Here is a 115343-nt window from a genome sequence, read left to right as displayed (position 1 = left end):
GGTGGCCAGCCGGGCGAGGTCGCGCGCGTGGGCGGCCGCCGCGCTCACCGCCGGGTCACGGGCCAGCACGGTGCCGCCGAGCGGGCGGGACAGCCGCCGGACCGGGTCGAGGGAGGGCTGCACCGGCCCGTGGGCGTCCGTGCGGCGTACCGTGTCGCCCTCGACGACCAGTACGGCGTCGGCGGCGTCCGCGTCCAGCGCGTACGGCGCCCCGGCGGCCAGGCTGAGCACGGTGTCACCGGCGGCGATCCGCGGCAGCCACTCCCCGGCGGCGGCCGCACCGGCCGCACCCGCGTCGCCCAGCCGCGTGAGGAACGCCGCCGACGCCACCGTCTCCACCACCGGGCCCGGTACCGCATGCCGCCCCAACTCCACGAAGGCCACCGCGAGTTCGACGGGAAGCCGGCCGGCCCCGGCGTACCGTTCGGGTACCGCGAGGCCGAACACCCCGGCCTGCGCGAGCCGTGCCCACAGCGCGCGGCCGGGCTTGTGCTCGCCGGACGCCCAGGCGCGTGCCGCCGCCGGGACCCCGGCCGCCCCCAGCATGCCGTCCAGCGCGCGGGCGAACTCCCGTTGCTCGTCGGTGAGGAGGAAGCGCATCACCGGCGTCCCTTCGGCAGGCCGAGCAGCCGCTCGGCGATGATGTCGCGCTGGATCTCGTTGGTGCCCGCGTAGATCGGCCCGGCGAGCGCGAAGGTGTAGCCCTCGGCCCAACTCCCGTGCGCCGGTGCCTCGACGGCCTCGTCGGAGAGCGCTCCGTACGGGCCCAGCAGTTCCAGCGCCGTCTCGTGCAGTGCGAGGTCCAGCTCGGACCAGAAGACCTTGTTCAGGCTAGGCTCCGCGCCCAGGGAGTGCCCGGCCGCCAGCCGGGACGCCTGGGCGTAGGCGAACAGCTGGTAGGCGCGGGCGCCGGTGAGGGCGTCGGCCACCCGGCCGCCGAGGGCCGGATCGGTCCCGGCCGGCGCCGCGCGCCACAGCGCGGCCAGCCGCTCGGCGGCCGCCGTGTAGCGGCCCGGGCTGCGCAGTGTCAGGCCACGCTCGTTGCCCGCGGTGCTCATCGCGACCCGCCAGCCCTGCCCCGGCTCCCCGATGACGTCCGCGTCGGGCACGAACACCTCGTCGAGGAAGAGTTCGGCGAAGGCGGGCTTGCCGTCGAGGCGGCCGATCGGCCGTACCGTCACGCCCGGTGCGTCCAGCGGGAACATCAGATACGTCAGCCCCTGGTGCGGCCGTGCGGTGTCCGGGTCGCTGCGGAACAGGCCGAATGCGCGGTCGGCGAAGGCGGCCCGCGACGACCAGGTCTTCTGTCCGTCGAGCAGCCAGCCGCCCGTCGTCCGGGTCGCCGTCGAGCGCAGCGAGGCCAGGTCCGAGCCGGACTCCGGTTCCGACCACGCCTGCGCCCAGACGACCTCGCCGCTCGCCATGGGGCGCAGCACGCGGGCGCGCTGCTCGTCGGTGCCGTGCTCGAAGAGGGTGGGGGCGAGGAGGCTGATGCCGTTCTGGGCGACCCGGCCGGGGGCGCCCGCGGCGTGGTACTCCTCCTCGAAGAGCAGCCACTGCACGAGCGAGGCGCCGCGGCCGCCGTGCTCCTCGGGCCAGGTGACCACCGACCAGCGGTCCGCGAAGAGGGTGCGCTCCCACTCCCGGTGGGCGGCGAAGCCCTCCGCGGTCTCCAGCGACGGCAGCGGGGTCGCGGGCACATGACCGGCGAGCCAGGAGCGGGCCTCGTCGCGGAAGGCGTGTTCCGCGGCGGAGAAGCCGAGGTCCATCAGGCCCCCGCCTCCCGTGACGAGGGCGCACGGTCCGCGGAGTGCTGCCGCATCGCGCGGATGTCCATGCCGCCCAGCGGGTCCGCGGCGGTCTCGGCGTTGTGCGCGTGCGCGAGGTGGTGCAGGCCGAACACCGAGTCCAGGCCGGTGTGCAGGCCCTGAAGGTCCTCGGCCTGGTTGACCGCCCGCTTGGTCAGGGCCAGTCCGAGCCGCGGCATCTCGGCGATGCGCAGCGCCAACTCCCTTGTGCGAAGCGTCAGTTCGTCACGCGGTACGACGCGGTTGACCATGCCCACCTCGTACGCGCGCCGAGCGGTCATCCGGTCGCCGGTGTAGAGGAACTCCTTGGCGATCCGCGGCGGCATCACCCACGGGTGGGCGAAGAACTCGACGCCGGGGATGCCCATCCGTACCACCGGGTCGGCGAAGAACGCGTCCTCGGAGGCGATGATCAGGTCGCAGACCCAGGCGAGCATCAACCCGCCCGCCACACAGGCCCCCTGGACCGAGGCGAGCACCGGCTTGGGCAGCTCGCGCCAGCGGCGGCACATGCCCAGATAGACCTCGGACTCGCGGGCGAACCTGCTCTCCGCGCCCGCCTTGTCGGAGTGGTCCCACCACAGACCGGCGGTGCGGTCGAAGGGGAGGTGCGCGTCGCGCTCGGGGGTGCCGATGTCATGGCCGGCGGAGAAGTGCCGGCCCGCGCCGGCCAGCACGATGACCTTGACCTCGTTGTCGTCCGCGGCGCGGTAGAAGGCGCGGTCGAGAGCGTACGTCATCGCGGAATTCTGGGCGTTGCGGTAGTCCGGGCGGTTCATGGTGACGGTGGCGAGCGGACCGTGGCGCTCGTAGCGCACGGGCTCCTCGTCCTGGGCAGCGGGCATCCGCCCCTCCTTCCCTAACAAGTGTTTGGTAGGTTAACGTACGGCCATCCGCAGCGTCGAGGCCCCCGCGCCCGCGCGCACCCGCCGGAGGAGGCCCGCGTATGACACCGCCCCGCTATGTGCCCGGCCACCAGCTGCTCGCCGGCCGCAGCGCCGTCATCACCGCGGCCGCCGGCGCCGGCATCGGGGGCGCCACCGCTCGCCGCTTCCTGGAGGAGGGCGCCCGGATCGTCGTCGGCGACTCCCATGCGAGGCGGCTGACGGAGAGCGCCGCGGCGCTGGCCGGCGAGTTCGGCGCGGACCGGGTGGCCGCACTGCCCTGCGACGTCACCGACGAGGACCAGGTCGGCGCCCTGCTCGCGCTCGCCGAGGAACGCCACGGCCGGCTCGACATCGTGGTCAACAACGCCGGACTCGGCGGCACCGCCGACCTCGCCGACATGACCGACGCCCAGTGGAGCACCGTCCTCGACGTCACCCTGAACGGCACCTTCCGCTGTACCCGCGCCGCCCTGCGCCGGATGCGGAGCGCCGGCCGCGGCGGGGTGATCGTCAACAACGCCTCCGTCGTCGGCTGGCGCGCCCAGCGCGGCCAGGCCCACTACGCCGCCGCCAAGGCCGGGGTGATGGCACTGACCCGCTGCGCCGCGCTGGAGGCCGCCGGCTACGGCGTACGGATCAACGCGGTAGCGCCGAGCCTCGCCATGCACCCGCACCTGGTGAAGGTCACCACCCCCGAGCTGCTCGCCGAACTCACCGAGCGGGAGGCGTTCGGCCGGTACGCCGAGCCCTGGGAGGTCGCCAACGTCATCGTCTTCCTGGCCGGCGACTACGCCTCGTACATGACCGGCGAAACCGTGTCCGTCAGCTCCCAGCACGCCTGAGCGGCCTGCCGCGGGCGCGCGGCGGCCGCGCCTTGCGGAACCGGCCGGCACGTCCGCAGAATCTGACCGAGGAGACACCATGCCCGAGGCATACATCGTCGGCGCGGTCCGTACCCCCGTCGGCAAGAAGGGCGGCGGCCTGTCGGCCGTCCACCCCGCCGACCTGGGTGCCCATGTGCTGACCGCGCTGATGGAGCGCACCGGCGCCGACCCGGCCGCCGTCGAGGACGTGGTCTTCGGCTGCCTGGACGCGGTCGGGCCGCAGGCCGGGGACATCGCCCGCACGTGCTGGCTGGCCGCCGGCCTGCCCGAGGAGGTCCCCGGCGTCACCGTCGACCGGCAGTGCGGCTCCTCCCAGCAGGCCGTCCACTTCGCCGCGCAGGGCGTGCTCTCCGGCACCCAGGACCTGGTCGTCGCCGGCGGTGTGCAGAACATGTCGCAGGTCCCGATCGCCTTCGCCAGCCGGCAGGCCGCCGAGCCGCTGGGCCTCACCGACGGCCCGTTCGCCGGCTCGGAGGGCTGGCGGGCCCGCTACGGCGACGCCCCCGTCAACCAGTTCCACGGCGCCGAACTGATCGCCGCCCGCTGGCACCTCACCCGCCGGGACATGGAGGAGTACGCACTGCGCTCCCACCAGCGGGCCGTCCGCGCCCTCGACGAGGGCCGCTTCGACCGCGAGATCGTCCCCTTCGGGCCGGTCACCGCCGACGAGGGCCCGCGCCGCGGCACGTCCCTGGAGAAGATGGCCGCCCTGCCGCCGGTCGTCGAGGGCGGCCGGCTCACCGCGGCGGTCTCCTCGCAGGTCTCCGACGGCGCGGCCGCGCTGCTGCTCGCCTCCGGGCGGGCGGTGGCCGAGCACGGCCTGACCCCGCGGGCCCGCATCCACCATCTGTCGGTGCGCGGCGAGGACCCGATCCGGATGCTGACCGCCCCCATCCCGGCGACGGCGTACGCGCTGAAGAAGGCCGGCATGACCCTCGACGACATCGATCTGGTCGAGATCAACGAGGCGTTCGCCCCGGTCGTGCTGGCCTGGCTGAAGGAGACCGGCGCCGATCCCGAGCGGGTCAACGTCAACGGCGGCGCGATCGCCCTGGGGCACCCACTCGGCGCGACCGGCGTCCGGCTGATGACGACGCTGCTGCACGAACTGGAGCGCACCGGCGGCCGGTTCGGTCTCCAGACCATGTGCGAGGGCGGCGGCCAGGCCAACGTCACCATCATCGAACGTCTCCAGGGGCGCTGACCGGAGGGTGGGAAGCCGGTGCCCCGCCCGGGGCGACGCCGGGCAGGTGCCGGAATACGCGCAGGGCGCGCGCCGCACCGTGCATTGTCGTGTTGCCTCTCCCGCCGGTGTGTGCCGTTGCTGTGACATGGCGGGGTGTTTGACGGCGTCCCGCGCGCCGGGCGGTCAGGAGGTGTCGTGCGCGGGGCCGGGCAGCGCGCGCAGGGTGTGCGCCGCCTCGGCCATGATCCGTTCGACCAGCTCGGCGCAGGACGGCAGGTCCTCGATCAGCCCCGCGACCTGACCGGACGCCATCACACCGAGGTCGGTGCGGCCCTCGACCATGGAAGCCCGCAGCAGCATCGGGGTGTTGGCGGCCAGCAGGACCTGGCTCCAGGTCAGCTCCTTGCCGTGCTTCATCGCCAGGCCGTCCCGGACCATCCGCGGCCAGCTCAGCCCGGACAGCTTCCGGAACGACGCGGCATGGCGCACGGCCCGCAGCAGCGCGGCGGCCCGCCCGGAGCGCTCCAGCGCCGCCACCAGCTCGCTGCGCAGCATCCGGTGCGGCAGCCCGTCGACCTTCGTGGTGACGGTGATGTCCCGTACGCCCGCCCGCAGATAGCGGTCCTGCACGGCACGCGGCACGGTGCTGTCCGACGTCAGCAGGAACCGGGTGCCCATGGCGATCCCGGCCGCTCCGTAGGCGAGCGCGGCGACCAGTCCCCGGCCGTCGCAGAAGCCGCCGGCGGCGATCACCGGGATGCCGACCGCGTCCACGACCTGGGGCAGCAGCACGGTCGTCGCCACGCTCCCGGTGTGCCCGCCGCCCTCACCGCCCTGGACGACGACCGCGTCCGCGCCCCAGGCCGCGACCTTCTCGGCGTGCCGGCGGGCCCCGACGGACGGGATGACGAGCACGCCGGCGTCCTTGAGCCGGGCGATCAGCTCGCGCGAGGGGGCCAGGGCGAACGAGGCGACCCGCACCCCCTCGTCGACCACGACCCGTACGCGCTCCGCCGCATCGCCCGCGTCCGCCCGCAGATTGACCCCGAAGGGCGCCCCGGTACGGGACTTGACCTCACGGACCGCGGCGCGCAGCTGCTCGACGGTCATGGTGGCGGAGCCGAGGATGCCCAGTGCGCCCGCGTTGGCGGCGGCCGACACCAGGCGGGGGCCCGCCACCCACCCCATGCCGGTCTGTACGAGCGGGTGCCGCACCCCGACCAGCTCGGTCAGCGGGGTCACCATCCGGGCGTCCGTCATGCCGCCGGCACCTCGCGGTCGCGCCGTCCCTCGGGGTCGATGACGTCCCGGATCAGCCGCAGTTCCGCTGCGGTGGGCTCCCGGGTGTGCGGCACCTCGTCGGGCAGTACGAGCGGGAAACCGGTGGCCTCCTGCACCTGCCCGACCGTCACACCGGGATGGACGGACGCCAGCCGCATGGCCCGGTCCGGGGTCTCGAAGTCCAGGACCGCGAGGTCGGTGACGACGCGGGGGATGCGGTGGTAGCGGGTCGCGGACGGCCCGGCGGCGGCCGCGCTGTCGTAGCCGACGCCGCAGATCATGTCGACCTTCGCCACGAAGACCCGCGGTGAGTGCCGGGGCACCCAGTAACTCACCGGATGGTTCACGGAGTTGACGGGCGCGCCGCGTACCCCGAGCAGCTGGCGGTCCGGGCGCCGCCAGTCGCCGATGCAGGAGATGTTCTGGTTGCCGAAGCGATCGAGCTGGCTCGCGCCCATCATGACGTGCCGCTTCCCGCCGGTGACCAGCGCCAGGTGCTGCCGGTAGGGCAGCCAGCCCTCGGTCTGCCCGTCGGGCCCCACGAGGACCGCCTCGCCGTCGGTGAGCAGCAGGTCGGGGGAGAAGGTGCGCCGGGCGAGCCGGGCACCGAAGGACGGGATCGCGCCCATCGGGCTGGCGAGCACCTCGCCGTTGCCGCGCCAGGCGTCGGCGCAGGCGATCACGCAGTACTCGGCGCGGGTCGCCGGGAGGGTCTCGGTCACCGCTGCTCCTCGTGCCAGGCGTCGACGGCCGACCGGTAGGACTTCTCGTCCGGACCGGACAGGAAGCGCGCCGCGAACTCGGGCCAGGGCGTGGTCGCATACAGCTTCTGGAACGCCTCGTCCCGGCCGTAGTCGGGGACGCACGAGGTGAAGTGCGCGCCGTGCGGCGTCTCGACGACACCCGTGACCGTGTGCCGCTTGACCAGCAGCGTCTGCAGCGCGGCGGCCGGGAAGCCGTCCACCAGTGCCTCGCAGGAGACGTACGCGGTGTCCGCGGCCTCGCAGAACAGGTCGTCGAAGTACGGATCGGGGCCCAGGTAGCGGCCGTTGCCCAGCCGGTCCGCGCGGTTGACGTGGACCAGCGCCGCGTCCATGCGCAGGGCCGGCATGGCGACCAGCGTCTCTTCGTCCTCGTAAGGTGAAGTGACCGTCCGCAGGCCGGGGTTGACGCGCATCACGTCCGACCCGATGCCGGCCCGGACGGGCAGGAACGGCAGCCGGTGGGCGGCGGCCCGCAGCCCCCACATGAACATCGCCTCGTCGACCTCCGTCAGCTCGAACGCCCCGCGCTGCCGGGCCGCGCGGAAGTGCGGTTCGAGCGGGATCGAGTCGAGCGTCGCGAACGGCGCGACGAGCTTGCGGATCCGGCCGGCGGCGGCGAGCAGGCCCACGTCCGGCCCGCCGTACGAGATCACGGTCAGATCCGTGACGCCGGACCGCAGCAGCGCCCGCACCAGGGCCATCGGTTTGCGGCGCGAGCCCCAGCCGCCGATGCCGAGCGTCATGCCGCTGCGCAGGCGGCCGACCACGTCCTCGGGCGTCATGGTCTTGTCGGTCATGTCCGGGCCTCCTGGCCGAAGGTGTCGCGTACCCGGTCGGCGACGCCGCTGAGGTTCGCCTCGAAGGTGAAGCCCTGCTCGAAGCGGTAGCTGCGGTGCACGTCGACCGGATCGATGCCGTTGAGCGCGGCCTTGGCGAGGCGCAGGAGGGATCCGTCCTTCCGGGCGATCTCGCCGGCCAACTCCCGTGCCGCGGCGCCCAGTCGGTCCCGGGGGACGACGCGCCACACCGAGCCGTGTGCCCGCAGCTCGTCCGCGGTGGCGGTGCGCGAGGTGTAGTAGAGCGCGCGCATCAGGTGCTGGGGGACGAGCCGGGCGAGGTGGGTGGCGGCCCCGAGCGCGCCCCGGTCCAGCTCCGGCAGGCCGAAGACCGCCTCGTCGCTGGCCACGATCGCGTCGGCGTTCCCGGCCAGCCCGATTCCGCCCCCCAGACAGAACCCGTGCACCGCGGCGACGACCGGCACCGCGCACTCGTACACCGCCGAGAACGCCTCCGCGCAGCCGCGGTTGGCGCCGAGCAGCGCCTGCCGTCCACCGGCCGCGGCGTCCCGTTGCAGCTCCTTGATGTCCACCCCGGCGTTGAAGCCGCGGCCCTCGGCGGTGAGCACGACACAGCGGACGCCGGGGTCGCGGCCGGCCGCCCGCACGGCGTCGGCGAGGGCGTACCAGCCCTGCACGGGAAGGGCGTTGACCGGTGGGAAGTCCATGGTGACGACCGCGATGCCCGGTTCGGGCCGGGAGGTGGAGACACCCATGAGCAGATCAGCTACCTTTCCACCAAGCGTTTGTTAGGTAGCGAAGTTAGCAGCGCCGGGCGCGCTGCGGGAGGGGTGCCGAGTGAGCCTGACCCTCGATCTGTCCGGGCGGCTGGCAGTGGTCACCGGCGGCACCCGGGGTGTCGGCGCGGGAATCGCCCGCGCCTTCCTGCGGGCCGGGGCCGACGTGGCGATCTGCGCCCGCCGCCCCCCGGACGCCCCGGTCGCCGCGGCCGGCCGCACTGCCCGCTTCCACCCCGTGGACCTGCGCGACCCGCCCGCCGTACGGGACTTCTTCGGCCGGCTCGCCGCCGCCCACGGCCGCCTCGACTGCCTGGTCAACAACGCCGGCGGGACGCCGCACCGCCTGCTCGCCGACGCCGGCCCCGACCGGCACGCCCGGGTCCTCGACCTCAATCTCACCGCACCGCTGACCGCGTCCCTCGCCGCCTACGAGGTGATGCGCGGCCGGCCCGCCGGCGGCTGCATCCTCATGATCGGCAGCGTCAGCGGCACCCGCCCCTCACCCGGCACCGCCGCCTACGGAGCGGCCAAGGCGGGCCTGGACAACCTCGCCCGCTCCATGGCCGTCGAATGGGCCCCCGAGGTCCGGGTGAACACCGTCGTCCTCGGCATGGTGCACACCGAACGCGCCGCCCTGCACTACGGCGACGAAGCGGGCGTCGCCGCGGTCGGCGCGACCGTGCCGCTCGGGCGGCTGGCCGCCCCGGCCGAGGTCGGCGACGCCTGCGTGTTCCTCGCCTCCGACCGCGCCGCGTACCTGACCGGCGCGAGCCTGCTCGTCCACGGCGGCGGGGAGCGCCCCGCCTTCCTCGCCGCCGCCACCGTCAACCGGCCCACCGCACCGTCGGCCGCCAAGGAGAAGTGAGATGCCCGGAATCTGCACCGGCCGCGTCGTCGCCGTCACCGGAGCCGGCCGCGGTCTCGGCCGCGCCCACGCCCTCGCCCTGGCCGCCGAAGGCGCGCAGGTCGTGGTCAACGACCTCGGGGTCGCCGCGGACGGCGCCGGCGCCTCGTCCGGCCCGGCCCAGCACGTCGTCGACGCCATCCGCGCCCGCGGCGGCCGGGCCGTCCGCCACACCGGCGACATCACCACCACCGACGGCGCCGCCTCCCTCGTCGCCACCGCCCTGGACACCTACGGCCGGCTCGACGCCCTGGTCAACAACGCCGGGTTCCTGCGCGACCGGATGCTCGTCAACCTCGACGAGGACGACTGGGACGCCGTCGTGCGCGTCCACCTCAAGGGCCACTTCCTGCCGCTGAAGCACGCCGCCGCGCACTGGCGGGCCGAGGCCAAGGCCGGCCGTACGCCCGACGCGCGCGTGGTCAACACCAGCTCGGGCGCCGGGCTGCTGGGCAGCGTGGGCCAGGGCAACTACTCCGCCGCCAAGGCCGGCATCCTCGGCCTGACCCTCGTCGCTGCCGCCGAACTGGCCCGCTACGGCGTCCAGGTCAACGCCCTCGCCCCGGCCGCCCGCACCCGGATGACCGAGCGCACCTTCGCGGGAGCGATGGCCGCCCCCACCGACGGCACCTTCGACGCGATGGCCCCGGAGAACGTCTCCCCGCTCGTCGTCTGGCTCTCCTCCGCGGCCAGCGCCGGCGTCACCGGCCGGGTCTTCGAGGCCGAGGCGGGCCGCATCACCGTCATGGAGGGCTGGCACCCCGGCCCCACGGCGGACAAGGGCGCCCGCTGGACCCCGGCCGAAGCCGGCGAAACGGCCCGCGAACTCCTGGCCGGCGCCCGGGCCCCGCAGCCGGTGTACGGGACGCCGTGACAGGGAGACCCGGTTCGCCCCCACCCGGGCGACGCTTTCCCCTGACACACCGCCGTCGACCGGGGGCTACCTCACTGCGCTGTCAGGCCGTACGCCGCCAGACCTCCCGCCACCGCTCCTCCCGGGCGGCGAGGACGGCCCGGTCGACCTCGGTCGGCTGCGCGTCGCGGCTGACCCCGCACCCCGCGCACAGCAGATACCGGAAGTGCCCGCTGTGCCACCGCACCGTCCCCGCTCCGCTCCCGCAGACGGGGCAGCGCGGTGGCGCACCGCCGGCCGGGACGGGGGCAGCCAGCAGACGCCGCACGACGGTGGGGAGCGGCTCGGTGGGGTGGAACTCCGGGTCGGGACAATAGGCCGGCGCATGCGCCCGGTAACGCCAACGGTCGTACGGCGCCGGGCGGCGCATCCCTGCCGCCTTCTCCCGTCGCCGCCGCGCCACGAACGCGGACTCATCGGCCAGCCACAGCCGGCGCGCCGCATGCAGTTCCTCGACCGCCCGCACCAAGGAGGCGGGGTCGGCAGCCAACTCGGCGGGGATCCGGGCGCGGTGGCACAGGTGGTGGTAGGTCGCGCGGAAACCGAACGGCGCGAAGTCCGCCACGCAGGTACGCAGCGCCGCGTGCCGCGCCCGGGCCGAACGGCCGGTGTCGTGCACCCGCTGACGGTGCGTCGCGAAACTGCTCATCGCGCGAGGCTACGGTTCGGCTCGCCGTTCCCGCATCCGACTTCCCGGCGACCCGCGCCCGCCGAACGGGCGCGAGGGCGCCGCTGGGCCGTACCTCGCCCCTTACCGGCGTGGGAGGGGTACGCCCGCGGCGCGGAGTTTGGTCTCGGTGAGCGCGGTCAGCCGGGCCGAGATCGGCGCCTGGTCCTTCCGGTGGTTGTTGATCAGCTTGTACTGGGCGGAAGCCTTGGCCCAGGCATTCAGGCTGGTGGGATCCCCCAGCAGTGTGGGGTTGGCGAGGTAGTGGTCGGCCATGGCGGTCGCGAGTTCCTCGATCCTCGGGTCGTCCGGTTCCCAGGTCTCGGCCTCCCAGCCGCGCCGGGTCAGGTCGATGTACCCCGGGTCGTCGAGCCCGTGTTCCAGCTGGGTCAGGAAGCCGTCGTAGCCCTCCGGTACCAGCGCCCGGGCCAGCACCAGGGCCTCACGTTGCGCGGCCACGTAGTCGGGACTGAAGCCGAGGCCGGGCATCCGCTCCAGCAGCGCCACGGCGCGGTCGGGCAGCAGGGCCCGGTCGCCGTCGGCGAGCCGGTGCAGCGTCTCACGTTGCGCGGTCAGCTCCTCGATCCGTTCGGTGAGCTGCCGCTCGACGCCGGCGAGCGCGGCGGCGAACTGCTCGGCGTCGGCGTCGAGCAGGGGCCCGATCCCGGCCAGTGGCACCCCGGCGGTGGCCAGCGTGCGGACCTGTACCAGCCGCAGCAGCTCGTCCGATCCGTACCGTCGGTAGCCGGAGCTGTCGCGTTCCGGCTCCTCGACCAGGCCGAGCTTGTGGTAGTGCCGCACCGTCTTCACCGTGACGCCGACGAATGCCGCCGCCTGCCCGATCGTGACTCCGTTCATCATCTGCTCAGCCTGCCTTGAGCGGCCCGCCGCCGAACACCTCGCTGACGAGCCGTTGTTGGGCGTTCTGGAATGCCGCTGCTATCGACAGATCGGCGTCGCCCACACACGTCAGCCCGGCGGTGAGCGTCTTCGTGCCGTCGGGCGTGCTGTACATCAGCGCCGCCGAGCCCGCCATGCCGCCGTTGTGGTGGAAGACGGTGCCGCCCTTCGGGCCCGCGTCCTGCACGAACAGCCCCAGGCCGTAGCCGACGGTGGCCTCCGGGGTGCGCATCTCGGCCAGCAGCCCGGCCGGCAGGAGCTTGCCGCCCATCAGCGCGGAGAAGTACGTGTGCAGATCCTGCGTGGTCGAGATCATGTCACCACCGGCCGAAACCCAGGAGGGGTTCTCGCGGGTGATGTCGACCGTCTTCTCCTGACCGGCGTCCTCGTAGCGGTAGTAGCTGTGGTTGTGCGGCTCGGGGATCTCCGACGAGGTGCCCGGCGCCACGGTGCCGGTCATCCCCAGCGGCCCCAGGATCAGCCGCTGCAACTCCTCGGCGAACGAACGGCCGGTGACCTTCTCGATCACCAACCGCGCCAGCACGTAGTTGGTGTTGGCGTAGCTCCAGCCCGTCCCCGGCGCAAATCGCGCCGGCTTGGACAACGACAGCCGTACCAGCTCTTCGGGCAGGTAGGTCTTGAACCGGTTGTCCACCCACTCCTTGCCCCGCCAGGGGACCCCGGGCGCGAACGTCCCGTCCTCGTAGAGCTCGCCGGTGTGGTTGAAGATCCCACTGGTGTGCTGCAGCAGCATCCGCACCGTGATCCGCCGGTCCAGCCCGCACTCGGGCAGGTAGTCATCGGCCGGGACGTCCAGGTCGATCTTGCCCTCGGCCACCAGCATGAGCACCGAGGTCGCGACGAAGTTCTTGGTGCTGCTGCCGATGCGGAAGTGCCCGTTGGTCAGTGGCTTGGCGCTGCGTCCCAACTCGCGCGCCCCGGCGCTGCCGACCCACTCGCCGTACTCGTCGTTCACCCGCAGCTGTACCCCGACGAAACCGGACTCGACGATCTCCTCGATCGCCTCCTGCAACTCCGGGCGATCCTGCCCCTGGCCGGAAAGGGTGGTGGACATGGTGGTGTGCTCCTTCACATCTGCTGTGCCCGCGTCGGCGTCGTGCCGCTGCGACGAGCTTCCGCCCTGCCCCAAGGTCAACCTCAACCGTGATCCAGCTCACAGCTCGGGGTGCGTCGAACCCGCGCACCGTCGGCCGCGACTGCCGGTCTTGGTTCGGTCGCCGAACTCGGCGTACTGGCGGCATCCGGAGCCGCCGCAGAAACTCAATGGCGAACCACGGCGACCACTGCTACTTTCCGGAGGCCGTGCGAGAGAACGAGGAGGTGGTACCCGTGAACGCAGTATCGACATGGGTGCTCCCCTCCGGGGTCACGGTCGGGCGATAGGTCGTCGTCCGGGAGCGCCGTTCAAGAGCACTCCCGAAAGGCACGACCATGCACGTCACTTCTGAACAGCGTCTCGACGACGGCGTCCTCGCGCGCGAATTCACCCTCGGCGAGACCCCCGGCACCCTGTGGACGCCGGAATCCGCCGCACCGGTCCCGCTGGTCCTGATGGCCCACAACAACGGCCTGCCCAGGCGGCAACCCCGGCTGGTGGCCCGGGCCCGGTACACCGCGGCGCAGGGCTACGCGGTGGCCACCATCGACGCCCCCGGGTGCGGTGACCGGCCCCGTTCCGCCGCCGATGAGCAGGCCCGCGCCGACCTCCGCCGGGCGATGCAGGCCGGCGAGCCGGTCGATGAGATCTTCGAGTCCTTCATCGCCCCGCTGGTCGAGAACGCGGTCCCGGAATGGCGGACCACCCTGGACGCCCTCCTTGCGCTGCCCGAGATCGGCGGCCCGGTCGGGTACTCGGGGTGGACCGCCGTCGGCATCCGCCTTGCGGCAGTCGAGCCGCGCATCGCGGCCGTCGGCTTCTTCGCCGGGGGTTACGTCCCCCGCGCCCAGCGCGAGGAGGCCCGGCAGGTCACCATTCCGCTGCTGTTCCTGCTCCAGTGGGACGACGAAGGGAACCCCCGGGCAACGGGCCCTGGACCTGTTCGACGCCTTCGGCAGCAAGGAGAAGACGCTGCACGCCAATTTGGGCGGGCACGTCGGCACCCCGTGGTTCGAGGTGGAGGACGGGGACCGGTTCTTCGGCCGGCACCTGAAGTGAGGCCGGGCCGTCCACCGATGCCCGCGCCGATGGGGCCCTCAACTCCGGTGGTCACGCCCTCAGTTGGGGGACGCGGCCGGGGTGAGGGCCCTCGCGGCGGGCAGTGCCGCGCTCAGACGGTGGCGGTGGCCTTCGTGTCGGCGTAGCGGAAGCCGTCGTCGTCGAAGTAGAAGACGGTGACCTTCACCTTGTCCCCCTTCTCGAAGCCCAGGGTGGCGGCCGGCTTGAGCCGGACCTCTGCGGTGTGGTCGGCGTAGTCGCAGACGAGCTTGTCGACCTTGATGGTGCCCGCGCCGTACCCCTTGAGCTTGGACGAGGTGATCTCCTCGGCGTTGGCGACCAGCTGGTGGTTCATTCCGGGGTCGCAGGAGTACGTGACGTTCACCCGCAGGCCCGCCCCGTCCAGCGAGACCTTGTCGATCGCGATCAGGTTGGCCTTGGCCGCGGCCATCGGTGCGGTGGCCAGGACGCCGGCCCCGGCCAGGGCGACGACGGCGGCGGCACCGGCGACACCGCGCCGGATGCGGGATGCCTTCATGGAGTTTTTCCTTCCCCCCGCGCAGTCACGGTGACGACGACTGCGACGCTTGTTCGTTTTCATGCGGTTCACACATTACGTGATCTTGCGGGCGCATCGAACCTCTTTTCGGACATCCGGCCGCCCGGCCGCCCGCCGGCCCCGGTCGGCGGCTGTGGGCGGAACCCGCACCCGTCAGCCGCCGTACCCGCTCTTGAAGCCACGGGTCAGTCGCTCCTCTCCAGACCCGCGCGTCGCGCGGCCCGGGTGAGCAGGTCGACGAGCATGTCGAAGGTGAGGCGGCCGGTGAAGGTGTTGCGCTGGCTGGGGTGGTAGCTGCCCAGGACGTGCAATTGCCGCCGCCGGCCGGTGGCGGGCAGGGTCAGTTCGGCGCCGTGGCCGAAGGCGGGGCGGGGCCGGGGGAGCGGCCATCCGGCGTCGCCGAGTACGGGCAGCGCCGCCTGCCAGCCGACGGCGCCCAGTGCCACCACCGCGCGCAGGCTCGGCGCGAGGAACTCCAGCTCGGTCGCCAGCCAGGGGCGGCAGGTGCGGCGTTCGGCGGGCGTCGGCTTGTTGTCCGGCGGGGCGCAGTGCACCGGTGCGGTGACCCGCACGCCGTACAGCTCCAGCCCGTCGCCCCGGTGCGTCGCGGTCGGCTGCGAGGCGAGACCCACCGCGTGCAGGGCGGCGAACAAGAAGTCGCCCGAGGCGTCGCCGGTGAACATCCGCCCGGTGCGGTTGCCGCCGTGCGCGGCGGGTGCCAGGCCGACGACGGCCAGCGCGGCGTCCGGCGGGCCGAACCCCGGCACCGGCCGCGCCCAGTACTCCCAGTCCCGGAACGCCGCGCGCGGCTGCGCGGCCACCTGCTCGCGCCACTCCACCAGCCGGGGGCAGGCCCGGCAGCGCACCACCCGCGCGTCCAGCTCCGCCAGATCGGCGCAGCGCGCCGACTGACGGGCCGGAAAGGCCGGATCCTCGCTGTCCGGCGGTCCGGCCGGGTCCGTCTCGTCCATACGGACACGCTAGAGGAGTCGTTCCGCAGGGCGCGGGCACGTCCGGAGCCACGGGGAGCGCGTCCGAAATCGTTCCCACGGTGTGCTGCGGTGTGCTGCGGTGTGCTGAGGTGTCCTGCCGTGTGCTGAGGTCGGTGAGTCGGTGACCGCGTGCGCACGGCGGACGACCCCCGGGCACCACTCGACCGGGTGAGGGCGCCGGCCCCGAAATGTCAGTGCCGGCGGCTATAAGTGGGGACCATGACCACAACTCCACTGCACTGGAAGCTCGTTGTCGACGCCCACGACCCGCACGCCCAGGCCGACTTCTGGGCGGCGGCACTCGGCTACGAGGTCGAGGATCACAGCGTCCTCATCGGCAAGCTCCTCGATCGCGGCGCCGTCCCGCCCGAGATCGTCGTCGGCCACCACGACCGGCGCGCCTGGCGGGACGCGGCGGCGGTACGCCATCCCGACGACCCGTACGACACGGAGAGCGGCACGGGTCTGGGGCGTCGGCTGCTCTTCAACCGCGTACCGGAGGCGGAGAAGAAGGCGGCCAAGAACCGCTTGCACATCGACCTGCACGGCCGCGCCGGCGAGCTGGACACGGAGGTCGAGCGCCTCCGCGCCCTCGGGGCCCGGACCCTGAACCACGTCAAGGAACCGTCCGGGGAGTGGGTGGTCATGACGGACCCGGAGGGCAACGAGTTCTGCGTGCACTAGGGCGGATCCGCGGCACCATCCAGGACCGGACCGCGGCTCCCGCCGGACGCGAACCGCGCTGGACGCCCCGGTCGCTGCCGCGCACCACCGAGGACGGGACGACGCATGCTGCTGCGACTAGGGCGTGTCATTTGGATCATGGCGGGCTCGCGGGGTCTGGCACGCACGCTCGCCGCGTTGTCGTCACTCGCCGACGCTCCGCGTCGACTCCCTCCTCCGCCTTGCGATCGCACGCACCAGACCCCGCTCCCTGATCCGCCCTGATCCAAACAACACGCCCTAGCCTTCCGTGGCAGTCGGGCGGGCGGCGAGGTGGGGCGGGGGTTCGATGCCGGCGGGGAGTCGTGGGTCGGGCCGGAGGGGGCCCCAGGAGGTGTGCAGGGGGAGTTCGCCGGCCCAGAGGCCCAGCGCGGCGTCGGGCCCGTCGCCGTCGTCCGGCGGGCCGGTGCGCACCTTCACCGACGCCTCGTCGAGGGAGAGGGCCAGCAGTGCGGTGGCGGCGAGCTCCTTGCGGCTCGGGGGTCGGGCGTAGTCCCACTGGCCCGGGGCGGCCTGTTCCGTCAGGCAGCGCAGCCCGGCCAGCTTCTCGTCCGGGTCGGTGACCGGCCGGGGTGTGCCGAACACCATCGCACTGCGGTAGTTGACGCCGTGCTCGAACACGGAACGGGCGAGGACCAGCCCGTCGACGTGGGTGACGGTGACGCAGACGGGCGCCCCGGGCGAGGCGGCCAGGCTGCGGCTGGCGACCGACCCGTGGAAGTAGAGCGTGTCGCCGTCCGCGCCGTAGACCGTGGGGACGACGAGTGGGGTGCCGTCCACGGTGACACCGAGGTGACAGACGAAGCCGGCGGCCAGCACGGCGTCGAGGACGTCGCGGTCGAGACGGCCCTGCTCGCGCAGCCGGCGATGGCGGGTGCGGTCGGTCTCCGGTAGCTGCCGGGGGTGCGCGGGGCGTGCGGTGTCTGCTGATTCCATGAGTCTTTGTCTATCGTGTGGCGGAATTCGTTGTCCATGGAGTTTGTTGCGACGAAATCGGTGGCGAATGCGAGGGTGGGGGAGTGGGGTGTCGTCGGCCGGGCGCCCACCTCGATGACCTGGGGGCGGCCGTCGGGGTCCACCTTCAGTTCGGTGTGCGCGATGCCGTTGCGCAGCCCGAGGGCGGTAAGGGCGGCGGTGGCGGCGGCGTACACGGAGTCGCGTACGGCCGGGGGGAGTTCGGCGGGGACGGTGTGGCCGAGTTCGGCGCGGCTGGTGCCCTCGGTGGTGAATTTCTCGGTGACCGTCAGGTGGTGCACGGTGCCGTCCGTGACGAGCGTCTCGACGCTGAACTCGGCCCCGTCCACGTGCTCCTGTGCGAGCAGGGTGGTGTCCAGTGCGATGCCGTGCGGGAACTTGTGGGTCTGGGACCGGGCGAGCCGGGCCGCGTCCGGGATCCCATCCGCCGAGCGGACCACCGAGACGCCGATGGACGCGGCGTTCTCGGCGGGTTTGACGACGAGCGGGAAGCGCAGTCCGGCCGCCGCGATGCGCCGGCTGAGGGTGGCGTGGTCGGGTGCGGTGAGGGTGCGCGGGGACGGGACGCCGTGCGCGGCGAACGCCTCGGCCATCGGGCGTTTGTTGCGGCAGGCGTCGGCGCGCGCGGGGAGGTGGCCCGGCAGTCCCAGCGCCGCGGCGAGGCGGGTGGCCAGCGGGGTGAGGAACTCCCAGCAGGGGACGATGCCGCGGATGCCGGCCTTACGGCAGAAGCCGGTCAGGTCGGCGAGGGCGGTCTGCGGGCGGCTGAAGTCGGTGAAGACCGGGGCGGTGATCTTCGCGGTCAGCTCGGGGCGGTAGTGCCCGAAGAGGTCCTCGTGGGTGGCGGCGTAGGCGTCCAGGCCGAGTCCGGCGGCGGCCGTCAGCAGGTCCTCGCCCGCCGAGACATCGGCTTCGAGCAGCAGGACTCCGGTCATGGCGAGGTTCCTTCCGATGCGCTTCGGGCGGCGTGGCGGCGGAGGGCGGGGGCCAGGGAGAGCTGGGCCAGGGCCGCGACGAGGCAGAGGGCGGCGCAGGTCAGCCAGAGCGTGGTGGAGCCGAAGGTGAGCAGGCGGGTGCCGGCCAGCGGCGCGATCAGGAAGCCGGTGCCCCAGGCCATGCCGATCAGGCCGTTGTAGCGGCCGCGGAGGGCGGTGGGCGCGAGGTCGGCGACGACGGCCGCGGTGACGGCGAACACCAGGATCTCGCCGAGGGTGGAGACCGCGACCGCGAGGCCGTAGACGACGGTCGTCGAGGCGGCGGCCGTCACGGCGTTGCCGCAGGCCGCGAGGGCGAAGCCGGTGGCGAGCAGCCGGCTCTTGTCGAAGGCGGCCAGCCGGTGGCCGATCAGCGGCTGCATCGCGATGACGACGGCCCCGTTGACGCCCATGACGAGGCCGTACGCACTGCTGGACATCGCGGTGCTCCGCATCGCCAACGGGAGGGTGGCGAAAGCCTGTTGGAAGACGACGGCGTAGACCACGATGATCCCGGCGAAGGCCAGCATGGTGCGGTCCCGCAGCACGGTGCGGTAGCTGCCGGCCGTGCGCTGCCGTCCGCCCGGGCGGGTTTCGGGTACGGCCAGCCAGACCAGCCCCCCGAAGACCGCACAGGCCCCGGCGTCCAGCCAGAAGAGCAACTGGTAGGCGTGCGAGGCGAGATAGCCCCCCAGCACCATCGCGACCGAGAAGCCGAGGTTGACGGCCCACAGCAGCAGGCCGTACGCGCGGGTGCGGTCGGCGGCGGGCACCGCGTCGGCGACCAGCGCCTGGGCGGCGGGGCGGAACAGGTCGATGGTGATGCCGAGGACGAAGCAGGCGAGCACGAGCACGGTGAGGCTGCGGGCGTGGCCGAGGGTGAGCAGGGTCGCGCCGTTCGCCAGCATGCCGCCGGTCAGCGCCGCCCGGCGGCCGAAGCGGTCCGCGAGGAACCCGCCGAGCGGCTGGGAGATGACCGAGCCGACGCCGACGACGGTGAGCACCAGGCCGGTGTCACCCAGGGAGACCCCCCGGACCCCGGTGAGGTAGAGGCTCAGGAACGGATTGACCATCGAGCCCAGACGGTTGACCAGGGAGCCGCCCCAGAGCACCCAGAACGCGCCGGGCAGTCCGCCCGCCCGCACCTGGAGGTACCTCCGCAGCCGGCCGGGGCGGGGCTCGCCGATCAGCGGGCCGGACGTGTCGAGTCTGCTCAAGGGGGTCTCCTCCGGGACGTACGGGCGGGCGGGTCAGCGACCGCAGCCGCGGGCTACGGACGGGGACGGGGCGGGGGCCGATGCAGGATCAGGTGCCGGGCGCCGGGGCCGGCGCGGGTTCCGGGCGGGCGCCGTGTGCCAGGGCCGTGCGGTCGACCTTGCCGTTCGAGGTCGTCGGCAGCGCGTCCAGCAGCTGGATCTCCTGCGGGACCATGTACGCGGGCAGCGTCTGCGCGCAGAACGCGCGCAGCTCGGCCGCGGCCGTCGCGGCGGGATCGGCCGCCGCGGGGTCGCCGGCGGTCCGGCCGGCCGTCGCCCGGCCCGCCGCCAGGACCACGAAGGCGGTCAGCTGCAGACCGCCGCCGTCGAGCCTGGGCAGCGCCATCGCGGTCGCGGCGGTCGCGCCGGGGAACTCGGTCAACCGGCGCTCCACCTCGCCCAGTTCGACGCGGTTGCCGTTGATCTGCACCTGGGAGTCGGTCCGGCCGCAGAAGCGGAAGCCGCCGTCGTCCCCCCGGAAGGCCAGGTCCCCGGTGCGCAGCACCAGTTGGCCGGACTGCGGGCACAGCGGGTCGGGAACCAGCGCCGCGCGGGTGGCCTCCGGATCGTCCCAGTAGCCGGAGAAGAGCGCGGGACTGCGGAGATGGATCTCGCCCGGGACGCCGGGCTCGTCGACGACCGCACCGTCCTCGTCGACCAGGAGCATCTCGGCGCCGGGGTGGGCGACCCCGATGGAGAGCTTTTCGGCGTCCTCGGGCAGGGGGTTGGGCACGTCCTCGAAGGAGCAGGCCATCGACTCGGTGGCGCCGTAGCAGTTGATGATGCGGGCCTGTGGCAGCAGCTGTTGCAGCCGGCGCAGCTCGGGCAGCGGGAACTCCTCGCCGCAGAAGAGGACGGAGCGCAGCCGGTCGAGGGCGGCCAGCCGCTCGGGCTCGTGGCGCAGGGTCTGCCGCCAGATCGACGGCACGCCGTTGACCTGGGTGGCGCCGGTCTCCCGCAGCACCCGCAGCAGCCGGCGCGGCCAGCGCACCAGGCCCTGCGGGACGGGCACCACGCTCGCCCCGCTGCCCAGCGCCAGGCCGATGTTGAGCAGCGAGAAGTCGAACTGCAGGGGCGAGGTGCTGGCGATCCGGTCCTCCGGGGTGGCGATGCGGTGCGCCAGCATGCCCCGGTAGAACGCGGTCACCGCCCGGTGGCTCATCACCACGCCCTTGGGCCGGCCCGTGGTGCCGGAGGTGAAGATGATGTACGCGGGGTCCGTGACGCAGGGGACCCGGCGCCGGGGCCGGTGGCGCTCGGGCGCCCGCTCGACGGTCAGCCCGTCCGGGCCGAACCGGGCCGTGCCGAGCGTTCCGGGGAGGTGCTCGCGGATCCCGCCCGGCGCCTGGACGTGGAGGGCGGGCCGGGCGGTGGCCAGCACGGACCGCAGCCGGTCCGCGGGGGTTTCGGGGCTCACCGGGACGAAGGTCAGGCCGGCCCGGGAGCAGGCGAGGAGCATCGCGAGGGCGTGGGCGGTGGTGTCGGACTCCAGGATCACCCGGGCGCCGGTCTCCATGCCCAGCTCCCGCAGCCCGGTGGTGTAACGCTCCGTCAGGGCGTCGAGTTCCGCGTAGGTGGTCACGGTGGTCCCGCCGGGCGGTGCGGATTCGATGACGGCGGGGGCACCGGGAGTGTGCCGGGCGGCGGCGAGCAGGAAGTCGTGGAGGAATTCCCCGGCGGAACCGGCCGGGGCGGGCGGCTGCTGACTCACGGTGTGGCGACCCCTCGTGGTGTGCGGGAACGGTGAATCCGGGCCGGTCCGGGGCGAGTTGACGGTGCCGTGCACTCCTGGGCACCTCGCGCGGCGGCCGCGTGCGGGCGGCGTCCGGCGGCGGTCGACCGGCCGTCCCCGGGGTCAACCAATTCCGTTCAGCGGAAAACGGATTCCGTAGATTGGTGATCAGGCTCTCATGCTCGCGAGGGGGGTGACGTGTGAGGTGGGTCACGTTTGCGGGTCTCTGCTGCCGGTTGAGCCTGGACAGACTTCAACGGATTGTGGCAGCGTCAGCTCTGCATGGAAATCAAATTCCGTATTATGGAAGTACGCCAATGGGGGAGCGTATGTCCGAGGAAGTACCGCTGTCGCTGGGGCAGCTCTCGGTGTGGCACGACATCCGAGAACTGCCGGCCCGGCGATGGCACGAGCCCAACAACGCGGCAGCCTGGCGCCTTCCGCCCGGCGTCAGCCCGGCGCGGGTCCGCACGGCGGTCCGCACCCTCGCCGCACGGCACCCGTCACTGCGCACCCGCTACGACCTCCACGACGCCGACACACCACGGCAGTTGCCGCCCGACGCCGACCTCGACGAGGACCTGACCGCACTGGAGGGCGCGGACGCCGACTCCCTGGCCCTCGCCGCCGGGCTGGCCGCCGAACCCTTCCACCTCGAACGGCAACTGCCGTGGCGTGCACGGCTGTTGACCCGCGACGGCGCCCCCTCGCACCTGCTCTTCGTCAAGCACCACATCGCGGCCGACGCCTGGGCGCAGGAACTCCTGCACCAGGAATTCCGCCAGGAACTCACCGCCCCCCGAGGGCCGGTCCCCGCCGCGCCCGGGCCCGCCGAGCTCGCCGCCGAGCAGTACGGACCCGCCGGGCTGCGCCGGCAGGCCGCGGCGCTCGACCACTGGACGCACACCCTGACCCAGGCACCCCCCGCCGCACTGCCGCGCACCCCCGCCACCACCGGCGGGACCGTCCAGGCCACCCTGCACTCCGCCCCCGCCCGCCCCGCCGCACACCTCGTCGCCGAACGCGCCCGGGTGTCGGTCTCCAGCGTCCTGCTGGCCGCCTACGTCCGCAGCGTGGCCCGCACCTGCGGCGCCGACACCCTGCTGGTCCAGCTGATGAGCGCCAACCGGTTCGCCGGCCGCTGGAAGGGCCTGGTCACCTCCATGAACCAGTGGGTGCCGGCACTGATCGAGGACGCCCGCACCGACGACCTCGTCAAGCTCGCCGACGCCGTCCACTGGAGCGGCCTCGCCGCCTTCCGGCACGGCATGCACGACGTCACCGCCGTCGCCGCACTGCGGGCCCGTATGCCCGGCGCCGCCGAACCGGCCTGCGCCTACAACTACGTGGCCGTACCCGACGACACCGCCGCGGGCGCCCCACCGCCCCGCGCCCCGTGGCCCGCCGGCCCACCCACCCTCACCTGGGAGGAACCCTTCACCACCATCGGCCCGCGCTGCTACGCCCGCGCCCTGGAGAGCCCGGACGCCCTCTCCGTCCGGCTCACCGCCAAGGACCTCGGCCGCGAGCGGTGCGCCGAGGTGCTGTGGGACCTGCACGAGAGCCTGCTCACCGCCGCCGCGGCCTCCTGAAGCAGCACCACCCCGCTTCGCCGCGCCCACCGGCCACCGGAGTTGCCGCACCGCGGGCCGCGCCCGCCCGACCGGCCGCCGCCCGCCGGACCGCCCCCCCACCTACCACCCCGGCGCCGCACCGAGCCGCACCACCGGCCGCCCCCTGTCGCCCACCCCAGCCCCCGTGCTCGCCCCGCCCCAGGAGGCCGCCGTGCCCGAACACGTGATGATCATCCACCGCTGGACCGACCGCTACGCCGACTACGCCGCCTACCTCGACCACTCCGTCCACCGCGTCAGCTACCTCACCACCGAACGCGCCGCCCGCCACCTGCCCACCGAACAGGCCGCCGCGGTACGGCTGGTGGACAGCGCCGAGAACCTCAAGGCGGTCCGCGACGCGATCGACTCACTCGTCGAACAGACCGGCCCGCCCACCCGGATCGTCGCCCTCCAGGAGACCGATCTCGACCTCGCGGCCGATCTGCGCGGGGAGTTCGACCTGCCCGGACAGCGCGCCACCGACCTGCTGCCGCTGCGCGACAAACTGCTGATGGCCGAGCGGCTCGCCGCGGCGGGCGTCCCGGTACCCGCCACCGCCGCGGCCCCCGACCACGCAGCGGTGGCCGCCTTCGCCACCCGGCACGGCTGGCCGGTACTGGTCAAACCACGGCGCGGCACCGCCAGCGCCGGCATCACCCGGCTCGACACCCCGGAACACCTCGCCGCCCACCCCTTCCCGCACGACGACGCACTGCTCGTACAGGAATGGCGGCCGGACCGCGTCCTGCACGTCGACGGCATCCACACCGGCGACGGCCCCGGCGTCTGGCGCGCCTCCCGCTACCTCAACACCTGCCTGGAATTCACCACCGGCACCGCCCTCGGCTCGGTCGAGATCGACGACCCCGGACTCCTCGCCCGCATCGGCGAACTCACCGCCGCCACCACCGGCGCCCTGTTCACCGGCCCCGCCGTCTTCCACCTGGAACTCTTCGAAAGCGACGACGGCGCGCTGCGCGTCCTGGAGATCGGCGGCCGCCCCGGCGGCGCCGAAGTCCCCTTCGTCTGGCGCGAGGTGCACGGCATCGACCTGATGGCCGCCGCCTTCGCGCACCAGACCGGCGCCCCGTACCGCATCCCCCGCCCCGCCCCCGGCCCCGCGCGGGTGGCCGGCTGGCTGCTGGTGCCCCCGTCCGTCCCGATGCCCTGCCGGGTGCGGGCGGCCACCTCCCCACGCGGGACCGGCCCGCACGCGGAACTGCCGTACGCCGAAGTCCTCCCGGAAACCGGCGCGTTGCTGACCGGCGGCGGATACGAGCACACCGGCGCACGGTTCCGCTTCCACGGGACCAGCAGCGCACAGGTCACCGCCGCACTGCGCCGCACGATGCGCACCGCGACGCTGGAATGCGACCCCGTGGACCCCGAGGCCCCCGGCCGGCTCGTCCTCGTCGGCTGCGGCAACCCGCCCTACCGCGCCTACGCACTGAAGACCGTCGCCGCCCGGGTCCGCACCGCGCTCGTCCAGCACACCCACCCCGACTGGCAACGCCCCTTCGTCGCCGACCGGTTCCGCACCGCCGAGACCTCCGACGCCACCGCCACCACCCGCGCCGTCGCCGCGCTGCTGACCGGCCACCCCGGCCCCGGAGCCATCCTGACCTGGGACGAAACCCTCCTGGAAACCACCGCGGAGGTCGCCCGCCGGCTGGGCCTGCCCCACATGAGCCCACAGGCCGCGCGCCGCTGCCGCGACAAACTGGCCACCCGGCGGCTGCTCGGCGCCGCGGGCGTGCCCTCGGCCGGCTTCCGCCACGTGCACAGCCGCGACGAAGCGCTGGCGGCGGCCGAGGAACTCGGCTGGCCGGTCGTGGTCAAACCCCGCGCGCTGGCCGGCAGCATCGGCGTCACCCTCGCCGGCGACCCCGCCCAGGTCGCCCGCGCCTACGACCAGGCCCGCGCCGCCGCCTTCCCCGGCATCCGGACACCCGCCGGCGCCATCGTCGAGGAGTACCTGCCCGGACCCGAGATCAGCGTGGACTGCGCGGTGTCCGACGGCACCGCCCGGATCGTCAACGTGGCCCGCAAACGGCTTGGATTCGCGCCGTACTTCGAGGAGGTCGGCCACCTCGTCGCCCCGTGGCGCGCGGAGCCCTGGGCCGACGAGGTACGGTCCGTCGTCACCGGCGCCCACACCGCGCTCGGCATCCGCACCGGACTCACCCACACCGAACTCCGGCTCACCCCCACCGGACCCCGCGTCGTCGAGGTGAACGGCCGCCTCGGCGGCGACTTCATCCCCCTGCTGGGCACCCTCGCCACCGGCGTCGACCCCGTCGAGGCCGCCGCGGACCTCGCCCTCGGCCGCACCCCCACCGGCACGCCGCTGCACGACCGCTGCGCCGAGGTCCGCTTCGTCTACCCCGACCACGACGGCACCGTCGCGTCCCTCGACCTGACCGACGCCGCGGCCGTACCCGGCCTCAACCGCGCCGTCCCGCTCGCCGCGCCCGGCACCGTCCTGCTGCTGCCTCCGCGCGGCATCGTGCCCCGGCTCGCCGCCCTGATCGCCGTGGGGGACACGCCCGACGCCTGCGCCGCCGCCCTCGGCCGCGCCCAGCGCGCCGTACGGCACACCCTCACCCCGCTTCGCTGACCGACCACCTGCCGACGAAGAAAGACCGACCCATGACCTGGATCCTTGGCGTCAACGCACCACCCACCGGCTGGCACGACACCGCCGCCTGCCTCGTCAACGGCGACGGCGAGGTCATCGCCTTCACCGAGGAGGAGCGCTGCAACCGCCGCCGCCACTCCCTCTACCGCAAGCCGGCCGGCGCCGCCCGCTTCTGCCTCGCGCAGGCCGGCATCACCGCCGCCGACATCGACGTCGTCGCCCTCGGCTGGGACAGCGAGCAGCTCTACCCCCGGCGGTTCGCCTCCGACGCGGACTTCCTCGCGTACGCCGTCGGACTGGACTTCGGCGACCACACCCCCGAGGTGGTCCGCGTCCCGCACCACCAGGCGCACGCCGCGTCCTCCTTCTACGCCTCGCCGTTCACCGAGGCCGGCGTGCTGGTGATCGACGGCCACGGGGAGAACGAGTCCTCCACCATCTGGCATTACGAGGACGGCGCCGAACCCCGGCTGGAGCGCAGCTGGCAGCGCACCGCCTCACTCGGCTACGCCTACGACGCCGCCTCCACCTGGCTGGGCTTCTCCTTCCTCAACGCCGGCAAGACGATGGGCCTGGCCGCCTACGGACGCGCCGCCCAGCTGGAGGTGGCACCCCTCGTCGAGCTCACCGCGGACGACTTCCACCTCGCCGTCGACCCGTTGACGGAGAACCGCGGGACCGCCACCGCGGACGAGATCAAGGAGCAGTACGGCACCGTCGTCGGCCGCTGGCGGGAGCACTACACGAAGATCGCCGGGGCGGACGGCCCGAGCGCACCCGAGGACCGTCTGACCGAGGACCCGAACGCGATCCTCGTCGCGTACACCGCGCAACGCCTCATCGAGCAGACCGTCACCCACCTCGCCGCGCTCACCCGGAAGACGGCCGGGGTCGACGCGCTGTGCCTGAGCGGCGGGGTCGCCCTCAACTGCAGCACCAACGGCACCCTGCCCGGCCCGCTGTACGTACCGCCGGTACCGCACGACGCGGGCGTCGCCCTCGGCGCGGCCTGGACCGTACGGCCGCCCCGGAGGCGGGAGGGTGCGCTGAGTCCCTATCTGGGGGTGGAGGTGGGGGCCCCTGATCGCCTCAACGCGGCGGGGGCGGGGGATATTTCGGGGCTGGTGCGGGCCGAGCTGGACATCGACGAGCTGGCCGGGCTGCTGCTGGACGGGCAGGTGGGCGCGGTCGCCCAGGGGCGCGCCGAGGTGGGGCCGCGCGCGCTGTGCCGGCGGTCGATCATCGCCGTACCGGACACCGCCGAGGTCAACACCCGGGTCAACACCCTCAAGAACCGCGAGCAGTGGCGGCCGTTCGCCGGCGTCACCCGGCCCGACTACGGCAGCCAACTGTGGGAGCAACAGGAGTACTTGAGCCTCTACATGCTCGGCGCGGCCAAGGCCACCGCACTCGGCCGCCGGGTCGCCCCCGGCGTCGTCCACATCGACGGCACCACCCGCCCGCAGGTGCTGCACGGCGACGAGGCGCCCGCCGTCGGCGCGGCCCTGGACGCCCTCCAGCGGCACGGGGCGCCACCCGTCCTGCTCAACACCTCCTTCAACGACAAGGGCGATCCCGTCGTCAACACCGCCGACGACGCCCTCGCCGCCTTCCGCGCCATGGACCTGGACTTCCTGGTGCTCGGCGACGCCCTGTACCGCAAGCCGAACCGCGCGGGAGGTGCCCGCTGATGCCGGCCGCCCTGCCGGAGCCCGCCCGCTTCAAGGCGTTCGGCCCGCGCCACCTCGACGACATCGCCCGGCGGCACGGCCTGCCCGACGACCTCCGCGAGACGGTACGGCGGGTGTCGCTCGTCCTGCCGTTCCGCGTCAACGAGTACGTCCTGACCCAGCTCATCGACTGGGAGAACACCCCCGACGACCCGATGTTCCAGCTGACGTTCCCGCAGCGCGGCATGCTCGCCCGGGCCGACGAGGAGCAGCTCGCCAAGCTGTCCGCCGACCCCGCCGACAAGCTGCTGCTGCGCGAGGCCGTCCAGGACATCCGCCGCCGCCTCAACCCGCACCCCTCCGGCCAGCAGCAGCTCAACGTGCCGCGCCAGGACGGCGTCCCGCTCCCGGGCCTCCAGCACAAATACCGCGAGACGGTGCTCTACTTCCCCGGCCAGGGCCAGACCTGCCACGCCTACTGCACCTACTGCTTCCGCTGGGCGCAGTTCATCGGCGACGCCGATCTGCGCTTCGCCGCCCCCGACCCCGGCGGACTGATCGGCTACCTGCGCGCCCACCCCGAGGTGCACGACGTCCTGGTCACCGGCGGCGACCCGATGGTGATGTCCACCGAGCGGCTGCGCACCCACCTGGAACCGCTGCTCGGCATCGACACCGTCCGCACCCTGCGGATCGGCACCAAATCCGTCGCCTACTGGCCGCAGCGGTACGTCACCGACCCGGACGCCGACGACGTACTGCGGCTGTTCGAGCGGATCGTGGCCACCGGCCGGCAGCTCGCCGTGATGGCGCACTTCAGCCACCCCCGCGAGCTGGCCACCGACCTCGCGCAGCGGGCCGTGGCCCGGATCCGCGCCACCGGCGCGGTGGTCTACTGCCAGGCGCCGCTGATCGCCCACGTCAACGACGACGCCGCGGTATGGAGCGAGCTGTGGCGGGCCGAACTGGCGGCCGGGGCGGTGCCCTACTACCTCTTCGTGGAACGGGACACCGGTCCCTACGACTACTTCAAGGTGCCGCTGGCCCGGGCCGTCACCCTCTTCACCGAGGCGTACCGGACCCTGCCCGGCCTCGCCCGCACCGTCCGCGGCCCGGTCATGTCGGCGACGCCCGGCAAGGTCGTGGTGGACGGCGTCGAGGAGACACCCGACGGCGCCCACTTCCAACTGCGGATGCTCCAGGCACGCGTCCCCTCCCTGGTCGGCAGGCCGTTCCGGGCCCGCTACTCGCCGCACGCCGCCTGGCTCGACGAACTGGAGCTGGACCCCGCCACCCCGCCCGACCTCGCGGCCGCCCTGCGCGGCGGCGCCCCGGCCGGCAGCGCACCGCCGGACGGCCACGAGGACCACGCCGCCACCCGTACGCGAAGGAGCCCGAGATGACCGCCGTCACCGCCGCGCCACCCTCCCCGAACCTGGCGCTCAACCAGATGGTCGACCGGCGCCGCGCCGCGGGGGAGTCCCTGGTCCACCTCGCGTTCGGCGAGGCCCGGCTGCCGGTGCTGCCGCAGCTGGCCGACCGGCTGGCGGCCGGCGCGGCCCGCGCCGCCTACGGCCCGGTGGCCGGCGCCGAGGGCGTACGCGACGCGGTGGCCGGCTACTTCACCCGCCGCCGGCTGCCCACCGAGGCCGGCCAAGTGATCGTCGCGCCCGGCAGCAAGCCGCTGCTGATGGCGCTGCAACTGGTCGTCCCCGGCGATCTGCTGCTGCCCCGCCCCGCCTGGAACAGCTACGCCCCGCAGGCGGTCTACGCCGGCAAGAAGGTCTTCGGCGTACCGATCCCCGCACAGTGCGGCGGCGTCCCCGAACCGGCCGCCCTGCGCGCCACCCTCCGCCGGGCCCGGGCGGCCGGCGCCGACCCCCGGCTGCTGGTCCTCACCCTCCCGGACAACCCGACCGGAACCGTCGCCCCGCCCGCACTGATCCGCGAACTGTGCGCGCTCGCCCGGGCCGAGGACCTGCTGATCGTCTCCGACGAGATCTACCGCGACATCCTCCACGACCCCGCGGCCACCGCCTTCCTCAGCCCCGCCGAGGTGGCGCCCGAGCGCACCGTCGTCACCAGCGGACTGTCCAAGACGCTCGGACTCGGCGGCTGGCGGATCGGTGTGGCCCGCTTCCCGGCCGGCGACACCGGCGCACTGCTGCGGGACGCCGTGGTCGCCGCGGCCAGCGAGATCTGGTCGACGCTCGCCGGTCCGATGCAGCAGGTCGCGGAGTACGCCTACGCCGAGCCGCCGGAGATCGTCGAACGGATGCGGGCGAGCGCCCGGCTGCACGGCGCGGTGGCCCGGGCCGTGCACCGGATCGCCGTCGAGGCGGGCGCCGACTGCCGCCCGCCCACCGGCGGGTTCTACGTCTACCCGGACTTCGCACCGCTGCGCGGCCCGCTCGCCGCACGCGGCGTCACCGACTCCGCGTCGCTCGCCGCCCGCCTCCTCGACGACGCGGGACTCGTCGTCCTCGGCGGCCATCTGCTGGGCGACGACCCGCAGGCGCTGCGTTTCAAGGCCGCCACCAGCCTGCTGTACGGCGACGAGCGGCAGCAGGAACAGGCGCTGCGGGCCGACGACCCCACCCGCCTGCCGCACATCGCCGGTGAACTCGCCGCGATCGCCCGGGGCTTCACCCGGCTGAAGGGAGCATCGTGAAGGAAATACCGCCCACCCCGGAGTCCTTCGGGGTGATCGCCGCGGCCACCGACCGGCTGCTGGCCGGCCTGGCCGGGCTCGACGACCGGGACGTCGGCGCCCCGTCCCGGCTCACCGGCTGGACCCGCGGCCACGTCCTGAGCCACCTGGCCCGCCAGGCCCCCGCCCTGGAGCGGCTGCTGGAATGGGCCCGTACGGGCGTCCCCACACCCCAGTACGCCAGCCGGGCGGCCCGGGACGCCGAGATCGAGGCGGGCGCCCACCGGCCCGCCGGCGCCCTGGTGGCCGACGTCCGGGAGACCGCCGAGAGCTTCCGGAACACCGTCGAGGAACTCCCCGCGCCCGCCTGGCAGGCCACCGTCCGCCCCTTCACCGGGGAACTCTGCACCCCGCGGCGGATCCTGGTCATCCGGATCCGCGAACTCGAACTCCACCACGTCGACCTGGACCTCGGCTACCGCATCGCCGACATCCCCGAGGCGGCCCGGCAGATCATCCTCGACGACGTACTGGGCTACTACGCCGAGGCCGACGGCGTACCGGACTTCGTCCTCAGCGACCGCGAGGGCGCGCTGCTCGGGCGGTTCGGCACCGGCGGCCCGGTCGTCTCCGGCACGACCGCCGACGTGCTCGCCTGGCTGGCCGGCCGCTCGGCCGGCCGGGAACTCCACTCGACGGCGGAGCTGCCCGTCCTGCCCCCGTGGCTCTGACCGGCCGGCAGCCACCTCCCACCGCACCGCACCGCACGACGAACCACCACCCACCCAAGGAATGTGAACGGAATATGGCAGTCACCGTCGAACCCGAGCAGTTCGACCTCGGATCGGTCCACAGCGGTCTGCTGGACTGCATCCAGGTCAATCTGGCGGTGCTCGCGGACCACCACTACGGCCCCGGCGCGCACCTCCGGCTCGGCGCACGGCTGGACTTCGGCAGCTGGGCAGGCGCGGACGGACTGCCGACCGTCGACCCGCCGCTGACCGTGCAACTGACCACCGCGACCGGGCTGCTGGGCCTGCGCGTGGCGAGCCGGGAACGGCTGACCCGCGGCGAGCTGCTCGCCGCGCTGCGCAAGGACGGCGGGGTGCGCTACGCCGTCGCCGACGCCTACCTGCTGCCCTGGCTGCCGTACCACCGGCGCGCGCACATGGAGCACAGCTTCCTGATGGCCGCCGGCCCCGACGGCTGGCACATCACCGACGCCTACCGCAGCGACACCGCCTGGGGCACCGCCACCCCCGGCCACTGGGTGCTCGCCGACGACGACCTCGCGGAGCTGGCATCCGCCGAGGTCATCGAGCTGGTGCCGGTCGGCGCCCGGCCCGTCGACGCCCTGCCGCCCGCACACACCGCGGACGCGGCCGCGGTCGCCGGCTACCTCGCCGCGTACGACGCCTGCGCGGACCGCGCCCGGGCGGTCGACCAGCTCACCGTCGAGACCTGGCTGCTCGCCCGCGCCCGCAAACTGCACGCCGCCTACCGCGCGCTGTTCGCCCGCGGAGCCGCCGAGGCGGCCGCCGAACGCGCCCACCTGCGGGCCTGGGACAAGGTCGTCGAACAGACCTACCTCGCCCACCGCCGGGTCTCCCGCGGCCACGCCGAACCACCCGGCGTCGTCGACCGGCTGCGCGAGGCGCTCGCCGCCGACCTGACCGTCTTCGGCAGCCACCCCACCGCCTCCCCGGCCGCCCCCGGCCCGGTGCCGGCCGCCGAGGACGCCCTGCGCCGCCGCGTCGCCGCCGTGGCCGGCGCGGTACTCGGCGTACCGCCCGCCGCCCTCCTCGACGGCAGCCCCTTCGACTCGTTCGCCTCGTTCAGCTCCTTCCGGCTGATCGAGATCATCGAGCGGCTGGAGAGCGAACTGGGCACCGAGTTCGACGCCGACGACCTCGTCCCGGCGAACCTCCGCCGGGTCGACGACCTCTGCCGCATCGCCCGCTGACCGCCCCGCACCCCAGAGAGGCCCCCATGGACGCCCGCTTCACCGCACTGCTGCGCCCCTTCCTCAAGCACACCGGCCCCGACGACCTCACCCTCACCCCCGACACCGACCTGCGCGCGCTCGGCGTCGACTCCATGCAGGCCATCGAGCTGCTCTTCGCCGTCGAGGACACCTACGGCATCACCCTGCCGGACGAGGAACTCAACGACACCACCTTCGCGACCGCCGGCAGCCTGTGGCGGGTGATCGCCGCACAGCTCCCGGAGGAGGCCGGCGCACGGCCCGACGACGGGCCCGTCTCCGCGCCCGGTACCGGAGCCGACGGCCGGGCGACCGCATGACCGCCGCGAGCCCGCGTGCGGCGCAGCCCGCCGCACCGGACCTGACGGCCCGCCTGGCCGAGGTCACCGCGGTCACCGAGGAACACCTGGCGCGCACCGACCACGCCGCGGAGTTCCCGGTGGACGCCCTCGCCGCGCTCCGCCGCACCGGCCTGCTCGGCCTGCTGGTCCCCGCCGCGTACGGCGGACTCGGCGGTACCGTGCGGGACCTGGTCGCGGCCGCGCAGACCCTCGGGCGCAGCGACATGTCGGTCGGGATGATCTTCGCGATGCACTGCCAGCAGACCGAGGCCGTCGTCCGGTACGGCACCGAGCGGCTGCGCGCGGAACTGCTGCCCGGCATCGCCGCGGGGGAGAGCTACCTCGCCTCCGTCACCACGGAACCCGGCAAGGGCGGCCACCTGCTCAGCGCCCACGCCCAACTCATCGACGAAGAAGGGCAGTTGGTGCTCGACCGGGCCGCGCCCATCGTCACCGGCGGTGAGCACGCCGACGGTTTCCTGATCACCATGCGCAGCCCCGGTGCCGACGCCACCGCGCACCAGGTCTCGCTGGTGTACGCCCACCGCGACCAGCTCGACATCGGCGCGTCCGGCGACTGGCAGCCGATGGGCATGCGCGCCAGCCACAGCGTCGCGCTGCGACTGACCGGGCGCATCCCCCCGCACCAAGTGATCGGCGAACCGGGCGCGTTCCACGAGGTGGCCGCCGCCGTCTTCGGGCCGCTGGCACATCTGGGCTGGTCGGCGGTGTGGCTGGGGACCGCGGCGGGGGCGCTCTCCCGGGTGCTGAAGCTGCTGCGCAGTCCGGCGGGCCGCGCCCGCTTCGAGCCGGGCTCGGAGCTGCTGCTCACCCGCGTCTCCCGGGCCCGGCAGCGGCTGGACGCGGTGCACGCGCTGCTGCAGCAGACCCTGCGCACCGTGGAGTCCGGCGCGGACCTCTCCGCCCCCGCCCGGCAGCTCCAGCTCAACGCGCTGAAGATCACCGCCTCCGAGGAGTGCCTGGCCGCCGTCGACGGCCTGGTCGCCGCGCTCGGACTGCGGCACGGCTACCTCAAGGACTCACCCACCCGCCTCGAACTCGCCCTGCGCGACCTGCGCTCCGCACCGCTCAACTACAGCAACGACCGGCTGCACCTCGCCGACGGCCGGCTCGCGCTGCGCGACCAGGGAGTGAGCTTTGCCTGAGCACGGCAGTGCCCCGCTCGACGCGCTCCCGCCCACCGCGAGCGGCTCCCAGGTATGGGCCGCCCTCGGGCGGGCGGGCCTGATCGCCGAGGTCTACCGGGACGGCGCGGCCGGCACCGGCGTCGACCCAGGGCGCCTCGCCGGCCTGCTCGGCGCCGTCGACGCCCGCTTCTCGCTCGCCGCCACCCTGTCGGCCAGCGTGCAACTGGCCACCGCGCTACCGCTCCTGGCCACCGGCCGCACGCCGGTGGCCCGGCAGGCCCTGGAGCGTGCGCTCAGCGGCCGGGCCACCCTCGCGCTGGCGGCCACCGATGTCACCGCGGGCACCGACCTCACCGCGCTGCGGACCGAGGTGCGCCTCGACGACGACGCCCTGGAGGTGACCGGCGAGAAGAACTGGATCGCCAACACCGTCACCGCCGAGCACTTCCTCGTCCTGGCCCGGCACCGGCCCGGCCGGCACTTCACCCACTTCACCTGGGTCCTGGTGCCCGCCGACGCCCCCGGCGTGACCGTGCGCCCCGCCGACTCCGCGCTGTTCGCCGACTCGGGCGCCGGCCACGTCACCTTCGACCGGGTACGGCTGGGCCGGGACCACGTCCTGGGCCGCACCGGCTTCGGCCTGCCGCTGTTCGCCCGGCACATCGCCACCGAACGCCTCGCCGGCGCGCAGTGGGCCGTCGCCCTGTGCCGCCGCGTCCTGACGGACACCCACCGGCACCTGGCCGGCCGCGCCCACGGCGACGGCACCCTGTGGCACCTGGACGCGGTACGCCAGCGCTTCGCGGCCTGCCTGGTCCGCGTGCGGGAACTCCACGCCCTGGTGGGCGCGTTGGCGAAGGAGGTGGCCGAACACCACGACACCACCGCCGCCGCCACCCTCAAGGCGGCCGCCGGACCGACCGTGCAGCACGTCCTCACCACCTGCGGACAGCTGTGGGGCGCGGCCGGCTTCGCCACCGGAGGGATCCAGGAACTCCGCGCCCAGGCCGCGCTGTTCGGCATCGGAGGCGGCGCCGACGAGGTGGTGCTCGGCACCCTCGCGGACGCCGCGGAGAGCGTCCTCGCCGGCCTCGCCCCGCCGGACACCGCGCGGTGAGCGTCCCCCTCCTGGTGGCCGACCGGCTCTGGGTGACCACCGCCACCGCGGACCGGGTGCCGCCCAGCACCCAGCCCGGCGATCTCCGCCGGGCGCAGGCCATGCCCGAGTGGCGGGCCCGGGAATTCCTGGCCGGACGCGGCCTGCTGCGGCAACTGCTTGCCACCGTACGGCCCGCCCTGGCCGGCGCCGACCTCACCGCGGACCGGCGCGGCAAGCCGGGGCTGCGCGGGCACCCCGGCATCGGCATCAGCGTCTCGCACAGTCAGGGCGCCCTCGCCGCCGGAGTCGCCGTCGGACGGGCGCTCGGCGTGGACGTGCAGCGCCCCGGCACCCACGTCACCCCCTCCTTCGCCCGCCGCCTGCTGGGCGACCACGCCGGGCGGCTCGCCGCCCTGCCGCCGGCGCGCGCCGCCGAGGAGGTGGCCTGGGTGTGGACGGTCCAGGAGGCGTGCGTCAAGGCCGACGGCACGGGCCTGGCCGGCCGCCCCTGGACCATCGACGTCACCCCCGGCGCCCGCACCGGCCGCTGGGGCGCCCTCCGCTGGATCGCCCTGCGCGACCACTCCGCCCTGCCCCTCAGCTGCGCGTTCCCCATGGCCCCGACCCTCACGAAAGGCGAACGGTGAGCACCCCCGACGCACCGCCCACCCTCTACGACTGGTTCGCGGCCTCCGCCGCCGCGCACCCCGGCCGCACCGCGCTGGAGACCGGCGACAGCACCCTCGACTACGCCGAGCTGGCCGGCCTCGCCGAGACGCTGGCGGCGCACCTCCACCAGCGACTGTCGGGGCAACCACCGTTCCGCATCGGCCTGTTGGCGGCCCGGACCGCCGTCGCCTACGCCGGCTACCTCGCCGTCCAGCGCCTCGGCGCCACCGTCGTCCCCCTCGGCCCCTCCTTCCCCGCCGCACGCAACGCGACGATCGCCCGGACCGCGCGGCTCGACGCCGTACTGGCCGACGGCACCGGCCCCACCGACCGCCTGGGCGTCCCGGTGTTCACCCTCACCGACCCCGAGCTGCGCCGCCTCACGGCGCCGCCGCTGTCCGGCGTCCGCCCCGCCGGGCCCGACGACCTCGCCTACCTCCTGTTCACCTCCGGCTCGACCGGCGCCCCCAAAGGCGTCCCGGTCACGCACCGGAACATCCGCGCCTACCTCGCGCACGTCGTGCCGCGCTGCGCGGCGGGCCCCGGCGACCGCTTCTCCCAGACCTTCGACCTGACCTTCGACCCCTCGGTGCACGACATGTTCACCGCCTGGGGGAGCGGCGCCACCCTCGTCGTGCCGACCCGCGACGAGGTCCTCACCCCCGTCCGCTTCGTCACCGCGCGCGCCCTCACCCACTGGAACTCCGTCCCGTCGGTGATCTCGCTCGCCCAGCGGTTCCGGGCGCTGCGCCCGGACAGCATGCCGACGCTGCGCAGCAGCATGTTCTGCGGCGAACCGCTCACCCTCCAGCAGGCCGCGGCCTGGCAACGGGCCGCCCCCGGGAGCCGGCTGGAGAACGCCTACGGCCCGACCGAACTGGCCGTCACCTGCGCCGCCTACCGCCTCCCCGCGGACCGCGCCGACTGGCCGTCGCCCGCCAACGGGACCGTCCCCATCGGCACCCTCCACCCGGGCATGGAACTGCGCCTCCAAGAGGACGAGTTGTGCGTCCGCGGCCCCCAGCGCTTCCCCGGCTACCTCGATCCGGCGCACAACGCCGGCCGCTTCCTGGCACCCGACGGCGGCCCCTACGACCCGGCCGTCCCCCCGACCGACGCGCACTGGTACCGCACCGGCGACCGCGTCGGCCCGGCCGGTGACGGCCGGTCGCTGGTGCACCTCGGCCGCGCCGACCAGCAGGTCCAGGTGCACGGCTACCGCGTCGAACTCGGCGAGGTCGAGGCGGCGCTGCGGGCGCTGCCCGGCGTCCGGGACGCGGCCGTCCTGCCCCTGGCCACCCCCGGCGGCCTGGAACTCACCGCCGCGTACACCGGCGCCCCCGGCACCGCGGACGACCTGCGGGCGGCGCTGCGCGACCGGCTGCCCGCCTACATGGTGCCGGCCACCCTCACCGGGCTGGAGACCCTCCCGCTCAACCCCAATGGCAAGACCGACCGGGCCGCCCTCGGAGAGCTGCTCGGGGTGCCCGGCCGGCCGTCCTGACACGTACGCCGTGCCCCGCGGCCGGCCGACCGGTCCCGCCCCGCCCGATCAAGTCCCCTTCTCAGAAACAGTGTTGTGTGACATATTACTGAGGTGCCCACGAGAAACGGACACCACCTGGACACCTCCGATGTCGTCATCGTCGGGGCCGGTGCGGTCGGCGCCGCGTGCGCCTACTACGCCGCCCGGTCCGGCCTCTCCGTCACCGTCGTCGACCGCGGCGCGGTCGCGGGCGGCACCACCGGCGCCGGCGAGGGGAACCTGCTCGTCTCCGACAAGGAGCCGGGCCCGGAACTCGACCTCGCACTGCTCTCCGCCCGGCTGTGGCGCGAACTCGCCGCCGCACTCCCGCCGGAGATCGAGTACGAGACCAAGGGCGGACTGGTCGTCGCCGGCGACGAACCGGGCCTGGCCGCCCTGCGCACGCTCAGCGAGGCGCAGACCGCGGCGGGCGTGGCGAGCACCTGCCTCCCCGCCGACCGGCTGCGCGACGCGGAGCCACACCTCGCGCCCGGGCTCGCCGGCGGCGTCCTCTACCCGCAGGACGCGCAGGTGCAGCCCGCCCTGGCCGCCGCGTACCTGCTGCGCGCCTCGGGCGCCCGGCTTCACCTGGGCGCCGAGGTCACCGCCGTCCTCCGGGGCCCCGGCGGAGCGGTCCGCGGCGTCCGCACCCCGCGGGGCGACCTCCTCGCCCCCGCCGTCGTCAACGCCACCGGCACCTGGGCCGGCGAGCTCGCCGCGCTCGCCGGGGTGACCGTCCCGGTACTGCCGCGCCGCGGATTCGTCCTGGTCACCGAACCGTTGCCGCGCGTCGTCCGGCGCAAGGTGTACGCCGCCGACTACGTCGCCGACGTGGCCAGCGACTCGGCGGCACTGCAGACCTCCGCGGTGGTCGAGGGCACCCCGGCCGGCCCGGTGCTCATCGGCGCCAGCCGCGAACGCGTCGGCTTCGACCGCACGCTCTCGGTCGAGGTGATCCGCCGGCTCGCCGCCCGGGCCGCGGCCCTCTTCCCCGTGCTGGCCGGCGTCCGGGTGATGCGTGCCTACCAGGGCTTCCGCCCCTACCTCCCGGACCACCTCCCGGCCATCGGCCCCGACCCGCGCGCCCCCGGCCTGCTGCACGCCTGCGGCCACGAGGGCGCGGGCATCGGCCTCGCCCCGGCGACCGGCCAACTGATCGCCGCCGCGCTGACCGCGACCCCCGCACCCCTGGACGCCGCGCCCTTCCGGCCGGACCGCTTCGTGGAGAGGAGCCCGGCATGAGCCGCCGCCGTCGCCGTACCCCCGCCGCCCTCGTACGCGCCCGGCCGGAACCGGCGTTCGAGATCAGCCTGGACGGCAGACCGCTGCCCGCACTGCCCGGCCAGAGCCTCGCCGCCGCGCTCTGGGCGGCGGGCGTGCTCTCCTGGCGGCGCACCCGCGGCAGCGGGCGGCCGCGCGGCGCCTTCTGCGGCATCGGCTCCTGCTACGACTGCCTCGCCACCGTCAACGGCACCCCCAACCAACGGGCCTGCCTGATCCCGGCCCGGCCGGGGGACGCCGTCACCACCCAGGAGGGACACGGGCATGCCGGTCTCGCCGTCTGACACCCGGGGAACCGTCCACGACCTCGCCGTCATCGGGGCGGGGCCGGCCGGGCTCGCCGCCGCCGTCACCGCGGCCGAACTCGGACTGACCGTGGCCCTCCTCGACGCCGCGCCCCGCCCCGGCGGCCAGTTCTACCGGCAGCCGGCCCCCGGCCTCGGCGCCGCCCGCCCCCGGGCCCTGCACCACTCCTGGGGCGCCTTCACCCGCCGCGCGGCCCGTCTGGCGGCACAGCGCGCCGCCGGCCGGGTCCACCACCTCGCCGAGCATCACGTCTGGGCCGTCACCCGGGCCACCGCCGACCCGGAACACTGGACCGTCCACGCGGTGACCGGACCCGACGGGGCGCACGGCCCCGCACCAGAACTGACCGCACGTCATGTGCTGCTCGCCACCGGGGCGTACGAGCGCCAGCTCCCCTTTCCCGGCTGGACCCTGCCCGGAGTCGTCGGCGCGGCCGGCGCGCAGGCGATGCTCAAGGCCGGCCTGGTACTGCCGGGACGGCGGATCGTGGTCGCCGGCAGCGGGCCGCTGCTGCTCGCCGTCGCCGGGTCGCTGGCCGCCGCCGGAGCGCGGGTCCCGGTCGTCGCCGAGGCGGGCGACTACGGGGCGTACGCCCGCAGCCCCCGCGCCCTGGCCGCCCAGCCCCGCAAGCTCGTCGAGGCGGCGGGCCACGCCGCCACCCTGGCCCGGCACGGCGTACGCCTCCGGAGCCGGAGCGCGGTCACCGCCGTGCACGGCACCGACCGGGTCGAGGCCGTCACCCTGACCCGGCTCGACCACGACTGGCGGCCGCTGCCCGGCACCGGCGTACGCATCCCCTGCGACGCCCTCGCGGTCGGCCACGGCCTGGTCCCGCAACTGGAGCCGGCCACCGGGCTCGGTTGCGCCACCCGCCGCACGCCCGACGGCGGCCACGCCCTGGTCGTCGACGGCCGGCAGCGGACCACGGTCGGCGGGATCTGGGCGGCGGGGGAGACCTGCGGCGTCGCCGGTGCCGAACTCGCCTTCATCGAAGGCGAGTTGGCGGCCAGGTCGATCGCCGGCCGGGGCCCGGTCGGCGCACTGCGGCGGCGCCGGGACCGGCTGCGCCGGTTCGCGCTGGCCATGGCGGCCGTCCACGCGCCGCGCCCCGGCTGGTCCGACTGGCTGCGCACCGACACCGAGGTGTGCCGCTGCGAGGAGGTCACCGCAGGCCGGATCCAGGACGCCGTGACCGGCCTCGGCGCCCGCGACGGCCGCACCGTCAAACTCCTCACCCGCGCCGGCATGGGCTGGTGCCAGGGCCGGATGTGCGGCACCGCCGTGACACACCTCGCGGGGGACCCGGCCCCCGCGCCCACGCGCCGGCCGCTGGCCTGCCCGATCGTGCTCGACCACCTCGCCGACGGCTGAGGCACCTTCTTCCGCACCCCAAGGAGACACCGCATGACCACCCGCACCCGCCCCTGGCACGGCATCATGGTCGCCACCACCCTGCCCCTGCGCGACGACCTCTCCGTCGACCACGACGCCTACGCGGCCCAGGTCGCCCGGCTGCTCGCGGCCGGCTGCGACGGCGTGGTGCCCAACGGGTCGCTCGGCGAGTACCAGACCCTCACCGAGGACGAACGCATCCGGATCGTGCAGACGGCCGTGGAGGCCGCGGGCGGCGACGGGGACCGGGTGATGCCGGGCGTCTCCGCCTACGGCAGCGCGGAGTCGCGCCGCTGGGCCGAGCGGGCCGCCGAGGCCGGCGCCGGTTCCGTCCTGCTGCTGCCGCCCAACGGCTACCGCGCCGGCCCGGCCGCGGTCCGCGCCCACTTCGCCGAGGTCGCCGCGGCCGGCGTCCCGGTCGTCGCCTACAACAACCCCTTCGACACCAAGGTCGACCTCACCCCACAACTGCTCGGCGCGCTGCACGCCGACGGCAGCATCGTGGCCGTCAAGGAGTTCAGCGGCGACGTCCGCAGGGCGTACGAGATCGCCGAGGTCGCCCCGGACCTGGACCTGCTGATCGGGGCGGACGACGTGCTGCTGGAACTCGCCCTCGCCGGGGCGGTCGGCTGGATCGCCGGCTACCCCAACGCGCTGCCCGCCTCCTGCGCAGCCCTCTACCGCGCCGCGGCCGCACACGACCTCGACACCGCACTGCCCCTCTACCGCGCCCTGCACCCGCTGCTGCGCTGGGACTCCAAGCCCGGCTTCGTCCAGGCGATCAAGTTCTCCATGGACCTCGCCGGACACCACGGCGGCCCCACCCGGCCGCCCCGTCTCCCGCTCGCGGACGAGGAGTTGAGCGTGCTCCGCGCCGCCACCGAGAAGCTGCTCGCCGACGGCCACCACTGAGAGGGGCACCCCCGTGCGCACCCGCCACGTCTTCCACGCTGTCGACTCCCACACCGAGGGCATGCCCACCCGGGTCATCACCGGCGGCGTCGGCACCATCCCCGGCGCCACCATGGCCGACCGCCGGCGCCACTTCGCCGAGCACCGCGACGACCTCCGCACCCTGCTGATGTACGAGCCGCGCGGCCATGCCGCCATGAGCGGCGCCATCCTCCAGCCGCCCACCCGGCCCGACGCCGACTACGGTGTGCTCTTCATCGAGGTCTCGGGGTTCCTGCCGATGTGCGGGCACGGGACGATCGGGGTGGCCACCGTCCTGGTCGAGACCGGCATGGTGGAGGTGCGCGAACCGGTGACGACCGTGCGGCTGGACACCCCCGCCGGACTGGTCACCGCCGAGGTGCGGGTGCGGGACGGCGCGGCCACCGCCGTCACCCTCACCAACGTCCCCGCGTTCTGCGCCGCACTGGACCGCAAGATCACCGTCCCCGGCTACGGCAGCATCGGCTACGACCTCGCCTACGGCGGCAACTTCTACGCCGTCGTCCCGCTCGACAGCGTCGGGCTGCCCTTCGACCGGGCCCGCAAGGACGACATCCTCGCCGCCGGCCTGGCGCTGATGGACGCGGTCAACGCCACCGACCGGCCGGTGCACCCCGAGGACGACCGGATCGGCGGGCTCAAGCACGTCTACTTCGCCGCGCCCGGGTCCGACGCCACCCGCTCCCGGCACGCCATGGCCATCCACCCCGGCTGGTTCGACCGCTCGCCGTGCGGCACCGGCACCTCGGCCCGGATGGCGCAGCTGCACGCCCGCGGCGAACTGCCCCTGCACCAGGACTTCGTCAACGAGTCGTTCATCGGGACCGAGTTCACCGGCCGGCTCGTGGGGGAGACGACCGTCGGTGGACTGCCGGCCGTCGTCCCCACCGTCACCGGCCGCGCCTGGCTGACCGGCACCGCCCAGTACTTCCTCGACCCGGCCGACCCCTTCCCGGCGGGCTTCCAGCTCTGACCGGGCGGCTCCGGCACCGGGCCCTGCCAGGCGGTTTGCGTAACGTGACATTGTACGCTGGCACTCCGCGCCGACTTGCCGGGCCATTCGGAGGGCCACCATGGGTGAACTCAAGCACCGCAGCCTGATCACCGCTCAGGAGCGGCTGCGCGACCAGGTCGCCCATCAGCTGCGCGCCGCCCTGATCGCGGGCGAACTCCGGCCGGGGGCCGTCTACTCGGCGCCCGGCCTCGCCGCGGACTTCGGCGTCTCCGCCACCCCGGTGCGCGAGGCGATGCTCGACCTGGCCCGCGAGGGGCTGGTCGAGCCGGTGCGCAACAAGGGTTTCCGGATCACCGAGGTGAGTGAGCGCGACCTCGACCAGTACACCGAGATCCGTGCGCTGATCGAGGTCCCGGTCATCGGCCGGATCACCCGCACCGCCACCCGCGAACAGCTCGAGGCGCTCCGGCCGGTCGCGCTGGAGATCGTCACCGCCGCCCGCGCGCACGACCTCATCGGGTACCTGGAGGCCGACCGCCGCTTCCACCTCGAACTGCTGGGCCTGAGCGGCAACGACCGCCTCGTGGAGACGGTGGGCGACCTGCGCAAGCGCTCCCGCCTCTACGGCCTGACCCGCCTCGACGAGCACGACCAGTTGCTGCCGTCCGCCGAGGAGCACGTGGAGCTGCTCGACGTGATGCTGACCGGGGACGCCGCGGCGGCCGAGGCGTGCATGGCCCGCCACCTGGGCCACGTCCGCTCCCTGTGGGCGCAGGGCCGCGAGGAGACGCCCGCCCCGCCCGCGCAGCGCCGGCCGGCGGCCCGTCAGCGCTGACCGGTGACGTTCGGGAGTTGATGGGTGGTCAGGCAGGCCCGGTCGCTCCCGGGCGGCCGGGACCCGGGCCGGCCCCAAGCCTGACTCCCGGGGAAAGCTTTACCCAGGGCCGGTTCCTGAAGCCTTGTCAGTGCAATTTCACATTACTATGTTACGGGTCACACCTCGTGGAGTGACGGCGCCCCTCGCCCCTCACTTCACCCAACCCCCCACCCCCTCCCGGAGGTTCAGGTGTCCCCTTCGCGTACCCGGCGCAGACTCCTGCTGACCGCGACCCTCGTCGTCACCCTCGCGATGCCATTCGTCCAGGCCGCCGGCGCCGCACCCCGCGGACCGGCGCCGGCCGCCCCCGCCCGGCAGCCGCACACCGCACCCCGGACCGCCGACCGGACCGCCGGCGATCCGCACGACCGGGCCCAACGCCTCATCCGTAAGCCCCGGTTCAGCGCCGATCCCGCCCCCGCGCCCCGCGCCCGCACCGCCCACGGCCGCATACCGGGGCCGCAGACCGGCCCCGCCACCACCCGCCGCCGCGCCACCCCCGCCGTCGCCCCCTGCACCCTCGACGGGGTCACCGGCCTGAGCCCCGAGCAGTTCGCCGACTTCCTCGCCGACCCGGCCGTCACCGCCGACGGCTGCCTGCGCGACCTCATATGGACCTGGGACCCCCGGCTGATCCCCGTCATGTCCGACGCCCATGTGCAGGCCGTGGCCCGGCGCATCGCCTCCCTCGCCGCCTCCCACGACGGCACCGACGCCGGCCACCTGTACGAGATGTTCACGTACCTGCACGCGGTGGCCTACCAGGACTTCTCGCACGACGAGATCGACACCACCGACACCCCGACCGTCACCGCGGTCCGCCGCGCGGTCGACGCCTTCGGGGCCGCCGCCCACACCTTCGACGCGACCCGCGCCAACGCCGACACCCTGCGCGAGGCCCTGTACGCCATCAGCGGCCCGGGCGGTCGCCAGTACCAACTCGGCCTGATCCAGCGGGTCCTGGCCACCCTCGACGCCGCCCACCCCGCCACTGCCAAGGACCCGGCCTGGGGAAACACCGCCCTCGCCGCCCTCTCGGTGAACTACCTGGGCGTCTACCCCGGCAACAACGACACCGCCTTCCGGGCCGCGGTCGTCGCCGACCCCGCCTACCGCGCCGCCTTCAAAGCCTTCGCCGGACACACCCACCTCAAGGGCACCGCCAACGCCTGGGCGGTCCGCGACGCGCTCGGTGAATACGGCCGCTTCGGCCAGATCGACACCCTCAAGCCGGCCATCGTCACCGACCTCGGGGCCCTCCTGGCCACGACCGTGCGGAACTTCGGTGAGGGCAGCGAACCCTGGGCCAAGGTCGTCGGCTGGCTGGGCACCTTCGACGCCTGTAAGCCCTACGGCGTCTGCAAGACCGACATCGAAAAGCGGATCTTCCCGTACACGTACTCCTACGACAACGGCGCCATCAAGGTCCGCACCGCCCTCGACCGCGCCACCGTCGACCAGCTCTACTACGCGTCCAAGCAGGTCAAGGCCCAGTTCCACCGGGTGCTCGGGACCACCGAACCGCTGGCCGGCGACCCCAACACCACCCTCACCATCGTCCTGTACGCCTCACGCGCCGACTACGAGGTCTACCACCCGCTGCTCACCGGCATGGGCACCAACAACGGCGGCGTCTACATCGAGCAGGGCGCCACCTTCTACACCTACCAGCGCCGCGTCCCCCAGGACTCCAGCCTCACCCTCGAAGAGCTCTTCCGGCACGAGTACGTCCACTACCTCAACGGCCGCTTCGCGGTGCCCGGTTCCTTCGGCGAAGGCCCCTGGTACGAGGGCGACCGCACCACCGCCATGGACGAGGGCAGCGCCGAATTCTTCGACGGCTCGACCCGCGACGACGGCATCGCCGTACGGCGGTCACTCGTCCGCGACATCATCGCGGACACCGCGGGCGGCGCGCCCCGCATGAGCATCAACGCCTTCCTGCACGCGACCTACGACCACGACGGCTTCCGCTTCTACTCCTACGCCGGGACGTTCTTCGAGTTCCTGTGGCGCGAACACCCGGCCAGGCTCCAGGAGATGTACCGGTACCTGCGCGCCGACGACCCGGCGGGCTTCGACGCCTGGCGCACCCGGCAGAGCACCGACGCCGCGCTCCAGCAGCAGTACGACGCCTTCCTCGACACCCAGATCGCCCACGTCGACGACCTCTTCGTGCCGCGCACCGTCTTCACCCCCAACGGCAGCCTGACGTACGCCGACACCGCCGGGGTGCGCGCCGCCTTCGCCTCGGCCACTGCCGCCACCCCCGCCTGCCGGGACAACGGCGACCCGGCCCACGGACGGTTCCTGTGCACCGGCCGGATCACCGCCAACCTCAGCGACTCGCGCAGCCCCGACCAGATCTTCAAGGACATGTCGGAGACCGTCGACTACTTCCTGCTCGACCGCTCCCGGCCCGCGGCGAACAACCTCGCCGACATGAACTGCACCTTCGGCCCCACCACCGTCTGGTCCACGGGCCGCGCCGGCACCGCGGACTACAGCTGTGAGGGACCGCTGCGGCGCTGACGCGGTGCGGCCGGCGCCGTTCAGGCGTCCGGCAGATCGAGCCGCCGGGTCGTGCCCGGTGCGATGCCGAACGACCGCTCCCGCAGCCGCACCCGCACCGCCTCGTTCTCCGACTCCGGCACCGCGATCCGCACCTGCTCGGCGTGGATGCGCAGGTCGATGTCCCAGTGCTGGCGGAAGCGGATGCGCACGGCGAACTTCGACAGCTGGGGGAGCGGTGCCGGGTCCAGCCACAGGGTCCGGTCGCGGGTCTCCAGACCGGTCAGCCCCCGCTGGACCAGGTCCAGGGTGCCGGCCATCGCGCCGAGGTGGATGCCCTCCGCGGTGGTGCCGCCCTGGACGTCCGCGACATCACCGGTCAGCGCCTCCTCGCAGTACGTCCAGGCGTCGGGGCGGTGGACGCGGGCCAGGACCCAGGCGTGCACCAGGGCGCTGAGCGTGGAGCCGTGGCTGGTGCGGCGCAGGTAGTAGTCGACGGTGGAGTGCCAGATGTCGTCGTCGAGCGGGCAGCCCAGCCGGCGGAAGACCGAGGCGAGTTCCGCCGGCGAGAAGAGGTAACCGAGCATCAGCACGTCGGCCTGTTTGGATGCCTGGTAGTGATTGACGGTGTCGCCCTCGGCCTCCAGGATCCGGTCCAGCCGCCGGATGTCGCCGTAGCGCTGCCGGTAGCCGTCCCAGTCGAGTTCGGCCAGGTCCCGGTAGCCCGCGAACTGGCTGATCACGCCCTGGTGGTAGGGCACGTGCAGCAGCCGTGAGATGTCCTCCCAGCGCTCCGGCTCGTCGGGGGTCAGCTCGATCCGCTCGTAGAGCTGCCGCCGATGGGCCTCGGGCAGGGTGCGGCACAGCTCCAGTGCGCGCACCAGCACCCAGGCCGCCGTGACGTTGGTGTACGCGTTGTCGTCCACGCCCGGTTCCGCCGCCCCCGGGTAGCCGTCGTGGTACTCGTCGGGGCCGACCACGCCGCGGATCCGGTACCGGCCGAGGACGGGGTCCCAGAGCGCGGCCGACGCCCAGAACCGCGCGATCTGCAGCAGCATCTCGGCGCCCCTGGTGTGCAGGAACTCCGTGTCGCCGCTGGCCTGTCCGTACTGCCAGACGTTGTAGGCGATCGCCGAGCCCACATGGTGCTGGAGCCGCGAGAAATCGGGCAGCCAGCGGCCGGAACGGGGGTTGAGATGGAGTTCCTGGGTCTCCTCACGGCCGTCGCCGGCGCTCTGCCACGGGTACATCGCGCCCGCCCGGCCCGCCTGTTCCGCCGCGTGACAGGCGGCCGGCAGCCGCCGGTAGCGGTAGGTGAGCAGCGCCCGCGACACCTGCGGCAGGTGCAGGTTCAGGAACGGCAGCACGAACAGCTCGTCCCAGAACACGTGCCCGCGGTACGCCTCCCCGTGCAGGCCCCGCGCCGGCACCCCGACGTCCAGTTCCGCGGTGTGCGGCGAGAGCGTCTGGAGCACGTGGAAGAGGTGCAGCCGCAGGATCCGGCCGGCGTCCCCGGGCACCTCCAGCTTCGCCTGCCGCCACAGGTTCTCCCAGGCCCGCCGGTGCGAGGCCAGCAGCTGACGGAAGTGCGCGGCCTGCACCACGCAGTCCACCGCCGCGTGCCGGGGGCTCTCGATCGCCGGGTCACGGGAGGTGTACAGGGCCACTGTCTTGTCGACCACCGCCGTCGCCCCCGGCGCGAGCGGCAGGGTCAGCGCGTGCGCGGCCCGGAGCACGGTCAGCCGGGGCCGGGGCGTCACCCCCCGGCCGGGGGTGGCCCGGATCCGCTCGGCCAGCGCGATCCGGATGTCCGAGTCGACGGTCCGGCAGCTCAGCCACACCGTGTCGGCCCCCTCCGTGCCGGTTTCCCACCCCCGCAGATGCTGGTCGGCCAGCCCCCGGTACCGCGCGACACCGGTGTTGCGGACCGCGCCGTCGAGGCACGACTCGACCTCCACCTCACCCACCCACCCCTCGGCCGTGAACGACGTGCGCTGCAACGCCAGATGGGGCTCGCCCATGTGCACCAGCCGGCGCTGCTCCACGGTCAGGCGCCGCCCGGCCTCGTCCTCGTAGACCGACAACCGGCTCAGGGTGCCGTGCCGCAGGTCCAGGGTCTGCCGGTGCGCCGTCATGTGGGCGTGCCCGGGGTGCAGCCAGGGCCCCGGCTCCGCGTCGCTGGGCAGGATCCGGTAGCGCAGCGGCAGCCAGTTGGGCAGGTTGACCATGTCCTCGTTCTCGACGAGGCGGCCCGCCACCGTGGAGGTGAGCCGGTTGTAGCAGCCCGCCGCGTACGTGCCCGGGTAGTGCGCCGGCCCGGAGAGCACCTCGCACGCCGCGCCACGGGTGACGAAGTAGCCGTTGCCCAGGGCGCAGAGCGTCTCGCGCAGCCGTTCCGCGTCCGCGTCGTACCCCTCGTACGTCCAGGTCCAGGCGCGGGTGCCGGCGGTCGGCATCAGTCCTCCCCGGCCGTCAGCAGCTCGCCCGGGTCGGCCACCACCAGGTCGGCGCCACGGCGGCGCAGCGCGGCGGCCGCGGCCCGTCCCGCCGTCCGGTCCACGCCGACCACCAGGCCGAATCCGCCGCGCCGGCCCGCCTCGACACCGGCCAGCGCGTCCTCCACGACAGCGGTGTCCCGGGGAGGGACCCCGAGCCGGCGGGCCGCCTCCTCGAAGAGCGCCGGGTCCGGCTTGCCGGGCAGCCGCAGCCGGCGCGCCTCGTTGCCGTCCACCACCGCGTCCAGCAGCGGCAGCACCCCGGCCGCGTCCAGCAGCGCGGTGGCGTGCCGGGACGCCGACACGGCGGCGCGCGGCACCCGCTCCCGCCGCAGCACCCGCAGCAGTCGGACGGTGCCGGGCCAGACCGCGATGCCGCCGGCCGCCACACGCGCGGTGAACAGCTCGTCCTTCCGGGCCGCGACGGCGTGCACGGTGTCCGTGCCCGGCGCGTCACCTTCCTCGCCCGGCGGCAGGTCCAGGCCCCGGGACGCCAGGAACGCCGCCGCGCCGTCCAGCCGTGCACGGCCGTCGACATGCCGCAGGTAGTCCTGCACGGGATCGAACGGGCGCTGCCCGCCCGCGGCCGCCAGCGCGGGGTCGAAGGCGTCCTTCCAGGCCGCGGCATGGACGCGGGCGGAGTCGGTGATCACTCCGTCCGTGTCGAAAACCACGGCCCCGATCGAGTGCAGGCACCCGGCCAGGGACGGCACACCGGTCATGGCGACGTTCCGTTTCGTCGGTGTCCTTCCATGTCACCACGGCTCGCCGCCCGGGGCGCGCCCCGGGCCGCCGGCCGTCCCTGGCGGGCCCGTCGGGGCGGGGTGACGATGGAGGGGCCACCAGGAACCCGGCGACCGAGGGAAGGCGGTGCGGCCATGGAACGGCCCCTGGTCGTGGGCGTCGACGGCTCCGACTCCGCCCTCCGCGCGCTCGACTGGGCGGTGGACGAGGCGGCGCTGCACGGGCTCGGGCTGCGGGTGGTGCACGCCAGCACCTGGGAGCGGTACGAGGGCCCGGCACCCGCGCGGGACCAGGAGGACCCCGGGGAACGGGGGCTCGCGGAGGGCATCGTCGGCGCCGCCGTCGAACGGGCCCGGTGCCGCAACCCGGCCCTCCGGGTCGAGGCCGAGGTCCTGGCGGACGAGGCGGTCAGCGCCCTGCTGAGGGAGGGCAGCCTCGCCTCCCTGCTGGTCCTGGGCTCGCACGGGCACCGCGAACTCACCGGCCTGCTGCTGGGCTCGGTCGGCCCGGCGGTGGCGGCCCGGGCCCGGTGCCCCGTCGTCGTGGTGCGGGGCGACGCGGCCGGCCTCGCGGGGGCGCACCGCTGCGTGCTGCTCGCGGTGGGCGATCCCGGGAAGAGCACGGAGGCGGTGCGCTTCGCCTTCCGGGAAGCGGCCGCCCGGGGGTGTCTGCTGAAGGCGGTACGCGCCTGGCGCGGCCCCGCCCACGAGCGGACCGGCCCGTCCGCCGGGGTGGCCGACAGCTACCACGAGCGGCGGGCGACCGAGCTGATCGACCGGGCGCTGGGCGAGGCGGCCGCGGCGCATCCGGCGGTGCGGATCCGCCGCACCGCCGTGGAGGGGCCGACGCACAAGGTGCTGGTGCACCGCGCCGCCGCCGCGGACCTGCTGGTCATCGGCGGGGGCGGGCACCACGGCTATTTCGGGCTGCCGCTCGGCCGGGTGGCGCACACCGCCCTGTGCCACGCCGCCTGCCCGGTGGCGGTCGTCCCGCAGCGCGACCAGGGCGCGCCCGCCGCGTAGCGGGTCCGCCGGGGCGCCGCGTCAGGCGTACGGGGCCAGCACCTCGCGCTCGGTCCGCCGCCGTACCCGGTCCGTCAGCACGGACAGCCGGTGTGACACCCGCGCCCGTACCGGCTGCGGCGACCGGATGCGCCGGGCCGCCGCGGGCAGCTCCGCCAGCTCCGCCGCCAGCCGGCGCCGGGCGTCCTCCAGCCGGGGCCGCGGCGCGCGGCGCTCGCCCGCGCGCATCATCGGCTCCAGCAGCGGGGTGCTGTTCTCCGGCGGCGGCTCGTCGGCCAGGCCGATCACATCGAGGAAGCCCGGCCGGCGGAAGACCTGCTTGGGGCCCGGCGCGGTCGTCTTCGCCGCCGACAGCTTCATCACCGGCCGGCCGTCGTACGCCACCAGCTTGTACGCCGAGTCCAGCGCCGGGGCGTCGGCGCTCACCCCGACCCGGGTGCCCACCGCGTAGATGTCGATCGGCGTGCCCGAGGCCACCAGGTCGTGCACGGCGTACTCGTCCAGCCCGCCGCTGGCGACGATGCGCACCTGCGGCAGGCCCGCGTTGTCGAGCATCGCCCGTGCGTGGCGGGCCAGCCGGCCCAGGTCACCGCTGTCCAGGCGGATCGCGGAGCCGTCCCCGCGGCCCAGCGCGGTCAGCACCCGGGCCGCCGCGGCGACCCCGGACGGGGTGTCGTAGGTGTCCACCAGGAAGGTCACCGGCCCGGGGTGGCAGCGTGCGAACGCGGTGAACGCGGCCTCCTCGTCCCCGAACGCCTCGATGTACGAGTGCGCCATCGTGCCGATCGCCGGCAGGTCCTCCGCGTACGCCGCGGCGACGTTGCTGGTGCCGGCGAAACCGGCCATCGCGCCCAGCCGGGCCACTTGGTGGGCGGCCGCCGTGCCGTGGGTGCGCCGCAGCGAGAAGTCCACCACCGGGTGCCCGCGCGCGGCGAGCACGCAGCGGGCGCACTTGGAGGCGATCGCGGTCTGGTGGCTCAGCTGGTTGAGCACGAACGTCTCGACGAGCTGCGCCTGCGGCAGCGGGGCGGTGACCTCCACCAGCGGCTCGTGGGCCAGCACCACCCGGCCCTCCGGCACCGCCCGTACCTCACCGGTGAAGCGCAGGTCCAGCAGCGGCGCCAGGTCCCGCACCGGCCGCCGCAGCACCTCGGCGAACACCTCGATGTCCTCGTGCCCGACGTGGAAGCCGGCGAGGTGGTCGAGGACCGCCTCGGTGCCGGCGGCCACCAGGAACCCCCGCTGCGGCGGCAGTTCCCGTACGAAGCAGCTGAAGGTCGCCGGCCGCTCCATGCCCTCGCGGAGGTACGACAGGGCCATGGTCACTTCGTACAGGTCGGTGAGCGTGGCATCCGACATGGACGACTCCTTCCCCGACCGGGGCACCGGCCCGGCTCAGGCCGGCTCGCTCGTCCAGCCGTACGCGACCCGCCGTTCACGACGGGGCGGTGCGGCACCGACGCCCTCCAGCTCGTCGTCCGCCGTCCGCAGCAGCTGCCCGGCCAGGTCCCGCATCGCGCGCCCGGCGGCGATCTCGTCCCCGATCTCCGGTACGTCGGGGTCCTCGGGGCTGCGCCGGGCCGTGCCGTGCCCCGTGAAGGTGGCGTTCCGGGTGCGGAGCACGACCCGTGCCGTGGTCGTCCCGTCCTCCTCGACGAGGGAGAGACGGAGGGGCCACTCGACTGTGTTCGCCATGGCTTACCCCAGCTTCCTTCTGTGCCCTACCGTCATCATCCGCCTTCTCACTCGTGCGGCACCACCGCCACCGGGCACGGAGCGTGATGCACCACCGCCTGCACGACGTGGCCGATCCGCGGCACCCGCAGCAGATGCCGGCGCCGGCGCCCGACGGCCAGCAGGGCCGCGCCGGTGGTGTCGTGCAGCAGCGCGGGCGCCGGGCTCTCCATCTCCACCCGCGCGTCCACCGGCACGTCCGGGTACTTCTCCCGCCAGGGCGCCAGCGCCGCTTCCAGGGCGTCGGAGGCCAGCTTCTTCGCCTCCTCGGCGGCGTACGGCTCGACGCCGCCGCCGCGGTTGTACGCGTGCGCGGGCAGATGGCGGCCGTGCACGGCACGCAGGGTGACCCCGCGTCGCGCGGCGGTGTCGAAGGCGAAGGCGAGCAGCGCCTCGCAGGGCTCGTGCAGCGCGACCCCGACCACCACGTCACCGTTGTGGCCGGTGGGCGGGGCGCCCTTCTGCGCGCGGACCAGAACCGTGGGGGTGTCGGTGTGCGCCACCAGTTTCAGACCGAGTTCGCCGAGGACGTAGCGCGTCATCGGCCCGACGTTGCGCGAGCCGAGGACCAGCAGGTCCGACTCCCCGGCGGCCTCCTTGAGGGCTTCGAACGGGTCCTTGGCCACCAGGTCCTTGTCCACCGGGAGGTCCGGGTAGTGGTTGCGGACGACGCCGCGCGCCTCCTCCATCATCCGGTGGGGCCAGTAGTTCTGCTCGTCCTCCTCGCGGTCGGCGGGCTCCGGCTCACCGGCGAGCAGCACCCAGGCGTGCAGCAGCCGCAACCGCGCCTGCCGCAGCGATGCCTCCTGTGCCGCCCACAGGACGGCGGAGTGCGCCTCCGGCGTACCGTCCACGCCGGCGGTGACGACGTCCTTCATCGGCTCGCTCCTCTCCTCCTCCGCGGCACGCCACCGGGGCGCGTCGCTACACCTCCAGCGTCCGCCCGGATCCGCTCCCCGCGCACGGCGACCGGGACGCTCACCCCGGCGCGGTGCCGTCGGGCGCGCCGCCCATCCCGCGGAGCATCTCCCGGCCGCCGGTGCGCAGGAACCGCACCACCAGGGCGGCGGCCAGCAGGAGGAAGGCGATATTGAGCCAGGTGGTGTAGTTCCAGGAGACGCCCGCCATGGGGATCCGCGCCGCGGAGCGGTCCGGAATCAGACCCAGGGCGCCGAAGGCGAACTCCACCGCGTAGCCCGCCACGACGATCGCGGCGTAGAACGTGACCAGCAGGAAGCGGGCCGTCCGCGCCCCGTAGTACTTCCGGTAGATGTTCAGGATCGGCAGGATCAGCAGGTCGGCGAAGAGGAAGGCGATCACCCCGCCGAAGCTGATGCCGCCCTTCCACAGGACGACCGCCAGCGGCACGTTGCCGATGGAGCAGACGAACGAGACGATCGCCACCAGCGGGCCGACCAGCGGCCCCCACAGCTTCGCCGCCAGCGGATGCCCGTCGAAGAAGAAGGTCCGCCAGAAGCTGTCCGGCACCCAGGCCGCGACCGCCCCGGCGATCAGCAGACCGGCCACCAGGTCCTTGATGATCGCCGCCCACTCCATGACGAAGACCCGGGCGGTCGCGGTGTAGCCCGCGCCGGAGCACAGCCGCCGGACGAAGGACCCCCCGCCCGGCACCGACATGTCCATCGCGGCATGCCCTTCCATGGCTCCCGCCAGGCCCCGCCCGGCCTGTGCCCGCGCCCGGCGCAGCAGCCGTTCGTGCAGGAAGAAGCGGAACAGCACGGCCAGCGCCACGATCATCAGCGGACCGCCGGCGAACTCGGCGGCGGTGAACTGCCAGCCCATCAACAGGGCCAGGATGATGCCGAGTTCGACCACCAGGTTCGTGGAGGCGATCTCGAAGGCCATCGCCGCGGTGAAGTGCGCTCCCTTCACGAACAGCGAGCGCGCCAGCGCCACCGCCGCGTACGAGCAGGAGGAGGAGGCCGCTCCCAGCGCGGCGGCCAGCGTCAGGGTCCGCGGCCGGTCGTCGCCGAGCGCGCCGACGACGGCGGACCGGCGCACCACGGCCTGGACGACCGCGGACAGCGCGAAGCCGAGGATCAGCGCCCAGGTGATCTCCCAGGTCATCGATCCCGCGAGGGACAGGGCATGCGCGACGGCGGACATCGGGCGATGCTTTCCGCGGCGGGCCGGGACCCAAACGACGGCGCACGACGACCGGACCTCAGACGCGTCCGTGCGCCCGCTGGGCGCGCCGGGACAGCGAGTCGATGGTCACCGCGACCAGCAGCACCCCACCGGTGATCATGAACTGGACGGCGGTCTGGACGCCCAGCAGCGCCACGCCGGAGGCGATCGACTGGATGACCAGGACACCGAGCAGCGCGGACCAGGTCCGGCCCCGGCCGCCGAAGAGGCTGGTACCGCCGATCACCGCGGCGGCGATGGCGTCCATCAGCAGGTTGCCAGACCCCGACGTCTGGGTGGCCGAGGTGACCCGGGAGGCCAGGAACAGACCGCCGATCGCGGCCATCGTGCCGGACACCATGAACACCGAGATCCGCACCAGGTCCACATTGAGGCCGGTGCGGCGGGCGGCCTCGACGCTGCCGCCGAGCGCGAAGAGCATCCGCCCGTAGCGGGTACGGACCAGCACCTGGTCGAGCCCGACCAGGAAGACCAGGAAGATCAGCAGGGCCAGCGGCAGGCCCTGGAACTGGTTGAGCACATAGGCCGAGGCCAGCGAGATCACCGCCAGGATCCCCGTGCGCAGGATGATCTCGCTGAGCGGCCTGGCCGGCACCCCGGCGGCCCGGCGGCGGCGTACGTCCTGGTAGCAGGCCAGGAAGTAGCCGGCGGTGCCGAGCGCCGCCAGGCCGTACGCGGCGGCGACGTGGGAGAAGTAGAAGCCGGTCAGCATCGCGACCAGGCCCTTGTCGTCGAGGTTGATGGTGCCGCTGGACCCCAGGAGGTAGAGCATCAGGCCGTTCCAGCCCAGCAGCCCCGCCAGCGTCACCACGAACGCGGGCACCCCGACCTTGGCGAAGAAGAAGCCGTGCACGGCGCCGACCGCGGTGCCGGCCAGCACCGCCAGCAGCAGCGCGAGGATCTCCGGCACGCCCTCGTTCACGTTCAGCACCGCGAACGCGGCCGCCGCCAGACCGCTCACCGAGCCCACCGACAGATCGATCTCGCCGAGCAGCAGCACGAAGACCACACCCGTCGAGATCATGCCGATCCCCACGATGTCCACGCTCAGGCTGGACAGGTTGCGCGGCGAGAGGAACGCCGGGTTGAGGCTCTCGAAGATGATCCACACCACCAGCAGGCCCAGCACCACCGGGACCGAGCCCAGCTCGCCGCTGTGGAACCTGCGGCGGAGGGCCTGGAGGGGGTTGCCCGCCCCGCGCCCGGACGGCGGCCGGCCGTCGTCGCCCCCGGTCCGGTTCCGGCGCAGCGGCAAAGTCCACGGCCTGCTCACCTGTCCACCTCCCAGCCCGGCGCCGAGCGGCGGGTCACCGCGTTGTCGGTGGCCCCCGTGATGGACGAGATGATCTGTTCGTGGGAGGTGGTCATGACGTCGAAGAACCCGTTGTTACGGCCGAGGCGCAGCACCGCGGTCCAGTCGGCGACGGCCTTGACGTCCCCCATGTTGTGACTGATCAGCAGCACCCCGAGCCCCCGCTCGCGCAGCTGGTCGACGAGATCGAGGACCTGCGCGGTCTGCTCGATGCCCAGGGACGCGGTCGGCTCGTCCAGCATCACCAGCCGGGGTTCGCCGAGCATCGAGCGGGCGATCGCCACGGTCTGCCGCTGGCCGCCGGACAGCGAGGCCACCGGCATCCGCACGCTGGGCATCCGGATGGCGAGGGTGTCGAGCAGCTCCAGGGTGCGGCGCTCCATCTCCACCTCGTCCAGCAGGCCGGCCCGGACCGTCTCCCGGCCCAGGAACAGATTGCCGACCACGTCGAGGTTGTCGCACAGCGCGAGGTCCTGGTACACGGTGGCGATTCCCAGGTCCTGGGCGTCGTGCGGCCGGCCGATGTGCACCGGCCGGCCGTCCCACTCGATGACGCCCGCGTCGGCCGGGTCGACCCCGGCGATCACCTTGATCAGGGTGGACTTGCCCGCGCCGTTGTCCCCCACGAGCGCGACGACCTGCCCGGCCCGGACCTCCAGGCCGACGTCCGCGAGGGCCTGCACGGCGCCGTACCGTTTGAAGACTCCGCGCAGCGCCAGGAGCGGCGGTGCTGTCATGGGGTACCTGCCTTACCTGGTGAGCCCCGCCTTCGCGCAGGCGGACGCGTACTTCGGGGTGCAGATCTGGTTGACGGTGTACATGCCGACCCGGACCACGGTGTCCTTGATGTGGTGCGCGGTCACCGGCAGCGGGGTCAGCAGCACGGCCGGGATGCCGTGGGTGGTGGGGCTGCTGACGTGGTGCCGGGCGAAGGTGCCGAGCTGCTGGCCGCGGGCCAGCATCACGGCCATCGTGGCGGCGGCGTCCGCCTCGGGCCGGAAGGGCTTGAGGACGGTCATGTACTGCTCGCCCGCGACGATGCGCTGGACGGCGGGGAGTTCGGCGTCCTGGCCGGTGATCGGGGGCAGCGGATCGATCTTCGCGGCCTTCAGGGCGGCGATGATGCCGCCGGCGAGACCGTCGTTGGCGGAGTAGACGCCGTTGATGTGGTCGGCGCCGAGGGCCGAGAGGGCGGCCGACATATTGGCGTTGGCCGCTTCCGGGCGCCACTCCGTGGTGTCGTACGCCTTGCCGATCCGCACCCTGCCCTGGAGGACGGAGAGCGCGCCGCGCTTGAACCAGGCGGAGTTGGGGTCCGTCTCGGCGCCGTTCATCATGACGATCTGGGACGTGCGCGCCTTGGCGCCGAGCGCCTTCAGCAGCGCCTCGCCCTGGAGCCGGCCGACCTTGGCGCCGTCGAAGGAGACGTAGCCCGAGACCGGGCCCTCCACTAGACGGTCGTAGGCGACGACGTGGATGCCGGCCCGGCGCGCGTTCTCGACCGGGGCGCGCAGCGACTTGGAGTCGACGGCGTCGAGGATGAGCACGTCCGCCCGCTTGGTGATCATCGCGTCCATCTGCCGCTGCTGAGTGGCCACGTCGTGCTGCGCGCTGACGGTCTCCACCTGGCATTCACGGCACAGCTGATGGATCTTCTTGTTGATCAGCGGCTTGTCGAAGTGGTACATCCGCGAGGTGTTGTCCGGCAGCAGCACCCCGATCCGTGGGGGGCCGGACGCCGTACCGCCGGGGTGGTGCGCCTCGCCGGCCTCCCCGCACGCCACCGGTCCGGCGAGCAGGCACAGCCCGGCCAGGACCGCTCCGGCACTCCGCAGCCGCGCTCTCACCACAGCGACCTCCTCACCCGTCCGCCGCGCCGATCCGTTCGCCCGGCTGCAGGCTGATCTCGCTCCACACCTGCTTGCCGCCGCTCAGCGGCACCGAGCCCCACGACGACGACATCGCCTCGACCAGCAGCAGCCCGCGGCCGCCGGTCGCCTCCCAGTCCACGCTGGCCGGCTTGACGGGGGTGCGCGGCGAGGCATCGTTCACCGCGATCCGCAGCCGGTCGCCGGCCAGCGTCAGGTCCAGCTGCACCTCGCCCTGGGTGTGCGCGATGGCATTGGTGACCAGCTCGGACACCACCAGCAGCGCCACGTCCAGCTCCTCCGTCACGCCCCAACTGCGCAGGGTGCGGGCGGTGAAGCGGCGGGCGTGCATGACGGCGTCGGGGAGCCGCCAGACCGCCCAGCGGGCCCGGATCGGGCGGACCCGCATCCCGTCGTAGCGCAGGACCAGCACCGCCACGTCGTCGTCGCGCCGCTTGGCGCTGCCGAGCAGGTCGTCGGCGAGCCGCCCGGCGTCGGCGGGGTCCGCCGCGGCGAGCACGTCCCGCACCCGGCGGATGCCGTCCTCCAGGGGGAGGCTGGCCGACTCGGCCAGCCCGTCGGTGAGCAGCACGATGACGGTGCCGGGGGACAGCCCGATCTCGGTCAGCGGGAACTCGCCGTCCGAGGCCACCCCGAGCGGCGGTCCGCCCTCGACGGTCATCTCCTCCGTGCTGCCGTCGGGATACCGCAGCAGCGGCGGCAGATGCCCGGCCCGGACGAACCAGGCGATGCCCTCCTCCATGTCCAGGTCCACATAGCAGCAGGTGGCGAAGAGATCGGTCTCCATGCCCAGCAGCAGCCGGTTGGCGTGCGCGACCACCACATCGGGCGGGTGGCCCTCCACCGCGTAGGCCCTGATGGCCGTGCGCATCTGACCCATGATCGTCGCGGCCCCCGCGCTGTGCCCCTCCACGTCGCCGATCACCAGGGCCACATGCCCGTCCGAGAGCGGAATGACGTCGTACCAGTCGCCGCCGACCTCCAGACCCACCGTGGCCGGCAGATAGCGGACCGCGGCCACCGCGCCGCCCAGCTCGGGAAGCTTGCGGGGCAGCAGGCTGCGCTGGAGCATCGTGGCGAGCTCGTGCCCGGCGTCCAGCGCGTGGGCGCGCACCAGGGCCTGTCCCACCAGACCAGCCGTCGCGGTCAGCAGCGACCGCTCCTCCGGCCCGAACCCGTGCTCCTGGTCCCAGCCGACCAGGCACACCCCGACCACCCGGCCGTCGGCCGGCAGCGGCAGGACGGCCAGCCCACCGGGGCCGATACCGGTCAGGCCCGGTTCGAGCTCCGCCCCCGGCGGCCACAGGGCCACATGACCGGCCCGCAGGACGTGTTCCAGGGTGGGCAGCGCGTGGCAGGAGGCGTCGGGCCACTCGGAGCGCCACTCGGCCTGCCACCACTCGGGCCAGGACTCCGGCTCCGGCGGGTCCATCAGCTTCACCACGAGCCGGTCGGCCTCCAGCTCGGCGACCGCGATCCGCGCGGCGGCCAGCGGCGCGCGCAGCGTCGCGGTCACCGTCCGGCTGACGTCGCGTACGGTCGTCGCGCCGGCCAGCGCGGTCGACAGCCGCTGCACGATGGAGACCTCGTCGGCGGTGGGCCGCAGGTACGAGGCGTCCGCGACCACTCCCAGCATCCGCTCCGGCATGGCATCCGCGCCGACCAGCACCCGGCAGCGCAGACTCAGCCACCGCAGCTCGCCGTTGGGCCGGCGGATGCGGAACGACAGCTGCTGGCCGCTGACCGGCACCACGCCCGGTTCCACGATCGACATCAGCGCCGGAACGTCGTCCGGGACGGTGCGCTCCAGCAGCGTCTCCACCCGCCGGTCGAAGTCCTGGGGCGCGATCCCGAACAGCTCCAGCACCTGCGTGTCCGCGCGCATCCGGCCGGTGTGCAGCACCAGCGTGAACGCGCCGCCGCGCAGGGTGTCCAGGCCCGGCCCCAGCAGCGACCGCCGCTCGGTACGGGCCATCATCCGCGCCGCGATCGCCTCCAGCCCGGCGGCGACCTGGTCGGCGTGCAGCTCCAGCAGGTGCCGGTGGTCGGCGTCGAAGGCGTCCGGCGCCTGGTCCACGACGATCAGGCAGCCGAGCCGCTTGGCCTCGCCGCCCAGCGGCAGCACCCCGACCGAGACCTCGGCCGGCGGGCGCCCGGCGCCGTTGCCGCGGTCCGGGTCCGGGGGAGTGGTGGTGACCCCGTGCTCGGCGAGTTCGGCCGCGTTCAGCCACTGCGGGTGGCCGGTGCGGTAGGCCGTGGCCACCGGGGAGTTGCCGGACAGCGGGAAGCGCGTCGGCAGTTGGTAGGGGACGCCGGAGCCACCGACCATCTCGGCCAGCTGAAGATCGCCGTCCCCTTCGGCCGGCACGTAGACGGCGGTCAGCTCAGCCCCGGAAGACCCAAGGACCCGCGCGGTCACTTCCTGCACCGCCTCCGTACGCGGGAAGCCGTCGTCATAAGCCACGGTCGCCGTATCCGCCCTCGGGGCCAGGGCTTCGACCCCGCCACCGCCTCATCGGATATTTCGTAATTTACCGCCTTCCCTCCATGGTGCGGCATGCGCGGAGAACACAGCCAGTCGGCGACCTGCGCCGACCGGTCACGGTGGGTGACCGGCCCCGTCCCGGCCGGTGCGCGGGGGTCCGGGCCGCCCGTACGCCGACGGAAGCGCCCGCCGCGCCGGACGCGCCCCACCGGCCGGCCCCGGCCTGCGGGTCAGCCGGGAATCAGCACCGCCGCCCCGTGCACCCGCCCGGCGGCCAGGTCGGCGAGCGCCTCGGGGGCGCGGCTCAACTGGTAGGGGCTGACGGTGACTTGAATGCCCAGTTGGGCGGCCGTCCGCAGGAACTCCGTGCCGTCCGCGCGGGTGTTGGAGGTGACGCTGCGCAGGTTCCGCTCCTGGAAGAGATGACGCTGATAGTTGAGGGCGGGGATGTCGGTGAGGTGGATGCCCGCCACGGCGAGGGTGCCCGAGCGGTCCAGTGCCTCCAGCGCCACCGGCACCAGATCACCCACCGGCGCGAAGAGGATCGCGGAGTCCAGCGGCTCGGGAGGCCGGTCGTAGGCGCCGCCGGCCGAGGACGCGCCCAGGCCGAGCGCGAGCTCACGGGCCTGCGCCCCCCGGGTCAGCACATGGACCCGCGCCCCCTCGGCCACCGCGACCTGCGCGGTCAGGTGCGCCGAGGCCCCGAACCCGTAGATGCCCAGCCGGCCGCCCGGCGGCAGCGCACTGCGGCGCAGCGCCCGGTAGCCGATGATGCCCGCGCACAGCAGCGGCGCCAGCTGGGTCGCGTCCTGCCGGTCGGGGAGCGGATAGGCGTAGTCCGCCGGGACGAGGGCCGCCGCGGCGAAGCCGCCGTCGGCGTCCCAGCCGGTGTACCGCGAGGCCGGGCAGAGGTTCTCGCGGCCGGCGCGGCAGTACCGGCACATGCCGCAGGTGCTCCGCAGCCAGGCCCCGCCGGCCCGGTCGCCGACCCGGAACCCGGTGACCTCGTCGCCGGTGGCGGCCACCCGGCCGACGATCTCGTGCCCCGGTACGGTCTCCGGGCGGCGCGGCGGCAGGTCCCCCTCGGCCAGGTGCAGATCCGTACGGCAGACCCCGCACGCCTCGACGTCGAGCAGCAGCTCCCGCGGGCCGGGTTCCGGCAGCGGGCGCCGTACCGACGCCAGCGGGCCGGAGGTGATCGGGCCGGGCCGGTGGACGGCCCAGCCGGACACCGCGTCCCGGCCGGGGACCGGCGACGGTACGTCAGCCGTGCGGCCAGCCATGTCCCCAGGATGGCGCCCTCCCGCGAGGCGGACAAACGGGGGGCGGCGACCCGGACCACGGGCGCGCGACCGGGAATCCGGCGCGGCGCCGAGCCGACCGGCGTCGGATTTCCTGACGCAACGTCAGGGGACTTGCTTGTCGGCCCCGTTGGCGGTTGCTGAGGAGCCGCGGTTCTTCCGGCGAAGGCGGGCCGGGGCGCACAGCCACCGCAGCAGGCCGCGACGGGGGCGCTCCGCGGTGCGGGGCGCGGGCTCCCGGGCGGGGCCCGGCGGGCCGGCCGACGCGGGCGCGGGACTGTTCGGCTGCGGTGCCGTGGCCTCGTCGGGCCGGGCGGGTGCGGTGTCGGGTCCGGTGCGGGGGCGCGGTGCGGTGCGGGTGGCTTCGGCGCGTACGAGTGCGCCGAGGGCGGCGAAGATGTCGAGAGGCATGCCGGATCTCCTGCGGTGCGGACGTCCTGGGCTGACGGCGGCAGGCCGCGACCGCCCCTGGCGCCCCGTCGCGGGGAGGGGTGCGGGCACGCGGCCGGGCGGGTATCAGCAGCGCAGCACGGTCACCCGCGCCGGAGTTCCGGCAGCGGCGTCCGGGACGACGGCCGAGGAAGCGGAGTGCGGTGCCGCGGCGCCGGTCTCCGCCACGGCGGATTCCCTGATCGCCTTACCGCCGGGCCCCGTCGGGACGTGGTGGCGCAGATGGCAGGCGGACGCCTCGCACAGATACCGGAGGCCGCTGCCCGGGTGCTTCGCACCGTCCCCGGACGAGGCCACCACCGGCGCGGCCGGAACGCAGGGCCGCTCCGGCGGCCCCGGCACGGCGGGGCCGCCGACGGCAGCGGCGCACCCACCGGCGCCGGCGGCCGACGCGTACGGGGCCTCGGTGGTGAGCGCCGCGTACAGCAACGCCAGCAGCGCCACGAACAGCAGCATGCGCCGACCGCCGGTCGCCGCGGAGCGGCGGCTGCTGACGGTGTGGCGCATGCGGGTCTCCCAACGCTCCTCCGGGGAGGAATCCCCGGGAAGACATCGGGGCACTCCGGAGACACCGGAAACAGGCCGCAATTCCACCCGATCCGGCTATGGCCCGTACGTATGCCGTATGCCGCGGAAGTCGGATATGTCAGCTACGGCCCGCCCCGGTGGTGCCGGTGTCCGCGGTGCTCCTCAGTCCTCTGCGACGGCGCGGGAGTAGTAGTGCGAGAACCGCTCCAGCGGGTCGCCCTCGACGTTCCAGGGCCAGTGCGTCGCCACGCCGCCGGTGGCCCGCAGCGCGGCCGTGGCGTCGGTGATCCGCCCGGATTTGATCAGCGCGTAGGCCAGCAGGTTGAGATCGGCCAGCGCCTGGGCGTGGTGGAGGAAGCCCGGCTTCGGCCAGTAGTGGGCCGCCTGGTCGAGCGTCCTGGCGGCGTCGGGACGCCGCCAGATCTCGTTCGCGCCGAGGGCGTCGAGCCCGCCGGGGGCGACCGCCCGGTGATGGGTACGCACCAGGGCGGTGAGTTCGAGAGCCGCGGCCGGGGCGTCGAGCGGCATGGCGGACCGGACCCCGTCGAGCAGGTCCAGCACCAGGGCGCTGGAGCCGCACTCGTCCGGCGACAGATAGCCCAGCGCCTGGAGGTGGGCCTCCCGGTTCCACGGGTCGCGGGCCTTGATCTCGCGCCAGACCGCCGACAGCTCGTTGGAGGGGCGCCGCTCCACCCGGAGCGCGGCCAGGTGCAGGGCCCAGGGTGTGGGGTCGGCGGGCAGCAGCTCGGCCGCCAGCAGGCAGGTCTCACGGGTGTCGTACAGGTCGACGGCGGAGCCCGGCTGCCCGGCCTGGAGCAGCTCCGACCAGGCGTGGAGCAGCAGCGCGTTCGGGTCGCGCGGACCGTGCTGCCGCCAGATGCCGGGCAGCGCCCGGCCCGCGGCCCCGGCCAGCACCCGCAGCCGGTGCGCCCTGCGGTCCCAGTCCTCGCCCGCCTCGTCGATCACGTCCCCCATCAGGGCCATGACCGCGGTGTCGAGCGAGCCACGGGCCCAGCAGGTCTCGACGCGGCGCCGGACCTGTCCCAGCGCGGCATCGTCGAGTTCGGGGACCAGCCGGGCACGGCTGCCTTTGCGGCGTCTGAAGACGGGCATTCGGCGGGGGCCTTCCAGGGCAGGTGGGGGGACGGGCAGGTGTTCGGGCATCGTACGGGCGGCGGCGTGTCACGCACGCCGCCGCCCGTACTTCGAGACGTCACCGCCGGCGGCGGGGGAAACCGCCGCCGGCAGGATTGCGGATTGTGGCTACTGGCCGACCTTGACAGCCGACTGCTCGGCCTTGCCGCCGATCCGGTCGCGGACCAGGGAGATCCCGACCACGACCACGGCCAGCAGCACGGACAGCAGCACCTGGATGCGGCCGCCGCCCGGGCTGTCGTCGGTGAGCATGTAGACCAGCACGAACGAGATCATCGCGATCGTCGCCCAGGTCAGGTACGGGAACAGCCACATCCGTACGAGCAGCTTGTCCGGGTTCTCGCGCAGGATGATCCCGCGCATCCGCAGCTGGGAGAAGCAGATGACCAGCCAGACGAACAGCGCCACCGCGCCCGAGGAGTTCAGCAGGAACTGGAAGACGGTGGTCGGCCACAGGTAGTTGAAGCCGACCGCGATGAAGCCGAAGAGGACCGAGGCCACGATCGCGGCCTGCGGGACGCCCCGGGAGTTCGTCCGGGCGAAGGCCCTGGGCGCGTCGCCGCGCTGGCCGAGCGAGAAGGCCATCCGGGAGGCGGTGTAGAGGCCCGAGTTCAGGCAGGACAGCACCGCGGTCAGCACGATGACGTTCATGATCTGGCCGGCGTGCGGGATGCCGATGGAGTCGAGGGCCGCGACGTACGAGCCCTTCTTGGCGATCGAGGGGTCGTTCCACGGCAGCAGGGAGACGACCACGAGGATCGAGCCGAGGTAGAAGATGCCGACCCGCCAGATGACGCTCTTGGTGGCCTTGGTGACCGCGCGCTGCGGGTCCTCGGACTCGCCGGCGGCGAGGGTGACGATCTCGCTGCCCATGAAGGAGAAGACGACCATCAGCACACCGGTGAGGATCGCGCTGGGTCCGTGCGGCAGGAACCCGCCGTGCGAGGTGAGGTTGCCGAAGCCGGTGGCCGCGTGGCCGGTGCCGGGCAGCACCCCGAAGATCGCCAGACCGCCGAGGACGATGAAGGCCGCGATGGCGACGACCTTGATGCCCGCGAACCAGAACTCGAACTCACCGAACGAGGCGACCGAGGCGAGGTTGGTGGCGGTGAGGACGATCATCACGATCAGCGCCCAGGCCCACTGCGGGACGGCCGGGACCCAGCTGGTGAGGATCGCCGCTCCGGCGGTCGCCTCCACGGCGAGCACCACGACCCAGAAGAACCAGTACAGCCAGCCGATGGAGAAGCCGGCCCAGCGGCCGAGCGCCCGGTCCGCGTAGGCGGAGAACGAGCCGGAGGTCGGGTTGGCCGCCGCCATCTCGCCGAGCATCCGCATCACGAAGACGACCAGCGCGCCGACCAGCGCGTAGGACAGCAGGATGCCGGGGCCGGCGGCGGCGATGCCGGAGGCGGAACCGACGAACAGGCCGGCGCCGATGACGCCACCGACGGCGATCATGGACAGATGGCGGTTCTTGAGGCCGGACTGCAGTCCAGAGTGTCCCGGGGCCGCACCGTTACCGGGGGGAGCGGGCGGAGCGGCCACGTGGCTGGAGGGAGGTGTGGTCATCTCGACATCCGTTGAGGGTTGGAGGGTCGTGCACGGGGTGACGCTTGCGATCGCCTCGGTGGTGGACGCACGAAAGGGCCGGGTGCTGGCAGGTGGCGATCATGGCCCTGACGAATTTCGAAGCGGCGGCACAGGGGCCCCGACCTCGGATGCCCGCGCGGGTGGGGAGCGCTCCTCGCGCCGCCGCGCCGATGGCCCGTCCTCCTCGTGAGAGGTGAGCCGCATCACGTCCGGTAATCGATTTGCGTCAGCGTATGTGGCGATGAGCGGCGGCGTATTTGTGAGGGACGACAAATTCGGCCCCGATGGCTGTACAGCCGGCCAATGCACGAGCCCGGACCGGCCGACTCGCGTGCGGCGTCCCGCCGCTGGTGAGCGGCGTCCGCCCGGCCCGGGACCCGGCGGCCGCAGGGCCGGCCGGGCGCCAACCACCCGCTCCTCGGCGTGAGTTGACCCGCGCCCGCCCACCCCACCACCACCGCACGAAGCGAGCACGACGAGTGACCGAACGCCGGGTGACGGGACTGCGGATTCCGGCGGCCGGGAGCCCGGCAGGACAGCGGCGCCGTCGACGGCGGCGCCGCTACGTCATGGCCGGTACCTCCTGCTCGGTCCAGATGATCTTCCCCGTCGGGGTGTAACGGGTGCCCCAGCGGCGGGTGAGCTGCGCGACGATGAACAGCCCGCGGCCGCCCTCGTCGGTGGTGCGGGCGTGGCGCAGGTGCGGGGCGGTGCTGCCGGCGTCGAAGACCTCGCAGATCAGCGCGTCCTGCCGGATCAGCCGCAGGGTGATGGGGCCGGTGCCGTGCCGGATGGCGTTGGTGACCAGCTCGCTGACCACCAGCTCCGTGGTGAACAGCAGGTCGTCCATGCCCCACTCAGCCAGCTGCCGGCCGGCCAGGACACGGGCGCTGCCGACCACGGCGGGGTCGGTGGACAGCTCCCAGGAGGCGACCTGCTGCGCGTCCAGCGCGCGGGTGCGGGCCAGGAGCAGCGCGGCGTCGTCGGACGGCGGGCCGGTCAGCAGCGCCTCGACCACGCTCCCGCCGATGTCCGTCAGCACCGGCCCGGACACCGCGAGGGCATGGGTCAGCCGGGCCAGCCCGACGCCGATGTCCCGGTCGCAGGTCTCGATCAGCCCGTTGGTGTAGAGCGCGAGCAGGCTGCCCTCGGCCAGCTCCAGCTCGACCGCCTCGAACGGCAGGGACCCCAGGCCCAGCGGCGGCCCGGCGGGCAGGTCGGGCAGGTCGACGGCGCCGTCGGGCCCGACGATCGCGGGCGGCAGATGCCCGGCGCGGGCCATGCTGCAGCGCCTGCTGACCGGGTCGTACACCGCGTACAGGCAGGTCGCCCCCATGAACGTGGCGGCCACCCCGGCGTTCTCCGAGCCCGCCACCGGTTCCGCGCCGTGCGTCTTGACCAGGCCGATGACCAGGTCGTCCAGGCGCGCCAGCAGTTCGTCGGGTGGCAGGTCCAGATTGGCCAGCGTCCGTACCGCGGTGCGCAGCCGGCCCATGGTGGCCGCGGCGTTGATGCCGTGCCCCACGACGTCCCCGACGACCAGGGCGACCCGCGCCCCGGACAGCGGAATCACGTCGAACCAGTCCCCGCCCACCCCGCTCGGGGCGTCGGCCGGGAAGTACCAGGAGGCCACCTCCAGCGCCGCGCCGCCGCTCAGCTCGTGCGGCAGCAGGTTCTGCTGCATCATCCGGGCCGCGGTGCGCTCGCGGGTGAAGCGCCGTGCGTTGTCCACGCACACCGCGGCGCGGGCGACCAGTTCCTCGGCGAGCTGTACGTCGTCCGGCGTGAAGGGCCCCAGCCGGCGGGTCCGGAAGAACGACGCCGCGCCCAGCGTGATGCCGCGGGCCTGCACCGGCGCCACCATCACGGAACGGAACCCGAAGCGGCGGATCACCGCGGCCCGTACGGGGTCCTCGGTCACCCAGGTGCTGGTGGCGAAGTCCAGGACGGGTTCGACCAGGGACTCGCCCGCGAGCAGGCAGTGGGCGATCGGGGAGGACGGCGAGCGCTGGACGGCCTCGCCCACCGCCAGGCCCGCCTCCGGGCAGCCCTCGTTGACCGACTGCTGTCCGGAGCGGCGCATCGTCGGGGTGCTGTCGACCGGCCCGGGCACCGGCTCCTCACCGCGCAGCACCGAGTCCAGCAGATCGACCGCCACGAAGTCGGCGAGCGCCGGCACCGCGACGTCCGCCAGTTCCTGCGCGGTGCGGGTGACGTCCAGGGTGCTGCCGATCCGGGCGCTGGCGTCGTTGAGCAGGGCGAGGCGCTCCTGGGCGCGCCAGCGCTCGGTGACGTCGATGACCATGTACCAGATGCCGATCCGGCCGCCCTGGGGGGCGGTCAGCCCGAAGAAGGACGCCGAGTAGGCGCGTTCCTGGTTGGGGTCGGCGTAGGTGGGGCTGCGGAATTCGTAGTCCATCACCGGGGCGCCGGTCCGCAGCACCCGCCGCATCCGGGTGTCGAACGCCTCGGCCTCCAGCGGGGGCAGCACCTCGTCGACGGTCCGGCCCAGCCGCCGTTCCAGCGGGATCAGCCGCTCCAGTACGTCGTTCACCCAGACGTAGCGGAGATCGGTGTCCAGTACGGCCATACCGACCGGGGCGCGCGCCAGAAAGGGCTCCAGCATCAGTTGGTTGACACCGCCGCCCGGCAGCCGCCACTCCTCCAGGGCCAGCACCGACCAGCGCTCCGCGCCGTCGGCCCCGTCCAGCACGGCGGTGACCTGCATGGCCAGCTGTACGTCCCGGCCGTCCCGGTGGCGCACCGCGACCGAGCCGCCCCAGCCGTCCCCGGCCCGGCACCACCGCGCCACCGCGGCCGCCCGCGCCACATCGCCGGGCAGCGCCAGCAGCTGGGTCGCGGGCCGGCCGAGGACTTCTTCGGCACGGTAGCCGAGCAGCCGCTCCGCGGCCCGGGTCCAGGAAACCACCCGCCCCTGCGCGTCCAGTTCGGCCGTGGCCGCCTTCGCGATGTCGCATGCCCGCCCGGATCCGCCCGGCGGCGCGTTCTCCGAGGTCATGATCGCCAGCCCGTCAGCTCAATGGAGCACCTCGCCCAGTTTAGGAGAATTACGGGCTTATGGGTGGGTGTGGAGCCGGGGGCGACGGCCCTGGCGGCAGTGGCTCAGGTGGCGGCCGGCAGCCGCAGCTGCAGCATGGCCAGCAGCCGCTGGTCGGGCCGGCCGAGGTCGAGCCCGGTCAGCTCCTCGGCACGCCGTATGCGGTAGCGCAGGGTGTTGGGGTGTACGTGCAGCTCGGCGGCCGCGGCCCGGACGTCACCGAAGGCGTTGAGGTACGCGAGCACGCTCTCCGCCAACTGCCCCTGGCTGCGGCTGTCGTGCGCGACCAGCGCGGTCAGCCGCGGGTCGCGCATGCCGGGATGCGCGGAGAGCAGCGCCAGCACCTCGCTGACCAGCACCTCCGCCTGGATGTCGGGCAGCGCCGCGACGGTGGTGGCGACGCCCACGCTCACCATCGCGTCGAGGATCCGGTCCGCCTCGCGCCGCGACGCGGGCACCTCGCCCAGCCCCGGCACGATGCGGCCGACCGAACCGCGCAGCGACAGGCCCAGGTGGCGTTGCGCGGCGTCGGTGATGTCCTGGCCCCAGGCGCGCAGGGTGCCGAGGTCGATGCTGCGCGGCAGCTGCGGCAGCAGGACGTAGATCCGGGAGTCGGCCTGGGTGACCAGGGCGCTGCGGTGCCGGGCGGCGGTGTGCACCGACACCAGGTTGGTCACCTCGGCGCGGGTCAGCTCGGGCGGGGTGGCCTCGGCGGAGCCGTAGGAGAAGCCCAGGACGGCGGCCGGGCGGCCCGCGTCCAGGCCGAGGTGGGACGCCAGCGGCTGCGGCCCGGTGGTGCCCTCCAGCAGTCCGGCCGCCAGCGTGCGGGTCAGCGTCAGGTCCGCCGAGAGTTCCCGGCGGCGCCGCACCAGGTGCAGCGCGGCGACCCGGGCGGCGCCCAGCAGCGCCTGATCGGAGTGCTCGCTCAGCGGCGTCGCACCCTCCTGCACCCAGATCGTGCCCAGCTGCCGTTCCCCGGACCGGATGGCCACCGCGAGCCGACGGCGGATCCCCAGCTCGGGGTGGCTGTCGATGTTGATCACGTCGTCGGAGGCACGCAGCCGCTGGAAGACGCCCCACTTGCGCAGCCGCGCGAGATACGCCTCCGGGCCCTGCCAGCCCAGGATGGACAGCCGCCGCAGATCGTCGACCTCGTCGGTGTTCGTGGAACGCGAGTAGGCCAGCACGCGGTTGGCGGTGTCCTCGATGCTGACGATGCCGCCGGTGAGGACGGCGGTGGTCTGGGCGAGCGAGAAGAGGTCGCCCTCCTCCAGCGGCTCGCCGGGCCGCCACTGCGCTGTGCTGTCGAGGGCCGTGCGGGCCAGTGCGTCGATCTGTTCCCAGCGCGCCTCGCTCCGTACGGACAGCAGCGCGACGCCGGCCTCGACCGCGGTCTCGCTGAGCGCCGCGGCCTGTGCGGGGGTGTCCAGCTTGACCGCGACGGCGGCCGCGCCGTCACGTCCGCCGGCCCGCAGCGCGGGGAACGCGGCACGGCCGCGGGCGCCTATCGCGAGGACCAGCTCGCCGGGGCGGGTTATCGGCGGGTCCTCGGGGTCGAGCAGGGCGACGCTGCGGATCTCGACCTCCAGACCGGCGGGCGCGGCCTGCAGTTCGACCAGGGGCTCACCCAGCGCCATCAGCAGCTGACGCAGGCTGATGCCGGTGCGGGGTGGCGATGCCGCGGCAGCTGGTTCCATGATCGGCGCCTCTGCTGAGTTCGGGTGGCGTGGGGTCATGTCGTTGCCGGCCGTCCCACGGGCAGTTCGAGCACGCCGTGCCAAGCAGCCGATCGGCCAGATGTTGCGCCGCCGCCGCGCGAATGAGCCACGCCAACAGTACTGATGCTATCCGCCGGAGCAACCGCCGCCGCCCGGGCGGCGGGCGGCACCGGGGGCTTCCGGGGCGCTCGCCGCGCGGCCCGGCGCCGCACGGTGAGCACGCCGTCACCCTGCGGCCGCGGGGCGCGGACGGTCGGTGCCGTGCGGGTCGGCCGCCGGTCCGGTCGTGGCGCCCGCGCCGGCCCCGCGCGAGCACCTCACGCAGGGGGGCGGTCGTCCCGGGCCGCCGGGACGCCGTGCGCGGTCACCCCCGGCCGCCGCCCGGGGCCGGGGCCGTACAGCGGCGGACGGGGCGGAAGGCCCAGTCCATCCGCGGCTCCATGACGCAGCGGAGGGCGCGCCGGACGGGGGGCGTGCACAGCAGCGTGACGACCGCCGCGGCGATCAGCGTGACGGCGACGGCACCCCACGGCGTGTGCACCCACGGAGCGTCGTACCAGTTCCACCAGCGGGACGCCTTGGCCAGGAAGCCGTGCAGCAGATAGCCGTAGAGCGTGCCGGCGCCCAGGGCGGTGCACCAGGCCCGGCGGCCCGGCACCCAGGCCAGGAAGCAGGCCGTGAGCAGCAGCGAGCACCCGAACATGGCCGGCTGCATCAGCATGCCCGTCCACCACGGCGCGCCCAGATTCTGCGCGCTGTCGGTGTGATAGAGCCATGCGTCGTTCATCCGCGGCACGGCCCAGTAGGCAAAGGCCAGCGCGCCGACCAGAACCGGTACGGCGGCGATCCGCGCCTCCCGGCGGCGCACCAGGGCGAAGTGCTCCGGCCGCAGGCACAACCCGAGGACGAAGAACGGCAGGAACTGGAGCACCCGCTGGAGATCGAGGTCGCTGCCGAGGTCCGGGGAGGTCGAGGCCAGCGCGGCGACGGCCAGGGCCAGCGGTACCGGCCAGCGCACGATCCGCCACAGCGGCGCGGTCAGCCGCCAGAGGAACAGCGCCGCCAGGAACCAGGTGAGGAACCACGGGTCGAGCAGGCTGACCGAGAGGTCCGGCTTGTCGCCCGCCGCGTAGCGGAACAGCGCGTAGGCGATCTGGAAGACGAGGTACGGGACGGCGACGCCGGTGACCAGGCGCTGCAGCCGGTCGCGGCGCATGTCGAAGCTGCGTGAGAAGTAGCCGGAGATGACGGTGAAGGCCGGCATGTGGAAGGCGTAGACGAAGAGATAGAGGGCGGCCGCGCTCCGGCTGCCGGCGTAGAGCGGCTCCCAGGCGTGGCCCATCGCCACCAGCACGATGGCCAGGTACTTGGCATTGTCGAAGAACGCGTCACGCTGCTTGCCGGGGGTGGGCCGCTCGCCGCTCGCGGGCCGGCGCCGGACCTGTGCCTCGGCCATGGAACCTTTCCTCCCCTCACTCGTCTACAGTGTTGTAGACCGTCCGACGCACTGTAGACGTCCGGGCAGCAGGGGCGCACCTCGTCCGTCACCGGGGGGCTGCGGTGGCCTTCCCGTCCGCCGGGCAGTCAAACCACCAGTACAGTCACAGTCGCCTGCGCGCACCACGCGCGCAGGCGCGTCCTGCGCCCACCCGTCGCCAGAAATGGATCCCATGAGCGCGATCAGCATCGGCCAAGCCGTCGTCCTCGGAGCCGTCGAGGGGGTGACGGAATTCCTGCCGGTCTCCTCCACCGGCCATCTCAAGATCGCCGAGGGCCTGATGGGAATTCCCGTCGACGACAAGGCCGTCGTCGGCTTCTCCGCCGTCATCCAGGTCGGTGCCATCGCCGCGGCGCTCGTCTACTTCGGCAAGGACATCGTGCGCATCGTCGGCGCCTGGTTCCGCGGCCTGGGCAACCGCGAGGAGCGCTACCACCACGACTACAAGTTCGCCTGGTGGGTGATCTACGCCACCATCCCGATCGTCGTGGTCGGCCTCGCCGCCAAGCCCCTGATCGAGGGCCCGCTCGCCTCCCTGTGGGTGGTGGCGGGATCGCTGATCGTCGGCAGTGGTGTGATGTGGGCGGCGGACCAGATGGGCCGGCACAAGCGCGGGGAGGACGACACCTCCCTCAAGGACGCCATGTGGGTCGGCTGCTCACAGATCCTCGCCCTGCTCTTCCCGGGCTTCTCCCGCTCCGGCGCCACCATGTCCACCGGCCTCATCCTCGACCTGGAGCGCGTCGCCGCCACCCGGCTGTCCTTCTTCCTCGGCATCCCGGCCCTCACCGGCGCGGGCATCTACGAGCTGAAGGACGCGATGGGCAGCGGTGCCGCCGTCCTCCCGCTGGCCATCGGCACGGTCGTCTCCTTCGCCGTCGCCTACGCCTCGATCTCCTGGCTGCTGAAGTTCGTGGCCAAGCACTCCTTCAACTCCTTCGTGATCTACCGCATCCTGGTCGGCGTGCTGCTCTTCGGCCTGCTGGGCATGGGCGTACTGAGCTGACCTCCCCCGGGGCCGCCGCGCCGGGCCGGGATTCGGCCCGGCGGGTGGTATGGGTGCATCAGGAGCGAATCCGCCCGAGGCGGACGCGGTGCCCTGGAGGTGGCCTTGTCGAACCGGGACGGCTCGGATGCGGGTCGGGACACCGACGCCGCACGCCTACGGGCCCGGCTGCGCGTGGAGGAGGAAGCCGCCGAACAGATCGGCACCACGCTGGACGAGCGGACCACCTGCGCCGAGCTGTCCCGATTCCTGTGCCGGCACGTGTGTGACGCCGCCGCCGTCGACCTCCTCCCCGCGGAGCCCGCCGCGGCGCGGCCGGCGGCCCGGGCCCCGGCGCTGCGGCGGGTGGCGTCGGCGGGCCTGGTGAAGGTGCTCCAGGCGCAGTTCCCCGACGACGGGACCGGGCAGCCCGACGGCCGGCCGCCCGCACTGCGTGCACTGGACGAGGACCGCCCGGTCGCCGCCACCGGCACCTTGAAGGGCGGCATGTCCGTCGACGTCCTGGCGGTCCCGCTGCCCGTGCACGGCCGCGCCCACGGCGTCCTGCTCGCCCTCCGGGCCGGCGGCCGCTTCGCCGAGGACGAGACCGCGACGGTCCACCACGCGGCGCGGCTGGCCGCCCGCCACCTCACCCACGCCCGCCGGTACGCCTCGGTGCAGCGCACCGCGATGGACCTCCAGCGGGCCCTGCTGGCCGAGCCCGGCCGGCCGCACCCCAACCTGGAACTCGCCACCCGCTACCTGCCGTCCGGCTCCAGCGCCCTGGTGGGCGGCGACTGGTTCGAGACGGTCCGGCTCCACTACGGGCGCACCCTGCTCGTCATGGGCGACGTCATGGGGCACGGCCTGGACGCGGCCGTCGACATGAACGCCTACCGCTCCACCCTCCGCTACGTCGCCTCCACCGACCTGCCGCCGCACCGCGTCCTGCGGCAGCTCGACACCGCGGTGTCCGAGGACGAAGGCCGCCGTCCGGCGACCTGCCTGCTGGCCCGGGTGGATCCGGCGCGCGGCCTCGCCGGGTTCGCCAGCGCCGGCCACCTCCCTCCGGCCGTCTTCGGCCGCGACGGCACCGCGGAGCTGGTGCCGGTGCCGGTCGGCCCGCCCCTGGGCACCGGCGTCGGCGGCTACGACCTGATCACCCGCCCCCTCAGCCCCGACGAGACCCTGCTGATGTTCACCGACGGCCTCGTCGAGCGCCGCGGTGAGGACATCGACGACTCCATGGCCCGGCTGGCCCGGCTGCGGCTGCCCTCGGGGGCCGGTATGGAGGAGGTCCTCGACGAGGTGCTGCTGCGCCTGGACGGGACGCATGCCGAGGACGACGTCGCGGTCCTCGCCGCCCGGCTGCGCCCGCACCCGGGACCGGGCCCGTCCCACCCGGCCCCGGAGCCCTCGCCGACCACTCGTTGATCTCGAAGGCCACGGCCACCGCCGACGGGTACCGCTCGGAGTCGAGGTGCATCAGGAACGCCGTCCGCACCGGGTCGCCCACCCGCAACCCGGTCTCTGAGGGACGGCCCGCCGGTACCCACCCGCAGCGGACGGCCTGACGCCGGGCCGGGGCTCCAAAGACCGACCTGACGATACGTCAGGGAAATCCGTCCGAGGGCCGTGTATGCAGGTCAACGGCCTTGTCGGTACGATCTGCTGCCGCTGTCCGGCCAGGCGGCCCCTGCCGGGCGGCTCCACCGTTCCGACGTCTCACGGGGGTTTCACATGTTCGGAATCGTCAGGCCCTGCACCCATCGGCTGTCCCAAGGGCTCAAAGCCGAGTGGATGGCCCACCTGTGCGGCCTCTGTCTCGCCCTGCGCGGCGACCACGGCCAGTTCGCGCGGGTCGTGACCAACTACGACGGACTGATCGTCTCCGTCCTCACCGACGCCCAGGCAGGTCCCACCGAAGGCGCCCGCCGGACCGCCGGCCCCTGCCCGCTCCGGGGCATGCGCACCGCCTCCGTCGCCAAGGGCGAGGGCGCACGGCTCGCCGCGTCGGTCTCCCTCGTGCTCGCCTCGGCGAAGATACGCGACCATGTCGCCGACCGGAACGGGCTGTTGCGCCGCCGGCCGGTGGCCGCCGCCGCGCGCAAGGTCGCGGCCGGCTGGGACCGGGCCGGGGCGCGCACCGGCGCCGCCCTCGGCTTCGACACCGCCGTCCTCGTCGACGCGGTCGACCGGCAGCTGGGCATCGAGGAACTGGCCGGCCCCGGCACCCCGTTGACGGTCATCACCGAACCCACCGAAACGGCGACCGCGGCCGCCTTCGCACACACCGCGGTGCTGGCGGGCCGCCCGGGCAACGCCGCGCCGCTGGCCGAGGCCGGCCGGTTCTTCGGCCGGCTGGCGCATCTCCTGGACGCCGTGGAGGACCGCGCCGCGGACGCCGCCGAGGGCGCCTGGAACCCGCTCACCGCCACCGGCGCCACCACCGCCCAGGCCCGCCGGCTGTGCGACGACGCGCTGCACGGCATCCGACTCGCCCTCCGCGACGTGGAGTTCGCGGACGCCACGCTGGTGCACGTACTGCTGGTGCACGAGCTGCGGCGCTCGGTGGACCGCGCCTTCGGCACCACCACCTGCGCGCACCAGGGGCACGACCGGAACCCGTACCGCAACGGAACCGGCGGGCCCGCGCAGCACGGCTGGGCGCCGGCCGCCGGGCCGTACGGCGGCCCCCTGAACGCCGCGCAGAATCCCTATGCCGGCGGTCCGGTGCCGCCCTCCGGGCCCGGTGGCCACGGTGGCGGCCACGGGGGCGGGGACGGCGGCGGCCACGGCGGCATGCCGCGCTTCCCGCACCCGCCGAAGAAGCCCCGCGGCCTCCTCGCCGGCTGTGCGGTCGCCATCGGCCTGTTCTGCACCTGCCGGCTGTGCTGCGCGGAGGAGTACGAGGGTCCGTGGTCCCGCCGGAAGCACGAGGGCTGGTGCCGGGACTGCGACTGCTGTGACTCGTGCGACTGCTGTGACTGCTGCGAATGTTGCAGCTGCTGCGACTGCTGACCGGCGCGGCGCTCCGGTGGCAACGCGCCGCGGCCGGCGCCTCGTTGGAGGCGCCGGCCGCGTGGTGTGCTGAAGAGATCCGGGTGAGGCGGCCCCGCACTCCGGCGGGACCGCCCCGGGCGGGTCAGGCGCCCGGCGGGATCCGTGCCGGGCGGCCCGAGCCGCGGGTGGCGCGGTAGCCCGCGATACCGGCGAGGGCCGCGAGGGCACCGCCCGCCGCGGTCCACAGCCAGCGGTCGTTCCACCGGCCGGAGGACCAGCCCCCGTCCGGCTCGGCCATGGCCGCCGGGCGCGGGGAGGAGCCGGCGTCGTCCGCCTTCGCGGTGGCGGACCCGGCGCCGGGCACCAGGGGAGCGGCCAGCGAGCCGTCCACCGCCTGCGCGCCGCCCTGGTCGGCCACGGACGCCTCGACCTCGGTGTGTACCGGCTGCCCCAGGTCCTCCTGCGGCAGATCGACGACCGTCAGCCGTACGTAATAGCTGCCGGGCAGCGGGTCGTTGGCCCACGGTTCCGCCCAGGAGCGGACCGTGCGCAGCGTGCAGGACAGCTCGACCGTGCCGGCGTCCGCGGCCGCCGAGCGGGACTGCGTGCCGTAGGTGCACGCCTGGCGGCGCCGCAGCCCGTCGTACACATCGAGCCGCCAGGTGGCCGCCCCGTGCCGGGAAGCCGCCGGCGGGAGGGTCACCTTGGCCTTGACGGTGGCGCGCTGGGCCACGTCCACGGGCAGCACCCAGTAGAGGTAGTCACCGGTCGAGGCGTCGGCCGTGGCGGGCTGGTCCGGCTTGACGGCGGTCGCCGTCCGGAAGGAGGTGCCGGCCTCGGTGGGGCCGGCCGCTCCCGTGCTCTCACTCGCGGACGGGCTCGGCGTGGCGCTGTCGGCGTGCGCGCCGCCCGCCAGGCCGAGGAGGCCGGCGCCCGCCAGCACGGCGGTGGTCAGTATGCGTACGGTGCGCATCAGTTGGTCCTCCACACGGTCACGCGCCAACGGGAGATCCAGCCCCACAGCAGACCGGCCACCAGACCGGCCAGCGTCAGGGCGCCCAGCAGCCACCAGCCGTGACCGAGGCCGAAGGAGGCCGCGTCGGACGCGTCGCTGGGGCCGTCCACCAGATCGACGGACAGCTCGACGGGCATGCCGGGATCGGTCCGGACCGAGGCGGGCGCCGAGAAGGAGTTGCTGACCTGGAGGCAGACGGTCTCCGCCGGCGCCTCCTCCGCGCCGTCCGGGGCGTCCATCGGCGCCTTGGGGTAGCGCAGCCCGGACGAGATCACATCGGTCCGCCCGTCGCCGGCCTCCGCGCCGCGCACGATCTCCCGGCCGTGCACGGTCGAGGCCCGCAGCAGCACCCCGTAGTCGTTGTTGACGGCGCGGTCGGCGCCGATGCTCACCGCCGCGCGCAGCTCCTGGCCCGGCCGGACGTCGACCCGGTACCAGCGGTGCTCGGCGAACTTCTCACGGTCGGTGTAGAGACCGGGCTTGAGCTTGGGGGCGTCGGCGCACTGCCGGCTGCCCTCGGCCGGCACCGGCGTGACGACCGGATCGGCCGCTCGCTCCACCAACTGGTGCACCCGGTCGCGCAGTTGCTTGGTGTGCTGCACGGAGGTGTACGTCCCGCCGGTGGCCTCCGCGATGCAGCTCAGCTGCTTGCGGGTCTTGGCGTCCGGCAGCAGACCGAGGGTGTCGACGGTGAGGTGGATGCCCTGGGCGGCGATGTCGCGGGCCACCTGGCACGGGTCGAGCGGGGCGCAGGTGTCCTCGCCGTCCGTGATGAGCACGATCCGGCGGGTCCCGTCACCGCCCTTGAGGTCCTGGGCCGCGCCCAGCAGGGCGGGGCCGATGGGCGTCCAGCCGGTGGGGGTGAGCGTCGCCACCGCCGTCTTCGCCTCGGTCCGGTCGAGCGGGCCGACCGGGTAGAGCTGGCGGGTGTCCTTGCAGCCGACCTTCCGGTCCTCGCCGCGGTAGTTGGCGCCGAGGGTGCGTATGCCGAGCTGGACGTCCTGCGGCACCGCGTCGAGCACCTCGTTGAACGCCTGCTTGGCGGCGGCCATCCGGCTCTGGCCGTCGATGTCGCGGGCGCGCATCGAGCCGCTGACATCGAGCGTCAGCTCGACCTTGGGGGACGGTTTCGCGTCCGGCTCACCGGCCGTGGCGGGGGTGGGAAGAAGGGCGACGCCCATGGCGGCGAGCAGCCCGCACACCCCGGCCGCCAGCCGTTTTCTTGTGATCATCGCTGGATCGTATGGAGAAATCCGCCGCGCTCCAAAATGGTGGTACGCGGCCAACGACGCCGGGCGGCCGGCGACTTCCCCGCGGGCCGGGCATCCCCTGGACGTGAGCCGGCATCAGCTACCGGTTCAGGTCACCGCGGCGGCCATCCTGCGGACCGCCTCGGTGAGCACTTCGGGCGACGTGGCCAGATTCAGGCGTACGTGGCCGGCGCCGCCGGTGCCGAAGTCCGGGCCGGGGCTGAGCGCCACGCGGCCGCGTGCGAGGAAGACCTCGGCGGGGTTGTCGCCGAGGCCGAGCGGGCGGCAGTCGAGCCAGGCGAGGAAGGTCCCGGCGGCCGGGCGGTAGCGGACCGTGGGCAGCTGCTCGGCCAGCAGAGCGGTGAGCAGCCGGCGGTTGTCGTCGAGGTCGGCGAGCAGCGCGTCGAGCCAGTCACCGCCGTCCCGCAGCGCCGCGGTGTGGGCGAGGACGCCGAGGTGGCTGGGGCCGTGGCCGACCTCTTCCGGCATCCGCGCCAGATCCTCGGCGGCTTCGGGACCCGCGACGGCCAGCGCGGCCTTGAGTCCGGCCAGGTTCCACGCCTTGGACGCCGACATCAGTGACAGGCCGTCAGCCGCCCCGGGCACGCTCAGATAGGGCACGAAGGCGGTGTCCCGAGCCACCAGCGGGGCGTGGATCTCGTCGGCGACGACCCGTACCCCGTAGCGGGCGGCGAGCGCCGCGACAGCGGCCAGCTCCTCGGCGCTGTGTACGGTCCCGGTCGGGTTGTGCGGGCTGCACAGCAGGAACGCGGGGCGTCCGCCGCCCGCGACGGCCCGCCGGAACGCGGCCTCCAGCGCGGCCGGATCGATTCGCAGATCCGGCCCCAGGGGCGCCTCCAGGACGCGCCGGTCCATGTGGGACACGAACTGGTAGAACGGCGGATACACCGGGCAGTTGACGACGACCGGGTCTCCCGCACGGGTGACCAGCTTCAGGACCTCGACGATGCCCAGCATCACGTCGGGCACGACCGTCATCCGCTCCACGGCGAGCCCGTCCCAGTCCCACCGCGCGCGGGCGAAACCGGCCAGCGCCCGGGCGTACTCCGTGCCCGCCGGGTAGCCGGTGTCGCCGAGTGCCACGGCCTCGGTGAGCGCCCGGACGACGGGTGCGGCGAGCGGCACGTCCATCTCGGCGACCCACAGCGGCAGCACGTCCGGCGGATAGGTGCGCCACTTCATGCTCGTCCGCCGGCGCAGCTCGGCGAGCGAGAGCCGGCGCAGCGGGCCGGGGTGGCCGGGGTCCTCCGAAGGCGTCTGCAGCATCGGCTCCATGAGCCCAAAATAGGGGCTCCGCGCACCACGGGGCAGCCCCTGGTGCGCCAGTTGGTTGCCCTGTCTACAACGGCCTTCTTGGGTAGCGTTGACAGGAGAGACGGACTATGAGAAACGCATGGCTCGCTTGAGAGGGGAGCGGTAGCCATGGGAAAGCAAGTTACGTTTGAATTCAAGACCTACCGGGCGGTCGCGGACGCGCAACGCGCCGCGAAGCTCGCCGCGACGACCTCCCCGTTCACCATTGAGGTCCGCTTCCTCGGTGGGCTCACGCAGAGCCAGGAAGACGCGTTCGCCGCGGCTGCCGAACGCTGGACCGGCGTCATCGTCGGTGACCTGGAAACCGCGGTGATCGGCAACGACGTCATCGACGACCTGCTGATCGAGGCGGAAGGCGTACCGATCGACGACGTGTTCGGCATCCTGGGAATGGCCGGGCCCACCGATATCCGGGGCGACACGGCCGCCACGGGGGCCGGGCTGCCCGCCAAGGGCATCATGCGGTTCGACACCGCGGACCTGGCCCGGATGGAGGAGGACGGCACCCTCAACGACGTCATCACGCACGAGATGGCTCATGTGCTGGGAATCGGCAGCGTGTGGCCGGAATTCGGCCTGCTGAAGGATTTCCCCGGAACGAATCCGACCTTTGTCGGCCCTGGCGCCATGCAGGAATTCGGCACTCTGGTCGGCTCCGGAAATCCCGAGCCGGTACCGGTCGCGAATGTCGGTGGCGAGGGCAGCGCCGGGAGCCATTGGCGCGAGGCGGTGTTCGGCGCGGAACTGATGTCCCCGACGATCGCCGAGGCCGGAAACCCGATGAGCCGGATGACCGTGGCGAGCCTGGGAGACCTCGGCTACCAGGTCGACATCGACGCCGCCGAGCCGTATCAGCTCCCGGACTTCCTCATGGCCGCGCGGACCGGCAACGGTGCGCCGCACGTGGGCGCACGGGGCAAGGTGCTGCCGACGCTGCCCACCCGGGTGCGTCCCGGAAGGCCGTAGGCGCAGCGGCGCCTGACGGGACGTCCCCGTCAGGTGGCCGTCAGAACCAGCGCTGCCTGGTCGTCCGGTGTGGAGTCGCCCGCGAAGGCGGTCACCGCGGCGGTGACCGCCGCGACCACCGCGGCGGCCGTCGGCGCGGCGCCCGGCAGCGACATCAGGGCGTCGGCCAGGCGGTGCTCGTCGAAGAACGTGCCCTCGGCGGAGCGGGCTTCGGTGATGCCGTCGGTGACCAGCACGAGGCTGTCGCCCCGGGACAGCTCGATGTGGCACGGCGTCCCGGCGACGTCCCGCTCGATGCCCAGCAGCAGCCCCGGGTGGGCGAGTTCCTCGACGGTGCCGTCGGCGCGGCGTACCAGCGGGGGCACATGACCGGCGCGCATCAGATCCAGCGACAGACGGGAGCCGGCGTGGCGCAGTTCGCCGTAGACCAGTGAGACGAAGGTGTCCTCGGTCGTGCCCTCGGTCAGTGCCTCGTTGATGGCCGTGACCACGTCCGCCGGGTCGTTGAGCAGCCGCGCCGCGGCGCGCGCGGTGTGGCGGACCATTCCGGTGGTGGTGGCGGCCGCCGCGCCGCGCCCGCAGACATCGCCGACCATCAGCGCCCAGCGGTCGTCGGGCAGCGGGAAGACGTCGTAGAAGTCGCCGCCCACGTCGAGCCCTTCACCGGCGGGGTGGTACGACGCCGCCAGCTCGGCGCCCGGTATCGAGGGCAGCTCGGGCGGCAGCAGCCCGGCCTGGAGATCGCGGGCGAGCCGGACCCGGTCGGTGAACTGGTGGGCGTTGTCGGCACTGGAGGCGGCCCGGCGGGCGAGTTCCTCGGCGAGGGCGACGACATGGCCGTCCAGCGGCCGGTCGGTGGCCAGGAGGGTCAGCACGCCGAAGGTGCGGCCACGGGTGGTGAGCGGGACGCAGGCGTAGCCGGTGATGTCGGGCCGCGCCGTGAGGGCAGGGGTGCAGTTGCCGCCGGTCTCCGTCCTGCCGGAGCTGAGGACGCGGGCGAGCGCGCGGTCGATGTCGTCGCGGATGCCGGCGGAGGCGAGCAGGCACTCCGTGGCCGGGTCGGTGGCGGCCGTCGCGATCCGCCGGGTCCGGCCGTCCTCCACCACATGGACGGTGCACAGCGGCGCCAGCGCGGGAACGGTCAGCCGGGCCATGCACTGCAGACAGTCGAAGTAGTGCGGCTCGCGGGTGATCGCGGTGCTGGCCTCCAGCACGAAGGCCAGGTCCTCCCGGGCCGCCTTCTCCCGCTCCTGGGCGGCGCGGCCGGCCTCCAGGGCGCGGTGGCGTTCGATGGCCAGCGCGGTGATCCGGGCGAACGCGGCGCTGAGGGCCACGTCCTTGTCCTCGGGCTCCTTGGGGGTGCGGTGGTACATCGCGAAGGTGCCCAGCAGCTGATCGTCACCGCTCATGATCGGGGTGGACCAGCACGCCGCCAGCCCGGCCCGTGCTGCCGTCTCCTGGTAGCCCTCCCAGCGCGGATCGGCCGCGATGTCGCTGGCCACCACCGGGGCGCGCAGGTAGGCGGCGGTGCCGCAGGAGCCGACCCGGGGGCCGATGGCGATCCCGTCGATGAACTCGTTGTAGAAGTCGGGCAGGCTGGGGCCGGTGCCGTGCCGCAGGTGCTTGCCGTCGGGGTCGAGGAGCAGGACGGAGACGAGCAGGCCGGGAGCGAGCTCCTCGATCGCCCGGGCCATGCCGGTGAGGATGTCGCCCAGCGCCGCATCGCGCGCGATCTGCTCCAGCAGGGCGCGCTGTTCGGCGGCGAGAAGCTGGGCGTGGTGGTGCGTGGTGGTCTCCACCGCGATCACGATCACCCCGTCGATGCGCCCGCTCCCGTCCCGCCGGGGCTCGTAGGTGAAGTCGAAGAACCCCTCCCGCTCCGCCCCCGGCGTCCCGACGACCAGCCGCCCGCCGCGGGCGCGGTACGCGGTGCCGGTGCGGTACACGGCGTCGAGGCGGTCGAGGACGCCCTGCCTCCCCAGCTCGGGGAACAGCTCACCGACCGGTACGCCGGTGGCCCTCCGCTCCCCGCCGAACACGTCGAAGAACGCCGGATTCGCCGCCTCCAGCAGATGTTGCGGGCCGCTCAGCGCAGCGAAGATCACCGGGGCCTGGTCGAACAGGTCCTCGTACTCCTCGCTCCGCAGCAGTGCGGTGCGGGAGCTTTCGGTGACCGAGCCGAGCAGATCCGAACGTGTGGTCATGTCGGCCGCCTCTCTGGCAGCAAGTGCCGACCGCGTCGTCGACTCCTTACTTCACTCTGACACACCGCGCCACGGATGCGAGCGAGCGGAGCGGGCGCGGGCTCGGCCGGCCGCGCCGCATATCGGGGACACGAACACGCCCCGCCGGAGATGGCCACGGCAGCCGGTCCCGGATTTCGTACGCTGACCCGGCCGTCTCGTCGATGGCTGATGCTTCCGCGGCATGACTGGAGCGCACGATGGCCACCTCCGCCCCTGCGGGCTCGTCCTCTCTCGCCGCCCTGCGCCACCGCTTCCGGGGGTGGATGTTGGAGGGGCTGGCCGACATGGCCGCGCACCACCCCGGTCCGCACGCCGGGCCGCGCAGCGCCCACGAGGGGCAGCGCTGGTGGCGGGTGATGTGCCTTACCGGTGTGGACTACTTCTCCACCCTGGGCTATCAGCCGGGCATCGCGGCCCTGGCGGCGGGACTGCTGTCGCCGGTCGCCACCGTCGTCCTGGTCATCGTGACGCTCGCCGGTGCGCTGCCGGTCTACCGGCGGGTCGCCAAGGAGAGCCCGCACGGCCAGGGCTCGATCGCGATGCTGGAGCGGCTGCTGTCCTTCTGGAAGGGCAAGCTGTTCGTGCTGACGCTGCTGGGCTTCGCCGCCACCGACTTCCTGATCACCATCACCCTCTCGGCGGCCGACGCGGCCACCCACCTCGTGGAGAACCCGCACCTCACCAGCGCCCTGCAAGACAAGCAAATGATCATCACGATCTTCCTGGTCGCCCTGCTGGGCGCGGTCTTCCTCAAGGGGTTCCTGGAGGCGATCGGGGTGGCAGTGGTGCTCGTCGGCCTCTATCTGTGCCTCAACGCGGTCGTGGTCGTCACCGGCCTGTGGCACGTGCTGACCGCCTCGCACGTCGTGACCGACTGGACCCGGGCGCTGACCACCGAGCACGGCAACGTCCTGGCGATGGTCGGAGTGGCGCTGCTGGTCTTCCCGAAGCTGGCGCTGGGCCTGTCCGGTTTCGAGACGGGCGTGGCGGTGATGCCGCACATCGAGGGCGACCCGGGAGACACCGAGGAGCGCCCGGTGGGGCGGATCCGCGGCGCGAGGAAGCTGCTCACCACCGCCGCGGTGATCATGAGCGTCTTCCTCATCATCACCAGCTTCATCACCACTCTGCTCATCCCCGCGGAGGCGTTCCGGCCCGGAGGCCCGGCCAACGGGCGGGCGCTGGCCTACCTGGCGCACGACTACCTGGGCTCCGCCTTCGGCACCGTCTACGACATCTCCACCATCGCCATCCTGTGGTTCGCCGGCGCCTCCGCCATGGCCGGTCTGCTCAATCTGATGCCGCAGTACCTGCCGCGCTACGGCATGGCACCGCACTGGGCGCGGGCGGTGCGCCCGATGGTGCTGGTCTTCACCCTGATCGCCTTCCTGGTGACCTGGATCTTCGACGCCAGTGTGGACGCCCAGGGCAGCGCCTACGCCACCGGTGTCCTCGTCCTGATCAGTTCCGCGGCCATCGCCGTGACCATCGCCGCCCGGCGCGCGGGGGAGCACGGCTGGACGATCGGCTTCGCGCTGATCGCCGTGGTGTTCCTCTACACGACCGTGGCGAACGTCATCGAGCGCCCGGACGGGGTGAAGATCGGTGCCTGCTTCATCGCCGGCATCATCCTCCTGTCGTTCATCTCCCGCCTCGCCCGCGCCTTCGAACTGCGGGTGACCAGTGTCGTGCTCGACGGCATGGCCGAGCGGTTCATCCGCGACATCGCCCACCGCAAGATCCGCTTCATCGCCAACGAGCCCGACCAGCGCGACGTCGCCGAGTACCGCGACAAGCTCCAGCAGATCCGCACCGACAACGACCTCCCGGTCGAGGACGACTTCATCTTCGTCGAGGTCACCATCAAGGACCCGTCGGAGTTCGAGAGCGAGATGCGGGTCCGCGGTGAGGTGCTGCACGGCCGCTTCCGGGTGCTCGCCCTGGAGAGCGCCGCCGTCTCCAACGCACTGGCCGCACTGCTGCTGCACGTACGCGATGCCACCGGAGTGCGGCCGCACATCTACTTCGAGTGGACCGAGGGCAACCCGTTCGCCCAGTTCCTGCGCTTCTTCCTCTTCGGCCAGGGCGAGGTCGCACCGGTCACCCGTGAGGTGCTGCGCGAGGCCGAACCGAACCGGGAACGGCGCCCGCGGGTGCACGTCGGCTGAACGCACCCGCGCGCGGCGCTCCCGGCTCACCCCGTCAGCGGGTGTACGGCTGGACGGACTGGGCGTTGCGGAAGACATTGCGCGGGTCCCAGTACTCCTTGACCCCCTGAAGCCGGCGGTAGTTGTCGCCGTAGTAGAGGCGGTGCGAGGACTGGCCGGAGGTGTTCCACTCCGGGTCGTCGAGGTCGGTGTCGGGGTAGTTGATGTAGCAGCCGTCCGTCACCGGCAGCGGCGCGTCGCCGCCGGCCGCACCGTCCGGCTGCAGCACCGGCACCCCGCCGGTCTCCGCGTAGACATCGCGGTAGAACTCGCGGATCCAGCGCAGATGCGGCGCCGCGATCGACGGGTCGACGTCGGCGTCGTGGTGGTCGGCGACACCGTCCTCGTTGGAGTCCTCGTTCCTCCAGTACGTCTGGTACTGGAGCTTCAGCACCGAACTGCGCTGGTACACGGCGGTTTCGTGGCGGTCGGGGAGGTTGATCGCGCCGCCGTAGGAGTCGACCTGGAGCAGCGCCTGCGGGTTCTGGTAGTCCTCCCGCGTCAGCGCCTCGAAGATCGCGGTGAGCTGCGGCTCGGTGAAACCGCGCGTCATGTACGCCGACTTGTACTTGCCGCACTGGTTGTCACCCGAGCCGTTGAGGGTCTGGGTGGCGGTGAGCCAGGGCAGCCGGGTCGGTACCTCCAGCCCGCCCATCGGGGCGTGCTCACCCATCCGCCGGTCCAGCGGCGAGCGCTCGACGTGCAGGTCCTGGGTGATCCAGTCGAGGAAGGCGTCCAGCCGCTCGACGCTGTCCGGCCGGGTGGCGTCGAGCTGGGTGATCAGACCGATCTTGCCGTTGGAGTAGTGGGTCAGCTTCAGCAGCGTGAACATGTCGGTGAAGTCGCCGCGCAGCGCCGCCGGGAGCCGCTGGGTGTTCTCGTACTCGAAGAACAGCCCGTAGTTGCGCACCAGGGACTTGAAGCGCTCCGGCTCGTCCTTCAGCTCCTCCCACGGCCAGGCGACGGCGCTGAGCAGCACCTCGCTCGGCGGCTTGGGCAGCCCCTTGAACCAGTACCGGGTCACCACACCGAAGTTCCCGCCGCCCCCGCCGGTGTGCGCCCACCACAGGTCCCGCAGCTCCTCCTCGGGGGAGTCGCGGCGCGCGACCACCACCTCCGCATGCTGCCCGTCCCGGACGACCACGACCTCCACCGCGTAGAGGTAGTCCACCGTCAGGCCGAACTGCCGGGACAGCAGGCCGTACCCGCCGCCCACGACATGCCCGCCCGCGCCGACGGAGTAGCACGACCCGCCGGGGAGGGCGACACCGAACGGCGCGTAGAGGTGGGTGGCGACGTGCCAGTTGTTGGCCCCCGCCTCCACGCAGTACGCGCCCCGCTCCTGGTCCAGATACGCCCGGTCCATCTGGCCGAGGTCCAGGATCACGCCGACGTCCTCGCCGCAGACGAAGTTCTCGTAGCAGTGGCCGCCCGAGCGGACCGTGAGGCGGCGGTCGAGGCTCGCGTCGGGGCCGTGGCTCGCCAGGTACTTGTTGAGCGCGGCGACGACTTCCTCGGTCGAGCTGACCACTGCCACATAGTCGGGAGTCGCGATGAAACGCTGGTTGAACCCTCTCCTGAGGGCCTCGTAACGGGCGTCCCCCGGGCCCACCTCGGTACCGCACTCGGTCCCTGCCTTCGCCTGATACGTCGTCATCTGGTCTCCCTGGAAGGTGCGGCAGCGGTGTGCCCGAAGCCGGCACGTGGCGCTGCGTGATCAATGACTACTATCCGTGACTATCGCAGGTGGGGGAATGCCCGGAACGTGTCCCTCCGCAGGCCGCCGGTTGACCACGACGGGTGCACCGTAGGGCGCCCGTCCGTACCACCCGTCCTCCAGGGGGCGGGCCCGGCGTGATCCGAAAGACACGGCCTAGCCTGGAGGGGTGGGCGGCGACCTGGTCACGGTGTTCGTCTGCGGCGATGTCATGCTCGGCCGCGGCGTCGACCACGTCCTGCCGTACCCGGGTGACCCCGCACTGCGCGAGAGCTATGTCCACGACGCCGGCACCTACGTCGAACTGGCCGAGGCGGCGAACGGCCCCTTCGACAAGCCGGTCGACTTCGCCTACCCCTGGGGAGAGGCCCTCCCGGTGCTCGATGCCGCCGCCCCCGCCGCACGGGTGATCAATCTGGAGACCAGCGTCACGCGCAGCGACGACTTCGCGGCGGGCAAAGAGGTCCACTACCGGATGAACCCCGCGAACATCGCCTCCTTGACCGTCGCCCGCCCCGACGTCTGCGTCCTGGCCAACAACCACGTCCTGGACTTCGGCCGCAGCGGACTGGCCGAGACGCTCGGCACGCTGGCCGGGGCCGGGCTGCGGAGTGCCGGGGCCGGAGCGGACGCCGAGGAGGCGGCGCGCCCGGCCGTGGTCCCGCTCGCGAACGGCCGCCGCCTGCTGGTCTTCTCCCTCGGGATGCCGTCCAGCGGTATCCCGAGGTCCTGGGCCGCGACCGACGACGGCAGCGGCGTCGCCCTGGTGGCCGGGCCCACCCAGGCCGCCGCGGCCGCGCTCACCGCCCGCGTACAGCAGGCGAAGCGCCCCGGAGACCTCGTGGTGGCCTCGGTCCACTGGGGCCCCAACTGGGGCTACGGCATTCCCCGCACCGACACCGCGTTCGCGCATCTGCTCCTGGACGGCGGGGTGGACCTCTTCCACGGGCACTCCGCGCATCACCCGCGCGGCCTGGAGGTGTACCGGGGCAAGCTGCTCATCCACGGGTGCGGCGACTTCATCGACGACTACGAGGGGATCACCGGCTACGAGCAGTACCGGGACGACCTGCGGCTGATGTACCTCGTCTCCCTGGACCCCGGCACCGGCCGGCTCCACGGACTGCGGATCACCGCCCTCCAGGCGTGGCGGATGCGGCTACGGCACCTCTCGTCCCAGGATTCGGGCTGGCTGCGCACCCGCCTCGACCGGATCACCACGGGCTTCGAGCCCTGCGTCGAAGCCGGGGCGGGCACCTTCCTGCTCGGTCCCGCGTGACGGCGACCGGGCGGCGGTGCCCCTCCCCTTCAGCGCTCGGCGTCCGGGCCGCCGCCCTCCCCGCGTCCCTTGTCTCCGCCTCCCTCGTCCCCGTCCGCCGCGCCCTCGCTCTCGACGATGCGGATGACCGAGTTGGGGCACAGGGCCGCCGCGCGGCGGGCCGCGTCGCGCAGCTCCGGGGGTGGCGTGGCCTCCAGGACGACGACCATGCCGTCCTCCTCCGACTGGTCGAAGAGACCGGGCGCGCTGAGCACGCACTGCCCGGCACCGCGGCAGCGGGTGCGGTCGATCCGGATCTGCACGGCGGGGTCACCCCCAGGTGAGCGGCAGCGCATGGACGCCGTAGATCAACATGTCGTCGCGCAGCGGGATGTGCGCCGGTGGCACGGCAAGGCGCAGCGCAGGGAACCGCCGGAAGAGCGCCGGGAAGGCCACCTCCATCTCCACGCGCGCCAACTGCTGGCCCAGGCACTGGTGCACCCCGTGCCCGAACGCGACGTGCTGCGAGGGCTCGCGGGTGAGGTCGAGTGCGTCGGGCCGGTCGAACTGCCCGGGATCCCGGTTGGCCGCGGCCAGCGAGGCGACCACCGTCTCGCCCGCGCGGATCTGCCGCCCGCCGATCTCCACGTCCTCCTTGGCGACCCTGACGATGCCGAACTGCACGATGGTCAGATAGCGCAGCAGCTCCTCCACGGCGCGCGAGACGCCCTCGGGAAGCTCGCGCAGCGCGTCGCGCGCGGCGGGCCGGGACAGCAGCGTGTACGTGCCGAGCGCCAGCATGTTCGCGGTGGTCTCGTGCCCGGCCACCAGCAACAGCCGCCCGATTCCCGCCAGTTCCTCGTCGGTCAGCGCGTCCTCGGTGTCCTCCCTGGTGATCAGCTCGCTGAGCAGGGCGTCATCGGGGCGGGCCCGCTTGGCGACCACCAGCGCGTGCATGTAGTCGAGCAGCGCGAACCGCGCCGCCAGCGCGTCCGCCTCGGCCACGTCCAGCCTGAGCAGCGTCGACGTCCACCCCTGGAAGTCGCCGCGGTCCGCGTACGGGACGCCGAGCAGTTCGCAGATCACCAGTGAGGGGATCGGCAGGGCGAAGGCGGGGACCAGGTCGACGGGCGGCCCGTCGCGCTCCATGGCGTCGAGGTGTTCGCTGACGATCTGCTCGATCCGCGGTGCCAGGGCCCGCATCCGGCGCACCGTGAAGTACCGGGTGAGCATCCGCCGGTAGCGGGTGTGTTCCGGCGGGTCCATCGTGATCAGCATCCCGGCGCGCTCCTCGGGCTCGACGGGCCGGATCGCCACCCCGCGTACGGGCAGCGACGCCTGGGCGCGGTCCGAGCTGAACCGGTCGTCCGCCAGGAACGCGCGGACGTCCCCGTGCCGGGTGAGCAGCCAGCCTGCCTTGCCGTCGGGGAAGGCCAGCCTGCTGACCGGGTCCTGCTCCCGCAGTCGCCGGTAGTCGGCCGGCGGGTCGAACGGGCAACTACGGCGGGTCGGCAGGGGAGCCGGCGCGAGCTGGGTGTCGTGTCGCATGGGAACGCTCCCTCAAGGGGAATCGAGCCTCTGACCTCAGAATAGTACGAATGCGTTCTATTCGGGCGGGCCCGTGGTGCCGAGCAGCGGGGCGACAATCCCGTCCACGATCCGGTCGACCAGCTCGCGCCCCGGCCGTTCGTCCCGCACCAGCACACGCAACAGCACCAGCGCGAACGGCAGCTCCAGCAGCAGCTCCGCATCGATCCGCCCGGTGATCTCCCCGCGTCGGCGGGCCCTGGCCAGGGCGGCCTCGGCCGCCTGCCTGATCGGGCTGCCCAGCCGCTCCTCACGCAGTCGTGCCAGCTCCTCGTCCCGCCTGCTGCCCTCCAGCAGCGCCAGCATCAGCCCGCGGTCCCGCGCGTCCCACCCCGCCAGCCACGCCACCAGCAACTCCCGCAGATCACCCGGCAGTGAACCGGTGTCCGGCCCGGAGACCACCGGCTGGTGCTCCTCCAGCGCGTCCACCACCAGCTCCGCCTTCGACGGCCACCGCTGGTACAGCGTCGCCTTGCTCGCCCTGGCCCGCCGCGCGACCAGATCCATGCTGAACCGCTCGTACCCCACCTCGGCGAGCAGCTCCAGTACGACGTCGAAGACCTCCCGACGGCGCTCCGGATTGCTCAACGGCACCTTGCGCATACTCAGCCCACCACATACGAGTGACCGCTGCGCGGTGCGGTGAGGAGGGCGGCCACGCAGCGCACGGGGCCGGCGCGCGAGGCCGCCGGGCCCCCGCCGACGCGCACTCCATTGTCCCGTCACTGCCCCCCGAGTGCCCACCGCGCCGGACCGCACGCCGTACGCCCACCCGCCCCGGTCGTCACGCGCGCAACGTCAGCGGCGGATGCGTCCCGTTCAGATAGTGGTCGCCGATGTCGCGGAGCCGGTGGGTGGAGGAGCCCTGCGCCGTCAGGACCCGGGCGTTGCGCCAGAACCGGTCGAATCCGGGGTCGTCGGCCAGGGAGTCCGCGCCGCCGGTCAGCTCCAGCACGCGGGTGGTGATCTGCAGTGCGGCCCGGCTGGTGACGGCCTCCGCCGCGGCCACGAGGACGGCGATGTCGGCCCGCTCGTCGACACCGAGGCCGCGGCCCGCCAGCAGGCCCCGCGTCAGGGCCTCCGTCGCCGGTTCGACGACCGCCGCCGCGGTGTGCGCGGCGGCCACCAGCTCCCCGTAGGCGAGGAGCAGGTACGGATCGCTGCCGGGCCGCTCGTCGTACCCCCCGCCGTCCGGCCCCGCGGGCGGCCAGCCGCGCGGCGTGGCACGGCTGGCGTCCCGCGCCTCGGCCAGTGCCCCTTCGGCGATCCCCAGGCCCACGTGGACGAGGGCGAGTCGCAGCGCCAACGGGGCGAGCGTGGCGAACGGGGAGACGTCGTGCTCGTCGCGCGGGACGACGCCGAGCACCTGATCCGGTCGCACCGGGACGCCGTCGAAACCGATGCTGCCGGCCCCGGTGAGCCGCTGGCCGAGCCGGTCGTGCGCCGGGTCGGCGGTGACGCCGGGGTGCGCCGGATCCACGACCACCATCAGCGCTTCGCCGGACTCGGTACAGACCGCGCCGAGCAGCAGCCGGTCGGCCACGGCGACCCCCGAGGCGAACGTCCGCCGCCCGTGGAGGACATATCCGTCAGGCGCCGGGGTGAGGGTGAGTTCGGGATCCGTCCCGGCCGACTCCGGCCCGGCCCCCGGGATGTCGGCGCTGCCGCCCCAGACCCACTGCTCGCCGGCCGTCCTGAGCTCCAGCGCCTCGGCCTGCTCCGGGGTGCCGAAGAACCGGGCGCTCCAGGACAGGACGTGGTGCCGGCCGAGCAGTTCGCCGATCGAGCTGTCGGCCGCCGCGATCTCCCGGATGACCGCGCACGCGGTGCGCCAGTCGGTGCCCCGTCCGTGCGGCCCGGGCGGCGTCAGCAGGGCGGGCAGTCCGGCCTCGCGCAGCCGCGCGAGCTCGTCGAAGGGCGGTTTGCCCGCCCGGTCGCGGGTGATCGCGTCGACGGCGAGGTCTTCCGCCACCTCACGGGTGACGCGCGGCCACATCCCCTCCCCGGCAGGAGAGTTGACCGGTGGAGCGACGGTGCGAGCTGCGGACCTCTTCGGCATGGCGCCGTTCACCGTCCCCTCTCGGAGCCCGGAACCCCGGTGCGTGCCCAGTGGTTCCCGACTTCCCTAGTTTCCCTACTGGATTAGTAGGGAAAAGAATGCGTCCGGACTCCCGGCACAGCAAGGGCCGTTCAAGGAGTGGACAAGCAAGTCTCGGAGTGTGGACGCCCGGTGGTTCGGGGTGGCGGTCGGCGACTCGGCGAATCTCCGGTATCCGCGCTTCGTGTCGCTACGGATTCGTCCAGGAGGCCGGGTCCTCGGCCAGTGCGGAGACCTGGCCGGGCAGCTCCGCCGACGCCACATCGGCCAGCGACACCCCGTCCAGGATCTGCCGGACATTGGCCCGCAGCGCGATCCACAGCGGCAGCAGCGACTCGGCGGGGCCGCTGTAGGACAGCTCCGGCGGGCGGACGCCGCGTACGGACACCAGCGGGCCGTCCACGACCCGGATGACGTCCGCGATGCTGATCGCCTCCGGATCCTTCGCCAGCCGGTACCCGCCGTTGCCGCCCCGCTGGCTGAGTACCAGCCCGCCCCGGCGCATGTCGTTGAGGATGCCTTCGAGGAACTTGTGCGGAATGTCCTGGGCGTCGGCGATCGCCTCGGCCTTGAGCGGCCCCGCGTCCCGGGTGGCGGCGAGTTGCAGCGCGGCCCGCACCGCATAGTCCGCCCTGGCTGAAATCCGCATGTCTGCATTATTCCGCAGCGCCGGCGCGACCTCGTGCCGCAGGGCGCGACGGGCCGCGGGACCGGACCGGATTCCCTGGCCGCAGGGCGGTTTCGGGCACTGCACGATGGGGGAAACAGTGCCCGGCGCACACCGGTCGCACCCTCTTGACGCGGCTCGGCGGCGCCTTGACACTCAAGGGCGGGAATCCTGGCGAACGGGTGGGAAATCATGGGGCGTGCAGGGCTGGACACCGACCGCGCGGTCCGCGCGGCCCGGCCGCTCACCCTTCTCACCTCGCGCCGGCACATCGATCTGCTGCGCGTCTGCAGCGCGGCGAGTTCCCGCCGCTGAGGCGGCGGAGACCGCCCGCGCCGCCCCGTACCCCGTCGGCCCCTCCTCGCGGCCGGCCCCGCCCGGCGGTGCCCCCACCCGCCGCTTGTCGCCGTACCTCCGCCTGAACACCCGCCGGCCGGCCCGCCCGTGCGTACACCGCCGTACGTCCGCGGACCGGCCCGGAACCCAGGAGTCGTATGTCCGCCACGTCCGTCCCGTCCGCCCGCTCCGGCGTGTCCCCGACCGCCGAGCCGTCCCTCCGCGGCCGGATCGGCGGTGATGCGCGCAGCGGTCACTACGCCGTGCCGCACCGCTATCGCCTGTATCTGTCGCCGTCCTGTCCGCACTGTCTCGGCATCGCCGTCACCCACAGCCTGCTGGACCTCGGCGACACCCTCCCGGTGACGCTGCTGCCCGCCGTTCCCGACGGCCCGGACGGCGGGTACGCCGCGCTGCGCCCGCTGTACGAGGCCAGCTCGCACCAGCACCCCGGACCGGCCGCGGCCCCCGTGCTCAGCGACGGATGGACGGGCCGGATCGTCACCACGCACGCCGCCGACATCCTGCGCGACCTGGCCGGGCGGTTCGGTGGTCACGGTCCCGCGCTGTATCCGCCGCAGGACCGGGAGGGCATCGAGGCGCTCGGGCGGCTGTGTGAGCGCGACATCAACGAGGCGGCCCAGCAGGCCGGACGGTACGGCGTCGACAGTGCGGCCCGTGCGGCGGCCCTGGACACGCTGCTGGGTGCGCTGTCCTCGCTGGAGCGGCGGGTGGCCGGGCGGGACCACGTACTGGGCGGCGAACTCACCGCGGCCGACGTCCAGTTGTGGGTGACGCTGGTGCAGCTCGACACCGTGCACCGCTGGCACCTGGACGCCGAGGCGGTGCACCGCATCGCCGGGCACCGGCAGCTGTGGGCGTACGCCCGCCGGCTGGCCGCCCTGCCCGCGTTCGGCGCCCACCTCGACCTGGACGGCATCGCGCGCCGGCACCATGCCCGCTGCCGGGGCCAGGAGGCCGCCGGCGCGGCGGTGCAGATCGTGGACTGGACGTCGGCGCACACACCCGGGCGGATCGCGTCATCTCCGTGCTGACGGCGGACGGGACCGGCGCCGTACGCCCTCGCGTACGACCCCGCTGCCCGCCGCGGTCCCGCCCCGCCCGGCTCCCCGGCCGGGCGGGCGGCCCAGCAGGATGCCGGCCAGGACCAGTGCCAGCCCGCACAACTGACGGCCGGTGAGCGCCTCCCCGGCGAGCAGGGTGCCCAGCAGCACCCCGGTCGCCGGGTTGAGCAGCCCGACCAGGCCCACCGTGCCCGCGGGCAGGTGCCGCAGACCCGTGAACCAGGCGGCGAAGGCCACCGCCGTGGCCACGACGGTGACGTACCCGAACCCGAGGACGGCCGGCGCGTCGAGGGCCGGCGGTGCCCCCTCGACGGCGATGGCGAGGGGGAGCAGCAGCAGGCCGCCGGCGATCAGCTGCCAGGCCGTCGAGGAGAGCACCTCGACCTGGTGGCTCCATCGTTTGGCGAGCACATAGCCCCAGGAAGACATGATCATGGCGGCGGCCGAGGCGAGCACACCGCGTATGTCCACCGAAGCCGAGCCGGTCAGCAGCATCAGGCAGACGCCGCCGAGGCCGACCCCGGCGCCGGCCAGATGCGCCGGCCGCGGGCGCTCGGCGAGCAGCACCCAGGCGATCAGCATCATGACCAGCGGTGAGGTCGCCATGACGGTGGAGGCCAGGCTCGTCGGCAACAACTGCGCGGCCACATAGATCAGCACGAAGAAGGCGCCCACGTTGAGAACGCCGAGGACCAGGGACTTCCACCACCACGACCCGCGGGGACGTTCCCGGCGCACCGCGAGGAGCAGCAGCCCGGCCGGCAGGGCCCGGATCGCGGCCCCGTACAGCGGGTGCCCGGCGGGCAGGAACTCGTGGGTGACGAAGTAGTTCGTGCCCCAGGCCACCGGCGCGAGGGCCGTCACCAGTGTCCACATCCAGCGGGAGGTAGCTTCCATGGAAGCTATTATGTCTTCCTTGGAAGATATAGTGAAGTCATGGACCGGCCCCTCGATCACGTCGCCCGCATCCAGGCCGAATGGGCCCGCGAAAGACCGGACCTCGACGTCGGCCCCCAAGGGGTGTTCGGGCGACTGCACCGCCTCGCCGGGCTCCTCACCGAGCAGCTCTGCCTCGTCTACCACCGGTACGGCCTGAGTGAGGGGGAGTTCGACGTGCTGGCGGCGCTGCGCCGCGCGGGCGAGCCGTTCGAGCGGGCCCCGGGCGAACTGGCCGCGCACACCATGGTCACCACCGGCGCGATGACCAAGCGCGTCGACCGGCTGGAACGCAACGGCCTGGTCACCCGCCGCCGTTCGGCCGTCGACGGCCGCGGCCGGGTCGTCGCTCTCACCCGCGCCGGACGAGAACTGATCGACCAGGCATTCACCGACCACATGAGCAACGAACGCCGGCTGCTCGACGCCCTGCCCCCCGGCGAGGCGGCCCAGCTCGAACGCCTCCTGGCCTCCTGGCTCGGCCGCGTGGAGCCGCCGTCCGGTGTCTGAGTGCCGTGCCCGCAGGGCGCGTTGACGCCGCGCGGGCGCCCAGCCGCGGTGGCAGGATCAATGCTTCTCGATAGATTGACGCCATGCAGTCGTCGATCCATCGCCTCGTCGTCCTCGCCCTCGACGGCGTGTACCCCTTCGAACTCGGCATCGCCCACCGCGTCTTCGACGAGATGCCGGACCGCTACGAGGTGGTCACCTGCACCCCCGACGGCCGCCCCGTACGCAGCAGTTCGGACTTCAGGGTCGCGCCCGACCACGGCCCGGAGGCCCTGGAGCGCGCCGACACGGTCGTCATCCCGCCCTTCGACCTGCGACTGCTCGACGACGGGCTCCCCGCGCCGACGGCCACCGCCCTCGCCCGGATCCGCCCCGGCGCCCGGCTGGTGTCCCTCTGCACCGGCGCGTTCCTGCTCGGCGCGGCCGGTCTGCTCGACGGGCGCCCGGCCACCACGCACTGGGCGCTCGCGGACACCTTCCGGCGGATGTTCCCCCGTGTCACCGTCGACCCCGACGTGCTGTTCATCGACGACGGTGACGTGCTCACCTCTGCCGGGGCCGTCGCCGGGGTGGACCTCTGCCTGCACCTCGTCCGCAGGGACCACGGCAGCGAACTCGCCAACAGCATCGCGCGCCGCTGCGTCATACCGCCCTGGCGGGAGGGCGGCCAGGCCCAGTACATCGAACAGCCCGTCCCGGCCGCCGGCACGTCCGGCACCGCCGCCACCCGCGAGTGGGCGCTCGCGCACCTCGACCGGCCCCTGACCCTCGCCGACCTCGCGGCACACGCCGGGATGAGCTCCCGCACCTTCGCGCGCCGCTTCACCGAGGAAGCCGGCGTCAGCCCGGGCCGCTGGGTCGTCCAGCAGCGCGTCCATCAGGCACGACGGCTGCTGGAGACCACCGATCTGTCCGTCGAACGCATCGCCCACGACGTCGGCTTCGGCAGTGCCATCTCCCTTCGCCAGCACCTCAACGCGCTGATCGGGGTGGCTCCACTGGCCTACCGGCGGGCGTTCCGGACGACGGCCTGAGTGCCGCCCCTCGCGTCGCCCACCACCGGTCCGTCCGGCGCTCCCGCCCGCTTGGCGCGATGTCATCGAACCATGGCTATCCAGACATTGTCGGCGCTCGTCGCCACCGGCAGCCTGGAGGACATGACCGAGTCAACGGCGCACCGCGCCACCACCACCCCTGCCACCATGCGCGCCATCAGCCAGGACGTCCTCGGCGGCCCCGACGTCCTCAAGGAGGTCGAGCTGCCGCGCCCCGAAGCGGGCCCGAGCGAAATCCTCATCGCCGTGCGGGCGGCCGGCGTCAACCCCACCGACTGGAAGCACCGCGCCGGCGGCCCGTTCCTGGGCGAGCCGCCGTTCGTCCTGGGCTGGGACGTCTCCGGTGTCGTCGAGGCCGTCGGCTTCGGTGTCACCCTCTTCAAGCCGGGGGACGAGGTCTTCGGCATGCTGCCCTACCCGCACGGCCTCGGCTCGCACGCCGAGTACGTCACCGGCCCCGCACGCGCCTTCGTGCACAAGCCGGCCGCCCTCGACCACGTGCAGGCCGGCGCCCTCCCGCTCGTCGCTCTCACCGCCTACCAGGCGCTGGTCGACACCGCCGACGTCCGGCCCGGGCAGCGGGTACTGATCCACGCGGCGGCCGGCGGCGTGGGCCACCTCGCCGTACAGATCGCCAAGGCCCGCGGTGCCCACGTCATCGGCACGGCCAGTGCCGCCAAGCACGACTTCCTGCGGGAACTGGGCGCGGACGAGCTGATCGACTACCGCACCACCGACTTCGCCGAGGCGGTCAGCGACGTCGACATCGTCCTGGACCCCCTCGACGACGGCTCCCGCACCCGTTCCCTGAGCGTCCTGCGCCCCGGCGGACTCCTGCTGTCCATCCTGAAGCCCGCCACGGACCAAGAGGCCAAGAAGGCGGCCGAGTTGGGCGTCCGCATGGAGACCCTGCTCGTCGAGGCGGACCACGCGGGGATGCGGGCCGTCGCCGACCTCGCCGCCGCGGGCACGCTGCGCGCGCACATCGACGCCACGTTCCCGCTCGCCGAGGCCGCCGAGGCCCATGCGCGCGCCGAGACGGGCCGGACGACCGGGAAGATCGTCCTCGTGGTGGGGTGACGGGACGACGGGTGCCTGTCGCCCCGTCACCCCAACGCAGGAACTCCCCGGAAACGAGCAGGTCATACGCGAGGTGGCCGGGCTCCGGTGTCTAACATCACCGCATCCGCCATCCGGCATGCCCGGGGACCGACCGGGCACCGGGCGACCCACGGACCGTCCAGTCAGGAGGCACCATGAGTGCGGAAGCGGGCTCGGCCCGGAAACTGGTCATCCAGCCTGCCGGGGGAATCGGCCAGCACGCCGGCCGTCTGCAGACCTTCGCCGAGCCGCTGACGGCCCGGCTGGTCGACGCCGGTACCGGTGACCAGGTGTCCGGCGTTCCGGTGACGTTCTCCTGGGTGTCCACCACCCAGCAGGTCCTCTTCGAGGAGAACGAGATCACCGTGACCGTGCCCACGGACCGCCAGGGCTTCGCGCGCACCCCCGCGCTCGTGGCGGGCGACGTGGACGGCACCGCCACCTTCACCGTCACCGCCGAGGGCGCCGAACCGGCGCACTTCGAGGTCACGGTGGTTCCCTGACCCGTCACCAGGGCCCGTAACACCCTTCGGCCCATCGGCCATCTGGCGGCCGCACGCCCGGCGTTGGAGCACTGAACGCGCGGGCCGGCCGTTGCTCATGCATCGTGGAAGCCGGCATGCCCGGCAGTACGACCGCGGGGGGCAACCGCGAGCGCAGGAGCACACAGTGAAGAAGATGGCACGTGTCGACATGGTGATAGCCGGAGCATGCGGCCTGCTGCTGGCCCTTGGCGGGGCGTCACCCGCCCAGGCGGACGAGAACCCGTTCGGCTCGGACGACGGGGTGTTCAACAGCGACACCTGGGCCGACTTCAATGCCTCGTTCCGCTGCACGCGCAGGGCGGCGATCTGTGCCAACGGGCCCGTGAACAGCGGGAACGTCCGGAACGCGCAGAACGTCTACCTGTCCGGCAACAACACCAACAGCGGCAACGCGACCACCAGCGGAAGCTGAGGCGGGCGGCGTCCCCCCGCCGCTCCGCCCCGTGTTCCGGCTGCCCCGCAACGGACCAGCCGGCCCCCTCACGCACCGGGGCCGGCTGGGACCGCGCCGTGGCGGTATCAGTGGTGGCGACCTCCCACACCGCGCTGGATGCTGTTGTTGCTGCCCTGCGAGGCACCCCCGACGAAGTTGCCGCTGTTGCCGCTGCCGTTGTGCGCGGAGAGGTTGCCGCTGCGGTTCGGGTGGCCGTGAATGAAGGCGTTCCCGGCGTCCTGGCTGTTACCGCTGTTGACCGAGCCGTTCACGCACGGGCGACTCGGCTCCCCGAATCCCGGTTGCTTGAAGTAGATATTGCCCAGCCGGTTGTGGCAGGACACGCCGTTCGACGTGCGGGTGAGACCGAGGAGATCGGTACCCACCGTGCTGGAAAGCAGTTCCGGAATGATCTGAGCCCGGGCGATTCCGGAGCTCAACAGAACGAGGCCGCACGCCCCGATGACACTTCCCGCCCGCACAACGCTTCTCACGATGCTCCTTGCCGATTTGTCCTGTGTTGCCAGGGGTATCGTCGTGCCCCCACGGCCGGTCACGTCGTCAACCCGCTGAAGCCGAAACGCGCGCGGCCCGAATTCAGCCGGGTGGCCCAACAGGACGTACGGGCGGGCCGACGGCCGAGGAGCGGGCTAAGCCGCACGGGCCCCTGGCAATTCACTCCTACGGCACTCGGCGCACACCCCGGGGCGCGACCGCGAACGGCCATGATGGCCGGGGAGGGAATCCGGCGCAGAGGGAGAGAGCGGAGCTCGCATGGCAGAGACTGCGGCGGCGGAACGGCAAGCACCGGAAAAGGACCGGTCCCGGCCCGGCCGGGTCGTTCTGGGATGGCTCACCACGACCGATCACAAGGTGATCGGGAACCTGTACATGGTCACCGCCTTCGGCTTTTTCCTGCTGGCCGGGACGCTGGCCATGCTGATGCGGGCCGAGCTGGCCCGGCCCGGGCTCCAGCTGTTCTCCAACGAGCAGTACAACCAGCTCTTCACCATTCACGGCACCATCATGATGCTGCTCTTCGCGACACCGATGTTCGCGGGATTCTCGAATGCGGTCATGCCGCTGCAGATCGGCTCCCCGGACGTCGCCTTCCCGCGGCTGAACGCCTTCACCTACTGGCTCTTCCTGCTGGGCGGCCTCATGGTGGTGTCCGGCTTCCTGGTCCCGGGCGGCGCCGCGTCCTTCGGCTGGTTCGCCTACGCCCCCCTCAACGGGCCCGTGTTCTCACCGGGGACAGGCGGCGACCTGTGGACGATGGGGCTGGTCGTGGCCGGGCTGAGCACCATTCTGGGCGCGGTGAACTTCGTCGCGACGATCGTCTGCCTGCGCGCCCCGGGAATGACGATGTTCCGCATGCCGATCTTCACCTGGAACGTGCTGTTCACCTCCATCCTCGCCCTGCTGGCCTTTCCGGTGCTCACCGCCGCGCTGCTCGTCCTGGAGGCGGACCGTAAATTCGGGGCGCATGTCTTCGACGCGGCGAACGGCGGAGCAATCCTCTGGCAGCACATGTTCTGGTTCTTCGGGCACCCGGAGGTCTATATCGTGGCGCTGCCGTTCTTCGGGGTGGTCTCCGAAATCATCCCGGTCTTCAGCCGTAAACCGATGTTCGGGTATGTCGGAATGGTCGGTGCCACGATCGGCATCACGATGCTGTCGGCCTCGGTGTGGGCGCACCACATGTTCGCCACCGGGGCGGTCCTGCTGCCGTTCTTCTCCGTACTGTCCTTCCTCATCGCGGTGCCCACCGGCGTGAAGTTCTTCAACTGGATCGGGACGATGTGGCACGGCAGTCTGTCGTTCGAGACGCCGATGCTGTGGAGCGTGGGCTTTCTCGTCTCCTTTCTGCTCGGCGGCTTGAGCGGTGTGCTGATCGCGTCCCCGCCGCTGGACTTCCACGTGACCGACAGCTACTTCATCGTGGCCCACCTGCACTACGTACTGTTCGGCACGGTCGTCTTCGCGATGTTCGCCGGGTTCTACTTCTGGTGGCCCAAATGGACCGGGAAAATGCTCGACGAGCGGCTGGGCAAGATTCATTTCTGGACCCTGTTCCTGGGCTTCCAGGGAACGTTCCTGGTGCAGCACTGGCTGGGCGAGATGGGCATGCCGCGGCGCTACGCCGACTACCTCGCCGCGGACGGCTTCACCGTCCTGAACACCGTCTCCTCGGTGAGCGCCTTTCTGCTGGGGGCCTCCACGCTGCCGTTCCTGTACAACGTCTGGCACACCACCCGCCATGCGCCGAAGGTGCGCCTGGACGACCCCTGGGGTTTCGGCCGATCGCTGGAGTGGGCGACCTCCTGCCCGCCGCCGCGCCACAACTTCCATACGATGCCGCGCGTCCGCTCCGACTCGCCCGCCTTTGACCTGCACCATCCGGAGGTGGGGACCGGTGTTCCGGCGCCCGGCGCCGGGCCCGGCCGGAACGGCACCCCCACCCCCGACACCGTGGCCGAGTGACGCCATGAGAATCGAGATGCTCCTCTTCGGCGGCGTCGCGGTGTTCTTCGCCGTCACCGGGACCGGCTATGCCTGGTGGTCGGACCTCGAACCGGCCGGTACCGCCGCGCTCATCGTGTCCTTTTTGATGTCGGTCCTGCTTTTCCTCTTCTTCGGCGTCCAGCGGCGCAAGCACGGCAGCCGGCCGGAGGACCACAAGAGCGCCGAGATCAGACAGCGGTCGGGCACGGTCGATTTCTTTCCGCCGCGCAGCGTCTACCCGGTCCTCTCCGCGACCGGCTATGCCGTGGCGGCGCTGGGCGTCATCTTCGGCCTGTGGCTCTTCCTGATCGGTGTGGGCCTCGTGGCCGGTGGCGTCTTCGGCTTCGTGTTCCAGTACGCGGAGCGCGACAGCTGACGTCACGGGCCGTCCGCCCCGGCGCGCTCCGACGCCGTGGCGAATTCTTCCTTCCGGGGGCCGGCAGCCGGTAGTTCCACCTGGTCGCGGTAGTACCAGCGGCTGACGGACAGCCGTAGGCGCCGGAGCCGGGAAAGGGAGGCGACGGGCACGCCGGGCGGCGGTTCGAGGGGACGCGGGGTGCGCCGGGAGAGCAAGGTGTGGCGCTCGGCGGCCGGCAGCTCCTGGTGGCCCTCGGACAGATCACCGTAAGCGGACTGCCGGACCCAGCCGGTTTCGTCACCCTCGGTCAGGCGTTCCCGGTCGCGGTGCTGGAGGGCCAGGCAGAGCCATTTGGTGAGGAGGAAGGCCAACGGCGGGACGAGCACCAGTGCCGCCCGCAGCACCCACGTCAGGGTGTTGAGCGACAGGTCGAAGACGAAGGCCATGACGTCGTTTCCGCCGGCCAGCAGGAGCACCGCGTAAAAGGCGATGCCGGCCACCCCGAGCCCGGTGCGGGTGTGCGCTTCGCGTGGCCGGTCGCACAGATGCATCTCACCGCGGTCCGGGGTCACCCACCTTTCGAGGAAGGGGTACGCGTACAGCACCGCGAAGAGCACCCCCGGCAGGACGACGGCGGGCAGGAAGACGTTCCACATGACGGTGTGGCCCCACAGGTTCGTCTCCCAAGGGGGCATCAGCCGCAGCGCGCCTTCGAGGAATCCCACGTACCAGTCGGGCTGCGCGTCGGTGGACACCTGGTCGGCCTGGAAAGGGCCGTAGTTCCACACCGGGTTGACCTGGCCGAGCGCTCCGAGAACGGCGAAGACGGCGGTCAGGATGATGAGGAGGCCGGTGGACTTGGTGAGCCACTGCGGAAACATCGGCTGCCCGATGACGTTCCGGTTCGCTCTGCCGGGGCCCCGCCACTGGGTGTGTTTGAGATGGACGACGAGAATGAGATGCAGGGTGACCAGCGCGATCAGGATTCCTGGCACGAGCAGGATGTGCAGGACGTACAGGCGCGGAATGATGTCCTGCCCGGGGAACTCGCCGCCGAAGGCGAAGAAGGAGAGATAGGTCCCCACCACGGGAATCGACCCCATGATGGTGGCCGCCGTCCGCAGACCCGTTCCGGACAGCAGGTCGTCCGGCAGCGAATACCCGCAGAAGCCCTCCAGCAGGGCCAGCAGAAAGAGCGTCAGGCCGATCATCCAGTTGCCCTCACGCGGGCGGCGGAACGCTCCGGTGAAGAAGATGCGCAGCATGTGCACACCGATGGAGGCGAGAAAGGTGAGCGCCGCCCAGTGGTGGATCTGCCGGAGGAGCAGCCCGCCGCGCACGTCGAAGCTGATGGTGAGGGTGGATGCGTACGCCGCGGTCATCCGGGTGCCGCGCAACGGTGCGTACGAGCCGTGATACGCGCTCTCGGTCATCCCCGGGTCGAAGAACAGGGTCAGGACGACCCCGGTGAGCACCAGCACGACGAGGCTGTAGAGCGCCAGCTCACCCAGCAGGAACGCCCAGTGGTCCGGGAACGCCTTGCGCAGCAGTTTGCCCGCGGAGGAGGCCGGGAGCCGTCCGTCCAGCCAGGTGAAGCCCTTGTCCGCCGCCCCCGGCAGCCGGGGCCGGCGGCCGGGTCCTGTGCGCCTCCGGAAGACCATGCACCGCGCTCCCTCACGCCTCGGCGCGCCACCACGGCCTCGTGATCCGGGCAGGTGTCACGTTCTGTGCGGCGCGACGTCCGATGTCCGTCCCTGCGGCGCCTATGACTAACCGATCTCCGGGCCCTTCAACCAGCGGTCGTACGGCGGCCGGTGGCGGCGTGTGGCTCCCGGCGCTGTGGCAGCGCGGTCGGCGGCGGCACGATGCCGTCGTCAGGTGTCGGTCGGGTGTCAGGTCTCGGTCAAAGGGGAACGGAGTGCGCTGCGGTCCGCGCGCCACGCACCGAGGAGACGGGTGGCGAGCCGGTCCTCCAGCAGTCCGGTGGCGCCGATCCCGAAGGCGACGTCGGGCTCCAGCTCCGGCTCGTCGGCCAGCAGGCCGCCGACCACCTCGCGGCGCACCACCTGCTCGTGGACGGCGTCCGCCTCGACGTGTTCGTCGTAGAAGTGCTCCGCCGCGGGGCCGGCGCCGGTGCGGCGCATCGCCTCCGCAAGCCGCCTGGAACCCGGCGACGAGGTCACCTCGACCGTGGCGAAGTGGCCGATCAGCGCGCCGCGCAGGGAGCGGTGCAGACCCAGCAGCGACATCAGGTTGACGGTCGCGAGCGCTTCGGCGGGTGCCGGGTCGACGTAGCGGCCGTACGTGGTGTCCAGGCCCAGGTCCGTCATCAGGGCGGCGAAGAGCCGGGCGTGGATGCCCTCCGCGCGTCCGGCGCCGAACTCGTCGAATTCGATGGCCGCCATCCCGGCCTTGGCGCGGCCGCTCAGACGCGGCAGGACCCAGGCATGCGGATCGGCCTCCTTGAGGTGGTAGAGCGAGCGGAGCGCCGCGTACTCCCTCAGCTGCCACAGCCGGCCCTCGCGTTGCAGGTAGTGGCTGACGCTGCTGCCGTCGTCGCCGGCCGGCTCGATCAGCAGCGCGGCCATCGCCTCCTCGGCGCCGGCCGCCGGGACGTCCGTCCGCAGTGCCCCGAGGAACCGCTGCTCCAGCGCGCGCCGCACGGACAGCAGCGCCGGATCCCATTCGTGGTCGTCGCGGACCCCGGCGAAGCCCCGGTAGTGCAGTTCGTACAGCACGTAGAGAGCGAGCTGGAGATCCGGCCCGTACGGATCGGCGCGACCGGCCTCCTGCTCGGTGGGCAGCGGGCCGGTTGCGTCACGCAAGCGGGCGAGCACGGCGCCGGACAGCGGGCCGCGGTCGCGCGGCAGCCGCGGACCGGCGGGCCGGACGGCGACGGCGGGGGCGCTCATCGGTCCTCTCCTTCCGCGCCGCCGTCCTCTCCTTCCGCGCCGCCGTCCTCTCCTTCCGGGGCGCGGTCCGCCGCCGGGCAGCGGGCCGGGCCGGCGGCGCGCCCGCCCGGCGGCGAGCGCCGCCGGTGGCTGGTGTCGCACCAGGGATAGCTGCGGCTGCGCCGGCAGGTGCACAGCGCGACGACGAACCGCCGGGAGACGACCACCGTGCCGTCCGCGCCGATCACCTCCACCGGTCCCTCCACCAGCAGTGGACCGTCGGGGGTGAGTGTGATCCGCCGTGGGCGCTCAGGGGTGCTCGGCACGGATGATCACCAGTTCCTCTTTGTCCTGGCCCTGCGCGAGCAGGCCCTGGCTGCGCAGCCAGGACAGCCGGGAGCGCAGCACCGGGCCGAACGGGATGAGCGCGCGGTCGCTGACCGCGGCCCGCATGCCCGTACGGGACAGCCGCTCCAGCGTGTCCTCGGGGCCGCACAGCCCGGAGTGGACCATCAGCAGCACCCCGCCGGGGCGCAGCGCACCGGCCGCCGCGTCGCAGACACGGTCGACGAGCAGCCGGCCGTCCCGTCCCGCGTCCCAGGCACGGGACGTCCCCCGGGGCCGGCGGGCACCGGGCGCGGGCACGTACGGCGGATTGCTCAGCAACAGGTCGAACGACCGGCCGGCCACCGCCGCGGTCAGGTCGCCATGGCGTACGGTGACGCGCTGGCCGGAGAGCCAGGCGTTGAGCCGGGTGGCGAGCACCGCCTGCCAGGAGATGTCGACGGCGGTGACCCGGGCCCCGCGCCGGGCGGCCCGTACCGCGAGGGCCCCGCTGCCCGAGCCCAGGTCGAGCAGCTCGGCGCCGGCGGCGAGGTCCTCCCGGTACAGGGCGCGCAGCAGGAGCCAGGTGTCGTCCTGGGGCGAGTAGACACCGGGCAGCGTCACCAGCGGCCGCGGCCGGGGGAGCGCGGCCGTCGCTGCACTCATACCGCACCTCCGCCCGCTGAGCCGAGCGTCTCGGTCCGAGGGAGGCCGGAGCTCCGAAGCCCCGTTGCGTAGCACTCCCTGCCCACGGCGAGCCCCGTCGTGGGGGCGGGCCCCTTCGTGGCGGACGTCCTTTCCCCAGCCTCCGGGTGATCCGGCCGGGACGCCACCGGAGCGGCCCGCGTCTCGGGGAGGGAGGGCGCTGAGGTGCGGATACGCCGTACGGCCCGCAGCCTGGAGGGAGGGGATACCAGACCGACGCGGTACGGGCCTGCCCTCCACCCCGGGGGCGTGTGGCTCGCCGCTCCCCGGAGCGGGCGCGGCCGCCGCGCCCGTCAGTGAGGCGAGCAAGGGAGCAGACGTGACGAAGAACCGGAAGAAGTCGACCGACAAGGTGCCCACGGCGGTCGAAACCAAGAGCGAGACCCGCAGCGGGGAACAGCGCGCCGCCAAGGAAGACGAGAAGGGCATGCACAAGACCGGACCGAGGGGCCGCTCCGGCCGGCCCGCCGGGGGACGGGACACCGACGCGCACACGGGCATTGACCCGCAGTAGCCGTAGCCGTAGCCGTAGCCGTAACCCGTACGTGCCGGGCTAGGGTCCGCCTCCCCCGATCGCGGCGCGAAGCCGCACCGATCGGGGGAGGCGTCGCGTCGGCGGGCCCGATACCGCATACCGCCGCGCCGCCGGTCAGGGCAGCAGTCAGGGCGTCAGCAGCGTTTTGATCATGCCGTCTTCCTTGGCCTGGAAGGTCTTGTACGCCTGTGGCCCGTCCTCCAGCGGCAGTTTGTGGGTGGCGAAGCCCTCCACGCCCAGCGGGTCCGCATCGGTCAGCAGCGGCAGGAGGTCGCCGACCCACCGCCGGACGTTGGCCTGGCCCATCCGCAGCTGGATCTGCTTGTCGAACATCTTCAGCAGCGGCAACGGGTCCATGGCACCGCCGTAGACCCCGACGACGGAGACCGTCCCGCCCCGCCGCACCGCGTCGATGGCCGCGTGGAACGCCGTCATGCGGTCCACTCCGGCCCGCGTCATGAGCTTCTCGGCGAGCGCGTCCGGCAGCAGTCCCACGGCCTGTTGGGCGACCTTCGTCACCGGCGCACCGTGCGCTTCCATGCCCACTGCCTCGATGACCGCGTCCGCGCCGCGCCCGGAGGTCAGCCGGCGTACCTCGTCGCCCAGGTCCGCCCCGAGTTCCTCGACGTTCAGTGTGTGCACGCCGCGCGCCCGGGCCCGGGCCAGCCGCTCGGGGACGAGATCGACGCCGATGACCTGCTCGGCGCCCCGGTGCAGCGCGATGCGGGCCGCCATCTCGCCGATGGGGCCGAGCCCGAGCACGACGACGCTGCCTCCGGGCGGGACATCGGCGTAGGCGACGGCCTGCCAGGCGGTGGGCAGCACGTCCGAGAGGTAGACGAACCGTTCGTCGGGCGGCCCGTGCGGCACCTTGACGGGCAGGGTGTTGCCGAACGGCACCCGCAGGTACTCGGCCTGCCCGCCCGGCACCTGGCCGTAGAGCTTGGTGTAGCCGAACAGCGCGGCGCCCATGCCGTGTTCACGGACCTGCGTGGTCTCGCACTGCGAATGCAGGCCCTGTTCACACATCCAGCAGGTCCCGCAGGAGACGTTGAACGGCACCACCACCCGGTCGCCCCGGGCGAGCGCGGTAACCTCCGGACCCACTTCCTCGACGACCCCCATCGGCTCGTGGCCCAGGATGTCGCCGGGCTCCAGGAACGGCCCCATCACCTCGTAGAGATGAAGGTCGGAGCCGCAGATGCCGGTGGAGGTGATCTTCACCAGGACATCGGTCGGGTCGGTGATCTGCGGATCGGGGACCGTGTCGATGCGCACGTCGCGTCTGCCGTGCCACGTCAGTGCTCGCACCCTGTCCTCCTTCACCTCGACGGCCGGCGAAGGCGCGCGCCCGGCGCCGGAGGCCCTCTACGCCACGATAAAAGCGGCCGATAGCGCGCGCATCACGGCCGCCGGCCGCCCGTCGCCGGGCCGCCGGTCCCGCGGGTCACCTCGTGTCGGCCGCGCCGCCGCGCTGGTTGAAGCGGCCGGCCGCGCGTTCGTTCAGCACGCCCAGGACGCGGCGGAGCCGCCGTGCGGGCGGCTGCTCCTCCGCCTCGACCCGGAAGCCCTCCGCGGTCTCGCCGCCGCCGTCGCGGGGCAGCACCCGGCCGATCACCGACACCAGCCGGCTCGTGGCCACCGGGGCCACCCCGTGTGCCCTCGCGCCCAGCTTGGCCGCCGGCGTCAGCACGATCCGGCGCCGGCGCCGCTGTACGGCGGAGACGATGCGCTCCGCCGCCCGCTCGGCGTTCATCGACAGCAGCGGCGCACCGGCCAGCGCCTGGAACCAGGCGTACTCCCGGCGCCGGTCACCGCCGAAGCGGGCGTGCAGATGCGAGCCGGTGCGCATCAGTCCGGGGTGGATGCCCGTCACGGTGACCCCGTGCGCGGCCTCCTCCGCGTGCAGTCCCTCGGCCAGCGCCGCGACCGCCGACTTGGCGCAGGAGTACGGCAGGAGGTGCGGCACCGCCAGCAGTCCGCCCACCGACCCGACGAGGGCCAGCCGGCCGCCGACCGGACTGCGCCGGAGGTGCGGGAGGGCGGCGAGGGCGGTGTGGAGTGCCCCGTGGAAGATGGAGTCCAGCGCGTCGCGGAACCCCTCGGTCCCGAGGGCGTCGGCGGGGCCCACCTGGATGATGCCGGCATTGGCGAGGACGATGTCCAGCCGGCCGTTGTCCCGGGCGATCTCGTCCATGCGGGCCCGGACCGCGGCGCCGTCCCGCACGTCGCACACCACGCTGCGCACCGATCCGCACGGCAGCCGGCCCAGTTTGGTGACCGCTCTGCCGAGCTCGGCCTCGTCCCGCGCCAGCAGCACCACATCGCAGCCACGCTTCATCAGCTCGCCGGCCATGAGCAGGCCGAGCCCGCGTGAGCCGCCGGTGACCACGGCGGTGAGGCCCCGGATCGAGGGGGCGGCCGGCAGCACTCGCATGATGAGCCTCCTGTCGCGTCGCCCTTCCGACGCTACCCGCCGGGGCGCGGGGCCACAGCCCGGAGCCGTCGCCCCGGCTCGTCAGTCGCCGGCCCGGCCGAGCAGGTCGGTGACGGCCGCGAGCACGGCGTCCGGGCGTTCCTCGTGCAGAAACCCGTGTCCGGCGTCGTCGAGGACGCGGTGCACCCCGCGCGGGACGGAAGCGGCCAGTCGGGCGTGCAGGGCGGTCTTGGCCTCGTTGATCTCCCGGAGCGCCGCCTCGGACCACAAGTGGGCCTGAGTGGCGTCGTGTCCGGTCGCGGTGAGCACGGCCAGGGGCACGTCGGGAAGGCCGGGGCTCCGGCGCAGCTCGGCGGCGACCTCGTCATGGACGTTGCTGCCCTCCAGCCAGGCGGTCCGCCAGGCGGTGAGGTGATGGTCGATGAGTGGCTCCCGTACGGCCTCCGGCCAGGCCGCGAAGAGCGGTGCCATCCGGCCGCGGGCGACCTCCAGCTGCTCCGGTGTCGCCTCCGGCAGCTCCTGGTCGTTCATCCGGGCCAGCTGCTCGCGGACGTCCTGGGGCGCCAGGGCGAGCAGGTCCTCGTGGAAGGGGTCGAGCAGCAGCAGGCCGGCCACCTCGTCCGGGAACCGGTGGGCGTAGTTCCGCGCGTAGGCGCCGCCCAGGGAATGCCCGACCAGCACGAAGGGGCCGGGCACCGCGGCGGCGCGCAGCAACGCGCGCAGTTCGTCGACGACCTCGGTGGCGGTGCGGGGGAGCGCCGCCGGTGAACTCCAGCCGGTGCCGGCCCGGTCGTAGAGCACGCTGCCGGTCAGCTCGGCCACCCGGTCGTGCATGCGGAGGTAGTCCAGCCCGACCAGCCCGGCGCCCGGCAGGAACACCACGGCCGGGCCGCCGCTTCCGGAGCGGTGCAGCATCAGCTGCCGCCCGTGCCCGAGGTCGTACCGGCGTCCGACCGGTGGTGCGGCGGGGAACGCGGCGCCGGGGCGTCCGGCGGGGTCGGGGTGCGGGACGGTGGGCTCCTGCCCGTCAAGTGTTCTCATGTTTGAGAACGGTATCGGATGTGAGATTGTTCGTCCATGGACACCGTCGATCTGCTGCTGCACCCGGTGCGGCTCCGTATCGTGCACGCCCTGTACGGCGGACGGACGCTGACGACCTCTCAGGTGTGCGCGCTGCTGTCCGACGTCTCGAAGGCCACCGTGTACCGGCACGTCGGCCTGCTGGCCGAGGCGGGAGTCCTCGAAGTAGCCGGCGAACAGCGGGTACGAGGCGCCGTCGAACGCCGGTACCGGCTGCAGCCGTCGCGGGCGGTGATCGACGCCGACACCGCTGCCTCGGTGTCCCTGGAGGACCACCGCCGGGCGTTCGCGGTCGCCATGACCACGCTGCTGGCCGAGTTCAACGCCTACCTCGACCGGGACGGCGCCGACCCGGTCGCCGACATGGTGGGCTACCGCCAGCACGCGGTCTGGCTCAGCGAGGACGAGCGCGCCGAGCTGATCGAGGAGATGCGCGCGGTACTCGTCTCCCGGCTGGGCAACGGGCCGTCGCCGCGGCGCACCCGGCACCTGCTCAGCCCGGTGCTCTTCCCCGCCGAACAGCCGCCCCCGCCCGACCCCGGACGCTGAGGGCTGTCCCGTCATCCCTGGTGGGCGCACGGCTGCGACCTGCGGGAAAATGGCGGGGGAGGTGGCGCCGATGTCTCCGTGGCGGGTCCGCAACCTGGAGGAAGGCGACCTCGACCAGGTGGTGCGCATCTGGGAGGAGTCGCGGGACACCACCGCCGACCCGGCTGTGAGCCTCGCGGAGGTGGTGAGCGCCCTCAGGGACCGGACCCCCGCGGTCGTCGCGGTGGTGGGGGACCGGATCGTCGGCGCGGCGGTGTCCTCGACGGCACAGGAGCGGGCCTGGGTGCTGCGCCTGGCCATCGCCCGTCAGTGGCGCGGTCACGGCATCGGCTCGGCGCTGCTGGCCGGGCTGGAGAAGCGGCTGGCACAGGCGGGGGTGCGCCGCATCGGGGCGCTGCTGCCGGAGGGCGAGGTCGGCGAGCAGGCGTTCAAGAACTCGGGATACACCGGCCGGCCCGATCTGAGCTACTTCGAGAAGCTGCTGCCCGCGGAGTCGGCCGGGACCGCCGTGCTCGGACAGCTCGGCGCCATCGTGCCGGAGGCCGGCCTGTGGGACCGCATCGCGGGGATGGGCGCGGAGAAGTCGCTGATCGAACGCCGACTCGTGCTGCCGCTGGAGAACCCGGAGGTCGCCGGGCACTACCAGCTGGTGCCGCCGCGGGCCGTGGTGCTCTTCGGCCCGCCCGGCACCGGCAAGACCACTTTCGCGCGGGCGGTGGCCTCCCGGCTGCGCTGGCCCTTCCTGGAGGTGCTTCCCTTCCAGCTCGCCGACGACGCCCACGGGGTGGCGGCCGCGCTGCGGCGGCTGTTCGCTCGCGTCGAGCACCTGGACGAGGTCGTGCTGTTCTTCGACGAGGCCGAGGAGATCGCCTCCGAACGCCAGGACCCGACCACGCTCGCCCACCGGGTGACCAATGAACTCCTCAAGCTGATCCCGCAGTTCCGGCGCGGTGAGCGCCGCCTGCTGATCTGCGCGACCAACGTGGTGCGCTCGCTGGATCCGGCCTTCCTGCGACCGGGGCGATTCGACTACCTGATCCCGGTCGGCCCCCCGGACGCCGAGGCCAGAAAGGCCATCTGGATCCGGTACATAGGGCCCGACCGGGCCGACCGGGTCGACCTTCCCGCGCTGGTCGAGGCCAGCGACCGCTTCACCCCCGCGGACATCGAGTACGCGGCCCGCACCGCCGCCCAGACTGCCTTCGAGCGGCACCTCGCGGCGGATCCGGAAGACCCTCCGGACCCCGGCCGGCTGACCGGCGACTACCTCCAGGCCATCGCCGGTACCCGCACCTCGCTCAGCGAGGACGACATCCGGGCCTTCGACCACGACCTCCGGTCCGCCGCCCGGGTGTGAGCCGGGGCGGCGCCACGGTCACCACGACGTGGCCGACGCGGACGGGCGGAAGGTGAACTCCGGGCCGGGGAAGCCCGGGGTGCGCCACGAGCGGCCGTCCTGGAGGACGGCGAAGCCCTCGTAGCCGTCCAGGCCCGCCAGCCAGGCCCTGGCGTCCGCTCCCATGGCGAACGCGGCCGTGGCGTAGGCGTCGGTCGTGGACAGGTCGGGGCCGACGACGGTGACCGAGGCGGGGCCGGCCGCCGGCGCGCCGGTGTGCGGATCGAGGATGTGCGGCCCGCGCTCGGCGCTGCCGGAGGTGGCGACGGCCAGGTCGCGGCCGGTGACGACGGCGCACAGGTCACCGGGCCGCAGGGGGTGGGCGATGCCGATGCGCCAGGGGCAGCCCGGCGCGGACTCCCCGCCGAACCGGAGGTCGCCCCCGCCGTTCACACAGGTGTCACGGGCCCCCGCCGCCCGCAGCAGCTGCCAGGCCCGCTCCACGGCCCACCCCTTGACCAGCCCGGACGGATCCAGGGTGGTGCCGGCGGTGGGACTGAACCAGCCGCCCGTGGCCCGTTCCGCCCGCTCGCACCGGTCGAGCACCTCGCGTACCTCCGCCGGGCAGTCGTCGAGCCCGATCTCACCGCGGCCGAGCCGGCTGATGGCGCTGCCGGGACGGTAGGTCGAGAAGACCGCGTCGACGTGGTGGAGCCAGGCGACGGCCTCGCCCAGGGCGGCCTCCACGGAGGCGGTGCGGGCACCCCGGATGTCGAACGAGAACACCGTGCCCATCGCCTGCTCGACATGGCGCAGTCCGCGCCGGTGCTCAGACACCGGCCTGGTCCAGGGCGCTCTGCAGGGACCGGATGTAGCCCTCGCTGGTGTAGCTGGCGCCGGACACCGCGTCGATCCGGGCACTGTGCACGCTCAGTGCCTCCTGGGTCAGGCGGGGAACGGCGTAGGCGGCGATCTCACGGTCGCGGCCGTTCTCGGACGGGGCGCGCAGCACCTTGACGGCGGTCAGCCGGCCCGCCGTGACGGTGGCGGCGACCTGCACATCGCCGTAACGGGTGCTGATCGGGGCACCGGTGTAGGTGCCGTCGGCCGGATGGCCGCCTCGCCGGGGGCTTCCGGAGGGCGACGGGGCCGGGGCGGCGCCCACCTGCGACGGGTCACCGGTCAGCCCGGCGGGCTGGTGCGGCTTGAGGGAAAGCAGGAGGACGACCAGGGCGGTGGTCGACGCTGCGGTGAGCACGGCTCGGCGCACGGAGGCTCCTCAGAACTCGAACGACTCGTGGTGGACGTGGCGCCGGGGCACCCCGGCGCCCCGCAGGGCCTTCCGCGCGGCGTCCGCCATGCCCGGCGGACCGCACAGAAACACCTCGTGGGCGGCCAGGTCCGGGATCAGGCGGCTCAGCGCGCGAGCCGTCAACGGTGAGGAATACGCGGCGGGTTCGTCGACGACGTAGTGGACGGCCGCGCCGCGGGCCGCGGCGATCGCGTCGAGCTCGCCGCGCAGCGCGAGGTCCTCGGGGCGCCGCGCCCGGTAGACGAGCGTCACCTCGCCGGGGAGGGTCTCGAAGAGCGTGCGGAGCGGGGTGATGCCCACGCCGCCCGCGAGCAGCAGCACCTTGGCGGACCGCCGCCGCGCTTCGGTGAAGGCGCCGTACGGGCCTTCGGCCCACACCCGGGTGCCCGGCCGCAGCCGCGCCAGGGCCGCGCTGTGCCCGCCGGCCGCCTTGACGGTGATGCGCAGGTGACGGCGCAGCGGGGGAGCGGAGAGGGAGTAGGGGTTGGCGGTCCACCACAGGCCCGGCGCCAGGAAACGCCAGCGGAAGAACTGGCCCGGCCGGGCGCCGAGTTCGTCCAGCCGCTCGCCGGTGAGGTGCACCGAGACCACGCCCGGCGCCTCCGTGCGGACCTCGGTGACCCGCAGCCGGTGCCGCAGGGCCCGGCGTACCGGCACCACGAAGCGGTACCAGAGGAGCACGGCGCCCACGCCCCCGTAGAGCGCGTACCAGCCGAGCTGGGCGGGTCGGCGTCCCACGAAGTCGGCGCCGTTGGAGAGTTGATGGCCGAAGGCGAGGAAGAGCGCCAGATAGGTGGCGAGGTGGAGGTAGTGCCAGGTCTCGTAGCTCATCCTGCGGCGGGCGTACCGCGCCGAGACGACACCGGTGCCCACCAGCAGCAGGAAGCCCGCGGTGGCCTTGAGCATGTCCGGGTAGTCGAGGACGAGCGTGGTCGTCTCGTGCAGGACGCCGTCCTGCGAGGTGAGGGTGTACCCCCAGATGATCAGCAGGGTGTGTGCGCACACCAGCGAGACGGTGTAGCGGCCTCCCGCGGCGTGCCAGCGGGCCAGGCGGTCGGTGCCCAGGGTGTGGTCGAGCAGGGGGACGCGGGCCATCAGCGCGACGAGCACCGCGCAGGCGTAGCCCGCCAGCAGCCCGGTGATCCGCCCGGCGCCGGTCAGCCAGCCCGCCGGGCCCACCACCGACCCCGTACCGGTCCACCACAGGGCGAGCACACCGGCGGCCCCCGCCCAGATGACGCACTGCGCCAGCAGCGGGGCCGGGGCGGGTGGCCGCCGGCGCGGTCCGGCGCCGCGGACGGCGCCGCGGCGGAGGTGCGAGACGGTGCTCATGGGCTTCCCTTCCGTGGTGCGCGCCAGCGTCGCAGCGCAACCTCTGAGGACCCTCTGAGCCCGGTGGCCGCGAGGCGATTCACAGGAAACTCAGAGCCGGCTCATACCTCCGCACGGCGCCCGGCGAGGCATCCTGGACGCACCATGCACAGCCACCGCACCCCCGCCCACCTGCACAGCACCGACGGATCGCCGGTGCGCGTCCTGGTCGTCGACGACGAACCGGACCTCACCGAAGTGCTCTCCGGCGCCCTGGCGAGCGAGGGCTGGGAGGTCCGCAGCGCCGCCGACGGCGCCCGCGCGCTCGCCCTGGCCCGCACCTTCCGCCCGCACGCCGTCATCCTGGACTGGATGCTGCCCGACCTGGACGGACTTGCGGTGCTGCGGCTGCTGCGCCAGGAACTGGAGACGGTCTGCGTCCTCTTCCTCACCGCGCGTGACGCCGTCGAGGACCGGATCGCGGGCATCACCGCGGGCGGCGACGACTACGTGACCAAGCCGTTCAGCCTGGAAGAGGTGCTGGCACGGCTCCGCGGGCTGCTGCGCCGGGCCGGCATGGCACGCGAGCCGGACGGCGACCGGCTGGTCGTCGGGGACCTCGTGATGGACGAGGAGGCCCGCGAGGTCCTCCGCGGCGGCGAGCCGGTCGAGCTGTCCCGCACCGAGTTCGAGCTGCTCAGGTTCCTGATGCGCAATCCGCGGCGGGTGCTGTCCAAGGCGCAGATCCTCGACCGGGTCTGGTCCTACGACTTCGGCGGCCGGTCGCACGTCGTCGAGCTCTACATCAGCTATCTGCGCAAGAAGATCGACGCCGGCCGGGCCCCGATGATCCACACGGTCCGCGGCGTCGGCTACGTCCTCAAGGCGGAGTCCCCGTGAGGCGGTTCTTCCCCCGCACCCTGCGCAGCCAGCTCACCGCGGGACTGGTCGCGCTGCTGGCCCTGGCCTGCCTCGCGGTGGGCGTGACCACCGCCCTCGCGCTCGAAGGGTTCCTGGTACGCCGCCTGGACCAGCAGCTGTCCGCGGCCGCCGGGCGGTTCGCGGTGAGCCTGGAGCACGAGGCCCGGCCGGACGCCGACAACCGGCCCGACACCCGCGGCCAGTCCGACGGCACCTTCGGCGCCCGGCTGCTGCGCGGCATCCCGACCCAGGCGGCCGTCGTCCGGCAGCAGACCGACGCCGCGGTGCCGCTGACCGCCGACGACCGCCGGGCGCTGGCCGGCCTCCCCGCCGACGGCACCGGCCACAGCGTCCGGCTGTCCGCACTCGGGCGCTACCGCGTCAACGCGGTGGCCGGCGACGACGGCGACGTCCTGGTCACCGGCCTGCCGCTGCACCCCGTCGAGGAGACCGTGCACCGGTTGGAGGCCGTGGAGGCCGCGGTGTTCGGCGGGGCCCTCGTGATCACCGGCGTCCTGGGCGCGCTGTGGGTCAGGCTGTCGCTGCGCCCCCTGCGGCGCGTCACCACCACGGCCTCGCGGGTCGCCGAGCTGCCGCTGGCCAGCGGCGAGGTGGCGATGCCGGCGCCGGTGCCGGTGGCCGACGCGCGCACCGAGGTCGGGCAGGTGGGCACCGCCCTCAACCGGATGCTCGGCCACGTCGGCAACGCCCTGGAGCGCCGGCACGCGAGCGAGGAGCGGCTGCGTCACTTCGCCGCCGACGCCAGCCACGAACTACGGACCCCGGTGGCCAACGTCCGCGGCCACGCCGAACTCGCCCTCCGGCACAAGGGGCCGGTACCCGGCGAGGTCCGGCGCTCCCTGGACCGCATCCAGGCCGAGTCGGAACGGATGAGCCGGCTGGTCGACGACCTGCTGCTGCTCGCCCGTATCGACGCGGGCCGCGCCCTGGAACGCGAGCCCGTGGACCTGACCCGGCTCGTGCTCGACGCTACCGACGACGCCCGGGCGGCCGGCCCCGGCCACCGCTGGCAGCTGGACCTCCCGGAGACCGCGGTGACCACGACCGGCGACGAGCACCGTCTCCAGCAGGCGATCGGCAATCTGCTGGCCAACGCCCGTACCCACACCCCCGCCGGAACCGCGGTCACCGTGCGCCTGGCCGCCGGTGACCGCGGCACCCTCCTGACCGTCGAGGACGACGGCCCCGGCATCCCCGAGGAACTCCAGCCGGAGGTCTTCGGCCGCTTCGTCCGCGCCGACCACAGCCGCTCCCGCGCCGCCGGCGGCACCGGACTCGGACTCGCCATCGTGCAGGCGGTGGTCACCGCGCACGGCGGCCGGATCGACCTGACCAGCCGGCCCGGCCGTACGGCGGTCACCGTGACCCTCCCGCCGACCGGACCGGGCCCCTCGGACGGCTGACCGGCCCCGCCCCCGGCCCACCGGCAGGGGGAGGGACCGGACGGCCCCTGGCCCGCCGCGCCCGGCGCCTCGCACGCTGGAGGTGTCACCGCGGGCGCGCGAGGCCGGTCCGGGTGGCGAGGAGGGATCATGCTGAACACTCCGCACATCGTCGGCGATGTGATGACCGAGACCGTGGCCGCCGTCGACCGCGAGGCGCGGTTCAAGGAGATCGTCGAGACCATGGAGCAGTGGAAGGTCAGCGCGCTGCCCGTCCTGGCGGCCGAGGGCCGGGTGGTCGGAGTGGTCTCCGAGGCCGATCTGCTGCCGAAGGAGGAGTTCCGGGAGGCCGACCCCGTGCGGCTGGAGCAGCTCCGGCGGGTCGATGACGTACGCAGGGCGGAGGCGGTCACGGCAGGGGAGCTGATGACCAGCCCGGCCCACACCGTGGGCGCCGATGCCACGCTCTCCCAGGCCGCGCGGGTGATGGCACGCGAGTCCGTCAAACGGCTTCCGGTGGTGGACGGGCACGGCGTGCTGCGGGGCATCGTCAGCCGCGCCGACCTGCTGAAGGTCTTCCTGCGCTCGGACGAGGACCTCGCGCAGGAGGTTCGCAGGGACGTGGTCGGCACGCTGTTCGCGGTGCCCGCGAAGGATCTGCGGGTCAGCGTCGCCGACGGGGTCGTCACGCTCAGCGGCCAGCTGCGCGACACCTCCGTCATCCCGGTGCTCGCCCGCCTGGTGCGGTCGGTCGAGGGCGTGGTGGACGTGGACTTCGAGGTGACCGGCCCGGCGTCGGTACGGCCGTAGCCGCCGGTCCGGACCCGTCAGCCCGTCAGCTCCGCCGAGTGATCGGGCACGTAATGCTGCAGGTCCCGGGGCGGCCGCCGGTAGCCGGTGGCCGGGGGGCGCGGCGGGAGGTCGAGCGCGGGCGGGGCGATGTCGCGGTAGGAGACCGTGGACAGCAGGTGGGCGATCATGTTCAGCCGGGCCCGGCGCTTGTCGTCGCTCTCGACGACGTACCACGGGGCCTCCGAGATGTCGGTGTGCACGAACATCTCGTCCTTGGCCCGCGAGTACTCCTCCCAGCGGGTCAGCGACTCCAGATCCATGGAGGAGAGCTTCCAGCGCCGCGCCGGATCCTTCAGCCGGCTCCGGAACCGCTGCTCCTGCACCGCGTCGCTCACCGAGAACCAGTACTTGCGCAGCAGGATGCCGTCCTCCACCAGCATCCGCTCGAAGACCGGGCACTGCCGCAGGAACAGCTGGTACTCGACCGGGGTGCAGAAGCCCATCACCCGCTCGACGCCGGCCCTGTTGTACCAGCTCCGGTCGAACAGCACGATCTCGCCGGCCGCCGGCAGGTGCTCCGCATAGCGCTGGAAGTACCACTGGGTGCGCTCCCGCTCGGTGGGCC

Annotated in this window: 102 protein-coding genes and 2 pseudogenes (2 of these 104 running past the window's edge); 47 read left to right on the top strand and 57 right to left on the bottom strand. The window is 73.5% G+C overall.

The window, feature by feature from the left end; all coding sequences use genetic code 11:
- The 3 genes in view from OO62_RS05200 to OO62_RS05190 are tightly spaced (each overlapping or abutting the next) and all read right to left on the bottom strand, a layout consistent with a single transcriptional unit that may run on beyond the window.
- A protein-coding gene (locus tag OO62_RS05200; RefSeq protein ID WP_033265963.1) for an acyl-CoA dehydrogenase family protein crosses the window boundary here: on the bottom strand, positions 1-600 show its 5' portion. 396 nt of this gene lie to the left of the window's left edge; the window shows 600 of its 996 coding nt (coding positions 1-600); it begins with the start codon at positions 598-600; its stop codon lies off the left edge, out of view.
- Positions 600-1769, bottom strand: a complete 1170-nt coding sequence (locus OO62_RS05195; RefSeq protein ID WP_033265962.1) for an acyl-CoA dehydrogenase family protein — start codon at positions 1767-1769, stop codon at positions 600-602. Before OO62_RS05195 ends, OO62_RS05200 begins: the two co-directional genes overlap by 1 nt.
- The gene (locus tag OO62_RS05190; protein WP_033265961.1) at positions 1769-2653 is read right to left on the bottom strand and encodes an enoyl-CoA hydratase; all 885 of its coding nucleotides are present in this window, start codon (positions 2651-2653) and stop codon (positions 1769-1771) included. The genes OO62_RS05195 and OO62_RS05190 overlap by 1 nt, the downstream gene beginning before the upstream one ends.
- 101 nt (positions 2654-2754) lie before the next feature.
- On the opposite strand from OO62_RS05190, the gene OO62_RS05185 reads away from it, so the two are divergent.
- Positions 2755-3537, top strand: coding sequence for an SDR family oxidoreductase (locus OO62_RS05185; RefSeq protein WP_033265960.1), 783 nt, complete (start codon positions 2755-2757; stop codon positions 3535-3537).
- Positions 3538-3616: 79 nt separating this feature from the next.
- On the top strand, positions 3617-4783 hold the full coding sequence (locus OO62_RS05180) for an acetyl-CoA C-acetyltransferase (RefSeq protein WP_033265959.1): 1167 nt from the start codon (positions 3617-3619) through the stop codon (positions 4781-4783).
- Between the two features lie 165 nt (positions 4784-4948).
- Here the strand turns inward: OO62_RS05180 and OO62_RS05175 are convergent, their stop codons facing one another.
- The 4 genes from OO62_RS05175 to OO62_RS05160 are packed head-to-tail and all read right to left on the bottom strand — an operon-like array spanning position 4949 to position 8362.
- The gene (locus tag OO62_RS05175; RefSeq protein ID WP_033266047.1) at positions 4949-6010 is read right to left on the bottom strand and encodes an NAD(P)H-dependent flavin oxidoreductase; all 1062 of its coding nucleotides are present in this window, start codon (positions 6008-6010) and stop codon (positions 4949-4951) included.
- Between the two features lie 11 nt (positions 6011-6021).
- On the bottom strand, positions 6022-6768 hold the full coding sequence (locus OO62_RS05170; RefSeq protein WP_033265958.1) for a CoA-transferase subunit beta: 747 nt from the start codon (positions 6766-6768) through the stop codon (positions 6022-6024).
- A complete protein-coding gene (locus OO62_RS05165) occupies positions 6765-7607 on the bottom strand; it encodes a CoA transferase subunit A (RefSeq protein WP_033265957.1) in 843 nt (280 codons plus the stop codon). The genes OO62_RS05170 and OO62_RS05165 overlap by 4 nt, the downstream gene beginning before the upstream one ends.
- Positions 7604-8362: an enoyl-CoA hydratase family protein gene (locus OO62_RS05160; protein WP_033265956.1), complete on the bottom strand. Its 759-nt coding sequence runs from the start codon at positions 8360-8362 to the stop codon at positions 7604-7606. Before OO62_RS05160 ends, OO62_RS05165 begins: the two co-directional genes overlap by 4 nt.
- Before the next feature lie 82 nt (positions 8363-8444).
- On the opposite strand from OO62_RS05160, the gene OO62_RS05155 reads away from it, so the two are divergent.
- Complete coding sequence (locus OO62_RS05155; protein WP_033265955.1) at positions 8445-9251, top strand: SDR family oxidoreductase; 807 nt, start codon at positions 8445-8447, stop codon at positions 9249-9251.
- Position 9252: 1 nt separating this feature from the next.
- Positions 9253-10164: an SDR family oxidoreductase gene (locus OO62_RS05150; RefSeq protein WP_033265954.1), complete on the top strand. Its 912-nt coding sequence runs from the start codon at positions 9253-9255 to the stop codon at positions 10162-10164.
- An 82-nt stretch (positions 10165-10246) separates the two neighbouring features.
- Here OO62_RS05150 and OO62_RS05145 read toward each other — a convergent pair whose 3' ends face one another.
- The 3 genes from OO62_RS05145 to OO62_RS05135 form a co-directional block, all read right to left on the bottom strand.
- A complete protein-coding gene (locus OO62_RS05145; protein ID WP_033265953.1) occupies positions 10247-10852 on the bottom strand; it encodes a hypothetical protein in 606 nt (201 codons plus the stop codon).
- A 102-nt stretch (positions 10853-10954) separates the two neighbouring features.
- The gene (locus tag OO62_RS05140) at positions 10955-11731 is read right to left on the bottom strand and encodes a MerR family transcriptional regulator (RefSeq protein ID WP_033265952.1); all 777 of its coding nucleotides are present in this window, start codon (positions 11729-11731) and stop codon (positions 10955-10957) included.
- 4 nt (positions 11732-11735) lie between these two features.
- A complete protein-coding gene (locus tag OO62_RS05135) occupies positions 11736-12845 on the bottom strand; it encodes a serine hydrolase domain-containing protein (protein WP_033265951.1) in 1110 nt (369 codons plus the stop codon).
- A gap of 377 nt (positions 12846-13222) precedes the next feature.
- On the opposite strand from OO62_RS05135, the pseudogene OO62_RS36340 reads away from it, so the two are divergent.
- Positions 13223-13946: pseudogene (locus OO62_RS36340) on the top strand (dienelactone hydrolase family protein).
- A 112-nt stretch (positions 13947-14058) separates the two neighbouring features.
- On the opposite strand, the gene OO62_RS05125 reads toward OO62_RS36340, so the two are convergent.
- Together OO62_RS05125 and OO62_RS05120 are read right to left on the bottom strand one after the other, a co-directional pair.
- A complete protein-coding gene (locus tag OO62_RS05125; protein ID WP_033265950.1) occupies positions 14059-14484 on the bottom strand; it encodes a hypothetical protein in 426 nt (141 codons plus the stop codon).
- Positions 14485-14690: 206 nt separating this feature from the next.
- On the bottom strand, positions 14691-15476 hold the full coding sequence (locus tag OO62_RS05120) for a uracil-DNA glycosylase (protein ID WP_033265949.1): 786 nt from the start codon (positions 15474-15476) through the stop codon (positions 14691-14693).
- A gap of 240 nt (positions 15477-15716) precedes the next feature.
- Here OO62_RS05120 and OO62_RS05115 point away from each other — a divergent pair, with 240 nt between their 5' ends.
- On the top strand, positions 15717-16181 hold the full coding sequence (locus OO62_RS05115; protein ID WP_033265948.1) for a VOC family protein: 465 nt from the start codon (positions 15717-15719) through the stop codon (positions 16179-16181).
- A 279-nt stretch (positions 16182-16460) separates the two neighbouring features.
- Here the strand turns inward: OO62_RS05115 and OO62_RS05110 are convergent, their stop codons facing one another.
- The 4 genes and pseudogenes from OO62_RS05110 to OO62_RS05095 all read right to left on the bottom strand — a co-directional run bounded on the left by OO62_RS05110 (position 16461) and on the right by OO62_RS05095 (position 21136).
- A complete protein-coding gene (locus OO62_RS05110; RefSeq protein ID WP_033265947.1) occupies positions 16461-17156 on the bottom strand; it encodes a pyridoxamine 5'-phosphate oxidase family protein in 696 nt (231 codons plus the stop codon).
- Between the two features lie 98 nt (positions 17157-17254).
- Positions 17255-18130 (bottom strand): annotated as a pseudogene (locus OO62_RS37630) (ATP-grasp domain-containing protein); the annotation flags it as partial.
- The gene (locus OO62_RS05100) at positions 18127-19386 is read right to left on the bottom strand and encodes an MDR family MFS transporter (protein WP_078617017.1); all 1260 of its coding nucleotides are present in this window, start codon (positions 19384-19386) and stop codon (positions 18127-18129) included. The pseudogene OO62_RS37630 and the gene OO62_RS05100, both read right to left, overlap by 4 nt.
- A gap of 88 nt (positions 19387-19474) precedes the next feature.
- Positions 19475-21136 carry an AMP-binding protein gene (locus OO62_RS05095; protein WP_033266044.1) on the bottom strand — a complete coding sequence of 554 codons (1662 nt, stop codon included), beginning with the start codon at positions 21134-21136 and terminating at the stop codon, positions 19475-19477.
- A gap of 350 nt (positions 21137-21486) precedes the next feature.
- Here OO62_RS05095 and OO62_RS05090 point away from each other — a divergent pair, with 350 nt between their 5' ends.
- The 19 genes from OO62_RS05090 (at position 21487) to OO62_RS04995 (ending at position 44794) form a co-directional block, all read left to right on the top strand.
- Positions 21487-22749, top strand: coding sequence for a condensation domain-containing protein (locus tag OO62_RS05090; protein ID WP_033265946.1), 1263 nt, complete (start codon positions 21487-21489; stop codon positions 22747-22749).
- Between the two features lie 193 nt (positions 22750-22942).
- Entirely contained in the window at positions 22943-25390 is a 2448-nt protein-coding gene (locus OO62_RS40455) for an ATP-grasp domain-containing protein (protein WP_063738971.1), read from the top strand.
- Positions 25391-25422: 32 nt separating this feature from the next.
- A complete protein-coding gene (locus tag OO62_RS05075) occupies positions 25423-27102 on the top strand; it encodes a carbamoyltransferase C-terminal domain-containing protein (protein ID WP_033265945.1) in 1680 nt (559 codons plus the stop codon).
- Positions 27102-28484 carry a KamA family radical SAM protein gene (locus tag OO62_RS05070; RefSeq protein ID WP_051732731.1) on the top strand — a complete coding sequence of 461 codons (1383 nt, stop codon included), beginning with the start codon at positions 27102-27104 and terminating at the stop codon, positions 28482-28484. Before OO62_RS05075 ends, OO62_RS05070 begins: the two co-directional genes overlap by 1 nt.
- Entirely contained in the window at positions 28481-29752 is a 1272-nt protein-coding gene (locus tag OO62_RS05065; RefSeq protein ID WP_033265944.1) for a pyridoxal phosphate-dependent aminotransferase, read from the top strand. Before OO62_RS05070 ends, OO62_RS05065 begins: the two co-directional genes overlap by 4 nt.
- The gene (locus tag OO62_RS05060) at positions 29749-30462 is read left to right on the top strand and encodes a maleylpyruvate isomerase family mycothiol-dependent enzyme (protein WP_033265943.1); all 714 of its coding nucleotides are present in this window, start codon (positions 29749-29751) and stop codon (positions 30460-30462) included. Before OO62_RS05065 ends, OO62_RS05060 begins: the two co-directional genes overlap by 4 nt.
- Positions 30463-30536: 74 nt before the next feature.
- Positions 30537-31694 (top strand): phosphopantetheine-binding protein, encoded by a 1158-nt coding sequence (locus OO62_RS05055; RefSeq protein WP_033265942.1) that lies wholly within the window; start codon positions 30537-30539, stop codon positions 31692-31694.
- 26 nt (positions 31695-31720) lie between these two features.
- Positions 31721-32035 (top strand): acyl carrier protein, encoded by a 315-nt coding sequence (locus tag OO62_RS05050; protein WP_051732728.1) that lies wholly within the window; start codon positions 31721-31723, stop codon positions 32033-32035.
- On the top strand, positions 32032-33222 hold the full coding sequence (locus OO62_RS05045) for an acyl-CoA dehydrogenase family protein (RefSeq protein ID WP_051732726.1): 1191 nt from the start codon (positions 32032-32034) through the stop codon (positions 33220-33222). The genes OO62_RS05050 and OO62_RS05045 overlap by 4 nt, the downstream gene beginning before the upstream one ends.
- A complete protein-coding gene (locus OO62_RS05040) occupies positions 33215-34321 on the top strand; it encodes an acyl-CoA dehydrogenase family protein (protein WP_033265941.1) in 1107 nt (368 codons plus the stop codon). The genes OO62_RS05045 and OO62_RS05040 overlap by 8 nt, the downstream gene beginning before the upstream one ends.
- The gene (locus OO62_RS05035; protein ID WP_051732724.1) at positions 34318-34950 is read left to right on the top strand and encodes a 4'-phosphopantetheinyl transferase family protein; all 633 of its coding nucleotides are present in this window, start codon (positions 34318-34320) and stop codon (positions 34948-34950) included. Before OO62_RS05040 ends, OO62_RS05035 begins: the two co-directional genes overlap by 4 nt.
- Positions 34947-36476, top strand: coding sequence for an AMP-binding protein (locus OO62_RS05030; RefSeq protein WP_033265940.1), 1530 nt, complete (start codon positions 34947-34949; stop codon positions 36474-36476). Before OO62_RS05035 ends, OO62_RS05030 begins: the two co-directional genes overlap by 4 nt.
- A 93-nt stretch (positions 36477-36569) precedes the next feature.
- On the top strand, positions 36570-37739 hold the full coding sequence (locus tag OO62_RS05025; RefSeq protein WP_033265939.1) for an NAD(P)/FAD-dependent oxidoreductase: 1170 nt from the start codon (positions 36570-36572) through the stop codon (positions 37737-37739).
- Positions 37736-38062: a (2Fe-2S)-binding protein gene (locus tag OO62_RS05020; protein ID WP_033265938.1), complete on the top strand. Its 327-nt coding sequence runs from the start codon at positions 37736-37738 to the stop codon at positions 38060-38062. Before OO62_RS05025 ends, OO62_RS05020 begins: the two co-directional genes overlap by 4 nt.
- Positions 38043-39455, top strand: a complete 1413-nt coding sequence (locus OO62_RS05015; protein ID WP_033265937.1) for an FAD/NAD(P)-dependent oxidoreductase — start codon at positions 38043-38045, stop codon at positions 39453-39455. The genes OO62_RS05020 and OO62_RS05015 overlap by 20 nt, the downstream gene beginning before the upstream one ends.
- Before the next feature lie 33 nt (positions 39456-39488).
- Positions 39489-40388 (top strand): dihydrodipicolinate synthase family protein, encoded by a 900-nt coding sequence (locus OO62_RS05010; RefSeq protein ID WP_033265936.1) that lies wholly within the window; start codon positions 39489-39491, stop codon positions 40386-40388.
- Between the two features lie 13 nt (positions 40389-40401).
- A complete protein-coding gene (locus tag OO62_RS05005; protein WP_033265935.1) occupies positions 40402-41403 on the top strand; it encodes a proline racemase family protein in 1002 nt (333 codons plus the stop codon).
- 100 nt (positions 41404-41503) lie between these two features.
- On the top strand, positions 41504-42220 hold the full coding sequence (locus OO62_RS05000) for a GntR family transcriptional regulator (protein ID WP_033265934.1): 717 nt from the start codon (positions 41504-41506) through the stop codon (positions 42218-42220).
- Between the two features lie 231 nt (positions 42221-42451).
- On the top strand, positions 42452-44794 hold the full coding sequence (locus OO62_RS04995) for a collagenase (RefSeq protein ID WP_033265933.1): 2343 nt from the start codon (positions 42452-42454) through the stop codon (positions 44792-44794).
- A 20-nt stretch (positions 44795-44814) separates the two neighbouring features.
- On the opposite strand, the gene OO62_RS04990 is transcribed toward OO62_RS04995, so the two are convergent.
- Positions 44815-47229 (bottom strand): glycoside hydrolase family 65 protein, encoded by a 2415-nt coding sequence (locus tag OO62_RS04990; protein ID WP_033265932.1) that lies wholly within the window; start codon positions 47227-47229, stop codon positions 44815-44817.
- Entirely contained in the window at positions 47229-47990 is a 762-nt protein-coding gene (locus OO62_RS04985; protein WP_033265931.1) for an HAD family hydrolase, read from the bottom strand. Before OO62_RS04985 ends, OO62_RS04990 begins: the two co-directional genes overlap by 1 nt.
- A 156-nt stretch (positions 47991-48146) precedes the next feature.
- Here OO62_RS04985 and OO62_RS04980 point away from each other — a divergent pair, with 156 nt between their 5' ends.
- On the top strand, positions 48147-49034 hold the full coding sequence (locus tag OO62_RS04980; protein ID WP_033265930.1) for a universal stress protein: 888 nt from the start codon (positions 48147-48149) through the stop codon (positions 49032-49034).
- Positions 49035-49055: 21 nt separating this feature from the next.
- Here the strand turns inward: OO62_RS04980 and OO62_RS04975 are convergent, their stop codons facing one another.
- The 16 genes from OO62_RS04975 to OO62_RS04900 form a co-directional block, all read right to left on the bottom strand.
- On the bottom strand, positions 49056-50393 hold the full coding sequence (locus OO62_RS04975; RefSeq protein WP_033265929.1) for a nicotinate phosphoribosyltransferase: 1338 nt from the start codon (positions 50391-50393) through the stop codon (positions 49056-49058).
- 36 nt (positions 50394-50429) lie between these two features.
- Complete coding sequence (locus OO62_RS04970) at positions 50430-50729, bottom strand: DUF1876 domain-containing protein (protein ID WP_033265928.1); 300 nt, start codon at positions 50727-50729, stop codon at positions 50430-50432.
- A 47-nt stretch (positions 50730-50776) separates the two neighbouring features.
- The gene (locus OO62_RS04965; RefSeq protein WP_033265927.1) at positions 50777-51646 is read right to left on the bottom strand and encodes a universal stress protein; all 870 of its coding nucleotides are present in this window, start codon (positions 51644-51646) and stop codon (positions 50777-50779) included.
- 100 nt (positions 51647-51746) lie between these two features.
- A complete protein-coding gene (locus tag OO62_RS04960; protein WP_033265926.1) occupies positions 51747-52895 on the bottom strand; it encodes a permease in 1149 nt (382 codons plus the stop codon).
- Positions 52896-52953: 58 nt separating this feature from the next.
- Entirely contained in the window at positions 52954-54210 is a 1257-nt protein-coding gene (locus tag OO62_RS04955) for a sugar ABC transporter permease (protein WP_228332383.1), read from the bottom strand.
- A complete protein-coding gene (locus OO62_RS04950) occupies positions 54207-54986 on the bottom strand; it encodes an ATP-binding cassette domain-containing protein (RefSeq protein WP_033265925.1) in 780 nt (259 codons plus the stop codon). Before OO62_RS04950 ends, OO62_RS04955 begins: the two co-directional genes overlap by 4 nt.
- 12 nt (positions 54987-54998) lie before the next feature.
- Positions 54999-56096 carry a sugar ABC transporter substrate-binding protein gene (locus OO62_RS04945; protein ID WP_051732770.1) on the bottom strand — a complete coding sequence of 366 codons (1098 nt, stop codon included), beginning with the start codon at positions 56094-56096 and terminating at the stop codon, positions 54999-55001.
- Between the two features lie 13 nt (positions 56097-56109).
- Complete coding sequence (locus OO62_RS04940; RefSeq protein WP_033266035.1) at positions 56110-58557, bottom strand: SpoIIE family protein phosphatase; 2448 nt, start codon at positions 58555-58557, stop codon at positions 56110-56112.
- 296 nt (positions 58558-58853) lie between these two features.
- Complete coding sequence (locus OO62_RS04935; RefSeq protein WP_051732720.1) at positions 58854-59906, bottom strand: zinc-dependent alcohol dehydrogenase family protein; 1053 nt, start codon at positions 59904-59906, stop codon at positions 58854-58856.
- Between the two features lie 123 nt (positions 59907-60029).
- On the bottom strand, positions 60030-60335 hold the full coding sequence (locus OO62_RS04930; protein WP_033265924.1) for a hypothetical protein: 306 nt from the start codon (positions 60333-60335) through the stop codon (positions 60030-60032).
- A 105-nt stretch (positions 60336-60440) separates the two neighbouring features.
- Positions 60441-60881 (bottom strand): hypothetical protein, encoded by a 441-nt coding sequence (locus OO62_RS04925; RefSeq protein ID WP_033265923.1) that lies wholly within the window; start codon positions 60879-60881, stop codon positions 60441-60443.
- Between the two features lie 183 nt (positions 60882-61064).
- On the bottom strand, positions 61065-62015 hold the full coding sequence (locus OO62_RS04920) for a hypothetical protein (protein ID WP_033265922.1): 951 nt from the start codon (positions 62013-62015) through the stop codon (positions 61065-61067).
- Positions 62016-62165: 150 nt separating this feature from the next.
- A complete protein-coding gene (locus tag OO62_RS04915; protein ID WP_033265921.1) occupies positions 62166-63629 on the bottom strand; it encodes an amino acid permease in 1464 nt (487 codons plus the stop codon).
- Positions 63630-64212: 583 nt separating this feature from the next.
- A complete protein-coding gene (locus OO62_RS04910) occupies positions 64213-66669 on the bottom strand; it encodes a SpoIIE family protein phosphatase (protein WP_033265920.1) in 2457 nt (818 codons plus the stop codon).
- Positions 66670-66773: 104 nt separating this feature from the next.
- Positions 66774-68405: a helix-turn-helix domain-containing protein gene (locus OO62_RS04905; RefSeq protein ID WP_051732718.1), complete on the bottom strand. Its 1632-nt coding sequence runs from the start codon at positions 68403-68405 to the stop codon at positions 66774-66776.
- Positions 68406-68790: 385 nt separating this feature from the next.
- On the bottom strand, positions 68791-69882 hold the full coding sequence (locus tag OO62_RS04900; RefSeq protein WP_051732716.1) for an acyltransferase family protein: 1092 nt from the start codon (positions 69880-69882) through the stop codon (positions 68791-68793).
- A gap of 214 nt (positions 69883-70096) precedes the next feature.
- Between OO62_RS04900 and OO62_RS04895 the strand changes: the two genes are divergently transcribed.
- From OO62_RS04895 to OO62_RS04885, 3 genes are all read left to right on the top strand, one after another.
- Complete coding sequence (locus tag OO62_RS04895) at positions 70097-70930, top strand: undecaprenyl-diphosphate phosphatase (RefSeq protein WP_033265919.1); 834 nt, start codon at positions 70097-70099, stop codon at positions 70928-70930.
- Positions 70931-71035: 105 nt separating this feature from the next.
- A complete protein-coding gene (locus OO62_RS04890) occupies positions 71036-72343 on the top strand; it encodes a PP2C family protein-serine/threonine phosphatase (protein WP_051732767.1) in 1308 nt (435 codons plus the stop codon).
- A 306-nt stretch (positions 72344-72649) separates the two neighbouring features.
- Entirely contained in the window at positions 72650-73930 is a 1281-nt protein-coding gene (locus OO62_RS04885; protein WP_033265918.1) for a DUF5685 family protein, read from the top strand.
- Positions 73931-74054: 124 nt separating this feature from the next.
- Here the strand turns inward: OO62_RS04885 and OO62_RS04880 are convergent, their stop codons facing one another.
- The 3 genes from OO62_RS04880 to OO62_RS04870 all read right to left on the bottom strand — a co-directional run bounded on the left by OO62_RS04880 (position 74055) and on the right by OO62_RS04870 (position 77464).
- Positions 74055-74885 carry a hypothetical protein gene (locus tag OO62_RS04880; protein ID WP_033265917.1) on the bottom strand — a complete coding sequence of 277 codons (831 nt, stop codon included), beginning with the start codon at positions 74883-74885 and terminating at the stop codon, positions 74055-74057.
- Positions 74885-76159 carry a VWA domain-containing protein gene (locus OO62_RS04875; protein WP_051732714.1) on the bottom strand — a complete coding sequence of 425 codons (1275 nt, stop codon included), beginning with the start codon at positions 76157-76159 and terminating at the stop codon, positions 74885-74887. The genes OO62_RS04880 and OO62_RS04875 overlap by 1 nt, the downstream gene beginning before the upstream one ends.
- A 126-nt stretch (positions 76160-76285) precedes the next feature.
- Positions 76286-77464: a MalY/PatB family protein gene (locus OO62_RS04870; protein WP_033266029.1), complete on the bottom strand. Its 1179-nt coding sequence runs from the start codon at positions 77462-77464 to the stop codon at positions 76286-76288.
- Positions 77465-77620: 156 nt separating this feature from the next.
- Between OO62_RS04870 and OO62_RS04865 the strand changes: the two genes are divergently transcribed.
- Positions 77621-78478 (top strand): leishmanolysin-related zinc metalloendopeptidase, encoded by an 858-nt coding sequence (locus OO62_RS04865; protein WP_033265916.1) that lies wholly within the window; start codon positions 77621-77623, stop codon positions 78476-78478.
- Positions 78479-78507: 29 nt separating this feature from the next.
- Here OO62_RS04865 and OO62_RS04860 read toward each other — a convergent pair whose 3' ends face one another.
- Positions 78508-80682: a SpoIIE family protein phosphatase gene (locus tag OO62_RS04860; protein WP_033265915.1), complete on the bottom strand. Its 2175-nt coding sequence runs from the start codon at positions 80680-80682 to the stop codon at positions 78508-78510.
- Positions 80683-80921: 239 nt separating this feature from the next.
- On the opposite strand from OO62_RS04860, the gene OO62_RS04855 reads away from it, so the two are divergent.
- Entirely contained in the window at positions 80922-82892 is a 1971-nt protein-coding gene (locus OO62_RS04855; RefSeq protein ID WP_033265914.1) for an APC family permease, read from the top strand.
- A gap of 34 nt (positions 82893-82926) precedes the next feature.
- Here OO62_RS04855 and OO62_RS04850 read toward each other — a convergent pair whose 3' ends face one another.
- Positions 82927-84588 (bottom strand): FAD-binding oxidoreductase, encoded by a 1662-nt coding sequence (locus OO62_RS04850; RefSeq protein ID WP_051732713.1) that lies wholly within the window; start codon positions 84586-84588, stop codon positions 82927-82929.
- A gap of 229 nt (positions 84589-84817) precedes the next feature.
- Here OO62_RS04850 and OO62_RS04845 point away from each other — a divergent pair, with 229 nt between their 5' ends.
- Positions 84818-85927 carry a CapA family protein gene (locus OO62_RS04845; RefSeq protein WP_033265913.1) on the top strand — a complete coding sequence of 370 codons (1110 nt, stop codon included), beginning with the start codon at positions 84818-84820 and terminating at the stop codon, positions 85925-85927.
- Between the two features lie 29 nt (positions 85928-85956).
- Here OO62_RS04845 and OO62_RS04840 read toward each other — a convergent pair whose 3' ends face one another.
- The 5 genes from OO62_RS04840 to OO62_RS04820 form a co-directional block, all read right to left on the bottom strand.
- Complete coding sequence (locus OO62_RS04840; RefSeq protein WP_063738970.1) at positions 85957-86229, bottom strand: ferredoxin; 273 nt, start codon at positions 86227-86229, stop codon at positions 85957-85959.
- Positions 86230-86236: 7 nt separating this feature from the next.
- Positions 86237-87454: a cytochrome P450 gene (locus OO62_RS04835; protein WP_033265912.1), complete on the bottom strand. Its 1218-nt coding sequence runs from the start codon at positions 87452-87454 to the stop codon at positions 86237-86239.
- 57 nt (positions 87455-87511) lie between these two features.
- A complete protein-coding gene (locus tag OO62_RS04830) occupies positions 87512-88087 on the bottom strand; it encodes a TetR/AcrR family transcriptional regulator (RefSeq protein ID WP_157850128.1) in 576 nt (191 codons plus the stop codon).
- A 190-nt stretch (positions 88088-88277) separates the two neighbouring features.
- The gene (locus OO62_RS04825; protein ID WP_033265910.1) at positions 88278-89552 is read right to left on the bottom strand and encodes an acyl-CoA dehydrogenase family protein; all 1275 of its coding nucleotides are present in this window, start codon (positions 89550-89552) and stop codon (positions 88278-88280) included.
- Between the two features lie 229 nt (positions 89553-89781).
- Positions 89782-90240 (bottom strand): RrF2 family transcriptional regulator, encoded by a 459-nt coding sequence (locus OO62_RS04820; RefSeq protein WP_033265909.1) that lies wholly within the window; start codon positions 90238-90240, stop codon positions 89782-89784.
- A 210-nt stretch (positions 90241-90450) separates the two neighbouring features.
- On the opposite strand from OO62_RS04820, the gene OO62_RS41275 reads away from it, so the two are divergent.
- Both OO62_RS41275 and OO62_RS04815 read left to right on the top strand, forming a co-directional pair.
- On the top strand, positions 90451-90573 hold the full coding sequence (locus OO62_RS41275) for a hypothetical protein (protein ID WP_266105121.1): 123 nt from the start codon (positions 90451-90453) through the stop codon (positions 90571-90573).
- Between the two features lie 179 nt (positions 90574-90752).
- Positions 90753-91649: a glutathione S-transferase C-terminal domain-containing protein gene (locus OO62_RS04815; protein WP_033265908.1), complete on the top strand. Its 897-nt coding sequence runs from the start codon at positions 90753-90755 to the stop codon at positions 91647-91649.
- Here OO62_RS04815 and OO62_RS04810 read toward each other — a convergent pair.
- On the bottom strand, positions 91635-92576 hold the full coding sequence (locus OO62_RS04810; RefSeq protein ID WP_051732711.1) for a DMT family transporter: 942 nt from the start codon (positions 92574-92576) through the stop codon (positions 91635-91637). The two genes, OO62_RS04815 and OO62_RS04810, sit on opposite strands and share 15 nt — an antisense overlap.
- 39 nt (positions 92577-92615) lie before the next feature.
- Here OO62_RS04810 and OO62_RS04805 point away from each other — a divergent pair, with 39 nt between their 5' ends.
- From OO62_RS04805 to OO62_RS04785, 5 genes are all read left to right on the top strand, one after another.
- Positions 92616-93125, top strand: a complete 510-nt coding sequence (locus OO62_RS04805; protein WP_033265907.1) for a MarR family winged helix-turn-helix transcriptional regulator — start codon at positions 92616-92618, stop codon at positions 93123-93125.
- An 83-nt stretch (positions 93126-93208) separates the two neighbouring features.
- Positions 93209-94159, top strand: a complete 951-nt coding sequence (locus OO62_RS04800) for a GlxA family transcriptional regulator (RefSeq protein ID WP_033265906.1) — start codon at positions 93209-93211, stop codon at positions 94157-94159.
- A 168-nt stretch (positions 94160-94327) separates the two neighbouring features.
- Positions 94328-95260 carry an NADP-dependent oxidoreductase gene (locus OO62_RS04795; protein ID WP_033266025.1) on the top strand — a complete coding sequence of 311 codons (933 nt, stop codon included), beginning with the start codon at positions 94328-94330 and terminating at the stop codon, positions 95258-95260.
- A gap of 176 nt (positions 95261-95436) precedes the next feature.
- On the top strand, positions 95437-95784 hold the full coding sequence (locus OO62_RS04790) for a hypothetical protein (RefSeq protein ID WP_033265905.1): 348 nt from the start codon (positions 95437-95439) through the stop codon (positions 95782-95784).
- A gap of 175 nt (positions 95785-95959) precedes the next feature.
- Complete coding sequence (locus OO62_RS04785; RefSeq protein WP_180290282.1) at positions 95960-96238, top strand: hypothetical protein; 279 nt, start codon at positions 95960-95962, stop codon at positions 96236-96238.
- Between the two features lie 107 nt (positions 96239-96345).
- Here the strand turns inward: OO62_RS04785 and OO62_RS04780 are convergent, their stop codons facing one another.
- Positions 96346-96753: a hypothetical protein gene (locus tag OO62_RS04780; RefSeq protein WP_228332382.1), complete on the bottom strand. Its 408-nt coding sequence runs from the start codon at positions 96751-96753 to the stop codon at positions 96346-96348.
- 280 nt (positions 96754-97033) lie between these two features.
- On the opposite strand from OO62_RS04780, the gene ctaD reads away from it, so the two are divergent.
- Positions 97034-98743, top strand: a complete 1710-nt coding sequence (gene ctaD / locus OO62_RS04775; protein ID WP_033265903.1) for an aa3-type cytochrome oxidase subunit I — start codon at positions 97034-97036, stop codon at positions 98741-98743.
- Between the two features lie 4 nt (positions 98744-98747).
- Complete coding sequence (gene ctaF / locus OO62_RS04770; protein WP_033265902.1) at positions 98748-99140, top strand: aa3-type cytochrome oxidase subunit IV; 393 nt, start codon at positions 98748-98750, stop codon at positions 99138-99140.
- A 2-nt stretch (positions 99141-99142) separates the two neighbouring features.
- Here ctaF and qcrB read toward each other — a convergent pair whose 3' ends face one another.
- The 4 genes from qcrB to OO62_RS04750 form a co-directional block, all read right to left on the bottom strand.
- Positions 99143-100783, bottom strand: a complete 1641-nt coding sequence (qcrB, locus tag OO62_RS04765) for a cytochrome bc1 complex cytochrome b subunit (RefSeq protein ID WP_051732709.1) — start codon at positions 100781-100783, stop codon at positions 99143-99145.
- 231 nt (positions 100784-101014) lie between these two features.
- Positions 101015-102034, bottom strand: a complete 1020-nt coding sequence (locus OO62_RS04760; protein WP_051732707.1) for an iron-containing redox enzyme family protein — start codon at positions 102032-102034, stop codon at positions 101015-101017.
- Entirely contained in the window at positions 102031-102339 is a 309-nt protein-coding gene (locus OO62_RS04755; protein WP_033265901.1) for a CDGSH iron-sulfur domain-containing protein, read from the bottom strand. Before OO62_RS04755 ends, OO62_RS04760 begins: the two co-directional genes overlap by 4 nt.
- Positions 102323-103003: a HemK2/MTQ2 family protein methyltransferase gene (locus OO62_RS04750; RefSeq protein WP_033265900.1), complete on the bottom strand. Its 681-nt coding sequence runs from the start codon at positions 103001-103003 to the stop codon at positions 102323-102325. The genes OO62_RS04755 and OO62_RS04750 overlap by 17 nt, the downstream gene beginning before the upstream one ends.
- A 358-nt stretch (positions 103004-103361) precedes the next feature.
- Here OO62_RS04750 and OO62_RS04745 point away from each other — a divergent pair, with 358 nt between their 5' ends.
- Positions 103362-103556, top strand: a complete 195-nt coding sequence (locus tag OO62_RS04745; RefSeq protein WP_051732704.1) for a hypothetical protein — start codon at positions 103362-103364, stop codon at positions 103554-103556.
- Positions 103557-103703: 147 nt separating this feature from the next.
- Here the strand turns inward: OO62_RS04745 and OO62_RS04740 are convergent, their stop codons facing one another.
- The 3 genes from OO62_RS04740 to OO62_RS04730 all read right to left on the bottom strand — a co-directional run bounded on the left by OO62_RS04740 (position 103704) and on the right by OO62_RS04730 (position 107055).
- Positions 103704-104888: a zinc-dependent alcohol dehydrogenase gene (locus OO62_RS04740; protein ID WP_033265899.1), complete on the bottom strand. Its 1185-nt coding sequence runs from the start codon at positions 104886-104888 to the stop codon at positions 103704-103706.
- Positions 104889-105024: 136 nt separating this feature from the next.
- The gene (locus OO62_RS04735; protein WP_033265898.1) at positions 105025-106014 is read right to left on the bottom strand and encodes an SDR family NAD(P)-dependent oxidoreductase; all 990 of its coding nucleotides are present in this window, start codon (positions 106012-106014) and stop codon (positions 105025-105027) included.
- Positions 106015-106095: 81 nt separating this feature from the next.
- Positions 106096-107055 (bottom strand): alpha/beta fold hydrolase, encoded by a 960-nt coding sequence (locus tag OO62_RS04730; RefSeq protein ID WP_228332381.1) that lies wholly within the window; start codon positions 107053-107055, stop codon positions 106096-106098.
- 36 nt (positions 107056-107091) lie between these two features.
- On the opposite strand from OO62_RS04730, the gene OO62_RS04725 reads away from it, so the two are divergent.
- Entirely contained in the window at positions 107092-107643 is a 552-nt protein-coding gene (locus tag OO62_RS04725) for a helix-turn-helix domain-containing protein (RefSeq protein ID WP_033265897.1), read from the top strand.
- Between the two features lie 70 nt (positions 107644-107713).
- Positions 107714-109000, top strand: a complete 1287-nt coding sequence (locus OO62_RS04720; RefSeq protein ID WP_033266019.1) for an ATP-binding protein — start codon at positions 107714-107716, stop codon at positions 108998-109000.
- A gap of 18 nt (positions 109001-109018) precedes the next feature.
- Here OO62_RS04720 and OO62_RS04715 read toward each other — a convergent pair whose 3' ends face one another.
- The 3 genes from OO62_RS04715 to OO62_RS04705 are packed head-to-tail and all read right to left on the bottom strand — an operon-like array spanning position 109019 to position 111623.
- Complete coding sequence (locus OO62_RS04715; RefSeq protein ID WP_051732703.1) at positions 109019-109816, bottom strand: FAD:protein FMN transferase; 798 nt, start codon at positions 109814-109816, stop codon at positions 109019-109021.
- The gene (locus tag OO62_RS04710; RefSeq protein ID WP_033265896.1) at positions 109809-110249 is read right to left on the bottom strand and encodes an FMN-binding protein; all 441 of its coding nucleotides are present in this window, start codon (positions 110247-110249) and stop codon (positions 109809-109811) included. Before OO62_RS04710 ends, OO62_RS04715 begins: the two co-directional genes overlap by 8 nt.
- Positions 110250-110258: 9 nt before the next feature.
- The gene (locus OO62_RS04705) at positions 110259-111623 is read right to left on the bottom strand and encodes a ferredoxin reductase family protein (protein WP_033265895.1); all 1365 of its coding nucleotides are present in this window, start codon (positions 111621-111623) and stop codon (positions 110259-110261) included.
- Between the two features lie 144 nt (positions 111624-111767).
- Between OO62_RS04705 and OO62_RS04700 the strand changes: the two genes are divergently transcribed.
- The 3 genes from OO62_RS04700 (at position 111768) to OO62_RS04690 (ending at position 114736) form a co-directional block, all read left to right on the top strand.
- Positions 111768-112502, top strand: a complete 735-nt coding sequence (locus tag OO62_RS04700) for a response regulator transcription factor (RefSeq protein WP_033265894.1) — start codon at positions 111768-111770, stop codon at positions 112500-112502.
- The gene (locus OO62_RS04695) at positions 112499-113947 is read left to right on the top strand and encodes a sensor histidine kinase (protein WP_033265893.1); all 1449 of its coding nucleotides are present in this window, start codon (positions 112499-112501) and stop codon (positions 113945-113947) included. The genes OO62_RS04700 and OO62_RS04695 overlap by 4 nt, the downstream gene beginning before the upstream one ends.
- Positions 113948-114076: 129 nt before the next feature.
- Entirely contained in the window at positions 114077-114736 is a 660-nt protein-coding gene (locus tag OO62_RS04690; protein WP_033265892.1) for a CBS domain-containing protein, read from the top strand.
- A gap of 17 nt (positions 114737-114753) precedes the next feature.
- On the opposite strand, the gene ppk2 is transcribed toward OO62_RS04690, so the two are convergent.
- On the bottom strand, positions 114754-115343 hold the 3' portion of the coding sequence (ppk2, locus tag OO62_RS04685) for a polyphosphate kinase 2 (protein ID WP_033265891.1). The gene runs 229 nt beyond the window's last position; the window shows 590 of its 819 coding nt (coding positions 230-819); its start codon lies off the right edge, out of view; the stop codon is at positions 114754-114756.

The organism is Streptomyces lydicus, from assembly GCF_000717345.1.
Taxonomy (GTDB): Bacteria; Actinomycetota; Actinomycetes; order Streptomycetales; family Streptomycetaceae; genus Streptomyces; species Streptomyces lydicus.
The sequence above is the reverse complement of the archived record's forward strand: the minus strand, read 5'-3'. Positions and strand labels throughout refer to the sequence as shown.

Coding starts and splice junctions, on each gene's coding strand:
- OO62_RS04735 (WP_033265898.1), bottom strand. CDS start 106,014: ATGCGAGTGCTGCCGGCCGCCCCCTCGATCCGGGGCCTCACCGCCGTG.
- OO62_RS04975 (WP_033265929.1), bottom strand. CDS start 50,393: ATGTCGGATGCCACGCTCACCGACCTGTACGAAGTGACCATGGCCCTG.
- OO62_RS04885 (WP_033265918.1), top strand. CDS start 72,650: ATGTTCGGAATCGTCAGGCCCTGCACCCATCGGCTGTCCCAAGGGCTC.
- OO62_RS05075 (WP_033265945.1), top strand. CDS start 25,423: ATGACCTGGATCCTTGGCGTCAACGCACCACCCACCGGCTGGCACGAC.
- OO62_RS04720 (WP_033266019.1), top strand. CDS start 107,714: ATGTCTCCGTGGCGGGTCCGCAACCTGGAGGAAGGCGACCTCGACCAG.
- OO62_RS04700 (WP_033265894.1), top strand. CDS start 111,768: ATGCACAGCCACCGCACCCCCGCCCACCTGCACAGCACCGACGGATCG.
- OO62_RS04705 (WP_033265895.1), bottom strand. CDS start 111,623: ATGAGCACCGTCTCGCACCTCCGCCGCGGCGCCGTCCGCGGCGCCGGA.
- OO62_RS05135 (WP_033265951.1), bottom strand. CDS start 12,845: ATGTCCACCACCCTTTCCGGCCAGGGGCAGGATCGCCCGGAGTTGCAG.
- OO62_RS05070 (WP_051732731.1), top strand. CDS start 27,102: ATGCCGGCCGCCCTGCCGGAGCCCGCCCGCTTCAAGGCGTTCGGCCCG.
- OO62_RS05065 (WP_033265944.1), top strand. CDS start 28,481: ATGACCGCCGTCACCGCCGCGCCACCCTCCCCGAACCTGGCGCTCAAC.
- OO62_RS05055 (WP_033265942.1), top strand. CDS start 30,537: ATGGCAGTCACCGTCGAACCCGAGCAGTTCGACCTCGGATCGGTCCAC.
- OO62_RS05020 (WP_033265938.1), top strand. CDS start 37,736: ATGAGCCGCCGCCGTCGCCGTACCCCCGCCGCCCTCGTACGCGCCCGG.
- OO62_RS05160 (WP_033265956.1), bottom strand. CDS start 8,362: ATGGGTGTCTCCACCTCCCGGCCCGAACCGGGCATCGCGGTCGTCACC.
- OO62_RS05185 (WP_033265960.1), top strand. CDS start 2,755: ATGACACCGCCCCGCTATGTGCCCGGCCACCAGCTGCTCGCCGGCCGC.
- OO62_RS04815 (WP_033265908.1), top strand. CDS start 90,753: ATGTCCGCCACGTCCGTCCCGTCCGCCCGCTCCGGCGTGTCCCCGACC.
- OO62_RS04950 (WP_033265925.1), bottom strand. CDS start 54,986: ATGACAGCACCGCCGCTCCTGGCGCTGCGCGGAGTCTTCAAACGGTAC.
- OO62_RS04800 (WP_033265906.1), top strand. CDS start 93,209: ATGCAGTCGTCGATCCATCGCCTCGTCGTCCTCGCCCTCGACGGCGTG.
- OO62_RS04970 (WP_033265928.1), bottom strand. CDS start 50,729: ATGGCGAACACAGTCGAGTGGCCCCTCCGTCTCTCCCTCGTCGAGGAG.
- OO62_RS05165 (WP_033265957.1), bottom strand. CDS start 7,607: ATGACCGACAAGACCATGACGCCCGAGGACGTGGTCGGCCGCCTGCGC.
- OO62_RS05180 (WP_033265959.1), top strand. CDS start 3,617: ATGCCCGAGGCATACATCGTCGGCGCGGTCCGTACCCCCGTCGGCAAG.
- OO62_RS05115 (WP_033265948.1), top strand. CDS start 15,717: ATGACCACAACTCCACTGCACTGGAAGCTCGTTGTCGACGCCCACGAC.
- OO62_RS04985 (WP_033265931.1), bottom strand. CDS start 47,990: ATGACCGGTGTGCCGTCCCTGGCCGGGTGCCTGCACTCGATCGGGGCC.
- OO62_RS05195 (WP_033265962.1), bottom strand. CDS start 1,769: ATGGACCTCGGCTTCTCCGCCGCGGAACACGCCTTCCGCGACGAGGCC.
- OO62_RS04990 (WP_033265932.1), bottom strand. CDS start 47,229: ATGCCGACCGCCGGCACCCGCGCCTGGACCTGGACGTACGAGGGGTAC.
- OO62_RS04960 (WP_033265926.1), bottom strand. CDS start 52,895: ATGTCCGCCGTCGCGCATGCCCTGTCCCTCGCGGGATCGATGACCTGG.
- OO62_RS05145 (WP_033265953.1), bottom strand. CDS start 10,852: ATGAGCAGTTTCGCGACGCACCGTCAGCGGGTGCACGACACCGGCCGT.
- OO62_RS04930 (WP_033265924.1), bottom strand. CDS start 60,335: ATGCCTCTCGACATCTTCGCCGCCCTCGGCGCACTCGTACGCGCCGAA.
- OO62_RS05090 (WP_033265946.1), top strand. CDS start 21,487: ATGTCCGAGGAAGTACCGCTGTCGCTGGGGCAGCTCTCGGTGTGGCAC.
- OO62_RS04810 (WP_051732711.1), bottom strand. CDS start 92,576: ATGGAAGCTACCTCCCGCTGGATGTGGACACTGGTGACGGCCCTCGCG.
- OO62_RS41275 (WP_266105121.1), top strand. CDS start 90,451: ATGGGGCGTGCAGGGCTGGACACCGACCGCGCGGTCCGCGCGGCCCGG.
- OO62_RS05045 (WP_051732726.1), top strand. CDS start 32,032: ATGACCGCCGCGAGCCCGCGTGCGGCGCAGCCCGCCGCACCGGACCTG.
- OO62_RS04865 (WP_033265916.1), top strand. CDS start 77,621: ATGGGAAAGCAAGTTACGTTTGAATTCAAGACCTACCGGGCGGTCGCG.
- OO62_RS04920 (WP_033265922.1), bottom strand. CDS start 62,015: ATGCCCGTCTTCAGACGCCGCAAAGGCAGCCGTGCCCGGCTGGTCCCC.
- OO62_RS04795 (WP_033266025.1), top strand. CDS start 94,328: ATGCGCGCCATCAGCCAGGACGTCCTCGGCGGCCCCGACGTCCTCAAG.
- OO62_RS04790 (WP_033265905.1), top strand. CDS start 95,437: ATGAGTGCGGAAGCGGGCTCGGCCCGGAAACTGGTCATCCAGCCTGCC.
- OO62_RS05125 (WP_033265950.1), bottom strand. CDS start 14,484: ATGAAGGCATCCCGCATCCGGCGCGGTGTCGCCGGTGCCGCCGCCGTC.
- OO62_RS04860 (WP_033265915.1), bottom strand. CDS start 80,682: ATGACCACACGTTCGGATCTGCTCGGCTCGGTCACCGAAAGCTCCCGC.
- OO62_RS04760 (WP_051732707.1), bottom strand. CDS start 102,034: ATGAGCGCCCCCGCCGTCGCCGTCCGGCCCGCCGGTCCGCGGCTGCCG.
- OO62_RS04915 (WP_033265921.1), bottom strand. CDS start 63,629: ATGACCACACCTCCCTCCAGCCACGTGGCCGCTCCGCCCGCTCCCCCC.
- ctaF (WP_033265902.1), top strand. CDS start 98,748: ATGAGAATCGAGATGCTCCTCTTCGGCGGCGTCGCGGTGTTCTTCGCC.
- OO62_RS05140 (WP_033265952.1), bottom strand. CDS start 11,731: ATGATGAACGGAGTCACGATCGGGCAGGCGGCGGCATTCGTCGGCGTC.
- OO62_RS04880 (WP_033265917.1), bottom strand. CDS start 74,885: ATGCGCACCGTACGCATACTGACCACCGCCGTGCTGGCGGGCGCCGGC.
- OO62_RS04900 (WP_051732716.1), bottom strand. CDS start 69,882: ATGGCCGAGGCACAGGTCCGGCGCCGGCCCGCGAGCGGCGAGCGGCCC.
- OO62_RS05050 (WP_051732728.1), top strand. CDS start 31,721: ATGGACGCCCGCTTCACCGCACTGCTGCGCCCCTTCCTCAAGCACACC.
- OO62_RS05110 (WP_033265947.1), bottom strand. CDS start 17,156: ATGGAATCAGCAGACACCGCACGCCCCGCGCACCCCCGGCAGCTACCG.
- OO62_RS04910 (WP_033265920.1), bottom strand. CDS start 66,669: ATGACCTCGGAGAACGCGCCGCCGGGCGGATCCGGGCGGGCATGCGAC.
- OO62_RS05015 (WP_033265937.1), top strand. CDS start 38,043: ATGCCGGTCTCGCCGTCTGACACCCGGGGAACCGTCCACGACCTCGCC.
- OO62_RS04870 (WP_033266029.1), bottom strand. CDS start 77,464: ATGCTGCAGACGCCTTCGGAGGACCCCGGCCACCCCGGCCCGCTGCGC.
- OO62_RS04895 (WP_033265919.1), top strand. CDS start 70,097: ATGAGCGCGATCAGCATCGGCCAAGCCGTCGTCCTCGGAGCCGTCGAG.
- OO62_RS04980 (WP_033265930.1), top strand. CDS start 48,147: ATGGAACGGCCCCTGGTCGTGGGCGTCGACGGCTCCGACTCCGCCCTC.
- ctaD (WP_033265903.1), top strand. CDS start 97,034: ATGGCAGAGACTGCGGCGGCGGAACGGCAAGCACCGGAAAAGGACCGG.
- qcrB (WP_051732709.1), bottom strand. CDS start 100,783: ATGGTCTTCCGGAGGCGCACAGGACCCGGCCGCCGGCCCCGGCTGCCG.
- OO62_RS05175 (WP_033266047.1), bottom strand. CDS start 6,010: ATGGTGACCCCGCTGACCGAGCTGGTCGGGGTGCGGCACCCGCTCGTA.
- OO62_RS04935 (WP_051732720.1), bottom strand. CDS start 59,906: ATGGCTGGCCGCACGGCTGACGTACCGTCGCCGGTCCCCGGCCGGGAC.
- OO62_RS04690 (WP_033265892.1), top strand. CDS start 114,077: ATGCTGAACACTCCGCACATCGTCGGCGATGTGATGACCGAGACCGTG.
- OO62_RS04785 (WP_180290282.1), top strand. CDS start 95,960: ATGGCACGTGTCGACATGGTGATAGCCGGAGCATGCGGCCTGCTGCTG.
- OO62_RS05000 (WP_033265934.1), top strand. CDS start 41,504: ATGGGTGAACTCAAGCACCGCAGCCTGATCACCGCTCAGGAGCGGCTG.
- OO62_RS04725 (WP_033265897.1), top strand. CDS start 107,092: ATGGACACCGTCGATCTGCTGCTGCACCCGGTGCGGCTCCGTATCGTG.
- OO62_RS04875 (WP_051732714.1), bottom strand. CDS start 76,159: ATGATCACAAGAAAACGGCTGGCGGCCGGGGTGTGCGGGCTGCTCGCC.
- OO62_RS04855 (WP_033265914.1), top strand. CDS start 80,922: ATGGCCACCTCCGCCCCTGCGGGCTCGTCCTCTCTCGCCGCCCTGCGC.
- OO62_RS05120 (WP_033265949.1), bottom strand. CDS start 15,476: ATGGACGAGACGGACCCGGCCGGACCGCCGGACAGCGAGGATCCGGCC.
- OO62_RS05010 (WP_033265936.1), top strand. CDS start 39,489: ATGACCACCCGCACCCGCCCCTGGCACGGCATCATGGTCGCCACCACC.
- OO62_RS04965 (WP_033265927.1), bottom strand. CDS start 51,646: ATGAAGGACGTCGTCACCGCCGGCGTGGACGGTACGCCGGAGGCGCAC.
- OO62_RS04820 (WP_033265909.1), bottom strand. CDS start 90,240: ATGCGGATTTCAGCCAGGGCGGACTATGCGGTGCGGGCCGCGCTGCAA.
- OO62_RS04925 (WP_033265923.1), bottom strand. CDS start 60,881: ATGCGCCACACCGTCAGCAGCCGCCGCTCCGCGGCGACCGGCGGTCGG.
- OO62_RS04730 (WP_228332381.1), bottom strand. CDS start 107,055: ATGAGAACACTTGACGGGCAGGAGCCCACCGTCCCGCACCCCGACCCC.
- OO62_RS04835 (WP_033265912.1), bottom strand. CDS start 87,454: ATGCGACACGACACCCAGCTCGCGCCGGCTCCCCTGCCGACCCGCCGT.
- OO62_RS05150 (WP_033265954.1), top strand. CDS start 9,253: ATGCCCGGAATCTGCACCGGCCGCGTCGTCGCCGTCACCGGAGCCGGC.
- OO62_RS04750 (WP_033265900.1), bottom strand. CDS start 103,003: ATGAGTGCAGCGACGGCCGCGCTCCCCCGGCCGCGGCCGCTGGTGACG.
- OO62_RS04850 (WP_051732713.1), bottom strand. CDS start 84,588: ATGACGACGTATCAGGCGAAGGCAGGGACCGAGTGCGGTACCGAGGTG.
- OO62_RS05190 (WP_033265961.1), bottom strand. CDS start 2,653: ATGCCCGCTGCCCAGGACGAGGAGCCCGTGCGCTACGAGCGCCACGGT.
- OO62_RS04905 (WP_051732718.1), bottom strand. CDS start 68,405: ATGGAACCAGCTGCCGCGGCATCGCCACCCCGCACCGGCATCAGCCTG.
- OO62_RS04805 (WP_033265907.1), top strand. CDS start 92,616: ATGGACCGGCCCCTCGATCACGTCGCCCGCATCCAGGCCGAATGGGCC.
- OO62_RS04825 (WP_033265910.1), bottom strand. CDS start 89,552: ATGCCGAAGAGGTCCGCAGCTCGCACCGTCGCTCCACCGGTCAACTCT.